This is a genomic window from Corynebacterium pseudotuberculosis (assembly GCF_002155265.1).
GTDB lineage: Bacteria > Actinomycetota > Actinomycetes > Mycobacteriales > Mycobacteriaceae > Corynebacterium > Corynebacterium pseudotuberculosis.
Window position 1 is genome coordinate 746622 of sequence record NZ_CP021251.1, and the last position, 115343, is coordinate 861964.

The 115343-nt window shown below is 52.5% G+C and carries 101 protein-coding genes and 3 pseudogenes (2 of these 104 cut by a window edge); 66 read left to right on the forward strand and 38 right to left on the reverse strand.

Going from position 1 to position 115343, the window contains the following annotated elements; translation table 11 throughout:
• The 4 genes in view from CpATCC19410_RS03530 to CpATCC19410_RS03545 are tightly spaced (at most 18 nt apart) and all read left to right on the forward strand, a layout consistent with a single transcriptional unit that may run on beyond the window.
• Positions 1 to 173 carry the 3' portion of an ABC transporter substrate-binding protein gene (locus CpATCC19410_RS03530; protein WP_013242774.1) on the forward strand. 838 nt of this gene lie to the left of the window's left edge, so the window shows 173 of its 1011 coding nt (coding positions 839-1011); its start codon lies off the left edge, out of view; its stop codon occupies positions 171 to 173.
• Positions 174 to 191: 18 nt separating this feature from the next.
• Positions 192 to 1259, forward strand: coding sequence for a FecCD family ABC transporter permease (locus CpATCC19410_RS03535; protein ID WP_013242773.1), 1068 nt, complete (start codon positions 192 to 194; stop codon positions 1257 to 1259).
• A gap of 2 nt (positions 1260 to 1261) precedes the next feature.
• Positions 1262 to 2032 carry an ABC transporter ATP-binding protein gene (locus CpATCC19410_RS03540; RefSeq protein ID WP_014300990.1) on the forward strand — a complete coding sequence of 257 codons (771 nt, stop codon included), beginning with the start codon at positions 1262 to 1264 and terminating at the stop codon, positions 2030 to 2032.
• 15 nt (positions 2033 to 2047) lie between these two features.
• Positions 2048 to 2359: an ArsR/SmtB family transcription factor gene (locus CpATCC19410_RS03545; protein WP_013242771.1), complete on the forward strand. Its 312-nt coding sequence runs from the start codon at positions 2048 to 2050 to the stop codon at positions 2357 to 2359.
• Positions 2360 to 2368: 9 nt separating this feature from the next.
• Here CpATCC19410_RS03545 and CpATCC19410_RS03550 read toward each other — a convergent pair whose 3' ends face one another.
• From CpATCC19410_RS03550 to CpATCC19410_RS03560, 3 genes are all read right to left on the reverse strand, one after another.
• Positions 2369 to 3025: a DUF1707 SHOCT-like domain-containing protein gene (locus CpATCC19410_RS03550; RefSeq protein ID WP_013242770.1), complete on the reverse strand. Its 657-nt coding sequence runs from the start codon at positions 3023 to 3025 to the stop codon at positions 2369 to 2371.
• 123 nt (positions 3026 to 3148) lie between these two features.
• Entirely contained in the window at positions 3149 to 5812 is a 2664-nt protein-coding gene (locus tag CpATCC19410_RS03555; RefSeq protein WP_014300989.1) for a (Fe-S)-binding protein, read from the reverse strand.
• Between the two features lie 116 nt (positions 5813 to 5928).
• Positions 5929 to 6441 (reverse strand): hypothetical protein, encoded by a 513-nt coding sequence (locus tag CpATCC19410_RS03560; protein WP_013242768.1) that lies wholly within the window; start codon positions 6439 to 6441, stop codon positions 5929 to 5931.
• 239 nt (positions 6442 to 6680) lie between these two features.
• On the opposite strand from CpATCC19410_RS03560, the gene CpATCC19410_RS03565 reads away from it, so the two are divergent.
• From CpATCC19410_RS03565 to CpATCC19410_RS03585, 5 genes and pseudogenes are all read left to right on the forward strand, one after another.
• Positions 6681 to 8285 (forward strand): inorganic phosphate transporter, encoded by a 1605-nt coding sequence (locus tag CpATCC19410_RS03565; protein WP_013242767.1) that lies wholly within the window; start codon positions 6681 to 6683, stop codon positions 8283 to 8285.
• A 224-nt stretch (positions 8286 to 8509) separates the two neighbouring features.
• Positions 8510 to 10134 (forward strand): annotated as a pseudogene (locus CpATCC19410_RS03570) (ABC transporter substrate-binding protein).
• Positions 10135 to 10259: 125 nt separating this feature from the next.
• Positions 10260 to 11210 carry an ABC transporter permease gene (locus tag CpATCC19410_RS03575; RefSeq protein WP_042437339.1) on the forward strand — a complete coding sequence of 317 codons (951 nt, stop codon included), beginning with the start codon at positions 10260 to 10262 and terminating at the stop codon, positions 11208 to 11210.
• The gene (locus CpATCC19410_RS03580) at positions 11203 to 12732 is read left to right on the forward strand and encodes an ATP-binding cassette domain-containing protein (RefSeq protein ID WP_014522480.1); all 1530 of its coding nucleotides are present in this window, start codon (positions 11203 to 11205) and stop codon (positions 12730 to 12732) included. The genes CpATCC19410_RS03575 and CpATCC19410_RS03580 overlap by 8 nt, the downstream gene beginning before the upstream one ends.
• Positions 12725 to 13390, forward strand: a complete 666-nt coding sequence (locus CpATCC19410_RS03585) for an ABC transporter ATP-binding protein (RefSeq protein WP_013242761.1) — start codon at positions 12725 to 12727, stop codon at positions 13388 to 13390. Before CpATCC19410_RS03580 ends, CpATCC19410_RS03585 begins: the two co-directional genes overlap by 8 nt.
• 44 nt (positions 13391 to 13434) lie before the next feature.
• On the opposite strand, the gene CpATCC19410_RS03590 is transcribed toward CpATCC19410_RS03585, so the two are convergent.
• On the reverse strand, positions 13435 to 14796 hold the full coding sequence (locus tag CpATCC19410_RS03590) for an AI-2E family transporter (RefSeq protein ID WP_013242760.1): 1362 nt from the start codon (positions 14794 to 14796) through the stop codon (positions 13435 to 13437).
• 347 nt (positions 14797 to 15143) lie between these two features.
• Between CpATCC19410_RS03590 and CpATCC19410_RS03595 the strand changes: the two genes are divergently transcribed.
• The 9 genes from CpATCC19410_RS03595 (at position 15144) to CpATCC19410_RS03625 (ending at position 26967) form a co-directional block, all read left to right on the forward strand.
• On the forward strand, positions 15144 to 16019 hold the full coding sequence (locus CpATCC19410_RS03595) for a class C sortase (RefSeq protein WP_014300987.1): 876 nt from the start codon (positions 15144 to 15146) through the stop codon (positions 16017 to 16019).
• A 4-nt stretch (positions 16020 to 16023) separates the two neighbouring features.
• A complete protein-coding gene (locus CpATCC19410_RS03600) occupies positions 16024 to 16560 on the forward strand; it encodes an isopeptide-forming domain-containing protein (RefSeq protein ID WP_014522900.1) in 537 nt (178 codons plus the stop codon).
• Between the two features lie 238 nt (positions 16561 to 16798).
• Positions 16799 to 18112 carry a VWA domain-containing protein gene (locus tag CpATCC19410_RS10915; RefSeq protein ID WP_013242757.1) on the forward strand — a complete coding sequence of 438 codons (1314 nt, stop codon included), beginning with the start codon at positions 16799 to 16801 and terminating at the stop codon, positions 18110 to 18112.
• The gene (locus tag CpATCC19410_RS10920; protein ID WP_013242756.1) at positions 18099 to 19421 is read left to right on the forward strand and encodes a DUF5979 domain-containing protein; all 1323 of its coding nucleotides are present in this window, start codon (positions 18099 to 18101) and stop codon (positions 19419 to 19421) included. The genes CpATCC19410_RS10915 and CpATCC19410_RS10920 overlap by 14 nt, the downstream gene beginning before the upstream one ends.
• A 19-nt stretch (positions 19422 to 19440) precedes the next feature.
• Positions 19441 to 22428 carry a DUF5979 domain-containing protein gene (locus CpATCC19410_RS10925; protein WP_013242755.1) on the forward strand — a complete coding sequence of 996 codons (2988 nt, stop codon included), beginning with the start codon at positions 19441 to 19443 and terminating at the stop codon, positions 22426 to 22428.
• A 294-nt stretch (positions 22429 to 22722) separates the two neighbouring features.
• Positions 22723 to 24555, forward strand: coding sequence for a molecular chaperone DnaK (gene dnaK, locus CpATCC19410_RS03610; protein ID WP_013242753.1), 1833 nt, complete (start codon positions 22723 to 22725; stop codon positions 24553 to 24555).
• Positions 24552 to 25196, forward strand: a complete 645-nt coding sequence (grpE, locus tag CpATCC19410_RS03615) for a nucleotide exchange factor GrpE (protein WP_013242752.1) — start codon at positions 24552 to 24554, stop codon at positions 25194 to 25196. Before dnaK ends, grpE begins: the two co-directional genes overlap by 4 nt.
• Positions 25197 to 25355: 159 nt before the next feature.
• On the forward strand, positions 25356 to 26546 hold the full coding sequence (dnaJ, locus tag CpATCC19410_RS03620) for a molecular chaperone DnaJ (RefSeq protein ID WP_014300985.1): 1191 nt from the start codon (positions 25356 to 25358) through the stop codon (positions 26544 to 26546).
• Positions 26547 to 26565: 19 nt separating this feature from the next.
• A complete protein-coding gene (locus CpATCC19410_RS03625) occupies positions 26566 to 26967 on the forward strand; it encodes a heat shock protein transcriptional repressor HspR (protein ID WP_013242750.1) in 402 nt (133 codons plus the stop codon).
• A 155-nt stretch (positions 26968 to 27122) separates the two neighbouring features.
• Here the strand turns inward: CpATCC19410_RS03625 and CpATCC19410_RS03630 are convergent, their stop codons facing one another.
• Complete coding sequence (locus CpATCC19410_RS03630; protein ID WP_014522771.1) at positions 27123 to 28262, reverse strand: endo-beta-N-acetylglucosaminidase; 1140 nt, start codon at positions 28260 to 28262, stop codon at positions 27123 to 27125.
• 186 nt (positions 28263 to 28448) lie between these two features.
• Positions 28449 to 29057 (reverse strand): hypothetical protein, encoded by a 609-nt coding sequence (locus tag CpATCC19410_RS03635; protein WP_013242748.1) that lies wholly within the window; start codon positions 29055 to 29057, stop codon positions 28449 to 28451.
• Between the two features lie 404 nt (positions 29058 to 29461).
• Here CpATCC19410_RS03635 and exaC point away from each other — a divergent pair.
• Both exaC and adhP read left to right on the forward strand, forming a co-directional pair.
• Positions 29462 to 30983 (forward strand): annotated as a pseudogene (exaC, locus tag CpATCC19410_RS03640) (acetaldehyde dehydrogenase ExaC).
• Positions 30984 to 31119: 136 nt separating this feature from the next.
• Complete coding sequence (gene adhP, locus CpATCC19410_RS03645) at positions 31120 to 32157, forward strand: alcohol dehydrogenase AdhP (protein WP_014300984.1); 1038 nt, start codon at positions 31120 to 31122, stop codon at positions 32155 to 32157.
• On the opposite strand, the gene CpATCC19410_RS03650 is transcribed toward adhP, so the two are convergent.
• Both CpATCC19410_RS03650 and CpATCC19410_RS03655 read right to left on the reverse strand, forming a co-directional pair.
• A complete protein-coding gene (locus CpATCC19410_RS03650) occupies positions 32154 to 33248 on the reverse strand; it encodes an alpha/beta hydrolase (RefSeq protein WP_014401421.1) in 1095 nt (364 codons plus the stop codon). The genes adhP and CpATCC19410_RS03650 overlap by 4 nt on opposite strands.
• A complete protein-coding gene (locus tag CpATCC19410_RS03655) occupies positions 33245 to 33490 on the reverse strand; it encodes a hypothetical protein (protein WP_038616413.1) in 246 nt (81 codons plus the stop codon). The genes CpATCC19410_RS03650 and CpATCC19410_RS03655 overlap by 4 nt, the downstream gene beginning before the upstream one ends.
• Before the next feature lie 109 nt (positions 33491 to 33599).
• On the opposite strand from CpATCC19410_RS03655, the gene CpATCC19410_RS03660 reads away from it, so the two are divergent.
• The 4 genes from CpATCC19410_RS03660 (at position 33600) to CpATCC19410_RS03675 (ending at position 38464) form a co-directional block, all read left to right on the forward strand.
• Positions 33600 to 34436, forward strand: a complete 837-nt coding sequence (locus CpATCC19410_RS03660; protein ID WP_014401420.1) for a carbon-nitrogen hydrolase family protein — start codon at positions 33600 to 33602, stop codon at positions 34434 to 34436.
• Between the two features lie 327 nt (positions 34437 to 34763).
• Positions 34764 to 36455 carry an efflux RND transporter periplasmic adaptor subunit gene (locus CpATCC19410_RS03665; protein ID WP_013242743.1) on the forward strand — a complete coding sequence of 564 codons (1692 nt, stop codon included), beginning with the start codon at positions 34764 to 34766 and terminating at the stop codon, positions 36453 to 36455.
• A 3-nt stretch (positions 36456 to 36458) separates the two neighbouring features.
• On the forward strand, positions 36459 to 37193 hold the full coding sequence (locus CpATCC19410_RS03670; RefSeq protein WP_013242742.1) for an ABC transporter ATP-binding protein: 735 nt from the start codon (positions 36459 to 36461) through the stop codon (positions 37191 to 37193).
• Positions 37193 to 38464 carry an ABC transporter permease gene (locus CpATCC19410_RS03675; protein ID WP_014401416.1) on the forward strand — a complete coding sequence of 424 codons (1272 nt, stop codon included), beginning with the start codon at positions 37193 to 37195 and terminating at the stop codon, positions 38462 to 38464. Before CpATCC19410_RS03670 ends, CpATCC19410_RS03675 begins: the two co-directional genes overlap by 1 nt.
• Before the next feature lie 274 nt (positions 38465 to 38738).
• Here the strand turns inward: CpATCC19410_RS03675 and CpATCC19410_RS10930 are convergent, their stop codons facing one another.
• Entirely contained in the window at positions 38739 to 38933 is a 195-nt protein-coding gene (locus tag CpATCC19410_RS10930; RefSeq protein ID WP_155733022.1) for a hypothetical protein, read from the reverse strand.
• Between CpATCC19410_RS10930 and CpATCC19410_RS10935 the strand changes: the two genes are divergently transcribed.
• Positions 38926 to 39297 (forward strand): hypothetical protein, encoded by a 372-nt coding sequence (locus tag CpATCC19410_RS10935; RefSeq protein ID WP_050749449.1) that lies wholly within the window; start codon positions 38926 to 38928, stop codon positions 39295 to 39297. The two genes, CpATCC19410_RS10930 and CpATCC19410_RS10935, sit on opposite strands and share 8 nt — an antisense overlap.
• A 181-nt stretch (positions 39298 to 39478) precedes the next feature.
• On the opposite strand, the gene CpATCC19410_RS10940 is transcribed toward CpATCC19410_RS10935, so the two are convergent.
• Positions 39479 to 40417: a DUF5979 domain-containing protein gene (locus tag CpATCC19410_RS10940; RefSeq protein ID WP_013242739.1), complete on the reverse strand. Its 939-nt coding sequence runs from the start codon at positions 40415 to 40417 to the stop codon at positions 39479 to 39481.
• A complete protein-coding gene (locus tag CpATCC19410_RS10945) occupies positions 40414 to 40962 on the reverse strand; it encodes an Ig-like domain-containing protein (protein ID WP_013242738.1) in 549 nt (182 codons plus the stop codon). Before CpATCC19410_RS10945 ends, CpATCC19410_RS10940 begins: the two co-directional genes overlap by 4 nt.
• 799 nt (positions 40963 to 41761) lie before the next feature.
• On the opposite strand from CpATCC19410_RS10945, the gene CpATCC19410_RS03695 reads away from it, so the two are divergent.
• Positions 41762 to 42223, forward strand: coding sequence for a hypothetical protein (locus CpATCC19410_RS03695; RefSeq protein ID WP_227985923.1), 462 nt, complete (start codon positions 41762 to 41764; stop codon positions 42221 to 42223).
• A 68-nt stretch (positions 42224 to 42291) separates the two neighbouring features.
• Here CpATCC19410_RS03695 and CpATCC19410_RS03700 read toward each other — a convergent pair whose 3' ends face one another.
• Both CpATCC19410_RS03700 and CpATCC19410_RS03705 read right to left on the reverse strand, forming a co-directional pair.
• On the reverse strand, positions 42292 to 43428 hold the full coding sequence (locus CpATCC19410_RS03700; protein ID WP_014522479.1) for a ferredoxin reductase domain-containing protein: 1137 nt from the start codon (positions 43426 to 43428) through the stop codon (positions 42292 to 42294).
• Between the two features lie 138 nt (positions 43429 to 43566).
• The gene (locus tag CpATCC19410_RS03705) at positions 43567 to 44322 is read right to left on the reverse strand and encodes a hypothetical protein (protein ID WP_014401413.1); all 756 of its coding nucleotides are present in this window, start codon (positions 44320 to 44322) and stop codon (positions 43567 to 43569) included.
• A 636-nt stretch (positions 44323 to 44958) separates the two neighbouring features.
• On the opposite strand from CpATCC19410_RS03705, the gene CpATCC19410_RS03710 reads away from it, so the two are divergent.
• The gene (locus CpATCC19410_RS03710) at positions 44959 to 46308 is read left to right on the forward strand and encodes a sodium/glutamate symporter (RefSeq protein ID WP_013242734.1); all 1350 of its coding nucleotides are present in this window, start codon (positions 44959 to 44961) and stop codon (positions 46306 to 46308) included.
• A gap of 152 nt (positions 46309 to 46460) precedes the next feature.
• Here CpATCC19410_RS03710 and CpATCC19410_RS03715 read toward each other — a convergent pair whose 3' ends face one another.
• The 3 genes from CpATCC19410_RS03715 to CpATCC19410_RS03725 all read right to left on the reverse strand — a co-directional run bounded on the left by CpATCC19410_RS03715 (position 46461) and on the right by CpATCC19410_RS03725 (position 50089).
• Positions 46461 to 47375 (reverse strand): hypothetical protein, encoded by a 915-nt coding sequence (locus CpATCC19410_RS03715; RefSeq protein ID WP_014522478.1) that lies wholly within the window; start codon positions 47373 to 47375, stop codon positions 46461 to 46463.
• A 315-nt stretch (positions 47376 to 47690) separates the two neighbouring features.
• Positions 47691 to 49277 carry a hypothetical protein gene (locus tag CpATCC19410_RS03720; protein ID WP_013242732.1) on the reverse strand — a complete coding sequence of 529 codons (1587 nt, stop codon included), beginning with the start codon at positions 49275 to 49277 and terminating at the stop codon, positions 47691 to 47693.
• 5 nt (positions 49278 to 49282) lie between these two features.
• Entirely contained in the window at positions 49283 to 50089 is an 807-nt protein-coding gene (locus tag CpATCC19410_RS03725; RefSeq protein ID WP_014401411.1) for an ABC transporter ATP-binding protein, read from the reverse strand.
• A gap of 252 nt (positions 50090 to 50341) precedes the next feature.
• On the opposite strand from CpATCC19410_RS03725, the gene clpB reads away from it, so the two are divergent.
• Entirely contained in the window at positions 50342 to 52891 is a 2550-nt protein-coding gene (gene clpB, locus CpATCC19410_RS03730; RefSeq protein WP_014522477.1) for an ATP-dependent chaperone ClpB, read from the forward strand.
• A gap of 42 nt (positions 52892 to 52933) precedes the next feature.
• On the opposite strand, the gene CpATCC19410_RS03735 is transcribed toward clpB, so the two are convergent.
• Complete coding sequence (locus tag CpATCC19410_RS03735; protein WP_013242729.1) at positions 52934 to 53824, reverse strand: class C sortase; 891 nt, start codon at positions 53822 to 53824, stop codon at positions 52934 to 52936.
• A gap of 800 nt (positions 53825 to 54624) precedes the next feature.
• Here CpATCC19410_RS03735 and CpATCC19410_RS03740 point away from each other — a divergent pair.
• From CpATCC19410_RS03740 to CpATCC19410_RS03830, 19 genes are all read left to right on the forward strand, one after another.
• Complete coding sequence (locus CpATCC19410_RS03740; protein ID WP_014300978.1) at positions 54625 to 56067, forward strand: SpaH/EbpB family LPXTG-anchored major pilin; 1443 nt, start codon at positions 54625 to 54627, stop codon at positions 56065 to 56067.
• Between the two features lie 230 nt (positions 56068 to 56297).
• Positions 56298 to 57257, forward strand: a complete 960-nt coding sequence (locus tag CpATCC19410_RS03745; protein WP_014401407.1) for a class C sortase — start codon at positions 56298 to 56300, stop codon at positions 57255 to 57257.
• Positions 57257 to 58069: an LPXTG cell wall anchor domain-containing protein gene (locus CpATCC19410_RS03750; protein ID WP_013242726.1), complete on the forward strand. Its 813-nt coding sequence runs from the start codon at positions 57257 to 57259 to the stop codon at positions 58067 to 58069. The genes CpATCC19410_RS03745 and CpATCC19410_RS03750 overlap by 1 nt, the downstream gene beginning before the upstream one ends.
• A 114-nt stretch (positions 58070 to 58183) precedes the next feature.
• Positions 58184 to 59395 carry a hypothetical protein gene (locus CpATCC19410_RS03755; protein ID WP_013242725.1) on the forward strand — a complete coding sequence of 404 codons (1212 nt, stop codon included), beginning with the start codon at positions 58184 to 58186 and terminating at the stop codon, positions 59393 to 59395.
• Between the two features lie 149 nt (positions 59396 to 59544).
• Positions 59545 to 61935, forward strand: coding sequence for a DUF6923 family protein (locus CpATCC19410_RS03760; protein ID WP_014522273.1), 2391 nt, complete (start codon positions 59545 to 59547; stop codon positions 61933 to 61935).
• Between the two features lie 949 nt (positions 61936 to 62884).
• A complete protein-coding gene (locus tag CpATCC19410_RS03765; protein WP_013242722.1) occupies positions 62885 to 64606 on the forward strand; it encodes a glycerol-3-phosphate dehydrogenase/oxidase in 1722 nt (573 codons plus the stop codon).
• Positions 64607 to 65030: 424 nt separating this feature from the next.
• A complete protein-coding gene (locus CpATCC19410_RS03770) occupies positions 65031 to 65867 on the forward strand; it encodes a sulfurtransferase (RefSeq protein WP_013242721.1) in 837 nt (278 codons plus the stop codon).
• 10 nt (positions 65868 to 65877) lie between these two features.
• Complete coding sequence (locus CpATCC19410_RS03775) at positions 65878 to 66876, forward strand: TtfA family protein (RefSeq protein ID WP_013242720.1); 999 nt, start codon at positions 65878 to 65880, stop codon at positions 66874 to 66876.
• 48 nt (positions 66877 to 66924) lie between these two features.
• A complete protein-coding gene (gene pyrE / locus CpATCC19410_RS03780) occupies positions 66925 to 67470 on the forward strand; it encodes an orotate phosphoribosyltransferase (protein ID WP_013242719.1) in 546 nt (181 codons plus the stop codon).
• Positions 67463 to 68134, forward strand: a complete 672-nt coding sequence (locus CpATCC19410_RS03785; protein WP_013242718.1) for a TrmH family RNA methyltransferase — start codon at positions 67463 to 67465, stop codon at positions 68132 to 68134. Before pyrE ends, CpATCC19410_RS03785 begins: the two co-directional genes overlap by 8 nt.
• 92 nt (positions 68135 to 68226) lie before the next feature.
• The gene (locus tag CpATCC19410_RS03790; protein ID WP_014300973.1) at positions 68227 to 69369 is read left to right on the forward strand and encodes a glycoside hydrolase family 76 protein; all 1143 of its coding nucleotides are present in this window, start codon (positions 68227 to 68229) and stop codon (positions 69367 to 69369) included.
• 167 nt (positions 69370 to 69536) lie between these two features.
• Positions 69537 to 70571 carry a class II fructose-bisphosphate aldolase gene (fbaA, locus tag CpATCC19410_RS03795; RefSeq protein ID WP_013242716.1) on the forward strand — a complete coding sequence of 345 codons (1035 nt, stop codon included), beginning with the start codon at positions 69537 to 69539 and terminating at the stop codon, positions 70569 to 70571.
• A 176-nt stretch (positions 70572 to 70747) separates the two neighbouring features.
• The gene (locus CpATCC19410_RS03800) at positions 70748 to 74557 is read left to right on the forward strand and encodes an SdrD B-like domain-containing protein (protein WP_014401404.1); all 3810 of its coding nucleotides are present in this window, start codon (positions 70748 to 70750) and stop codon (positions 74555 to 74557) included.
• 112 nt (positions 74558 to 74669) lie between these two features.
• The gene (locus CpATCC19410_RS03805) at positions 74670 to 74984 is read left to right on the forward strand and encodes a PadR family transcriptional regulator (protein ID WP_014300970.1); all 315 of its coding nucleotides are present in this window, start codon (positions 74670 to 74672) and stop codon (positions 74982 to 74984) included.
• Positions 74981 to 75544: a DUF5808 domain-containing protein gene (locus CpATCC19410_RS03810; protein ID WP_013242712.1), complete on the forward strand. Its 564-nt coding sequence runs from the start codon at positions 74981 to 74983 to the stop codon at positions 75542 to 75544. Before CpATCC19410_RS03805 ends, CpATCC19410_RS03810 begins: the two co-directional genes overlap by 4 nt.
• Complete coding sequence (locus CpATCC19410_RS03815; RefSeq protein ID WP_013242711.1) at positions 75537 to 75809, forward strand: hypothetical protein; 273 nt, start codon at positions 75537 to 75539, stop codon at positions 75807 to 75809. The genes CpATCC19410_RS03810 and CpATCC19410_RS03815 overlap by 8 nt, the downstream gene beginning before the upstream one ends.
• Complete coding sequence (locus tag CpATCC19410_RS03820) at positions 75806 to 76621, forward strand: ABC transporter ATP-binding protein (RefSeq protein WP_013242710.1); 816 nt, start codon at positions 75806 to 75808, stop codon at positions 76619 to 76621. Before CpATCC19410_RS03815 ends, CpATCC19410_RS03820 begins: the two co-directional genes overlap by 4 nt.
• 55 nt (positions 76622 to 76676) lie before the next feature.
• Positions 76677 to 77288: a DUF2705 family protein gene (locus tag CpATCC19410_RS03825; protein ID WP_014300969.1), complete on the forward strand. Its 612-nt coding sequence runs from the start codon at positions 76677 to 76679 to the stop codon at positions 77286 to 77288.
• Positions 77289 to 77322: 34 nt separating this feature from the next.
• Complete coding sequence (locus CpATCC19410_RS03830; protein ID WP_014401402.1) at positions 77323 to 78477, forward strand: FUSC family protein; 1155 nt, start codon at positions 77323 to 77325, stop codon at positions 78475 to 78477.
• Positions 78478 to 78480: 3 nt separating this feature from the next.
• Here the strand turns inward: CpATCC19410_RS03830 and CpATCC19410_RS03835 are convergent, their stop codons facing one another.
• Positions 78481 to 79578, reverse strand: coding sequence for a chymotrypsin family serine protease (locus CpATCC19410_RS03835; protein WP_014733084.1), 1098 nt, complete (start codon positions 79576 to 79578; stop codon positions 78481 to 78483).
• A gap of 132 nt (positions 79579 to 79710) precedes the next feature.
• Between CpATCC19410_RS03835 and CpATCC19410_RS03840 the strand changes: the two genes are divergently transcribed.
• On the forward strand, positions 79711 to 80811 hold the full coding sequence (locus CpATCC19410_RS03840) for an FUSC family protein (protein ID WP_013242705.1): 1101 nt from the start codon (positions 79711 to 79713) through the stop codon (positions 80809 to 80811).
• Here the strand turns inward: CpATCC19410_RS03840 and CpATCC19410_RS03845 are convergent, their stop codons facing one another.
• Positions 80812 to 81666 carry a hypothetical protein gene (locus CpATCC19410_RS03845; protein ID WP_013242704.1) on the reverse strand — a complete coding sequence of 285 codons (855 nt, stop codon included), beginning with the start codon at positions 81664 to 81666 and terminating at the stop codon, positions 80812 to 80814.
• An 80-nt stretch (positions 81667 to 81746) separates the two neighbouring features.
• On the opposite strand from CpATCC19410_RS03845, the gene CpATCC19410_RS03850 reads away from it, so the two are divergent.
• From CpATCC19410_RS03850 to CpATCC19410_RS03880, 7 genes are all read left to right on the forward strand, one after another.
• The gene (locus tag CpATCC19410_RS03850) at positions 81747 to 83033 is read left to right on the forward strand and encodes an adenylosuccinate synthase (RefSeq protein ID WP_013242703.1); all 1287 of its coding nucleotides are present in this window, start codon (positions 81747 to 81749) and stop codon (positions 83031 to 83033) included.
• 187 nt (positions 83034 to 83220) lie between these two features.
• A complete protein-coding gene (nrfH, locus tag CpATCC19410_RS03855) occupies positions 83221 to 83706 on the forward strand; it encodes a cytochrome c nitrite reductase small subunit (RefSeq protein WP_013242702.1) in 486 nt (161 codons plus the stop codon).
• 11 nt (positions 83707 to 83717) lie between these two features.
• Positions 83718 to 85169, forward strand: coding sequence for an ammonia-forming cytochrome c nitrite reductase subunit c552 (locus tag CpATCC19410_RS03860; RefSeq protein WP_013242701.1), 1452 nt, complete (start codon positions 83718 to 83720; stop codon positions 85167 to 85169).
• On the forward strand, positions 85159 to 85884 hold the full coding sequence (locus tag CpATCC19410_RS03865) for a tetratricopeptide repeat protein (RefSeq protein WP_013242700.1): 726 nt from the start codon (positions 85159 to 85161) through the stop codon (positions 85882 to 85884). Before CpATCC19410_RS03860 ends, CpATCC19410_RS03865 begins: the two co-directional genes overlap by 11 nt.
• Before the next feature lie 10 nt (positions 85885 to 85894).
• The gene (locus tag CpATCC19410_RS03870) at positions 85895 to 87295 is read left to right on the forward strand and encodes a cytochrome c biogenesis ResB family protein (protein WP_013242699.1); all 1401 of its coding nucleotides are present in this window, start codon (positions 85895 to 85897) and stop codon (positions 87293 to 87295) included.
• Positions 87288 to 88097 carry a c-type cytochrome biogenesis protein CcsB gene (gene ccsB, locus CpATCC19410_RS03875; RefSeq protein ID WP_013242698.1) on the forward strand — a complete coding sequence of 270 codons (810 nt, stop codon included), beginning with the start codon at positions 87288 to 87290 and terminating at the stop codon, positions 88095 to 88097. The genes CpATCC19410_RS03870 and ccsB overlap by 8 nt, the downstream gene beginning before the upstream one ends.
• A gap of 12 nt (positions 88098 to 88109) precedes the next feature.
• On the forward strand, positions 88110 to 88634 hold the full coding sequence (locus tag CpATCC19410_RS03880; protein WP_013242697.1) for a TlpA family protein disulfide reductase: 525 nt from the start codon (positions 88110 to 88112) through the stop codon (positions 88632 to 88634).
• Between the two features lie 53 nt (positions 88635 to 88687).
• Here CpATCC19410_RS03880 and CpATCC19410_RS03885 read toward each other — a convergent pair whose 3' ends face one another.
• Genes CpATCC19410_RS03885 through CpATCC19410_RS03895 form a run of 3 tightly spaced genes read right to left on the reverse strand, consistent with a single transcriptional unit; the run spans position 88688 to position 89533 of the window.
• Positions 88688 to 88945, reverse strand: a complete 258-nt coding sequence (locus CpATCC19410_RS03885; RefSeq protein ID WP_013242696.1) for a hypothetical protein — start codon at positions 88943 to 88945, stop codon at positions 88688 to 88690.
• 22 nt (positions 88946 to 88967) lie between these two features.
• Positions 88968 to 89222 (reverse strand): hypothetical protein, encoded by a 255-nt coding sequence (locus CpATCC19410_RS03890; protein WP_014522473.1) that lies wholly within the window; start codon positions 89220 to 89222, stop codon positions 88968 to 88970.
• Positions 89222 to 89533 carry a hypothetical protein gene (locus tag CpATCC19410_RS03895; RefSeq protein WP_013242694.1) on the reverse strand — a complete coding sequence of 104 codons (312 nt, stop codon included), beginning with the start codon at positions 89531 to 89533 and terminating at the stop codon, positions 89222 to 89224. Before CpATCC19410_RS03895 ends, CpATCC19410_RS03890 begins: the two co-directional genes overlap by 1 nt.
• Before the next feature lie 361 nt (positions 89534 to 89894).
• On the opposite strand from CpATCC19410_RS03895, the gene CpATCC19410_RS10815 reads away from it, so the two are divergent.
• Both CpATCC19410_RS10815 and CpATCC19410_RS03900 read left to right on the forward strand, forming a co-directional pair.
• Positions 89895 to 90062 carry a hypothetical protein gene (locus tag CpATCC19410_RS10815; protein WP_014367670.1) on the forward strand — a complete coding sequence of 56 codons (168 nt, stop codon included), beginning with the start codon at positions 89895 to 89897 and terminating at the stop codon, positions 90060 to 90062.
• Positions 90063 to 91553, forward strand: a complete 1491-nt coding sequence (locus CpATCC19410_RS03900; protein WP_014401400.1) for a disulfide bond formation protein B — start codon at positions 90063 to 90065, stop codon at positions 91551 to 91553. It begins immediately after the preceding gene.
• A gap of 36 nt (positions 91554 to 91589) precedes the next feature.
• Here the strand turns inward: CpATCC19410_RS03900 and CpATCC19410_RS03905 are convergent.
• Positions 91590 to 92094: pseudogene (locus CpATCC19410_RS03905) on the reverse strand (phosphoribosyltransferase).
• A gap of 58 nt (positions 92095 to 92152) precedes the next feature.
• Between CpATCC19410_RS03905 and CpATCC19410_RS03910 the strand changes: the two are divergent.
• Entirely contained in the window at positions 92153 to 93217 is a 1065-nt protein-coding gene (locus CpATCC19410_RS03910) for an ATP-grasp domain-containing protein (RefSeq protein WP_014401399.1), read from the forward strand.
• On the opposite strand, the gene CpATCC19410_RS03915 is transcribed toward CpATCC19410_RS03910, so the two are convergent.
• The 3 genes from CpATCC19410_RS03915 to CpATCC19410_RS03925 form a co-directional block, all read right to left on the reverse strand.
• The gene (locus CpATCC19410_RS03915) at positions 93153 to 94322 is read right to left on the reverse strand and encodes an HNH endonuclease signature motif containing protein (RefSeq protein WP_013242688.1); all 1170 of its coding nucleotides are present in this window, start codon (positions 94320 to 94322) and stop codon (positions 93153 to 93155) included. The two genes, CpATCC19410_RS03910 and CpATCC19410_RS03915, sit on opposite strands and share 65 nt — an antisense overlap.
• Positions 94323 to 94444: 122 nt before the next feature.
• Positions 94445 to 94930 (reverse strand): GNAT family N-acetyltransferase, encoded by a 486-nt coding sequence (locus tag CpATCC19410_RS03920; protein WP_014401398.1) that lies wholly within the window; start codon positions 94928 to 94930, stop codon positions 94445 to 94447.
• Position 94931: 1 nt separating this feature from the next.
• Entirely contained in the window at positions 94932 to 96284 is a 1353-nt protein-coding gene (locus CpATCC19410_RS03925; protein ID WP_014401397.1) for an FAD-dependent oxidoreductase, read from the reverse strand.
• A gap of 249 nt (positions 96285 to 96533) precedes the next feature.
• Between CpATCC19410_RS03925 and pta the strand changes: the two genes are divergently transcribed.
• Together pta and CpATCC19410_RS03935 are read left to right on the forward strand one after the other, a co-directional pair.
• Positions 96534 to 97922, forward strand: a complete 1389-nt coding sequence (pta, locus tag CpATCC19410_RS03930) for a phosphate acetyltransferase (RefSeq protein WP_013242685.1) — start codon at positions 96534 to 96536, stop codon at positions 97920 to 97922.
• A gap of 3 nt (positions 97923 to 97925) precedes the next feature.
• Positions 97926 to 99128 carry an acetate kinase gene (locus tag CpATCC19410_RS03935; protein ID WP_013242684.1) on the forward strand — a complete coding sequence of 401 codons (1203 nt, stop codon included), beginning with the start codon at positions 97926 to 97928 and terminating at the stop codon, positions 99126 to 99128.
• Here CpATCC19410_RS03935 and CpATCC19410_RS03940 read toward each other — a convergent pair.
• The 3 genes from CpATCC19410_RS03940 to CpATCC19410_RS03950 are packed head-to-tail and all read right to left on the reverse strand — an operon-like array spanning position 99125 to position 103769.
• Positions 99125 to 101374 carry a serine/threonine protein kinase gene (locus CpATCC19410_RS03940; RefSeq protein WP_013242683.1) on the reverse strand — a complete coding sequence of 750 codons (2250 nt, stop codon included), beginning with the start codon at positions 101372 to 101374 and terminating at the stop codon, positions 99125 to 99127. The genes CpATCC19410_RS03935 and CpATCC19410_RS03940 overlap by 4 nt on opposite strands.
• On the reverse strand, positions 101371 to 102342 hold the full coding sequence (locus tag CpATCC19410_RS03945; RefSeq protein ID WP_013242682.1) for a glutamate ABC transporter substrate-binding protein: 972 nt from the start codon (positions 102340 to 102342) through the stop codon (positions 101371 to 101373). Before CpATCC19410_RS03945 ends, CpATCC19410_RS03940 begins: the two co-directional genes overlap by 4 nt.
• On the reverse strand, positions 102342 to 103769 hold the full coding sequence (locus CpATCC19410_RS03950) for a GlnX family signal transduction membrane protein (protein ID WP_014367660.1): 1428 nt from the start codon (positions 103767 to 103769) through the stop codon (positions 102342 to 102344). Before CpATCC19410_RS03950 ends, CpATCC19410_RS03945 begins: the two co-directional genes overlap by 1 nt.
• 76 nt (positions 103770 to 103845) lie before the next feature.
• Here CpATCC19410_RS03950 and CpATCC19410_RS03955 point away from each other — a divergent pair, with 76 nt between their 5' ends.
• Genes CpATCC19410_RS03955 through CpATCC19410_RS03965 form a run of 3 tightly spaced genes read left to right on the forward strand, consistent with a single transcriptional unit; the run spans position 103846 to position 106030 of the window.
• The gene (locus CpATCC19410_RS03955) at positions 103846 to 104325 is read left to right on the forward strand and encodes an NUDIX domain-containing protein (RefSeq protein ID WP_014401396.1); all 480 of its coding nucleotides are present in this window, start codon (positions 103846 to 103848) and stop codon (positions 104323 to 104325) included.
• 13 nt (positions 104326 to 104338) lie between these two features.
• On the forward strand, positions 104339 to 105268 hold the full coding sequence (locus tag CpATCC19410_RS03960; RefSeq protein WP_014522764.1) for an ABC transporter ATP-binding protein: 930 nt from the start codon (positions 104339 to 104341) through the stop codon (positions 105266 to 105268).
• Positions 105269 to 106030: a multidrug ABC transporter permease gene (locus CpATCC19410_RS03965; RefSeq protein WP_013242678.1), complete on the forward strand. Its 762-nt coding sequence runs from the start codon at positions 105269 to 105271 to the stop codon at positions 106028 to 106030.
• Positions 106031 to 106037: 7 nt separating this feature from the next.
• Here the strand turns inward: CpATCC19410_RS03965 and cls are convergent, their stop codons facing one another.
• From cls to CpATCC19410_RS03985, 4 genes are read right to left on the reverse strand one after another with little or no spacing between them, the layout of a single operon-like run.
• Positions 106038 to 107531: a cardiolipin synthase gene (gene cls, locus CpATCC19410_RS03970; protein WP_013242677.1), complete on the reverse strand. Its 1494-nt coding sequence runs from the start codon at positions 107529 to 107531 to the stop codon at positions 106038 to 106040.
• The gene (locus CpATCC19410_RS03975; protein ID WP_013242676.1) at positions 107528 to 108295 is read right to left on the reverse strand and encodes an exodeoxyribonuclease III; all 768 of its coding nucleotides are present in this window, start codon (positions 108293 to 108295) and stop codon (positions 107528 to 107530) included. The genes cls and CpATCC19410_RS03975 overlap by 4 nt, the downstream gene beginning before the upstream one ends.
• Positions 108296 to 108298: 3 nt before the next feature.
• Positions 108299 to 109261 (reverse strand): N-acetylglutamate synthase, CG3035 family, encoded by a 963-nt coding sequence (locus tag CpATCC19410_RS03980; RefSeq protein WP_013242675.1) that lies wholly within the window; start codon positions 109259 to 109261, stop codon positions 108299 to 108301.
• Between the two features lie 6 nt (positions 109262 to 109267).
• On the reverse strand, positions 109268 to 109861 hold the full coding sequence (locus CpATCC19410_RS03985; RefSeq protein WP_013242674.1) for a peptide deformylase: 594 nt from the start codon (positions 109859 to 109861) through the stop codon (positions 109268 to 109270).
• Here CpATCC19410_RS03985 and CpATCC19410_RS03990 point away from each other — a divergent pair.
• Genes CpATCC19410_RS03990 through CpATCC19410_RS04000 form a run of 3 tightly spaced genes read left to right on the forward strand, consistent with a single transcriptional unit; the run spans position 109860 to position 111838 of the window.
• On the forward strand, positions 109860 to 110138 hold the full coding sequence (locus CpATCC19410_RS03990; RefSeq protein ID WP_013242673.1) for a DUF3263 domain-containing protein: 279 nt from the start codon (positions 109860 to 109862) through the stop codon (positions 110136 to 110138). The genes CpATCC19410_RS03985 and CpATCC19410_RS03990 overlap by 2 nt on opposite strands.
• Before the next feature lie 10 nt (positions 110139 to 110148).
• Complete coding sequence (locus CpATCC19410_RS03995) at positions 110149 to 110700, forward strand: LytR C-terminal domain-containing protein (protein WP_013242672.1); 552 nt, start codon at positions 110149 to 110151, stop codon at positions 110698 to 110700.
• A gap of 19 nt (positions 110701 to 110719) precedes the next feature.
• On the forward strand, positions 110720 to 111838 hold the full coding sequence (locus CpATCC19410_RS04000; protein ID WP_013242671.1) for a glutamate--cysteine ligase: 1119 nt from the start codon (positions 110720 to 110722) through the stop codon (positions 111836 to 111838).
• On the opposite strand, the gene CpATCC19410_RS04005 is transcribed toward CpATCC19410_RS04000, so the two are convergent.
• The 5 genes in view from CpATCC19410_RS04005 to CpATCC19410_RS04025 are tightly spaced (at most 20 nt apart) and all read right to left on the reverse strand, a layout consistent with a single transcriptional unit that may run on beyond the window.
• A complete protein-coding gene (locus CpATCC19410_RS04005) occupies positions 111772 to 113064 on the reverse strand; it encodes a glycosyltransferase 87 family protein (protein WP_013242670.1) in 1293 nt (430 codons plus the stop codon). The two genes, CpATCC19410_RS04000 and CpATCC19410_RS04005, sit on opposite strands and share 67 nt — an antisense overlap.
• Before the next feature lie 20 nt (positions 113065 to 113084).
• Positions 113085 to 113447 carry a monovalent cation/H(+) antiporter subunit G gene (locus tag CpATCC19410_RS04010; protein WP_013242669.1) on the reverse strand — a complete coding sequence of 121 codons (363 nt, stop codon included), beginning with the start codon at positions 113445 to 113447 and terminating at the stop codon, positions 113085 to 113087.
• Positions 113447 to 113719 carry a monovalent cation/H+ antiporter complex subunit F gene (locus tag CpATCC19410_RS04015; RefSeq protein ID WP_013242668.1) on the reverse strand — a complete coding sequence of 91 codons (273 nt, stop codon included), beginning with the start codon at positions 113717 to 113719 and terminating at the stop codon, positions 113447 to 113449. Before CpATCC19410_RS04015 ends, CpATCC19410_RS04010 begins: the two co-directional genes overlap by 1 nt.
• A complete protein-coding gene (locus CpATCC19410_RS04020) occupies positions 113716 to 114231 on the reverse strand; it encodes a Na+/H+ antiporter subunit E (protein ID WP_013242667.1) in 516 nt (171 codons plus the stop codon). The genes CpATCC19410_RS04015 and CpATCC19410_RS04020 overlap by 4 nt, the downstream gene beginning before the upstream one ends.
• On the reverse strand, positions 114228 to 115343 hold the 3' portion of the coding sequence (locus CpATCC19410_RS04025) for a Na+/H+ antiporter subunit D (RefSeq protein WP_013242666.1). 555 nt of this gene lie beyond the right edge of the window; only the last 1116 of its 1671 coding nucleotides appear in the window; its start codon lies beyond the right edge, outside the window; the stop codon is at positions 114228 to 114230. Before CpATCC19410_RS04025 ends, CpATCC19410_RS04020 begins: the two co-directional genes overlap by 4 nt.

A 115343-nucleotide genomic window follows, 5' to 3' on the forward strand; every position in this document is an offset into this window, starting at 1 on the left:
GGGACTTAGCTACTGAGAAGATTGCGGCTCTCAAGTCTAATCCTGCTACTCGTAACATGAAGGCCGTCCAGGGCGAGAAGTTTATCGTGGTCCCGGGCGCGGGACTGAGCCCCGGTGCGCGCTCGATTGAGCCCCTAGAGATCGTTGGCAAAAAGCTAGCGGAGATGAAGTAAATCATTACTACTACAGATGTGGATCTTGATTCGAGATTAACCACACGCACGGTTGCGCCTACAACCGATTCTGCACCTCGGAAACGTCATTTTCGTCCGGCGTTTCCGCTGGTGGTTATGGGTGGAGTGATACTGCTCATTGTTCTTTCGGTTGGTTCGGTGTTCATCGGGGCGGCGTCGTTAAGCTGGGATGAAGTAATGGGCGCGATCGGGTTTGCCGGATACGATACGCCCAGTTTGCTCAGGCAATCGATCCTTTTTGAGCTACGCGTTCCCCGTATCTTGATGGGGATAGTGGTGGGCGCTGGTCTTGCTGTTGCAGGTGCCTGTTTGCAAACTGTCACGCATAACCCGCTAGCGGAACCTTATCTTTTAGGCATTAGCGGCGGTGCTTCTGTGGGAGCAGTCGTGGTCCTGGTTATTGGGACTCAAGGCATACTGGGGCTTACAGCTGGAGCCGCGCTGGGTGGCTTGGGGTCCTTTTTGGTTCTTTTGATGCTGCTTCGAGGATCGGGTTTTCAGTCACAACAGGTGGTTCTCGCAGGCGTTTTGGTAGGGCAGTTTGCTCAGGCCGTGACGTTCCTGATCATGATGGGCAAGGGGGACGCCGACTCAATCCAGGCCGTGATGGCATGGCTTATGGGGGCGTTGGGTGCTTCGCGTCAAGAAGGACTGCTGGTTACCTTCATAGTGTGTATAACGGCAATCGTTGCTTTGTGGGCGCTGTCGCGGCACTTGGATACTCTGCGGCTTGGCGACGCCACCGCGCACACTATGGGCGTTCCGGTGGTACTCACGCGGGGCGCAGTCTTGGTGATCGTTGCTCTTATGACCTCCGCTACGGTCGCTTCTGTGGGGGCTATCGGATTTGTGGGTCTTATCGTTCCTCATGCGGTTCGTCTGGTGGTAGGCAGCGCGCATGCACGGGTAATTCCGGTGAGTGCCCTGGTGGGAGCAATTCTCTTGGTGGTAGCTGATGCGATTGCTCGTTCCTTGTTTAAAGGACAAGAACTCCCGGTAGGAATTATCACGGCTCTCATTGGTGTTCCTATCTTCTTCCTGCTGTGGAAGAAAGGAAAGAAATAACCTTGATACATCTCAGAAATGTCGGCGTGAGTTATGGCAGCACTTCTGCAGTGCACCGAGTGAGCGCTACGGTGCAACCAGGCACGATTACGGCCTTGGTCGGGCCCAACGGCAGCGGGAAATCTACGTTGTTAAATGCGGTGGCGGGAGTTGTACCTTTTAGCGGTGAGGTTGTCTTTGGAGGTAATCCTCTCGCCGGTATGTCGGCTCGGCAGCGAGTGGAGACCGTGGCCTATGTTCCGCAGGTGGCCACGCTTAACGGGGACATGGCGGTGATTGATTTTGTGGGGCTGGGTGCTGTTGCCGGCAGAGGAATATTTCACCGTAAGACTAGGCAGGATCATGACCGGGTTTTTCATGCGTTAGAGCTGCTTGGGCTAGAAAAATTAGCTGAACGTCAGTGGAGCGAGCTGTCTGGTGGACAGCGGCAGCGCGTCTCTATCGCACGTGGGCTGGCACAAGGCTCACGCGTATTGCTTCTCGACGAACCAACCAATCATTTGGATATCGAGCATCAGCTGACTTTAATGCGGGTTTTGCATCGTTTGGTCACCGAGGAGGGACTCACTGTGGTGGCGGTTATGCATGACTTGGGGCTGGTGGCACGATATGCTGATACTGCTCTGATACTGCACTCTGGACATTGTGTCGCAGAGGGGCCGGTAGACAGTGTTTTATCGTCACGCAATATTGCTGAGTTTTTTAATGTAGAGGCAGAGATTCTCCGTTCTCCCGAAGGCGCCGCTGCCTTGCTGGCGGCTGCCCCGAGATAAAGAGGTACACCACACATGTATGACCTTTTGGAACAAGCTGATGACTGGTCTAATTATTTTAAACTCATGGGGGATCGGACCCGGTTACGCATTCTTGTAGTTTTGCACTATGCGGGTCCACGTGCCACCACGGTCACTGAAATAGCGGAGACCGCAGGGGTGCGGGTTCCTACCGCGTCCGGTGCCCTGCGGGCCATGGAACACATGGGTGCGATTAAGGGAGAACGCTTTGGGCGTGAAGTCCGTTATTCGCTTGTAGACGAGCGCATCCACGGGGTACTGCATGATATTGGGATGCGTCACGGTAAGGATAAGAACCGGGCTTAACGGGGAGCGTTACTTGTTCTTACCTCGAAAACGCTTAAGCGCGTCGGTTGCCAGCTCTGTGGCAATGCTGTTGAACTCTTCTTGTTTGCGCTTGCGTTCTGCGCGGGCGAGAGCGCGCTGCTGTGCATTGTGAGTCTCAATAGCAAAGACTTGCTGTTGCTGGAGCAACCGGGCTTGCTTCATCCGTTGACGATCAATCTTGTTACGGCTGGGTGCATGCCAGGATTCCGGCCCGAGCTTCATCACATAAAGCAAGATGAAGATGGCTGGGACCAACATTATCCAAGCCCCGGTGCCAGTGAGGGTGGTAAGGGTAACGGCTGTAACCCCGGTGAGGCCTAAGATTCCGCCACGGATATTACGCCCGGTGGAATAAGCGTTATCGATCTCGTCGCCCGAATACGTATCAGGAAAGTGTGCCTCCGGAACACGAGTGACTGGCAAGAAATCGGAAGGATCGTTTACTTTAGGCGAACGTGCTGCTGGGAGATCGTCGAAAAGCAAAGAAATGTCAGATCGGGTGACTGCCTGGGTGACCTGCTTAAGGCGTTCATCGTATTCTTCAAAGGAGAGCCGGCCCGCAGAAAAATGAACTCCGAGATCATCCATGGCTTGTGCGCGCTCGGCATCACCGATGCGGTAATCAGGTTGATAAGGATTTGTCATCGCAATCGGGCCACCTATCTGCGCTTGTAGATTATGCTGCAGGTCGAAGCAGAAGCGCTTACCCCGACCACATAAGACAAACGTATAACGCTGCTAAAAAGTTCCGTATCCGGTAGCGGCGTTCTACTTTTTCTCGGAAGTATCCTCAGGATACTCCGATTGCCTTCCGGGGGGCGTGGCCATAGGAGGTGTTGCAGCCGGAGGCGTGGCCATAGGGGGTGTAGCTATAGGAGGCTTAGCAACTGGGGGCACGGCTGCCGGAGGCACTGCCGCTGGCGGTACGGCGGCTGGTGGTACAGCCATAGGAGGTGCAGCAACTGGCGGCGTTGGGGGAACTGCGGCTGGCGCAGTGGGCATGGGTGGGACAGGCATGGGTGGAACTCCCGGAGTGGGAGCTCCCGGTACAGGACTCCCCGGTGCCATGGCTTGTGGGGGTTGCGGAACAGGAGGAGTCCCACCTGGCGGAGTCGGGATTGCGGGTGTAGGTATTCCGGGGGCGGGGAGAGACGGCGGCTGTGGCATAGCAGGAGGCGCCGCCACAGGTGGGGCCTTGGGAGTCTCCTGTGTAGCTACTGGCTTCTTTTTAGGCTGGCGGATTGGCGGATCGAGGAAGACCCGCTGCTTGGGTTCGGGCAAATGTCCGTCGACAAGCACGGAATCGCGGAGCATCAGCGCTACGTCGTGCACCTTTGGGGCTTTTTGTGCGTCCTCAGCAACAGATTTAACTCCAGTGCTGAGCATGGAATTACAGAAGGGGCAACCGACTGCGATCTCCTGAGCTCCAGTATTGATAGCTTCAGCCGCGCGATTTTCGTTGATGCGCGTGCCGATTTTTTCTTCCATGAATATCCGCGCACCACCGGCGCCACAGCAAAAGCCCTCGTTTTTGGTCCTGCCCATCTCTGTCAGGTCCATCCCTGTTGCGCTAAGTAGCTCACGAGGTGGATCAAAGATCTTATTGTGGCGACCAAGGAAGCAGGGGTCGTGATAGGTGATGGGTTTGCGATCTTCAGGGCGTCGTGGAACCGGCGTGAGGAGCTTTTCGCGTACCAGTCGATTCAGCAGCTGGGTGTGGTGGAAAACATCAAAGTGCCCGTCAAAGTCTGGGTATTCATTGCGCAATGTATTAAAACAATGTGGACACGTGGTGATAATTTTGCGGCTCCCTTGTGGGACCCCATCAAAAACATCGTTGAGAGTGTCCACGTTCTCTGCGGCGAGCATCTGGAAGAGGAACTCGTTACCGGCTCGGCGTGCGGGATCACCTGTGCAGGTTTCCCCTTTGGAAAGCACTGCAAATTTAACGCCGGCGACGTGAAGAAGCTCCACGACGGCGCGTGTTGTCTTCTTACCGTCCTCGTCAAAGGCACCTGCGCACCCTACCCAGAAGAGATATTCCGTATCAGAGAAATCTGTAATGTCCTCGCCCAACACGGGGACTTCAATACCATCGCGACGAGCCTCATCGATCCATGTTTTCCGCTCAATAGAGTTTCTGCCCCACGGATTGCCTTTGGTCTCAAGATTCTTAAACATTCCCGTCAACTCAGAGGGGAATTCGGATTCCGCGAGGACCTGGAAACGGCGAAGGTTGGCCACGTGATCGATATGCTCTATGTCTACGGGGCATTGCTCAACGCAGGCTCCGCAGTTAGTGCAAGACCATAAAACATCAGGGGAGATTACCTGTGCTTCCCCCACGAGTTTGAGCACGTCAACGTTAGTGTGGGAATCGTCTGCAGCAAAGGTAGCAGGGTCTTGTAAATAAGAGGACTGTGCGACGGCTGCGTCACGAATATCGGTGATAAAGAGCTTTGGGCTAAGTGGTTTTTCGGTATGCCATGCAGGGCATTGTTCTTGGCATCGTCCGCATTCGGTGCAGGTGGCGGCGTCGAGAAGCATCTTCCATGATGCGTCTGCAAGGGTGCCTACGCCGAGGCTATCTTCTTCTTCAATAGTCTCCAGCGTGAGCTGCTTTGTCCCCGAATACATTGGCTGTAGTTTGCCCAGCGCTGGACTGCCGTCGGGGTTACGTTGGAAGAAGATATTGAAAAACGCCAGGAACCTATGCCATGCCACGCCCCACGTGAGATTGTGCGCAACGACGATGAGCCACACCATGCCGCTAAGCAACTTCACCAGGGCAAAGACGCTGACTAATACCGGGCTGCTAGGGAGCAGCGTGGCCAGGTAAATAGTGGAAAAGTCTGCCCAGGCGGAGCCATCCCCAAACGTAGAGATTTTAGAGGCCTTTACCAAAAGCATGCCTAGGCCCTCAATAAAGACAACTGCCTCTACAAAATAGGCGGCTTTGGCGTAGGAGCTATAGAAACGAGAAAAACGGCTGCGCACGCCCGCATTAAGTCGAACAAAGATGAGGAAGAGAATCCCAAAGACAGTGCCCAGGGCCAAGATTTCTTCTACAAGGTGATAAACGCGCCAATGCGAGAGGAGAGGCCAGCCACCCGCCGGGTTAAAAGTTTGGATATAAGCCTCGAACCAGACGATAGAACCAAAGAGGAACCCCAGCATGACAAACCAGTGGGCAACAGCTACAGCGGGTTTGCGCATGAGCTCGGTATGGAAGAAGACTTCCTTAAACGTTTGCCACGCTCTGCGCGCCGGGTTGTTTATGCGCTCTGGAGATGGCTGCCCAGAAGTAATGAAGGAATAGAGCCGCCATGCCGCGCGGAGGAAGAAAAACCATGCGGGTAATGACAAGACGATGCCGAGGACGCCCAACACTACAGTGGTGGGCGTGACTGCGCTGGTTACTGCAAGCGGCATGCGGTGAATCACGATCCTTGAGGGAAACAGCTAAAATGGGACGAGTCTGCTTTCTACCTTAAGGTAATCGCTACCGTAGACAGATAACTAGCAAGCGGTGGCTTGCATTAGTTAAGTCAGAAGCAGACGGGAGCTCCTTGAGCAGTATGGACTGCGCGCCGCCAAGCATCCAAGTCGCGACCTGCCAGTAGAGCCGAGGCATCGGCCCAGAGAGTATGCACAATCCCGCGTTCGCTGAGGAATTCGACCAAGTCTTTTCTCTTTGTATATTTCCCCTCGCGTGAGTAGTCGCTGAGAGAAGAGATTGCTGCTAGGACTGCATTGTGCACATCGGTGGCCTCGGCAAAATCAGCGATAATGACCGAATCGTAATAGTCCTCCAACTGAGTCTCTGCCAGTGCGCTGGAATGGATGTTTCCGATGAACCGGATGGAGGAAGCAAATCCTGCGTCAGGGATTCTCCGTGGTAGGTGCTGTGGCGTTTGGCTAAAAGGACTGATTCCAGTGGGGACGGGGGACTCATTAATAAGGTCGATGTGGATCGCGTGAGAACACTGCAGGAGCAGATCTGAGGCGTAGAGACCAGTTGCGTTAGCGCCGATGACGGCGATGCGAAATGCAGAGAACATTGCTGGTTACCTTTCTGCTCGTGCTGTGCTTTATATGGTGAAACGCTGTCTGCGATTGTGGCTGGACCGCAAGTAGACAGGTTGGTACTGAATTTTAACACCATATTGTCTATTGGGGGAGGGGTGGGTGTATCGCGGGAGGTATTTATCGCAGTAAGTGCTGTTGGGGTTAACTTTCTGTTTACCTTGATCCTGTTGGCTATCGGAGAGAATGACTGACTCGAGAAAGTAGAGCGACAATGGCGGACAGCGTTATGCTGACCACACCATCCACTGAGGATGCAGGTTCGGATCGATGGTGGCATCTTACGTTTGGTGGACTTTTAGCAGTCACGCTGCTTGTTTTTGCCCTGTGGTCATTCGGCTATGTGGGTGATACGGCCAACAAGGGCATTCTGATTACCACGATATTGTTTGGCGTTTTCATGGCCTTCAATATTGGTGGCAATGACGTGGCCAATTCCTTTGGAACTTCCGTGGGGGCAGGTACCCTCACTATGAAGCAGGCTCTAATCGTTGCGGCCATCTTTGAGGTTTCTGGTGCGGTTCTCGCTGGTGGTGAGGTTACTGACACGGTTAAATCCGGGATCGTAGACCTTGACGCTATAGATTTAAGCCCGCATCACTTTGCCTTCATTATGATGGCCTCTCTTCTGGGGGCGGCGGTGTGGTTATTGCTAGCTACCCGTATGGGATGGCCAGTGTCCACAACCCACTCGATCATCGGCGGCATCGTTGGAGCTTCCCTTGTACTGGGCTTTAGTCAGGGCCTTGGTGGCTGGGAGATGGTGCAGTGGGGGGAAATCGGCCAGATCGCATTGTCCTGGGTTCTTTCTCCCGTGCTAGGTGGGCTGGCTGCGTGGCTGCTGTTTGGCTTTATTAAAAAGCACATCCTGGTTTATAACGAAGGCGCGGATGAGCAATTGCGCCAGATCAAGGCTGATCGCATTGAGCTGCATAAGTCTTTCAAGGCCTCTTTTGAGCGGTTGAATGAGATCCAGCAGCTCGCGTACACAAATGCCATGACGCGCGACGCCGCCTTGATTCAGGAGCGCGATTTTGACCCTAGCGAGCTAGAGTCCGAGTACTATCGCGACCTCTACCGTATTAATCATCGGCGCGATAACCTCAACACTCACCAGGCCCTTGAGAATTGGGTGCCGTTGCTCGCTGCGGGTGGAGCGGCTCTGATCGGCGCCATGATGCTCTTTAAGGGGCTGAAAAATCTTAACTTGCACATCAGCACGCTGGGGAACGTACTGATCCTTGGAATGGTCTCTGCCGTTGTGTGGATGGCGGTTTTGATTTTTTCTCGGACTCTCAAGCAGCAAGAGCTTTCTCGTGCAACGTTTGTCATATTCTCCTGGATGCAGGTTTTTACAGCATCGGCATTCGCCTTCTCTCACGGTTCCAATGACATCGCTAATGCGATCGGTCCGTTCTCTGCGGTGCTTGATGCTCTGCGGACCGACAGTATTAACGGCAAGGCGGCGGTTCCTACCGCGCTGATGATTACGTGCGGTGTTGCGTTGATTGCCGGCCTGTGGTTTATCGGGCGCTACGTGATTCATACGGTGGGGTCAGGGCTAACGGAGATGCATCCGGCATCCGGGTTCTCTGCTGAGTTGGCTGCGGCTGCTGTGGTGATGGGGGCCTCTGTCCTTGGCCTTCCTGTCTCCTCTACTCACATTCTGATTGGTGCAATCCTAGGTATTGGAATTGTGAACAAGGCCGCCAATTGGCGATTAATGAAGCCCATCGCGATGGCCTGGGTGATTACTCTTCCGGCTGCGGCCTTTGTGTCGGGCGTGGCTGTGTTCGTATTAAACGCTGTGTGGGGATAAGGCGGGGCCTGTAGGAGCAGTGTGGGGGGGGCGTTGAATTTGGTGAGATATACAGTATAAAAAATCTATTGTGTTTCTTCTCACTAAAACTAAAGTTGGTGGTAGCGTTATATAACGGGCGCTGAGCACGTCAAAACTGAGTTGATGATATTGAAATTCAATTGACTTCTTGATAGTTCTTTCTAAGTAATACCTAACCCTTCACTCTTAGGAAAGATCTTTCTATGCGACGTTCCTCCTCGTTCCTTGCGCTGTGTTCAAAGCGTAGTGGGGCAGTACTTTTATCGATGGCTCTTGCTGGAGGCGCTTTGGCGGCTTGTGGCGACCCTAGCCATAAAGAAGCGAGCGGTGAAGAAGGGTACCCGTCTCGGCTCGTGCTGGCGATGGTTTCCACCCTGCGACTGGCTATGGTCAAACAGGCGTGAGCCCGGTTTATGACGGCTTGCTTCGTCCAGAATCCGCAGGTCCAGATAGGATCCCGAACTTTGTTCCTGCCTTGGCCTCTGCAATGCCGGAGCACAACGGCGATGCAACTGAGTGGACGGTGAAACTGCGCGAGGGAGTAAAGTTCAGCGACGGCTCGGACTTTGATGCCCAAGACGTGAAGGCCTCCTATGACATGGCCCGTAATATCGACGCAGGTTCCCAGGTTGTGGCCCGCTATGAGGTAATCAAAGACGTGGAGGTCAAGGACCCTTACACTGTGGTGTTCAAGTTAAATCACCCACTTGCAGAGATGAATTCCCGGCTGCTTTACGCCATCGCTCCCTCTGAGCAGCTAAAGGCGGGTGGCGCTATCACCAAAGCTGAGCTGAATACTAAGCCCGTGGGCACTGGCGCTTACACCTTGGTAGAAAACCGCGGCGATGAGGTCGTATTTAAAGCCAATGAGAATTACTGGGGTGGCGCTCCTCAGGTTAAAGAGATCGTAGTGACCACTGCTGCCGACGACACGGCGCGTGCGCAGCGCGTTGCCGCTGGAGAAGTCGATGGCGCCGCCATTCCACCAGCACAGGTTAACTCGGTGAAGGATAAGAACGGCATCGAGATCGTTTCTACCAAGACCGCTGACTGGCGCGGAATTTCCTTCCCTAAGGTTCCTGAGCTAGAAGACACCAGGGTGCGCCAGGCTCTTAACTTCGCGGTGGATCGCCAGGCATTTGTGGACGGTACCCTTGGCGGTTACGGCACCACCTTGGAGACTTTGATTTCTCCTCTGTACGGGGACGCTCACGACCCATCGAAGACCTTTGGTTATGAAGTAGCTAAGGCAGAGAAGCTTCTTGATGAGGCCGGCTGGAAGAAGAATGCTGCAGGCATGCGTGAGAAAGACGGAAAGCCTTTCCACGTCACCCTCTACTACGCATCCAGCGACACTACTCGCCGCGATATCGCTATTGAGTTCTCTTCGCAGATGAAGAAGCTTGGCCTGGATTTTGAGACCAAGGCCGGAACATGGGATGAAATCGGACCAGCTTTGGGTGAAGCCGCAGCAGTGCTCGGCGGTGGGTCGGCACCTTATGACGTCACCATCATGGCGTATGAGTATCTGCACACTCGCACACCTTCCACCAGCAAGTGGGCTAACCCTGGTAACTACGGTTCTGAAGAGCTGAATAAGCTTCTCGACGAAGCCCGCAGCGAGGTAGATACCGCTAAGCGCAATAAGCTGTGGCAGAAGGCCCAGGCTATGTACATAGAGGATCCTTCGGCTCTGTGCTTGCTTAACCTTGAGCATGTTTATGCAGGCAAGACCAATAAGTGGAAGAAGCCAGAGACTCTTCTTGAGCCTCATATTCATGGTGTTACCTGGGGACCATGGTGGCGTGTTGCCGAGTGGACCAAGTAAATAGTCCCATCTTTTGACGTATAGCTCCGTGCGTTTGGCACCGGAGCTATACGCGTTTCTCTAAGGAAGGATCTTTTTCAGTGTTGTTACCTGGAAGAAGAGACAACCTCGACGGTATAGGCACGATGGTGGGGCTACGCCTACTGATTATCGCTTTTACCACGGTCGTAGTTACGTTCATTATGTTTGCTCTGGCGGCGTTGTCGCCGTTTGATCCTCTTGCCCATTATCTAGGCGCGGAATACGGCGACTATACGGATGATGAACGCGCCCGAATCGCAGTATCGTTAGGGGTGGATAAGCCCTGGTGGCAGCAGTGGCTGCAGTGGTGGGCTGACGTATTACGCGGTGACCTGGGTTGGTCGCGCGTTTACAATAAGTCGGTCGTGGACGTGATTTCGGAGCGGTTGCCGTGGACGGTCGTGCTGTCTTCGGTTGGTCTACTCCTGATGCTGCTGATCGCCGCAATCTTGGGTGTATGGGCTGCTCGTCGTCCCGGCGGAGTAGTCGATCGTGCTGTTAACGCAATCGGGGTGTTTGTCGCAGCTACTCCGTCGTATATTTATGCCCTTGCCGCAGTTCTCTTTTTTGGAGTGTTTTTGCACGTCATCCCGGTGGGTGGGGCTTCACGCATCGGCGAGGTTCCATCCCTACTCACGGTGGGGCCATACCTGATTGCACCTGCTATCGTGCTGGCGATCTCGCAGTTATCGTGGCCGCTGCTTACGATGCAGCAATCCACGCTTGAAGCCTCGCAGTCTCCAGCGGTGGCTAATGCGCGGTTACGGGGGCTAAGCGAGAGAACTATCCTGGTGCGCCACGTGCTTCCATTGTCATTGATGCCTTTGATCACCCTGATCGGCGCGCGATTGGGTGAACTAGTTGTGGGAGCAGTAATCGTAGAGACTGTATTTTCTTGGCCGGGACTGGCTCAAGCAACCGTAGAGTCCGCGATTGCGGTTGACTTTCCGCTGCTGGCTTTTACCACGGCTGCCACTACGGTCGTGGTGATGCTAGGTTCACTGGCCAGCGACATTTCTTACATGATTATCGACCCGAGGGTGAGCGATGTCTAAACAAGCTAAATCTCCCGTGGTAATGCACGTGCAAAAGTGGGCCAAGTACCTTCGCATCAGCATCTCTGTTTTTGTCGGAGTTGTTCTGTATGGATTATTGATTCCAGTCTTTTTTGACGCTGGAAGCCCGAGCTTTTCTAAGGCCCTGAAGCCTCCGAGCTCTACTAATTTGTTTGGTACTGACCACTTTGGCTTTGATCTTTTTGTCCGCACAGCGGAGAGCCTGCGGGTCTCGCTGGTCATCGTCGCATTGTTCCGTGGATCGCTCATTGCAATTGTGCTGTCTATTGCGTTAACGCACTGGTCCCCGGTCGCGCGTATTGTTCGTTCTTCAGTACTAGCCGTACGAACTTCCGATTATGTGGATGCCTCTTATGCCGCTGGCGGGCCTTTCAAGTGGGTGCTTATTAGGCATTTAGCTCCCGCAGCAGCTGGCCAGGCTGTGGTTGCCATGATCATGCTGATGCCGCACGCGGTGTGGCACGAGTCTGCGTTGTCATTCTTGGGACTGGGCATCCAAGCGGACGAACCGTCTTTGGGTACTCTCATGGATCTAGCCCGTGAAGATATTATGCGCGGTGCCTGGTGGGCGCTAGTATTCCCAGCCGCAGTATTGTTGACCACTACGCTTTCCGCAGTGTCGTTGGCACGGAAAGTGCCTGAAGTTGTTATCGACGTTGATGTAACCGAAACAGAGGAACAAGTAGAAACCGATGTGGTTGCGCCAAGCGACGGCATGGAAGTCCACAACGTGAGCGTTGTAGTCCATGGGAAAGACGCCACGCAGCAGCGTATTCTCAAAGACGCGTCTTTGCATGTAGAGGCCGGCTCTATTCATGGTCTGATTGGGGCCTCGGGATCGGGCAAAACTACTTTAGGCAAGTCAATCGTGGGAATCGCTCCACAGTATTCCAAGCTCGTAGGGCGCGTGAGCGTCGCTGGGAAGCCGCTGGCCTGGGGGGAGAAAGACTTTTCTAAGATCCGGGGAACCGTGGTCGGTTTTGTTCCGCAATCTGCAGCGCAATCTTTTACACCTGTGCGTCGTTTGGGCACTCAATTACAAGAGATTATTGACCGGCACCAGGGAACCTATAGCGTATCGGATCTGCTGCGCACAGTTCATCTGCCAGAGGAAAGCGCGGAGTTTTTCCCGCATCAGCTTTCTGGAGGCATGGCGCAACGCGCAGCTATTGCGGCTGCTCTGGCTGGCAATCCAACGTACCTCATTGCCGATGAGCCCACCAGCGCATTGGACCCACAGCTAACCTCCGATATTTTGGCGCTGTTCAAAGAGATCGCAGATTCTCGGGGCGTGGGAATCCTAATAATCAGCCATGACATTGAGGACCTGCGAGAATCCGAGATCTGTGACACCGTCTCCGTGATGCGAGATGGCGAGATCATGGAAACTGGTCCCGCCGACAAGGTATTGCATACGCCTGATCATGAGTACACGCGCGCCCTGCTAGCAGCGCTACCTAGTGGTGGGTTAAAAGTTACGGAAGGACTTGAGCGTGGATAACACACACAACCTTCGCGCCTCTGCGGTGACCGTGGAGTTTACTAAAAATGCGCCTGTTTTAAAGAACGTAAGCATTGATATTAATCCAGGTCAGATGATTGGCCTGGTAGGGCTTTCCGGCTCAGGAAAGACAACGTTGGCTCGTCTGTTGGCCGGAAAGATGCGGCCCACATCGGGTAAGGTCCTCATCGATTCTGCTGAGGTTTCTACACAACGTGGCCACCGCAACCCGGATATCGCAACTATCAACCAGTCGCCTCGGGACGCCTGCTCTCCACGGTGGAAGCTGCGAGACATCATTGCGGAACCACTACGCATAGCCGGCAAACTCGACGAAAAATCGATTGCGGAGCGCGTAGATGAATGTGCTGATGAGGCACTGGTAGACGCCACCTTGCTGGATAGGCTGCCGCACCAAGTTAGTGATGGACAGTTACAGCGTGCCTGCATCGCTCGTGCTCTGGCGCAGGCTCCCAGATTCCTTATCTGCGACGAGCCGACCTCTATGCTGGATCCACTTGCTACCGCTGCCGTGGTCTCGTTGTTGCGTCGACAAGCTGATAACGGAGTGGGCGTACTGCTGATATCTCATGATCACAGGCTGCTCGCGGCGTGCGTGGACACTGTGTTAGAGATGGACCAGTTGAAACAGATGTAAATAAAAGTGTGGCCCTGGCGAGGAACCAGGGCCACACTTTTTTATTAGTCGTCCGCGGGGTTTGAAGGAGCTTCTTCCTTTTTAATAACCACGTTCGATGTTTTTCTCAAACTCAGTTTGGTTAGCTGATCTTTGAGATTGCCCCAAGCCTGTTCGCCATTGATGGACGGGGTGGCTTCCTCGGCGGTAGCTAGCTCGATCTCATCAAGCGTTATTTCTCCTGCGCGTAGTGCGACCAGCTCAGAATGGTAACGGATAAGCACTGCCAAGGTGGCCGCTACTGGCACTGCGAGGAATGCGCCCACCACGCTGAATAGCGCAGAACCAATGGTCACGGAGAGCAAGACTACTGCTGCGTGCAAGTTCATTGCTCTGGACTGCAGCACAGGCTGCAGAATGTGACCTTCGATTTGTTGGACGGTGATGATGAGGATAAGCGCAAAAATAGCGTTGGAGACGCCGTTGCTGACCAAAGCGATGACCACAGCAAGCGCGCCTGCGGTGAAGGCTCCCACGATAGGGATAAAGCCACCAAAGAAGGTCAGAACCGCCAAGACGAGCGCGAGCGGGACCTTAAGGATGAGCAAACCGATTCCGATGAGGACGGCATCGACCAGGGATACGATGGCCTGTGCTCGGATGAACCCAGCGAGAACATTCCAAATACGCGTGAGAACCTCGGTGAGATGCCAACCCAAGTTGGGGCCGGCGACCCTGCGCACCATGGGGAGGAAACGCGTGCCGTCCTTGAGAAAGAAGAAGGACAGGATAAGCATCAGGATAATTGTGATAAGAATCGAGGATGCCGTGGTAAGTCCAGAGAATACGCCATTGGCAATATTGCGTGAGTGCTCCTGAAGAGCTTGTGTCACATTTTGGATATAGCCGTCGACTTGTGATGTGTCCAGGTTCAGTGGTCCGTGTTCTGCCCAATGCAGCGCGCGCTGAACGCCCTCATTGGCGCGATCTACGAGGTCTTTTGATTGGGAACTGACGCTGGGGGCCATTGCCGCGAAAATGCTGCCGATAGCGCCAAAGAATCCGATAGCCACAATAAGTACAGCGGTTGCTGGCGGAACCTTTTTGGATCGTAGCCATCGAACTGGCGGCCACAAGACGGTGCACAATAGGAGTGCCAAGATGACGGGTAGCAGGCCTTGCCAGATGGTGGCTAGGCCTCGCCATGCCATGACGCTGGCGATGACCACGATGATAAAGCGAAGCGCCCAGCCAGAAGCCCACCGTGCATCGGCTCCAAGGATGATTGCGCGATCTTTGCGTGGTGCCTCATTGGCAGGAGGCACGAACGGCTCTGATTCTTCAACAGCGGAGTTTAAAAGATCGGAAATGTCGCGATCTGATGCTGTTCCAGGGGGTTGGGAATTGGGGTTTTTATGCATATCCATCAAGAACAAGCATGCCACAGCTGTGGAGATTTAAGAATCATTGAAATGAAAATAAATACTTAGGCGAAATGATTTCTTTTTATAGGGGTTGGTCAGCGGGGTAAAGGTATGAATATTACCCGAATGCTCACGCCATTTATAAACATTTAACTCATTAAAAGTATTTATTATAAATAAATTTAATTAAAGAAGGTAGCGTGGTACTTCCGTGAGTCCTGGGGCTTATGGAATATACGATGGCTCCTCTTTCACTCATGGTCTTTTAAAAGTACAGAACATGTCTGAAGCACATCGAGATTGATTGTGAAGCCGTGAGCTTAAGCAATCGAAAGAGGTGAGGAGAGTGGGTGCCTTTTATGAAGGAAAACCTCAGTAAGACGCTAAACAAGCCGGTCATGATTTCTCTGGTGTTGGTGATCGTGGGGGTCATTACTCTTCTTTATCCAGTAGCCGCAGCATACATGCACAATGCTTCCCATGCCCGAGAGGCTCAAAAATATATTGATGTGCAAAAAGGTGTGTCTGATGCGGATAGGGAACGCTGGATCGCTCAAGCCCAAAGCTATAACGAACGCCTGGCGCGCATCCCGATATTAGATCCTTGGCTATCCAGAGTCTCCAAAGACAGCGGACTGTACCGAGAATATATGGCGCAGCTCAACGCGCCGGGCACGGATGATGCTGTTATGTCTGTGGTCTCTATTCCCTCGATCACAACCACGCTCCCAGTGTTTCACGGTACTGACGATGAAGCCTTGGATAAAGGACTAGGGCATATCTATGGATCTTCGCTGCCCGTGGGCGGCGAGAACACTCATGCGGTGATCACCGGACATTCTGGTCTGGCCGAGGCCACAATGTTTGACAACCTGGAAAAAGTACAGGTTGGAGACATGGTCTATGTGGACACCGTGGGCAAAGTCCTCACCTACAAAGTAACTGACACAGAGGTTGTGCTCCCGAGCGAGATTGAGAGTTTAAGGGCACAAAAAGGAAAAGACCTCCTCACCCTGATCACGTGTACTCCCTATGCAATTAACACTCATCGTTTACTCGTGCATGCGGAACGCGTGGAGACCAGCGAAGAAAATCTGCCGCAGTCTGCTGTTCGCTGGGAAGGCTGGATGGCGTGGAGAATTCTTGCCGCCCTTGCAATCGTGGCTGTGGTTTTAGTGATCTACCTGCGCAGACGGGCTGGAAATAAAGAAAACGAGAGAGTTTAAGCTAATGGTAAAACAAAATAAACTAGCGCGTATACGGCTAGCTGTGGTTGCCGTGATAGGTACGGCAGTTCTGTTCTCCTCACCGGCAGCCTTTGCCCGCCCCGCAGTATCGGTGGACTCTGTCCAAGCAGCGACTATCGACCCCACCCGTACCGCGAGCCTGAGCATTGAATTTAAGAATTCTCCGACTGCAAGGGACACACTCTCCGGAATCCCCGTGAGGATCGCCCGTATCGACGGAATCGACCTAACCACGCAGGAAGGCTGGCTGGCTGGCTCCAAGTTATCTGTGGCAGAGGCACTGAAACAGCCAGAATCTCAGTCATGGCAAGCAAAGACGGACAGCAGCGGTCGGGTGCGATTCGACGCCTTGCCCATTGGCTTATATAAGGTCCAGCCCGTTAAAGGATCCGATCGAGGATTTGAGCCCTTTGTAGTTCCACTACCTTCCTCAGCTGAGACTGGTGAATGGAACTACGATCTTCTTGTTCATCCCAAGCCCAAGCACAAAGAAGAGAGCGAGCCGACGGTCCCGTGGTAGGACCCAACGATTCCTCCACTTCCTTCAAAAACACCACAACCTCCGCAACCAGCCACAACCACCCCGGCTACGCCAAGCCCTGGCCCGGATAAACCGGGCAAAGATGACAAACAAAAGCCCAATACCTCGCCATTAGCGCGAACAGGTGCATCGGTCATAGGTGTTGCGCTCTTGGGGCTCCTCTTAGCAGCCCTGGGATTTGGCGCCGTGATGTGGAACAAGAAAAACAACCGAGGGGATGACGAGTAGTCATGATCGTTACTTTGAAAAACAGCTCCGGTGGCTGACTCGCCACATGTTGGCAGTCGCAGCCGTGCTAGCGATCATGGTCGCGGCCCTGACGTTTCCGCTCAGCGAGGAACCGGCGGCACAAGCAGATCAAGTTGCTGTCCAGCCGCCGCTAGTGCGACCGACTCCAGCGCAGCCGGCTCCCCAGAACCCTGACCTTGACCTGAATAAGTGTGGCGCCACCGTTGCCTTTGTTGTAGACCTCTCCAATTCTTTGAGCCAAGCAGACCTTGATAATCAGAAGAAGACGCTGCGGGAAATGGTGAACTCCTTGGAAGGAGCGCCATACGTTTTTAGCCTGTATACCTTTGCCAGCGCGGCCCCTGCGTATGGAGCAGGGAATCAGAACCTGAAGTCGATGTCCTTGCGGGATCCCGAGGACGTGAAGAAGCTTAGGGGACGGATTGATTCGCTTTTTCTCCCTGGCGATAGATTTGGTGCTACCAACTGGGATCAAGGATTAGGCCAGGTCGCAGATGACATTGAGGCTGGTACTCATTATGACACCGTTTACTTTATAACTGATGGCAAGCCGACTTTTGATAGGAACGGTAGGAATTTTTGGGGAAATACGACAGAGCAATCGGAAATAGATAACGCGGTAGAACAAAAAGAGAGATTTGTAAAGAGCAAAACGCAGCTCATACCCATCGGAGTGGGGTCGGATATCCAGGATAAGAGGCCGCAGAATATTTTCGAGCCAAGTAATTACTATGATTATTACTACAAAGGCTACTGGCGAGTCGCACGCCAGTTAACGGCAGAGGAAATACTGCGCAAGATTGCGACTGCACCTGAAAAAACAATTATTTCTCCTGATTATGAGAGATTGGTGACCGATCTGCAAAAAAACTTTGTCACTGGCTGTTTGCTTGTGAACAAAGAAATTGTGGACGGGGATGGTTCCGTTATAGAGCCGGGTGATGGATGGCACTTTGATCTGGAGGCCGGGAACACCAAGAAAGAACTGGTAACCAATGACCGTGGTGTTGCGGCTATCGCAGTAGGGGACTTTAGCCAAGAAAAACCACAAGCAACTATCACTGAAAAACAACAAGATGATTTCCAGCTGGTGGAGGAAGGCAAAGGCGCAGTTACGTGTAAGGCCTTCCAAGCCGGTAAGGAATCCACGAGTATTGAGAGCAAGAAGACAAAAGACGGGGTGCAAATAACCCTCGACCCGGCGAAAATCATCTCCTGTACCTTCTCCAACGTGCCCAAGGTCCCGGTAGAGAGAGATAGGCAAGGACGTGGTCACTCCTAATTCGGTGCTGTCCCCGACAGTCAAGGGACGCACTTTTGACCTCAGTTACACCTGCACCTATAAGGATAAGGAAGTCGCAAAGAAAGAGGAGAAAGGGCTCATCTCCGGCGAGCGTCGGCAGATCGGCAAGCTGCCGCTTGGCACAAAGTGCGTGGTGGAAGAGTCACAACCTCAGGTTGATCAGAAGCTCTACACGTTAAAGACGACATGGACTACAGATAACGTGGAGTCGGCAAACGGAGCGTCGACAAGCGGAAACGACCGCAAGATTGAATTCGTTGTGGGGAAGAAAGCATACGAGGACAAGGGGCAGGTCGCTGTAGTAGCCAAAAATACGTATGAGCCGGTTATGCGGACAATCAAGCTCTCCAAGCAGATTGCTAACCGCGATAAAATTCCGGCCTCTCTGCTGCCCAAGAACTATCCGGTGAAGTACACGTGCCGTTATATCCCGGATCGCTCCCAGCGGCCAGAAAACGGTGGTAAGGATCAGCCTCTGTACGTGGCAAATGGCGTGGCCACTATTCCGCTGGACGGGGAGACCACCATCGGGCCGCTGCCAGTTGGCACTGAGTGTGCCTTTATTGAGGAAGGAACACCAGAGAACCCCATTGCTATCAAGGGCTATGATCTTAAGCCTTCATGGCAATCAAACGTGTGCGTGAACGCGGGCGAAGATGTTTCTGGCCTGAAGAAGTGCCAGGGCAACTATTTCTGGCTGAATCCCGACGACTCTGCCGACCCGCAGGTAAAGGCGGTAAACAACTACGAGCCCGAGCGCGGATCAATAATTATTGAGAAGAAGGTGGGCGGAAAAGACTCTGACCTGGGCCGCGAACACGAGTTTATTTTTGATGCAGTGTGCCGCAGGGAAGGCCTAGAAGTCTTCAAAAAAGAAGGCATTAAGATCGCGGGCGGTCGGTCTGTGCGTGTCGACGGCATCCCGGTGGCCTCTACATGCAGCGTAAGCGAGCGTGACGTTACGGTAGAAAACGCTACGGTGAAAAAGGCTGCTGATGCTCAAGTGACCGTGGGGCCGGCTAATGAAGCGCCGCGTACTGCGTCGATGACTAATGAGTTTGTGAGGGATCAAGGACCCATCACGATTAAAAAGTCTGTTGACGTGAGCCAGGTGCTGGACGTTACAAAGCACGCAGAGCTCAAGGCCGGTCCTTTCAAAGTTAAAGCGCAGTGCGTTGTGCCTATGGAAGCCTCTCCGCGTTCCGTTGAGGTCACGTTGACTGACGGAGAGACTAAGACCTTAGGCAACTTCCCCGTGGGCACGGAATGTTCCCTCACGGAAGACTGACTATGAGGTCCCAGACGGCGTGGAGCTGGAGAAGGACTTCAGCACCAACGTGGCCACTGTGAAGTCTAAGGAGGGGACGTCTGTAGACCTCAAGAACGTATTCTCCACCCCTAACGGCGACCTCACCATCTCCAAGAAAGTCGCTGTTCTTAAAGAGGACGTGGAGGATCTAGATGCATACGTTCCTAAGACCTTTAACTTTGATTTGACATGCACCGACGGCACAAACAAGAGCTTCTCCCTTAAGGCTGAGGCAGAAGAAGTGATCAGCGGCATCAAGGTAGGCGCTGAATGTACATTGACTGAGCGGGATACGCAGCACTCGCAAGAGGTTATTGAGTCAACCTCCATGGAGGGCGTGGACAAGAGCGTGACCGGCAAAGTAATGACGTTTACCATCCCGGAAGTGGGCCAAGCCGCCACTATTGACGTCCGCAATGAGTACAAGCCTGCCATGGCAAAGCTGACCCTGAACAAAAAGGTCAACGCCACGTATCAGGGCAATGGTCAGCAAGTCCCCGAGGATATTATTAGTGGACTCTTTGCAGACACCAAGTTCCAATTCTCATACACCTGTAGCCGTGGCGGCAAGGAGCTGCTCCAAAGCACGGCGCAGATTGGTAGGGGAGAATCCATTGAGGTGGAAGTCCCCGTGAACGCCTCATGTTCCTTTACTGAGAGCACGGTGGAGATAGACGGCCTGGAAGGCCCTACCCTCAGCCTTGAGGGCGCCGGTCGGCTGGATGGTGAAAAGTCAGACACCATTAGCGTGGATAAGATCGCAGGTGACACCACGGGCACTGTGATGAACAACTATAAGGTGAAGACCGGAAGCTTTAATCTACGCAAAAAGGTAGGCGGAGACGGCATCACGGAAATTGACAAAGACCGAAAGTTCAACCTCTCCTATACCTGTACTTATCGCGGGAAAGTGTTGCGCGAAGGGAAGATGAGCATTGCTCGCTTTGAACCGGGAAGCGACCATAAGGTAGATAACCTCCCGATAGGCACTGAATGCCAGGTGTCGGAGGACCTTGATAATGCACAGCTACCCAACCACAAGCTTGCGCTTACGTGGGCAGTGACGGAAGACCAAGACGGTAACGGAACTGAAACCTCATGTACTTTGGCGGAGAACTGCGAGAGTGCTCCAGGGCAGAACTCGGCAGTGATAAAGATCAGTGAGACTGAGAACTCCAGCGGCGCAGAGCCGAATTTCCAGGGCACCCTTGTCCTGTGGAATTCCTATACTGCTGATCGGCTTAAAGTTCAGGTGACCAAACAGCTCACGGGAGACGGGCCGGCCCTAGCTTCTGACGAGGACTTTGTGTTCAACCTGGTGTGTAAAGACCCACATAGTGAGCGTGCGATCACCGCGCAGCGAACCATTAAAGGCGCCGGAAACGGACTATTTAACGTTGCGGATACTCAGGAGCAAACGCCTGTAGAGATTCCCGTGGGGTGGTCGTGCCTTATCACGGAGGAACAGATCAATCGTTATGACGCAGACGTAAATGTTTCCTTTGAAGGTGCAAAGCTAGAGACGCCTCTCACGGATACGGCTGGTGCTACCGGCACCTTTAAGATCGCTGGTGAGCCCAACTCAACCCAAAACGTGACGGTGAAAAACGACTACGTGCGTAAGCGTGCGCAGCTGCGCGTGGCCACTAAATACGTGGGCAACCAGCAGGGAAATGTTAACGAGTACCTCACCAATAAAGAGACCTTTGGAGTTTCTTGGCGCTGCGAGGATCAACTTACTGATCAGGTCTACGAGGGGTCTTTGCGGGTTCCCGCGGATGGGAAACTGATAGAGATTCTGGATAAAGACGGCAAGCGCCTTCCGGTATCCGTGGAGTGCGAGCTTACTGAGGACACCTCCGATAAGGTTCCCGCGGAGTTTGCCGACAGCGTGCAGTCATCGCATCGTGTCTATGCGTCGCGTAACGATGAAGTCTTCTTGGACAAGCCAGGGTCGGTTACTATCAAGCCGGTAGACCTGGAAACAGACAACGTGACAGACGTGGTGTTTGAGAATAGCTATTGGATGAACACCATGGCGTTCTCCGTGCAGAAGCATCTTGAGGGGCCTGAAGGCGCTTTGGGCGATAACCCTCAATTCCACTTCACCTACCGTTGCGAGCTGCCGCTGCTCCCCACACAGCCTGTGCCGGAAGCCTTCCGCGCCGGGGCCACCTCGCCTACTGGTTCCCAGACTGTGAAAGGCACCTTTGACATTGGCCACGGACAGAGCTGGGTTGCACCGGGCGCTCCCACTGGCACTCGCTGCTGGATTTCGGAGGAGCTAACGGAAGAGCAGCGGGCGTTGCTGGCTAGCAAGGGCCTGCGACTAGAACAAAGCACAACCCAGTTGTTTGAGGCTACTCCTACAGAGCAAGCGGATGAATCCCTTGAACAGCAGATTGCTAAGTCAAAGCGCACACCCATCGCTCCTAATGGTGAGGTTGAGCTCAACGCTGAGCAGGGCGGAGATGTTATCTACATCAACAGCCTGTACCGCACCGAAGGCTCAATCTTGATTGAGAAGGTGGACGCTAAGGGTGAGCCGTTGAAGGGATCGCGATTCTCGATTTTCCGTGCAGAAGGCGATCGTCCTGCAGGCGAACCTTTATTCACGGATATTGCTCCTGAATCCCAGAAGCCTATCTCTCTTGCTCCTGGCAGCTATTACCTTGTAGAGACCACACCTGGTGAGGGCGCTCAGTTGCTTCCGCAATCTTGGAGGTTCAACGTGACGCCTACTGGGGAACAGTCGGGAGATCTGCGGTTTACTCTGGAGCCGCAGGCTAGCGATTCAGGTCTGATCACTGTAAAGCGCAAGGATGATAATGATCCGACAAGCGCGTGGGTGATTCAGGTGGCCAACGTGAAAACTGGTGAGCTGCCGTTGACCGGCCGAGGCGGTCGTAAGCTCTTTACCATCATTCCCGTTGTTCTGCTGCTCATCGCCGGCGGTATCTATGCTTGGCGACGTCGCAACGAGTAGTTATAGCTAGCGCAGTGAGCGCAACCCGCGGTGGATGCTTTATTCAATGAAGCGCCCGCCGCGGGTTTTTGCTTGTATTTACCTGCGGAAATAGAAGATTTTAAAAAAATTGAGTCTAGTGGGAACAACTTTGCGTGAGATGTCGTTATGGATAGTGTCAGGTTGAGTGACACGCGCTCAAGATATCTGGTAAGTTCTTCACTTGTAGTTGGACGGTCCCGTAAAATTGAGTCGACGTCAGTCAACTTTAGGTAAAACGTTAAAAATACAACCAAACACCCAGGAGGACATCACATGGGACGCGCAGTAGGAATTGATCTCGGTACCACCAACTCGGTGGTTTCTGTACTGGAGGGTGGCGAGGCTCAGGTTATCGCCAACTCTGAGGGCTCTCGCACCACCCCTTCGGTGGTCGCTTTTGCTAAAAACGGTGAGGTTTTGGTCGGCCAGTCCGCCAAGAACCAGGCCGTGACTAACGTTGACCGCACCATTCGATCCGTTAAGCGCCACATTGGTACCGATTGGACTGTGGATATCGATGGCAAGAAGTACACCCCACAGGAAATTTCTGCTCGTACTTTGATGAAGTTGAAGAGGGACGCGGAGTCCTACTTGGGCGATGAGGTCACCGATGCAGTGATTACGGTCCCCGCGTACTTCTCCGATGCTCAGCGTCAGGCAACCAAGGAGGCTGGCCAGATCGCAGGACTGAACGTTCTGCGTATTGTCAACGAGCCCACCGCAGCTGCCCTGGCTTATGGCCTGGAAAAGGGCGAGAAAGAGCAGACCATCCTGGTCTTCGACCTTGGTGGCGGCACGTTCGACGTCTCCCTCCTGGAGATCGGCGACGGTGTTGTTGAGGTTCGCGCAACCGCTGGTGATAACGAGCTCGGTGGCGATGACTGGGACAACCGCGTGGTTGAGTGGCTCGTAGACAAGTTCAAGAGCAGCAATGGCGTGGACCTGTCCAAGGACAAGATGGCCATGCAGCGCCTCCGCGAGGCAGCTGAGAAGACAAAGATCGAGCTATCTTCTTCTCAGTCCGCGACCATTAACCTTCCGTACATCACCGTCGATGCAGACAAGAACCCGCTGTTCTTGGATGAGACCCTGTCTCGCACCGAGTTCCAGCGCATCACCCAGGATCTGCTTGATCGCACCAAGGCGCCGTTCAACCAGGTAATCAAGGACGCAGGTGTGTCTGTCTCTGAGATTGATCACGTTGTGCTGGTCGGTGGTTCCACGCGTATGCCGGCTGTCTCTGAGTTGGTGAAGGAACTCACCGGTGGGCGCGAGCCTAACAAGGGTGTTAACCCGGACGAGGTCGTGGCCGTAGGTGCTGCACTTCAGGCTGGCGTTTTGCGCGGCGAGGTTAAAGACGTCTTGCTTCTAGACGTCACCCCGCTCTCCTTGGGTATTGAGACCAAGGGTGGCGTGATGACCAAGCTGATCGAGCGCAACACCACCATCCCGACCAAGCGTTCTGAGACCTTTACCACGGCTGAGGACAACCAGCCTTCCGTTCAGATTCAGGTGTTCCAGGGCGAGCGAGAGATCGCGGCTCACAACAAGCTGCTGGGTTCCTTCGAGCTCGGAGGCATCGCTCCTGCTCCTCGTGGCATCCCACAGATCGAGGTCACCTTTGACATCGACGCTAACGGCATTGTCTCCGTATCCGCTAAGGATAAGGGCACTGGTAAGGAAAACACCATCAAGATCCAGGACGGTTCCGGTCTGTCTCAGGAAGAGATCGATCGCATGGTCAAGGATGCAGAGCAGCACGCAGAGGAAGACAAGAAGCGTCGCGAGGAGCAGGAAACTCGCAACTCCGCTGAGACCATGGCATACCAGACCCGCAAGTTCTTGGAGGAGAACGGCGAGAAGGTTTCTGAAGACCTGAAGAGCAAGGTCATTGCAGCTGCCGACGCTGTTGATGAGGCTCTTAAGGGTGATGACATCGAGGCCATCAAGACTGCCGTGGAGAAGCTGTCTACCGAGTCTCAGGAGATGGGTAAGGCAATCTACGAGGCAGAGGCTGCTAACGCAGGGGCTGCCGACGCTGCCACCAAGGCCGACCCGAATGTCGTTGACGCTGAGGTTGTGGACGAGGAGGAAGAGAAGAAGTGACCCAATCCAACGGTATGCCCGATAATCCGGGCGATCCCGAGCACACAGACCCAGAGGCAACCTCTGCGGAACGCGCAGAGGCGGCTGCTGAGGAAGCAGAACGTGCAGATCAGGACAACTTTGAGCCGGAAATCGACCCCATGTTGGAAGCCGATCTCGAAGAAGCCCTTGCTGATATCGACGCCGAGGTGGCTGAACAAGCTGCCGAGCCTACGCTAGAGGAACAGCTCGCTGAGAGGACTGAGGACCTCCAGCGGGTGAGCGCAGAGTACGCGAATTATCGTCGTCGCACTGAGCGCGAGCGTCAGGTCGGCGTGGAGGCTGCCAAAGCTCAGGTGATCACGCAGCTGCTCCCGGTACTCGACGATCTTGATCTCGCGGAGAAGCACGGTGATCTTGCAGAAGGTCCTCTGAAAGCTTTCCGCGACAAGTTCGTCGGCGTGGTCGAGGGACTGAAGGTCACTCCTTTTGGTGAGGAAGGCGACGCCTTTGACGCTGAGCGTCACGAGGCCGTCCAGGATCTCTCGTCCGGTGATGAGAAAGTCTTGGGAACGGTTCTGCGCCGCGGCTATCAGATGGGCGACCGTTTGCTTCGCACCGCGATGGTGATCATCGCAGATCCTGCGGAACCTACGGAGTAGTTCCAACCGCAGAATGAGGAAAGTGCATATGAGGGCGCGGGGCTTTTCCACAAGAGAATCCTGCCGCGCCCTTTGTGCGTGAGATAAAGAAAATCGTTAAATTTACGAACTCGGAAGAGCCCAGTCTCAGACGATGTTCCTGAAAGGAGGAGATGCCCAATGGCTGTGAAAAACGAATGGGCTGAAAAAGACTATTACGCTGACTTAGGGGTCTCTTCGAAGGCAACAGAGTCTGAGATTAAAAAGGCGTACCGCAAGTTAGCGCGCGAGAACCATCCCGATTCTCATCCCGGCGACAAAGCTGCGGAAGATCGTTTCAAGCAGGTCGCAGAAGCCTATGATGTGGTTGGCGATGACGCCAAGCGCAAGGAATATGATGAGTTCAAGGCCATGATCGCCAGCGGCGGTATGCGTGGCTTTGGACAGAACGGAGGCGCCGGATTCCCCGGCGGGTTTCGGGCGCAGGAGAACTTCGACTTCGGAGACATCTTCGGGAATCGATCTGGATCGGGTGGAGGCTTCTCTCAAGAAGGTGGTCTGGGGGATATCTTCGGTGGCCTTTTCAACCGCGGCGGTGGTGCTCGCAGCACAGTTAGGCCGACGCGGGGGGCGGACGTTGAAACGCAAATAACCCTGGACTTCCGTGAGGCTGCAAAGGGAACCACAATCCCAGTGCAGCTTACAGGCGATGCGCCCTGTTCTACATGCCATGGTTCGGGCTCTCAAAGCGGTGCTCCCACTACGTGTAGCCATTGCAACGGCACGGGATTTACCTCAGAAAACAGAGGGGCCTTCGGGTTTTCCGCACCGTGTAAGCACTGTGGAGGCACGGGTAAGGAAATCACAGACCCCTGCCCCGATTGCAACGGCACGGGTACAGTGCGCAGGACCAAATCTATCACCGTGCGTATTCCCGTAGGCGTGATCGACGGGCAGAAAGTCCGACTCGCAGGGCAGGGCGAGGCTGGGCCGAATGGTACGCCTGCCGGCGACCTTTTTGTTACCGTGCATGTGCGCAATGACAAAGTGTTTACTCGTTCCGGAGACGATCTGGAGGTAACGGTTCCTGTCTCTTTCGCGGAACTGGCGCTGGGAGACACAGTCTCCGTACCCACGCTGGATGTTCCGGTTAGAGTTCGCATTCCTTCTGGAACTCCCGATGGCCGCGTGCTGCGGGTTCGGGGTAAAGGGGTGCCTAAGCGAGACGGCACTGCCGGCGACCTGCTGGTCAAAGTTCAAGTCCAGGTTCCCAAGAACCTTGACGCCGCGCAGGCTAGTGCCCTGAGGGCTTATGCGCAGGCAGAGAAGGATTCTGGATTCGACCCCCGTGCTGGTTGGGCCGGAAAATAACACGGAGGAGGTATGAAGGATGGCAGGCAGAAGCGATCCTGAGTTTGGTGAGGTCTTTGTCATCTCCGTGGCCGCCGAACTATCTGGCATGCACGCTCAGACGCTGCGGACCTATGATCGGCTCGGTTTGGTTACCCCACAACGTACTCGTGGCGGTGGGCGTAGGTACTCCCGCTCGGACGTAGAACTACTGCGAACCGTCCAGCGTTTGAGCCAAGAAGAAGGCGTTAACCTGGCGGGGATTAAAGCGATCATTGAGCTGAAAAAGGAAAACAAGAAGCTCCACAATGAGCTCATGGCCGCGCGAGAAGAGCTGGATCAGCTAAAACAAAACGGCGCTCGTCCCCGTGGGGAGATCGTGCATGTTCCCCGTTCCACAGCAGTGGTGATGTGGGAGCCGCGCCGCGGGAAGAGCTCCTAGACATAGCAAAGGCCCACCACTTGCAGAATCCCCAATATTCGCGTGCGAGTGGTGGGCCTTGTGTTATGCGCCCGTGAGATTATTTTTGTTATTTGCTATAGAGTCCTCCTCTAGGTGTTGGGAGTTATAGGAATTGTGAAAGGAAAACTACTGGTTTATCTAGAACCAGTTGGCTTTCCTAAGTCTGTAGACGATTCGCCGGTGGTTAGCTCGATTGCGCGCTTGGTAAAGGCAAAATCGGTCGGTTTGAGTGTGGTGAAATCGTCTCCATCGTAGGTGCGCCCGTCCCTATCCAGGGCGTAGGCGAAGGTCCCGCCCTTTTCTCCGCCTTCTGGCTTCCACTCTGCGACCTGCATTGCGCCAGATTTATTCACTTCTCCTACTGCGGTGAGGAATCGATTTGTGTCATTTTCCTCCGGGTGGGCATACCCAGCCATAAACTGGCAGGAATTGATCTTGTCTCGGAAGCCATTCCATACCTGGGTGACGCTCTCTTTTGTGTCCTTCTTATAGGTCTGAGCCAGGACATAATCCACTAGGTCTGCGACCAGCCCGACCTGTGATGTCTGGGCATTATCAAAGGTGTCATAAATAAGGTACTTATAACCCTCATGATCTGGCTTTTTCCCCTCATTTGCAGGGGCTTTGGGGCCCATGAGCTCGGAGAACGCTCCCATGATTTTGCGCAGCTGCCACTTGAGGTTTAGTTGTTTCTCCACCTGGCGGAGTTCCATGTCTACGTCTAAGCCATCAAGATTATGTTTGACGACGTACTCGTTATATACATCGCGTGCTATCTCCCGATACTTGTAGTCGTCTTCAACATGCTTTCCGTAGAGGTTTTTATCTTTAATCTTATTGAGCAGCAACTGCGCGCCGACGGTCCGAACAACTCGGGTACCGCGTTTTTTGAGCTCGGGCTGGTATTCCCTGTGGAAGGTTTCCCAGAATTGCTGATCGCTCTTCTGATTATCTTCCACAGGGAACAACGAGACCATATTGACGTGCTCGGGAATGTCCGTCAGCTTGACCTGGAGCTTGTCTTTCCAAGGGTCGTCGTCCTTAAGCTGGATGGCCTTATCGCGCCAGGTGCGGTAATAGCCGAAGAAAATTGGTTTGGCGTTACATGTTGTTTGCACTCCCACCGTGTCTGCGCGTCCAGGGCTTGCTTTCAGCGGCTCTTTGGACAAGGTTGCAGACTCTGCGGATGCTACAGCGCTAAAAGTGCTAGCAAAGAGAGCGGAAGTTATGCCTACCGTAATAAGGCGTGAGACTGATCGAGGAGAATTATGCATAGTGCCTGCCCCTTCAATAAGACATCGTTAAGAAGTAAGTCCTATCTTAAGACTGCATTTAATCCTGGGCAAGTGAAAAGTTATATAAATTTAAGTATTTGTGTCACATATATCAAGGTTTTGGGATGGTGGGGACGGTCAAGGTTTCCTTTGGCGTATCCCCACCCGTGTGAAAACTCTCAAAATTTATCCCTTGGGGGTCACTGTTGCCGAGGCGAGTTGGACGTCCGGCTTGGTGGTGCAGCTAGATGTTGCCGTTGCGCTGAAGATGAACACGTAGGCGCGGACGGTGCCTGAGGTTGCATCTTTGGTCGTTTTGAAGACCACAGAGTCACCTCCAGTGGCCTGGAGTTTAATGCTAAGTTCCGGCACTGAGGTGGTGAGTGTGCCGTGGGAGATGGATGCCACTAGCTTGTTGGAGAGTGTCAGGATTCCGTTGGATAGGGTGACGCCGGGCTGATTTTCTACAAGTTTGACGTTGTTTCCAACATTGATATTGATCGTGCTTTTCTCCATTTTGACACTGCCGACCCTGTTGAGAGAGTTGTTGTGGAGGGAGACGTCGGAAAGCTTAACTTTTGCTGTAAAGGTTTCTCCCTTTGTAACTTTCTCCGGGAGGGTGACATTGAACGTGGTTTTTGTTTCCTGAACGGTCTTTCCATACCTTCCGGCGTCTATGCTGCAGCTTAGTGACGTTTCTACGGGTGCAGCATAGGCGGTAGCTGGAAGGGCTCCGATAATCAGTGAGCTGGCGATGATTCCAGAGCAGATGCGGGCTTTGTGCAGGTAACGCATGGTAAAACTCCTCTTTGACTTGTTGTTGCATGAAATGAAACTGTGTACAAGCCCCTGAGGGACGAGGTTAAATCGTTTTTCTGGAGGGGAGCGATTAGAAAACCTTTTGGGCTTAATTCAATGTTAGATGAACCTTATATATGTTTGATATAGGAAAAGGTTGCAATTTCATTAAGCTTTGGGGCGGGGGTAAAAATTGCAAACTTTACAAAGTCCGCCCTTTAACGGCGGAGGTAGGCGCCATCAAGGGCTAGCAAGTTTTAAATGCAGAAATGGGGGGTGTTAAACGTCTCAAAAGGCTATAAGGTTGACTGTTAGGGGTTATAGAGTGATGCAGGACGCACAAGATTGTTTCTTGTAGGTAACCTCACTATCGGCTAGGCCTACCTAAGGAGTGATTGACCGTGACAATTTACGCTAATCCGGGTACTGAAGGCGCAGTTGCTCACTATAAGAAGCGCTATGACAATTACATTGGTGGCCAGTGGGTGCCGCCTGTTCATGGTGAGTATCTGGATAATGTCACTCCGGTCACTGGGGAAGTCTTCTGCCAGGTGGCTCGCGGTAAAGCCGAAGATATTGAGAAAGCTCTAGACGCTGCGCATGCTGCCGCAGAGGCATGGGGGAAGACTTCTCCAGCGGAACGCGCCCTAATGCTGCATCGGATCGCGGATCGCATGGAGGAACACCTAGAAGAGATTGCTGTGGCAGAGACCTGGGAAAACGGCAAGGCTGTGCGTGAGACATTGGCTGCCGACATTCCCCTGGCCATTGATCACTTCCGCTACTTTGCAGGTGCCATTCGCGCTCAAGAATCGCGGACCTCGCAGATTGATCACAACACGGTCGCTTATCACTTCCATGAGCCAATTGGCGTAGTGGGGCAGATCATCCCATGGAACTTTCCGCTGTTGATGGCGGCCTGGAAGATTGCTCCCGCTTTGGCTGCCGGCAATGCGATTGTGCTTAAGCCGGCTGAGCAAACCCCGGCCTCGATTCTGTACTGGATTGACATCGTGGGCGACCTCATCCCGGATGGCGTGCTCAATATCGTGAACGGCCTGGGCGAAGAAGCCGGTGTGGCACTCTCCAGCTCTAATCGCATTGGCAAGATCGCTTTTACTGGTTCGACGCAGGTGGGCAAGCTGATTAACAGGGCTGCTGCAGACAAGATTATTCCTGTCACGCTGGAGCTGGGCGGAAAATCACCATCGATTTTCTTTGGTGATGTTATGGACTATGAGGATCCCTTCCGGGATAAATGTGTTGAAGGCCTTGCGATGTTTGCTCTTAACCAGGGTGAAGTGTGCACCTGTCCCTCGCGCGCACTCGTGCACGAGTCGATTGCGGAGGAATTCCTTGCGCTAGGTGTGGAGCGAGTACGCAAGATCAAGCTGGGTAATCCACTGGATACTGAGACCATGATGGGTGCACAGGCCTCCATGGAGCAAATGGATAAAATTTCCGGTTACTTGGAGATCGGGCCAAAGGAAGGGGCGGAGGTGCTCGCCGGAGGTCATGTGAACCGTATCGAGGGGCTGGAAAACGGCTATTACATTGAGCCGACCATTTTCAAGGGCACTAATGACATGCGCATTTTCCAGGAGGAAATCTTTGGCCCGGTGCTCTCTGTTGCCACGTTTAGTGATTTTGATGAGGCCATCCGAATTGCCAAATGACACCAACTATGGGCTCGGGGCCGGCGTGTGGACCCGGCATCAGAACACCGCGTATCGCGCGGGACGTGCCATTCAGGCGGGTCGTGTGTGGGTGAACCAGTATCACAATTACCCAGCTCACGCTGCCTTTGGTGGGTATAAGGAATCCGGAATTGGCCGTGAGACTCACCTGATGATGCTCGATCATTATCAGCAGACCAAGAACCTGCTCGTTTCTTATGACGAGAATCCCACGGGCTTATTTTAGTTGCTTTTAACTGAATATGGTTGTGTCCCCAGCCGGCGTCATGCCGGTTGGGGTTCAGTCGTTTAGGGGACTTAATGAATACCGTTCCCAACAAGGTGTAGGTATTGACAATGCCTACGAGAAAGGAAAGATCGACGTGAAAACCGATTTCCCTGAGGCCTTCACCGCCGCTGTAGTTGACAACTTTGGCCCTGAACTCAATATCCACGATGTTGTTTTGCCCGAGCCGGGACCTAATCAGGCATTGGTAAAGCTGGTGGCCTCTGGTATTTGCCATACAGATCTTCATGCGGCGGAAGGGGACTGGCCGGTAAAACCGGAACCGCCTTTTGTCCCCGGGCATGAAGGCGTGGGGGAAGTTGTGAAATTGGGACCCGGCCATCATCGCGTGCAACTTGGAGACATGGTGGGCAACGTTTGGCTTTGGTCCGCCTGTGGGGAGTGCGAGTACTGCCGCACCGGACGTGAAACCCTTTGCAATGACGCCGAATATGGCGGCTATACGGTCGACGGCTCTTTTGGTGAATACATGCTGGTAGATACCCGCTACTGTGCGCGTATTCCAGAAGGCTCCGATCCAGTTGAAGTGGCCCCCATCTTGTGTGCCGGCGTGACCGTGTACAAAGGCCTCAAAGAAACCGAGTGTAAGCCGGGCCAGTACATGGTGATTTCCGGCATCGGTGGCCTAGGGCATATCGCTGTGCAGTATGCGGTGGCTATGGGAATGCGAGTGATCGCTGTGGATATTGCAGATGAGAAGCTCGAGCTGGCGCGTAAGCACGGTGCAGAATTTGCAGTCAATGCGTTGAAGGAAGACCCGGTTGAGTCGATCAACGCATTTACCTCAGGTGGTGCGCATGGCGTTTTGGTCACTGCCGTGCACCCGCAGGCGTTTGGACAAGCCATCGGGATGGCCAGAAAAGGCGGAACCATCGTATTTAATGGGCTTCCTCCAGGAGAGTTCCCGGCACCGATTTTTGAGATTGTGTTCAAGGGGTTAACTATTCGCGGTTCATTGGTGGGAACGCGCCAGGACCTAGAAGAAGCCCTGGATTTCTATGCACGCGGAATGATCAAACCGACCGTTACGGAATGCAAGCTTGGCGACGTCAACAGTGTCTTCGCCGATATGCATAAAGGCACGGTTGATGGTCGCATGGCTATTAGGTATTAACGCCGTGCCTCTGCCGCAAGGCGCGTGAGAAAAAGCGGGCTGGTTACATAGCTCGAATGCCCTCCGGGGATTCCCCATTGTTCGGCCGGGAAACCGGCCGCGGTGGGGTCTTTGCCGTGCAGGGCTGTGTATTTGGTTCCGGTTAATCCGATGGGGTCTAAAGATCCGAGGGCTGAGATGACGCGAGGTGAATCGGAATTGAGTTTGATCTCCGGGGAAACTCCGGGGCTGCCAGCAAAAATAAGGGTATCTGCGTCTAGCCCGGTTGCCGCTGCTTTGCCTGCAACTACAGAACCATAGCTGTGCCCTAATACCAGTAGTTTTGCCCTGGGGTTTCTGAGGCGCAAGGAGGACTGAAAATCTTTTAATGCCTGTGCCCCACGAGATGCGGGAGCTGTGGCAATTGCGGCGGGGAGATTGGCCGGGGCGGAGTATCCCAGCCAGGCAACGGCCGCCCCTCCCGTTACTTGGGATATGCGTTTGGCGGTGTAAAAGCTATCTGACCAGGTAGTGGGGTCGGAAGATGTTACTCCGGCCACGAGGGTGGTGATCGAGCTGGCTGTGGATACATTGCCGAAGGCGACTACCGCGTGGTGGGCGTCTAGCTGGAGTATCTCGGCGTCGGGAAAGTCGGTGCGTAGCTGCGTTGCGGTTAGTGTGCTCGGGAGGTAATCGGATTCATCGGTGCACAAAGCCGCGAGTTGTGTGATGGAGTGGGCGCAGGTGGCGTCGAGAAGCTTTCCTGCTTCTTCCAGATACATGATGGCTCTAGTGAGGATGATGGATTCATCGACGGTGCGTTGCGGAAGTAAGAGTAAGTGCTCGTGATGGCGTTCTAATTCTTTTTGAAGATGGGCGGTCATGGAGAGGATGCGTGCAATGCATCTGGCTGTCTTATGGGGATCGGCCCAGCGGTTAAGGGGTCGGATGAGCGCGGCGGCTGCGCTCTCAAAGGCTCTCCCGCAAAGCTGTTCTAACCCTCGGTTCCACGTGGAACGAAGATCATGGGCGGCAGAGCTCCCTGAGCTGGAAAAGGCTGAAAACGCATGGGCGGAATTGCGGAGTTGTCGGGATTCTAATGTGAACATCACAAGGTCTGGAGCGATCGCGAGGTTGCTGAGTCTGTTTCCATGAGCAGGGTGATTGTTTCACGCACCTGGAAAAGCAGGTTGGCGATGCCCTCCTCATGCCTATGCGTGGCGAGTTTTGCAGAACTGAGAAAGTGATCCAGGGCTGAAGCTGTTGCGCTTGGCCTCATGTGCAGGACAGGAGCGTGTGCGTGCGGGACGGCGCAGAGATGGGATAGGGCTGCTGGCTGGATAATCATGGTCATACTGGGTAGCGTGCGCGTGCTGGGAGATATGTGCAAGCACATGTTCTGGGGCGGGAAAGATCTGTGAGTTAAGTGAAAACTATCCACAAGAGGCCTAGACTATAGGGGTATGCGAATTGCGTTGGCACAAATTTCTGCTACAGGCAACAAACAGGAAAATCTGCGTCTGATTGAAGATCAGACACGGTATGCGGCGCAGCGGGGGGCTAATCTGGTGGTTTTCCCCGAGGCCTCAATGCAGGCATTTGATACTGGACGCCTAGATATAAATGCTGAGGATATATCAGGGGCTTTTGTGGGGCGGATCAAGGAGCTGACCGATGAGCTGGGCATTGGCGTCGCGGTGGGGATGTTTACTCCGGCGGATACGGTAGACGTTGAGGGAAAGAGCATCAACAGGGTGCATAACACGCTGGTTGTTACTCTTCCGGGGGCGGAAAATCCGATTTTTTATAACAAAATCCATACGTATGATGCCTTTGGCTATCACGAATCTCATACCGTTAAGGCCGGGGAGGATGTGGTTATTTTCTCCTACGGGGGAATCACTTTTGGCTTGTCTACCTGCTATGACGTGAGGCTTCCTGGGCAATTCCGGACGCTGGCGCAGCGTGGGGCGGAAGTGATCCTGCTGCCGGCTAGCTGGGCTAATGGCACGGGTAAGAAGGAACAATGGCAGTTGCTTACGGCTGCGCGGGCTCTGGATGCAACGTGTTTTGTGGTGGCGGTGGATCAGGCGGACTCTGGGGTAAAAGGCCCGACTGGCATTGGTTTTTCTCGGGTCATCGGACCGGATGGGGTGTGCATAGCGGAAGCTGGTGCCGGGCCTGAACTGCTCATCGCCGATATCTCTACGAAGGATCTTTCCGACGTTAGATCTGCCATACCCGTTTTATTGGGTGTGGATGAGTACGCAAACGCCTCTCTCGAGCCTAACAATATTTAAGCTTGTCGTTTGTTTTCATTTAGTTAGCGTTAGGGAAAAATCGCCGAAGTTGCATAAAAGACTGCGCAAAGATCAGGAGAGGGGCAAAAAGTCTATGCGCAGTGATTTTCCTATTTTATGCGTCTTACCTTTCTCTTTTTACCTTCTAGTGTTGGGTGTAACCGGCCCTGTGATCGGTATTGCATTGACTAGTATCTGGAAGGAAAGAAAGATGTGAAAGTTATAGTCTGAGCTTCACTTTCAACTACTCTTCTACTAATATTCTCAACCGTTGCTTGTGATTGAAATTGAAAACAACTCGCGTTTGAGTTGACCGAAAGGACAGGTATGCCAGCCGCAGTCGCGTCTAGAGCTTGGACGACGTTAAAGAAGAAAAAAGTTTTTATACCGCTTCTGTCGGTTGTGGCATTGGTTGGAGTGGGGACATATTTTGTTGCTCCCGCAGACCAGGGGCAGATAGTTCCCACCACCGAGTACACCCAGCTGGAGTCCTCGGAGGTGGCTAACCGTGTTTTGGTAGAAGGCACTGTTGAGCCCATCCGTACCGCAACGCTCTATACGCACCTCACCGGTCCTATCGCCAGTATCTCTACCAAGGTGGGCGATAAGGTATCCACCGATCAGCTATTGGCAAAGATTGACACATCTACCGCTCAGACTGAGCTGGCCAGCCAGCGTGCCACGGCCGCTCAGAGCCTGAATCAGGCGATGGCGCAGGCAGAGACAGCTCAGCAGCAGTATGATCAGCTCAAGAGCCGTCTTGACCAGGGGCTAAACGCTGAGATCAACACTGCCAACGCGCAGCAGCGTCAGGCAAATGAGGAATACATCAAGGCTCAGCAGGCCTTTGATCGTAAGGCTCAAGACCGTCAGCAGGTGAACACCCCAGAGCTGCGTAGCCAAGACGCAGCAGTAAAGCAAGCTCGCGACCAGCTGATCTCTGCGGCTCTTGACGCCGCGCGGACTGGCGCCGTGACCGCTTTTGGCATTGCCGGTAGCTCTCAAAATGACGATTCTCAGAACCAGGCTCAGGGGCCCAGCCAGTCTCCTTCCGGATCTGGACAATCCGTCGTTGAATCCGTGATTGGTAGCGCAGACTCACTAGTCAAGCTCAATAGCGCGCAGCGTCAGCTGTCAGAAGCTGAGCGCAACTACATCTCCACCCTGGCCACAGTAGATAGGGAGCTAAGCGATTCCCAGCGGGCAGTCGCAAACGCTTTTGAAACTCACAAGGAAGCTTCCACTAATGCTGCAGCTGCTGAATTTGCAGCACAGCAGCAGCTCGCGCAGCATGAGTTGGCCATCAACCAGGCATGGCGTGGCGCTAACACTGCTCAGGATGCATCGGCGTTGACCCTGAACAAGTTGCAGCTAGACATCAATTCCTCTGACGTTCGCGCACCTTTCTCCGGTGTTGTCATGGCTGTTCCTGCTCAGCAGGGCAAGCCTGCTGCTGGCGAGGGCCTGGTTACTATCGGCGATGATTCCTCGTTGATTGTTAACGCTGATGTGAAAGAGGCGGACGTGGCTAAGCTGCGTGTTAGTGACAAAGTGACTCTGACCTCCACATCAAGCGGAACCAAGACCTTCCAGGGACGTATCAAGAAGATTGTCAACGTGGCTAAACCCGCAGCTTCTGGATCGGAAAATGCAGGTAAAACAAAGCCTTTGTACCCTGTGGAAATTGAGCTAACCGGAAACCGAGACGGTCTGCTCATCGGCGGTAGCGTCAAAGCACGGGTGAACATTGATAAGAATCGTGAGCCCATTAAGCTTCCTTCAGAGGCCGTTTACCAAGAAAACAATGCCAAGAAGGTGCTTGTTATCGCAGAAAAAGACGGTGTCTCTGTGATCGAGTCTCGCACCGTGACTGTTGGTAACACCACCGATATCATCGCAGAAATCACTGGTGGCGAGCTTAAGCCAGGAGACAAAGTCCTGAATCAGGCTTCCAAGTACAAGGATCTGATTGGTACTCCCGTCACCATGCAACAAAATGCGATTGTTGAAGGCAACTAGGTGATGAGCAGTACCGCTTCAGAAACTTCGCATAATCAAGATTCACTTATCTCGATGCGTGACATCGTCAAAACGTACAACATTGGGCATGAGAGTGAATTGACTATCCTGCCTGGCGTTAATTTTGACGTTTTTCGCAATGAGTTCGTTTCCGTCGTCGGTGCTTCTGGCTCCGGTAAATCGACGTTGATGAACATCATTGGCCTGCTAGATCAGCCGACCTCCGGCGAGTATCTCTTTGACGGAACTGATGTTTTAACTCTTGACGAGGACGAGTTAGCGCATCACCGCAGTAGAAATATCGGCTTTGTGTTCCAGAGCTTTAACCTCATCGGGCGTATTTCCGCGTTGAAAAATGTGGAAATGCCCATGATGTATGCCGGCGTTCCCAAGAAAGAACGGCTGGAAAGAGCAGAGGAACTGCTGGCCATGGTGGGAATGGATGAGCGCATGCAGCACAATCCCGCTGAGCTCTCCGGCGGCCAGAAGCAACGCGTGGCTATTGCGCGTGCGCTGGCAAACGAACCTCCGCTTTTGCTTGCCGACGAGCCCACGGGTGCACTTGACTCCCACACCGGGCGCATGGTCATGGATCTTTTCCATAGCCTTAACCAGGACTTTGGCAAGACAATAGTCTTTATTACTCACAACCCCGAGCTGGCTGCTGAGACCACTCGCGTGGTTACTATGACCGACGGCGTGATTGTAGACGGTAATACCTTAGGGGAGGGGCACTAATGACCTTTGGTGAATCAATCTCCCTAGCATTGAGCAGCTTGCGCGTGAATAAGATGCGCTCGCTGTTGACCTTGCTAGGAATTATCGTGGGAATCGCGTCTGTTATTGCGATTTTAACGCTGGGAAAATCGCTGCAGGCTCAAACAACTAAGAGTCTGGCTGATGCGGGTGCTAATGATCTGACTATTCAGGTGACAGAGCGCAATAAGTCAAAGGACGGGGAGCAAGCGGGATTCCAAAGTAGTGCTCCAGTTGATGACTCTGCAAAGTTGACGCCAGACCTTATTAACCAGTTGAAAAACGTGGCAGGAAATAGCATCGACGGGATAAGCGTTGGTGAGTTTAACCAACAGTCCGCCACGCTGGGGTATGGGATCCGTGAAGAGCACGTTAACGTGCTGCCGGTGAATAATGATTATCTCAAGATAAAGAAGATAAACGCAGAGTATGGCCGTGTGTTTACGCCAGAAGACACCAATGGAGAACGTGCAGTTGCAGTTATTTCTCCTGCCACTCTGGAAAAATTATTTGCTAATGACCCAGATAAAGCAGTGGGCGCCGAAATTGATGCGAGGCTTCCTAACGGAACTCTCACGTCCCTGGTTGTTGTGGGCGTAGCTCCTAAAGAAAAATCTGGTGCTGGGCTGTTTGGCGGAAATACCCAATCTAACCTGTACGTTCCATATACAATACAGTCGCGTTTTAATGACAAGCCTATTGCGTGGGACTCTGTATCGGTACGCCTAGCACAGGGAGCCGATGAGCCGGCGGTGCGTCAGACGCTGCGGTCAGTTTTGGACTCATACTATGCAGATAATTCTGAGTATCATGCAGAAGTTCGAGACAATAAGTCTGCAGTGAAATCCTTTAATGCCACGCTAGAGAACATTAGCGCTGTGGTTTCTGCTATTGCTGGTATCTCTCTGCTGGTCGGCGGCATCGGCGTGATGAACATTATGTTGGTCACCGTTACGGAGCGCACCCGGGAGATCGGCGTGAGAAAAGCTCTGGGAGCTAGACGACGTGACATTAAACTGCAATTTATTGTTGAGTCAATGATTATTTGTTCCATCGGCGGAGCTATCGGCGTGTTCTTGGGCGGCACCACAGGCATGGTCGGATCGTTCCTGCTAAAGGAATTGGTGATTCCACCGGTCGGCGGAATCTTATTGTCCTTAGGCTTCTCCTTAGCAATCGGCCTATTTTTCGGCTATTACCCGGCAAATAAGGCGGCTAAACTGAATCCGATTGACGCATTACGTTACGAGTAACAACAGATAATAAAGCTCACGCCACAACCTACCTCGTGGATATGGTTGTGGCGTGAGCTTTATGTATATGCATGTAAAACCAGGTGATATGCCATTATGAGGCCTCGAATGACGTGGCTGAGCGTTGGCACGAGCCGAGAGAAACAGACGAGGATTGCACAGTGAACAAAGAGGTCGATCTCCCCACCTGTTGCGCTAACAAGAGGTGGGAGATCGACCATTGCGTAGGAGCTAACCTACGTGGATTACTTCAATGAAGGCCATTAGCGGAAGGCTACTGGCGCTTCTTCTTGATGATTCCGTAGTAGGTGATGATGCTACCGACACCAGCAAGAAGGATTGCAGCTACGATCATCCAGATCACAGAAGCACCGGTTCTAGCTAGTACACCTTTACCTGTATTTTTGTTCGGTTTTGGTGTCGCAGTTGATTGCGGTGTAGTCGGTGGAGCTACCTGAGGGTTGGTCACCGGCGGAGCTGGGCGTGCTGGCGGCGCAGGTGGCGCAGGCGGAGCTGGTGGTCCCGGTGGGAGCGGGATAGGAATTGGAATCGGGATTGGGAAAGGAATCGGAGGAAGCTTTGGCGACGGCGACGAGGTCGTCGGAGGCGTCACTCTCGGTTCCGTTGTCGGCTTTGTGGTTGGAGGGGTCGTCTTCGGTTCCGTAGTCGACGTAGTCGTTGACCTTGTTGTGGAAGGTGTTGTGGAACGCGTCGTCGACGGCGTGGTTGTCGAAGACGAGGTCGTTGGAGGCGTCGTCGTCGGCTTTGTTGTCGGAGGAGTTGTTGTGGATTCCGTTATTGGAGGCAGCGGAGGAACAACAATAGGGGTATAAGAGTTGACCGCAGTAATAGTCAGCGGAGTATCAGTGCCCAATTCCCTCGGCGGCACAGTGATGGTGTTACCAGCTGGGAGCTCTTCCTTATTGGCTAGCCACTGCAAAGTATGCTTGTAGCCTGCCACATCGGCATCTTTTTCGGATACCTCACAGGAAGAATCTAGCGGAAGATCTTGGATCAGTTTTCTTCCTTGTCCTTGAGCTTTGTGGACCCCTTGACTACTTCCTTTCCATCAGTGGTGCACTTCCACTCAAAGGTGAACTCCTTACCCTCTAGCTCATCCTCATCTTCATCGTCCTCGTATTTGACCTTCTTTTCCAAGGTGAAGCCACCGGTATTTTCTTTGAATTTGTTGGTCACAACAATATGGACAGCTTCATTGAATTTCTCATCAATCTCAAAGTCAACGTGAGATTCGGAACCAAAGCTCTTAACCTCTTTGTTCTTGTCAAAGAGCACCCATGATACGGTGAGCTTTCGCCCTATTTGGTTCAAGGAATTCTTCTCTTTAACAGTGCACTTCAACCCTTTCTCAAGGTCCTTGACGTGCTTAAACTCGTTATGCTTAACGTTCAGAGAGCCTTGCTTCTTGACGGCGCCGTGGGAATCTTTGCACTCATACTCGAATGTGTAATCTTTGGCTTTGTCCTCATCGGTGCCCACCACGGTTTTCTCAATGGTAAAGCCACCCTTGCTGCCACGGCCTAGGCCACCAGCGTTGGGGAATCGCACGTGCCCCTCAACATCAACATGGTCAATTTTGGCCTTGTTCTTGATAATGCTGCCTGGCGCAGGTGTTTTATCTGTGACCGCGGTGAGCGCTAGTATGGGGCCGGATTGCTCGTACAGGCCATAAGGGAACTCGACAGAAACTTCTTCAGGTCTACAGTTCAGCGTGTAATTATGCCCTTGCCGGAAATCTCCTAGCTGAGTTATGTTAATGAACCCATTTCGCGTTCCACCTCCAGAGTCACCGTTTGCGTTATAAATTACGTGGCGAACTTCTTTGGGGTGATCGCCGCTTTTAATAAAAGAGGTAACGTAGGCAGGGGCATAGCCATTAGTATCCTGGCCATCACAGGTAAACTTCCATCCTTCAGGCGCTCTATCCGTCACAACGACACGACGGTGAGCATATTCATTTTATGTTTTTTAGGGTCGATGCCTACAGACCAATGGATCACATGTTTGCCGGTTTTATCGTTATAGCCGCGATACTCGCCGATCTTGGAATCGTCGTGGAATAGCCCACCTTCGCGCTTTTCAAATTTGCCAGGCAGACTCTCATTACCGCAGCCCTTGAATATTAGGTAGCTGTTAAATTCGCGGGTAATTTTCCAGGTGACAGAGACAAACGCGCTGCCTTCAACATCAAAGTGGCGATTTTGGAACTCGGTTAGCGTGATGATGAATTTATCGTCTGACCACTTACCGGTAGCTACTACTTCACCTCTTTTATCTTTAAGGGCAATAGTTCCAGTATCCACTGCCCTGAGCTCTGAGGGGAGCGTAAAATCAATGGTATCTCCGGCTTTCGCTTCTTTTTTGGCTTGCCAGTCAAATTCGACTTCAGCAAACCCGCTGGGTCCTATATTATTTGTTGCCTTGGATGTTAGGACTATCGCTTTTCCAGCGGAGATTCGACCAGTTGCCGCCGGCACACGTTGATTGTGCCGTGGCAGTAGGTGCGTGTTGGATAATAATCGTCATACTGCTTGCTATAAGCAACAGTATAAAGAGCATCGCGAACCAAGGATTTTTTACTAATCGCTTGGTTGATGCAATTTTTCTGTGGGGAAATTCATTTCTTCGTATTGTCCTTAGGAGGGAAAGCGAACAACCGCAAAGATATGGATTTGTTCAGCTTTTAAGGAAAAATTTAGGTAGAACATCAACGCTCTTGAACTGAGCATATTATCAATGTACCACCGTATGTTATATTTTTCCCGGCCAAGGAGTCTATTTTTTACATAAAAAGTGCTAAAAATCTCATATAAATTAACTTAAGAAATTAAGCTTAATTTAAGCATATTGAAGTGATAGGCTATGCCACGATGGGCACGCCACTTCTGGTTTGTGGTGGCAATGAGAGGGGAGAGATGCACTGTCGCCATGGAAAGACTTGACTCTTGTGGTGCATGTAAAGGGGATGTCCGTGCATTTGACGGGTGCTATCACGGTTTTACGTATGTGGCTGAATTTTGTAGAGTGGGAAGACCGTAAAATCAGGCACTGATTCTTTTGCTAATCGTGTTTGCGGTGGCTGTGATTATCCCTTTATATGTGTAAGGAATATAATCTGCCTGGATTAACTGTTCTATTAATCAATAGCGCCAGTTTATTTTTGGACGATTTAGAGTATGGGAAAATGAATTGAATAATCAAGTAGGAAAAAGAATGGGTTTCCGAACGTGCTATTACGTCATAATAGCGTCCCTTATTATCTCTATGGTTGTCTTTTTGCTTGATGTTATTTTTGCGATAACCACAAAGGCAAATGTTCATGCCGCTGGCAGCGCGGTTATTGAAATTATTTTGTTAATAAATCTTTCCATTTTTACTTCCCGGGGACGATGGGTCAGAGAAATGGATAGAAATAAAAATCCCATAATTGTTGGTAGTGAGTCCTTTGCACCTGAACGATTATTCCTTTTGGGGCTGACTATACTTTTTTCTGTCTTGTTTGTTTTGACTATTTTTGCTCTGCGGGAAAAGAATGATTTGGAAGAATTATTTCAAGTTATTTTTTCTATTGGCCCCGTTAAATGGGCCGTTACCTTGACCGTTACGGTTCCCCTTTATGAGGTTTTTGGTCGAGGCTGGGGTGAGCTAAAGGCTCAGGGGGAAAACGGCGTTTTATATTGCAAGCCGTTTGTTGGCTCGGCGGAAAAAATCCAAAACTTTTTGTTCAGAAAGCATTAATGGATATCAGCGTCTTGTGGTGGCAGAGGCTATACGCCTAGCCCCAACCTGGCCCGCTCGCATTGCGTTTAGGGGAGGTACCAGGGGCCGGGGGAGAAGCTTAACGTCTGGATGTTATAAGAAGGTGTGCCTCCTAGGATAAGAGCAGTGCGGCTGGCCTGTACGTCTTCTTCCGGCCCAGAGATGATGATGGATCTGTCCTGCCACGTGCCGTAGCTGGCTGCGACCTCGCCTGCTTGACCGCTGCGGAATATGTGGAGACCACGCGGAGCAGTGCAATATTTGCTCGGCTGGACCCACCATGCGTCGGCCGTGTTTTTTACGATCGGGGACACTGAGAGCCAGGGGGCGGTGGCAGCTAGCTGCCATAGACCTGCGAGTTCATAGAGCTCTCCAGGGTAATCGGCACCAAAGAAGAGGTGAACCCGTGGCGGATCAGACTGGGACATGAGGTCTAGGATGATGGGTCGCAGGCTGGCAAGGCCGGTGGAGTGTGCGATCAGGAGCAGATCTGTGTCCTCGGGGATGGAGAGATGCCCGTTTCCTAATCCCAGCAGCCACTGATCTCCCTCGCGGGCAGTGGTGAGCACTCCCGTGGGGGTGGTGAGCTCATTGCGCAGTATGTGGAACTCGATATGTCCCGACTTATTGGCTGGGATGGAAGGGTAGAGATACCGCCAGTGCCCATTAAGAAAATCCGTTGTGGCCTGTAAAAAATCCCCATGGCGGTAGTCGATGTTTTCTTCTGCGATGAGCCGTACCACGGATATTCTGCGGCTGCGGCGTTCAACTTCCACTACAGAGGCCCTGATGGGCTCACGAGGGTTACTAGCCTTATTTAAGTCAAACGCGAGTGATGTAATCGCCTGCTCCGCCGCAAGGACCTTATCAAAGGGCAGGTCGGTGCACATCGTCTGCAGCGCACTCCGGACCGCGCTGGCTAGGGCTGTGTAGTGATGGAAGCCGCGGGCGTCGAGTAGCTTTGTATGCTCAAGGAACTTCTGTTTTACCTCATCGGATATAAATCCGTTGTTTTCTAGGTGACCAATCAGTGAGATGACGGCAGGGACAAGCTGCTCACTGGGGGCAATTGTGGCGCGCGCATAGGGATTGCTGTGGTAGAAGTTGGCAAATACCTGCGTATGAAACGCGTCTTTATTCTCAAGGAGAAGCTCCGTGATAGAGATAGATCTGTGATCTAGCATGAACACAGCTTAAACTAAGCGAACGTTATTTGGTATGTGTCAACTAAAAAGCCGTGAGGAACGGGAAGTAAAAGCGCTCATTTTCTCTATGGGGCTAGGAAAATACTGTGATGGGTGCTTGGCTGTCGACGCCTGACGCTAGGCATGAGACTTAGTAGCCCTGCGGCCTAGAGCAGTGCGGGTAAGCGACCAGAATGTGATCGCACACAGGAGGAGTATGAGCGGAATGACGGCGGGCGATAACCATAAGAGGTCGCTGTTGTCGTAATATCTGGGCGGCTCTGCGCTGCTAGGGAAGGCACTCGTTCTGCTATGCGTTATTCCTGTTACGTCTTGATCAAAATTGGACACCGTTATTTCAAAGGTAAAAGTGTTCGCTGGGTCGTCTGTGCCGCATCGATACACCAGGATGGAATGCGTATCGCCTAGATGCGCGGTGGTTGGGACGTGGACTCGGAATATCTCAGAAAAGAGTCCATTACTAGGTTCTTGGGTAATCCAAATGGGTTCCGTATTGTCTGCGTCTTTAATTGCGGTACAGACGGGTGAATCAAAGAAGTATTCCTTGATGGGAATGGTTTTGGATTTTCCTGGAGCCACCATAATTTTTGTCCAGGTGGGCTGATGCTCTTTTCTGGGAGATTGATGTTCTGCTGAAGTTGGTTGTTCCATGAGCGTAGATAGATCACTAGAGCCGTTAACGCTGGTAACAGTATCGCTGTGCAACGGATACTCTGGGCCGGGTTGCGCTGTTGTGTCGTCCGGGATTACGAGCACGCTTAGTGCGCCAATGGTCGCATAGATAACAAGGTGATGAAGCCTCGGGATGGCTGCTCTACGGGAAAGAATCGAATGTAGTGAACCGGTATTCAACTTAGAAATTCTCCTTAACACTGCGGTGGATAAAATCGCAGCTGAAAATGTAAAAGCTGAGGTGATTGCGACGTTAAGCAATTAACATTAAAGAAAAATATACATAAGATTTCCTCAGGTCAAGAGATTTTTAGGTTTTTACCTGTTGAGTTATTGAAAACCTCATGCGTTTGAAATAACTGCAGCTCTTAAGGTGTTTTTCTCTAACGTATGGTCCGCATATTTTCTATCTTTTTGGAAGAACATATAAGAAGGTATGCAGGGGATTTGCTAATGCAGACCGGTTTGATGCCCATGGCTGGGGGCTGCGACGCGCATGCGGAAACGTTGAAGCATTTTGTTACATGAGTGATGCGTATGAGGGCCCTTTGTCGCCCGATGTGAAGGAAAACATAGTGTTTAAGGCCATGTTTTTTCTTCTTGTGACCCTTCTTACTAGAGTTTGGAAAGTAAAATTATCGCCACACCCTTTGCACTAAGCATGACTGAGTAATGGTCGCATGGTTAACCCCTGCCAATGAGTAGGTTCCATGCGTCCTTTGTTAGTTCTTTGCGCTAAAGGGTGGGTAACTCAATAAGTAACTTCTATGACCTGCGCCGAAGAGAGGCTCCCTCTAAAAAGCCTGTATCACAAGAGGAAAGACGAAAAGGACGACTATGGACTACACGCCGTATAGCTTGCTTACAGACGTAGGGTTTATCTCGATTTTGATGATCGTTGGCACGTTTATGCGAAGACATTTCGCATGGTTCCGGCATCTTCTCATCCCGGCCCCTATCACTGCTGGTCTGCTTGGCTTGCTTCTCGGTCCAGAGGTCCTAGGGCTGCTGAATTTTTCAGATCGCTTAGGCGATTACTCCACGCTGCTAATCGCTATTGTCTTTGCGGCTATGCCGTACTCCATGACCTTTGACGCACGCGATGCTTCAAAGGCCCGCAACATGTGGTCATACTCCACTGGTATGTTCCTGGGGCAATGGGGCCTATTCATTCTTCTTGGGTTGTTTGTGTTCAAGCCATTCTTTGGCACCGAGGACTGGTTTGGCATGATGCTTCCGGTCGGCTTTGTCGGTGGCTTTGGCACAGCGGCTGCTGTGGGAGGCTCCCTGGACAGCATCGGCGCGGAGGCGGCGGCGTCGTTAGGCTTCACTTCTGCCACAGTGGGCACCCTTGCCGCAATTATCGGCGGAATCATCTTTGCCAACTGGGGAATCCGCACCGGCCGCACCAATACTCTGCCTAAAGAGCTTCCGTGGGAGTTGCGCAGCGGCCACATTGAGGATGTGGAAAAACAGCCTTCCATCGGGCGTGCGACAACCAACCCGTCCTCCATTGAGCCGCTTACTTTGCACATCGGCTTCATCTCGGTGACTGTGCTCTTTGCGTATCTTGCGCAGCAGGGTATCAAGAGTTTCTTCCCTAGCGTCTCTATCCCGCTATTCGCGCTGTCTTTTGTTGCCGGTATCTGCGGCGTGATCTTCCTTAAGGTGATTCGTCGCCCGCGTTACTTGGACCAGCAGACGGTGAAGACTGTTTCGGGCGGTGCCACGGACTTCCTGATCGCTTTTGGTATCGCGTCCATCGTGCCCTCGGCAGTGGCAAGCTACCTTGTGCCGCTGATCATCCTCTTTATCGCTGGCATTGTTTACTGCGTGTTCTTCTTCTTTGTTGTTTCTCCAGTCTTCTTTGGAGAGTCTTGGCTTGAGCGCGGCATTTTCAGCTGGGGCTGGGCAACCGCCGCTGTGGCTACTGGCATCGCGCTGCTCAAGATCGTGGATCCTGATTTGAAGTCGGGAACGCTCAATGAATATGGCGTGGCTTATGTGGGCTTTGCTCCCTTTGAGATCGGCATGACCATCCTCGCGCCGATTGCCATCCTCTCCGGGTTTGCTTTTGGCCTGGGCGGATTCGCCTTAGTACTCGCCGTGGCGATTCTTGTTATCCCAATATTTTCCGGTTGGCTGCCCAAGCGCGCCAAGAAAACTAACCCGGCGTCTGCGGGCTAGGCTTTCTAGCTTATCGACGTCCCCTCTTAACCTGAACGTCTGCAGCGGGGAAGTGGTTGCCCCGCTGTTGGCGCCCTAGAGAGGGCAAAAGGGTGGTCTTCACGTTAACTAACGTGAAGACCACCCTTTTTATGTGCGGGTCTTAGAAAGACTTAGCGGCGGTGGAAGAACTTTTCAAAGACTGGTTTGAGGAAGTGACCGATGCCGATAATCGCAGCGATGGCCGAGATGACTCCAAAGAAGACGTTCAGACCGAAGGATGCGTTGAGATCCTTGTGCAAGGAAGCGTTCTTGGTGTTCAGGGAATCGATCTTAGAAAGAAGGTCGTGGTTTTCCTTCTGAAGCTCGGCGTTGCGCTCCTTGAGTTCCTTTACTTCTTTTTCGAGCTTCTGCACCTTATGGGTGAGCTCCTTGATCTTGGCCTCTGCTGCGTTGAGCTTTGCGGTTACTTTGTCGAGCTCGTCCTCGGTAAGGAGGTTCTTCTCTTTGAGCTCTTCAATCTTCTTTTGGGACTGATCAATCTTTGTGTTGAGCTCACGGTTCTCTCGCTTAGTAGCGTCTAGCTCATTGCGAGAAATGGTGAGGTTCTTATGCAGGTGATCGATCTCATACTCGCTGCTATCAAGAGCGTCCGAGAGCTTGCGGTTTTCCCGCTTGGTGGCGTCTAGCTCATTGCGAGAGATAGACAGGTTCTTGTGCAGATGATCGATTTCGCGCTCGTCGGCCTGGATCTTTTCTTCGAGGCGATCGACTTTGTCTGCAAGATGGTCGACCTGATCAATGGTCTCTTCGAGGTGCTCGAAAACGGTGTTGAGCAGAACCGTGTACTCGGGGTGGGTACAACGACCGATGCTGAGAAGGCTAGCGCGGGAATCGTGCGTAAGTGAGGTGTAGTCTTCTGAGCTGGCGCAGATCCATCGATTTGTATTTGGATCGTAGATTCCTCTAACCGATGCAGAGGTGCGCAAGAGAATCTCTTCCTCATAATCAGTAGCATTCGCAGCAGGCGCAACGAGGAGGGAGCCTGCAATCGCGCAGGTGAGGACAGAAGACAGCAGCTTCTTCATAATGAGGGCATAACCTTTCGTAGGGAATCCGTCAAGACCTTATATGTATATGTGAAAATACTGTGACTTTACGGTGACTTGGTAGATATTAGGTTAGGATCGTCGGTATGTCAAAAAGGGCAGTACAAAGCGATTATATTCAAGCTTTGGAAAGTTTTATTAAGTTTTAGCTGTGATAGTTAAAAGTATTTACCCAATGTATAGCGCTAAATATTAGATATTTCTTTGCATTTTGCGTTACTTGGGGGATTTTGCTTAATAAAAAATAAAGGCTGCCACTCGCAATGAGTAGCAGCCTTGAGGCACGTTGGGTGCTTAACCCACCCAGTGTCCAACCTTGTTAAACAGCTCTGGAAGATTTTTCTCTATGTGTCTAATGCAAAGTACGTATGCCACATAGTAGATGATCGCCGGGATGCCGATCGCAAGGATTGCTCCAATGATTAGCAGCGGCTGGGAGGAGTTGAGATACCCGAATCCCAGAAGGATTGCGCCGGGGGCAAGGGGGAACCATACTCCTATGAAGGACCCAAAGGCGCTGAGCATGGCCGGGCCTGAATAGCCGGATTTATCGGTCCACGGATTTGTGCCGGGAGGTGCTACGGGGAACGCGTTGAAGGAGGTGAAAAGCAGACCGATAGTCGCGGAGCTGAGGAATGCGCCCAAGCTGGCCAGGCAAACGAGCAGCGCGATGGTCTTGTCGGGGGCGAGGGCCAGGACCAGGATTATGATGAGGGCTTGGAATACTATTGAGGGGGTAATGGAGGCGAGGTGGCGTGCGCGTATCCATGCTCTAACGGGTGTTCCGGTGACTATGAGGGACCAGATAGGGGGGCCGTCATAGCCAAGGTCATTCGATGCGGATATTCCGGAGAGCAAAGCGATGATAAAGGCGGCTACATACAGGTACTCCGGTTGGTCGGACACTGCCTTGAAAACAAAGAACGCAAAGACGATCGGAAGCATGACAAGGGTGCCAAAGAGCCGGCTGTCGCGTCGGAAGTATCGGACCGCCCTGGAATAGATATATCCGCTGGCGGTATGGGGTGCGCCAGGTATGAGGAGGGTATGGTGCTCTTTATCTTTCTTAACCTTTTCGGTTTTTGTTGTGGCGTGTGAGGTCCCGTTGGGGTTGCGGAGTTGTTCTGCAACGAGTGTTTTCCAGCCCAGTATCCCCGCGGCAAATGTTGCAATCGTGATCAGGGCTTTCGCTGCGATAATCCACCATGCGGCTCCGGCGAGAATCGAGGCAACAGCCCCTCCGGCGGACGCGATGGGAAGCCAGCCGAGTATTTCTCCGACGGGCGCTAGGGCTTCGGGGGAGATCTTGCTTGACTGTATTTGGTTGAATCCCAGGAGGATCACAAATACCAGGACCACACCTAGTACGTTTTTCTTATCGTTGTTGGAACGGCTGGAGCCACTGATTGCGGCCTTGAGGAGTTCCGATAGCAGGATGGCCACTGCGGTATTGATGAGCGTCGCGACGCTCCACAGGATGCCCCACGCCCCCGGGAGTGCAAGCGTGCCTACGACCGCCGTAACCACGGCGCATATTAATGCGAGGACTCCTCGGCTGGTGAGCAGTGGAATAACTGCCAGTGCCGGCAGGATCTGCTTTGCGTCAACGGGCAGTGGGGCTAATGTGCGCACATCAATCTGGTGTTCGCCGCTGGGTATTACAGACTCGACCACCAGGTAGCCGAGGCAACCTATCCCTAATACAAACGGGAGAATGCTCCAGCTCTGGGATTGGATTGCCGTGGCTAGGAGGAAGGATGTGGCTAGTAAGCCGCCGAGGGCATAGATGCTGACCAGGATGGTCATCATGATGGCCGTGGGGTTTTTCTTAAATAGGCGTGACCGCAGCGTGCGGTGGAGCCGTATGAGTGTTGACGTCATGAGACCTACTCGCTTCCTTTGAGCCACTCGAGAGAGCTGTCGCCTGCGGCGTCTCCGCCCACAAAATCGATGAATGCGTCCACGAGGCTGGTTCCCTGGCGTACCTCGTCTACGCTGCCCATGGTGAGTATTTGGCCGTGATCAACGATGGCTAAGTGGTCGCAGAGACCTCCCACCAGCTCCATTACGTGCGAAGACAAAATGATGGTGCCGCCGTTAGCAGCGAAGTTGCGTAGGATTCGCTGGATTGTGCGCCCGGATGCAGGGTCTACGGCTTCCAGTGGCTCATCCAGAATGAGCAGCTTTGGCGCATGGAGTAAGGCACCGGCCAGAAGGATCTTCTTGGTCATTCCGGCGGAATAATCCGTGATCGGGGTATTTTTTGCCTCCTCAAGCCCTAGGGTCTGGAGTAATTCCCTGGATCGGGTTTCAATCACTTGGGGATCCATGTTGCGTAGGCCACCGAGGAACTCAAGATATTCTGGGCCGCTAAGGCGATCAAAGACAGGAACGCCGTCTGCAAGTAAGCCCATCTTTTGTTTAGCTGTGGTGCCGTCACTCCATATATCGCTACCGGCTATCCATGCCTGTCCGGCGTCGGGGCGCAGGAGGCCGGTGGCCAGGCTGATGAGCGTTGTCTTTCCGGCGCCATTGGGGCCTACAAGGCCAAAGATGCTGCCGTAGGGGACGTCCAAGCTGAGATTATTTACTGCAACTTTGGATCCGAACTGTTTAAATAGCCCGCGGACGGCAAAAGCTTGGTTCGTGGGGTCATTGCTAAGGGGTGGGAGATGTGGTGTGTGAGAAGTCATAACTACAAAGATAGTTCAGGATTCAGCGCAATGTGGGGGTGGGTGATCCTAATCGCCTGAATGCATCAGTCTTCCCGATTTTTTAAAAGTTGAGCGCAGCTGACTCAAAAAAAGTTTTACTTGAGTGGAACAAACTCAACTTTGTGTGCGTTGGAGTAGATGACTAGAGATTCACAACGCACCAACCAAGGGCTCGTCTAGGGCGCTGCAGGCGGTGTTGTTGCAGAACATGAAGTCCATGAAAGGAAAAATATGAATTCATTTAACCCAACAACTAAAACTCAGGAGGCCTTGCAAGTTGCACTGCAGCAGGCGTCTTCCTTAGGAAACCCAGATATTCGGCCAGCACATTTACTTGCGGCGATCTTAGGCCAGGAGGACGGCATCGCCGTGCCCGTCTTGCGCGCTACGGGCGTAGACCCACAGGTGGTGGCCAAGGAGGCCAATGCACTTGTAGCGGGGTATCCCAAGGCTGAGGGGTCTGGCATGGCCAACCCCAACTTTAACCGCGATGCTCTCAACGCTCTGACCGCTGCGCAAGAGCTGGCTGGTGAATTAGGTGATGAGTACGTATCTACTGAGGTGCTACTCGCCGCGATTGCTCGGGGTAAGTCCGATGCTGCGGAGTTACTGACCAAGCGAGGCGCTACGTATGACGTGATTAAGGGAGTGTTCCCCTCTGTGCGAGGAAGCAAGAAGGTGACTAGTCAGGATCCGGAAGGCCAGTTCCAAGCTCTGGAGAAGTATTCCACCGACCTTACGGCTCGTGCTCGTGAGGGAAAGATTGATCCCGTTATCGGGCGTGACTCGGAGATTCGGCGTGTGGTTCAGGTGCTCAGCCGTCGCACTAAGAATAACCCCGTTCTTATTGGTGAGCCTGGCGTGGGTAAGACCGCGATCGTAGAAGGCCTGGCTCGCAGGATTGTTGCCGGCGATGTTCCGGAGTCGCTGAAGGGGAAGACCCTTATTAGCCTTGATCTTGGATCGATGGTCGCTGGCGCCAAGTACCGTGGCGAGTTTGAGGAACGCCTCAAGGCTGTGCTTGATGAGATCAAGTCGGCAGAGGGCGAGATCATTACTTTTATTGATGAGCTGCACACCATTGTTGGTGCAGGAGCTACGGGCGATTCCGCTATGGACGCCGGCAATATGATCAAGCCACTGCTGGCTCGTGGCGAGCTACGCCTAGTGGGTGCCACTACTCTGGATGAATACCGCAAGTACATCGAGAAAGATGCGGCCTTGGAACGCCGTTTCCAGCAGGTCTTTGTGGGCGAACCCTCTGTAGAAGACGCTATCGGTATTCTGCGCGGCCTTAAAGAGCGCTACGAGGTGCATCATGGTGTGCGTATTCAGGATTCCGCATTGGTCGCCGCTGCCACTCTCTCGGATCGCTATATCACGTCTCGCTTCCTACCGGACAAAGCAATTGACCTGGTCGATGAGGCCGCGAGCCGCCTGCGCATGGAGATCGATTCTTCCCCGCAAGAGATCGATGAGCTAGAGCGTGTTGTGCGTCGCCTGGAGATTGAAGAAGTCGCACTGAGCAAGGAGACGGATGCGGCCTCTCAGCAGCGCCTGGAGAAGTTGCGCCAGGAGCTTGCCGACGAGCGCGAGAAACTCGGCGAACTCAAAGCCCGCTGGAATAATGAGAAGTCTGCAATAGATAAGGTGCGCGAGGCCAAGGAAGAGCTAGAGCATCTGCGCTCTGAGTCGGAGATTGCTGAGCGCGAAGGCGACTACGGCAAGGTGGCGGAGCTGCGCTATGGCCGAATCCCAGAGTTGGAAAAGCAGGTGGCTGAGGCTGAGGCCCATACAACTGAGACCACTATGCTTTCGGAGGAGGTAACACCGGACACCATCGCTGATGTGGTTTCTGCTTGGACTGGTATCCCTGCGGGCAAGATGTTGCAGGGGGAGACGGAAAAGCTTCTGCGCATGGAATCTGAGCTGGGTAGCCGAGTGGTTGGGCAGCTAGAAGCCGTTGAAGCTGTGTCTGATGCTGTGCGCCGTGCGCGCGCTGGCGTAGCTGACCCGAACCGCCCGACTGGTTCCTTCCTTTTCCTTGGGCCTACGGGCGTGGGTAAGACTGAGCTGGCTAAAGCTTTGGCCGAGTTCATGTTTGATGACGAGCGCGCGATGGTGCGCATAGATATGTCTGAGTACGGGGAGAAGCATTCCGTGGCTCGACTTGTTGGTGCCCCTCCCGGATACGTTGGTTATGATCAAGGCGGTCAGCTCACCGAGGCTGTGCGGCGGCGTCCCTACACGGTGGTGCTTTTTGACGAGGTAGAGAAAGCACATTCCGATGTCTTTGACATTCTGCTGCAGGTACTCGATGAAGGCAGGCTTACCGACGGCCAAGGTCGTACCGTTGATTTCCGAAACACCGTGCTCATCCTCACCTCCAACCTGGGGGCTGGCGGTACTCGCGAGCAAATGATGGATGCCGTCAAACGAGCATTCAAACCGGAATTTGTTAACCGCCTGGATGACGTGGCGATCTTTGATCCGCTCTCAGAGGAGCAGCTCACTCATATTGTGGAGATCCAGATTGCTCAGCTGGCAAACCGACTTTCGGCTCGTCGCCTGACCTTGCAGGTCTCTGATGCTGCAAGGTTGTGGTTGGCTGAACGCGGTTATGAGCCCGCCTATGGCGCGCGTCCGCTGCGCCGTCTGATCCAACAGGCGATTGGTGATCAGCTGGCCAAGAAGCTGTTGGCAGGCGAGATCCGCGACGGCGACACCGTGCACGTAGATGTAGCCGATGGCGGCGAGGCTTTAGAGTTGGCAAAGAGATAATTTTTACTAGTTTCCGTGAGGCATCTTAGGGCCTCACGGAAACTAGTTTTTTGTATCTTTTCTGCTGAAGTTTTTACGCCACCAGAGTATGAGCAGAAGAATGGTAAGTACGGCAGCTGCAAGGATCGCCCACATCCACCATTGCATGTTTATTCCTGAGCTGTCCTCAAAAACTTTTTCTTCCTGTGGATCCATAGGTACTTGGTGCCCATGGACTAAAAGACGATGAGTGTTGATCCCATATGGCGTGCAGGTGACCAAAGTGATGAGGTCTTGCCCCTCAGTTCTTTGGAGTGCGTCTGTCTCTTCAGGTAGAACTACATTGATGCGATCAACTTGATATTTAAGCTTGTGTCCCGCGACAGCGATATAAAAGGCATCGCCCTCTCGAACTTTGTTCAGATTGTCCCACAAAGTGGCATTCTGCAAGCCAGTATGGGCCGAAAGAACAGAATTCCGATCAATGCCACCTACTGGTAAGTCGGTTCCAAACAAATGCCCAACGCCACGCTGTAAGGATTCCTCTGACGTTCCATGATAAATAGGCAGGTCCGACTTAATGGACGGGATTATGATGCGCCCCATGGCGTCGGTTTCATGTAATTGGTGAAGATACTCCTGATAAGGCTCGTTGTCCTTTGCTCGACGTGAAGCCCAGGCATCCAAGATCGGGCCTTGGGATCGATCAGCGTTATAACGGTGAGCCTCTTCCCAAGCCGTATCAAGTACATCTACCGGAACGCTTTTTTCTAACTTGGAATAAGCGTCTGCGGCTTGCTGCTGGATGATGTTATTCCATTGTGTCGCGATGACGGGGTAGAGGAGGACTCCCAGTCCAATAAGGATGATAACCACAGCTATTGCTGCGTTTCCTCTTTTTTGAGGTTGCCTGTTGGAGGTTTTCTGGGAGTCGATCTTTGCTCGACGATGCATGCTGCGCCTTATCTAGAACTCAAACGCTGAGCTCTCATGCACAGCAGTGATACTGAATAATCTAGAGATTGGTTGAGCAAACTAAAAATGCTTGAAAAGTTAAGCATCTTGGCCTGAACTCAATTAGCTGCAGAACATATGAAGAACATGTGCTTCGCATATGTAATTGTGCGCAATTTAAATTGAAATTTTAGAAATATGCTCATTTTTTGGACGATTTTCCTGTGCTTTTTCTTAGGAAAGGGGGAGGTGGAGGGCTGGGAGGGAGATTTCCGCCATGAAAAATTTGTGCGCAATTAATATTGTGCGCAATTCATTTATTTTTGCCTTGATTGTTCGCTTCTGGGGTGAGAATTTTTTATGAATGTATTAATAAAAATGCATCGACGGGGGTGGTGTAGGGTGAGGAAGGGGTTTTAGAAAATCAATATATAAACTGACGATATTAATACTTCTGAACTGCACTTATTCTAAGTATTGCATAATGATTAGCGCATAGTATTGCGTGACATAAAAGGGGTATGCTGTATCGAAAATTTATATTAAGTTGATTTGTCAACCATTAGGATAAGGTGAGATTCGACGATCCGATCTGTGATTGTGAACCTTCCACCTTTACTTCTTTTTGGTGTGATAGGGCACTCAACATTCCATCTCTTCTTTTGCCGAGATAAGGCATTTGCTCATCAATGCTGCCTAAAAATACGGTTCTACCTGGGGTTGAATGACGCATGAGAAAGTCGGTCGTTTGTTGGAGGCGAGCAGCGGGCTCGCTTGAAGCTCTTGAAAAAGGAATTTTCGTGAACAGGTTCTCTTGCGCTACGCGCTCTGTAACTTTTGCTGCAATTGTTGGTTTGTCTCTTGGACTCGGCGGGGCTCCGGCAGTCGTTGCCCAGGACATTCTTATAGCTGCTCCCGTGAAAGCAAACATTGATTTTGAAAGAAAAGGCTCCCTCACTCTTTATAAGAAAAGCGGCGCGGAATCGGGTGAGCATGCAACTGGTCACCTAATGGAGAATGTTCCTGGAAAGCCTTTAAATGGCGTGAAATTTAAAGCTACAAAAATCAATGTTGATCTTAAAACAGATGATTGGGCAAAATTTCCTAAAAATGCTGAAGATGCGAAAAATAAACTTACGACTGTAACCTATGAACAAACTACGACTGGTGAAGGGGTTGCAAAGTTTGGAGATTTGCCACTGGGTCTTTATCTTGTGGAGGAGACAGAGGCTCCTGAAGGGGTAGTGAAAGGGGCACCGTTTATAGTTTCAATTCCTATGGTAAGCGCTGCGAGCAATTCTTGGAATTACGAAATAGTTGCGTATCCAAAAAATTCGGAAACTAAAGTCGAAAAATCAGTGAAAGATGCTGATAAGAATATTCAAGATCTTTACCTCTATACGATTACTGCAGATGCTCCGAATTTTAAAGATCCAAAGAAGTTAACTAAGTTTATTTTCTCAGATAAACTTGATGATCGACTGGAAAATCCGAAGGCTACAGAAGTAAAAGCCGGTGATGTAACTCTAGCCGAGGGTGACTTCACTGAGTCTTTTGTTGATGGGCTCTATAAAGTTGAGATAAGTGAAAAAGGGCTTCTAAAAGTGGCATCTGGGGTGAAGGTCTCTTTGACCTTTAATGTCGCTCGTAAAGAAGTCGGAAATAGTGTTGAACTCGTTAACTCTGCTGATGTTATTTTTAATAACCCAAACACTGAGGAAGACATAACACAGAAGACAAACGAAGCTAAAACCTATCATGGTAAGTTAAAAATAGTTAAAAAAGATGCAAAAGAAATTGATAAAGTCTTGGAAGGTGCGACTTTTGAGCTTTATCGTTGTGAAGACCCCGATACACTGAAATCTAAAATATCCATCAATGGACAGTCCGCTTGGACCACTGGTAAAGACGGAACTGTCACCATTGATGGGCTGCATGTTACCGATGTCGAAGACAATGATAAGTTCATTGAAAAGAAATATTGCTTAAAGGAGACTGCGGCTCCTGCGGGTTATTCGCTAATGGAGAAACCGGTTGCTTTTACGATGACTCGTGATGAACTTGCACAAGTCGCAGAGGGTGATGATGCGGTGACCTTAGTTAAAAAGGTTGAAAACGTTAAACATGATACTCCGAATCTTCCAATGACAGGTGGCGCAGGTATCGGTATTCTTGCAGCACTTGGTGCTCTAATCATCGGTGCTGGAGCATGGTTGGCACGTCGTAACTCAGCTAAAAACTAGTACGGCATTTTCATTGTGGCTAGTTTTTAATGTTGTGTTTGGCATCAAATCAAAATAATTACTGGTCAGTAATGATTATGGGGTGGGAAGAAGCGGAAAATCGCCTCTTCCCACTCTCGGCTTAGTTCTGAAGACAACTGAGCAAAACCCACTTTTGATTATTTATTTCCTCTTGGCGCATTGTGGTCTGTTATAAACATGTGCTTCTGAGGACTTTTCGGGAGCAATGAATGCTAGACCCTGTAACAAAGACTGAACGGCCTAAAGTCGTTCATCGTTTGAAACAGAAGCGAGTTGGGAAGAAAAATAACCATGCATTAGCTGCGCTACTCGTGATTATTGGATTAATTGTCATGGTCTACCCAGTGGTTTCGACCCAATGGAATAATTGGAAACAGCAACGTGCAGCAGCAGAGTATGCCAAGATCGATAATTCAACGCCGAAGGTAGTTCATGAAGAAGCCTGGGACGCTGCTCATAAATATAACGAGGAGCGTGCACAAGGACCGATTCTTGATCCATGGGTTAGCCGTTTTGTCCCAGATAACTACGCGTATCAAGAATACTTAAGCGTATTAAATACGCAGGATGCAATGGGTCGTATTGTCCTTCCGTCCATAAAAACGGACCTACCTATCTATCACGGTTCGAGCGAGGATGTCTTACAAAAAGGAATTGGTCATCTTTTTGGATCCGATCTTCCAGTGGGCGGACGCGGGAGTCACTCGGTGTTGACTGGACATACGGGAATACCGACAGCAACACTTTTTGACAATTTAAATCGTGTTAAAGAAGGCGATGCTTTCTTTATTCACATCGCTGGACACAAAATTAAATACGAAGTCGATCAGATCAAGATAGTTCTTCCTAATGAGACAGAAGATCTAAAAGTTGAAGCCGGCAAAGATTTAATCACATTAGTTACCTGTACTCCCTACGGGATTAACACACATCGTTTATTAGTTCGTGGACATCAAGTTCCAATAGCCGAAGAAGAAAAAAGCATGCTCAACGAGGTACAGGGTGTCTCTTGGCAATGGTGGATGTATGCACTTACCGCAATATTCATCGTAGGAGTCATTGGGCTTATCGCGTGGTTAATAAAACAATCACGTGTGTCTTCTAAGCGGCATAAAGACTCTCTGATTGTCCCTGACTCCGAATCTACCGAGAATAAAACTGAACTGTGATGCAGAAGCAAAGAATCATATATAACGGGGTTCGCCGTAACCTGATGCTCGCCACCTCTATCGCTTTTACAGCTGGACTTGTATATGGGGGTGGGATGTTAGAACCGTCTATGAACAGTCTCATCCTTCCATCTGCTTCTGCTGCTGTTACCGGTTTCCCTAGACCAGTTCCTCCGCTCGAGAATATTGATCTTGAACGTAAAGCTAGTGTCACTATAAAAATCCCAGATAGTTCAAGTGGCACAAATGCTGGGCTACCTGGATATGAAGTAACAGTTATCTTGCTCAAAACTGATCCAATCAATACTTCAGAGGGATATGCCAAAGCCTCGAAACTTACTGTGGAGCAGGCAAAAAAACTTGAAGAGCTCAGACACTATTCTGGGGTGACTGATGCTAAAGGTGAAGCAAATTTTTCGGAACTTGTACCCGGTGCGTACCTCGTCACTACGAAATCGCCTAAGCCGGGAGACCGTAAGCCTCAAGAAGAAGTCCTTATTGCTCCGATCATAGGTGAAAACGGTGAATGGGATTATAGCTTCACTGCTGTAATGAAATTTAAAAACAACCCTAAGCCTGGGCCAACACTACCACCTTGGGTTCCTCCTGTAACGCAGACAACGCCACCACCTACCAAGGATGAACAGCCGCCTGCAAGTGATAATCCGGCTTCAAAACAAAATAAAAAAAGAGAAGCTTTGCCGCTTACTGGTGCAAGCGTTGTGGGATTGATCGTGATCTCGCTGTCATTGATCGCTGGCGGTTTTTTCTTGCTTGTCTCAAGAAAAAACGGTGAGAACAGTACTTACTGAAGAAAATTCCCACACAAATTTAAATAAGTTCGAACTACTTAATCTTATTAATACCTAAAGAATTATTTATCAATCATAGTTGATTGTGTTCTTTAGTCAGACGAAAGAATAAAAATGAGGATCTTGCTTGCACTGTGGCAGCCATCATTAATTAGGTGTTTTACCTGTTTTGGTTTAGTTCTTTTTTTACTATCTCTTCTTGTTGTTCCTTTCGCAACGCGTAGTCAAGCCGAAGAACTGTTAGCAAGTGAGATTGCTTCTGTCTCGGAGAAGTCTTCTGACAGGCAAGAAGTAGCTATGAAGATAGAAAACGACCTTCAAGCTACTTCTATAGTGATCGAATCCTCTGATTTAGATTCGTCTTTTTCAAGTCTTAACGACAGTGATTTTCTACTGAAAGTCGATGGAGTACAAGAAAGTAGCGATGGTTTAAAGTGGGATGTTTCATATGTGACCGCTGATAATCCATCTATCAGCGTTAGTTTCCCAGAGCGAACATTTAAATCGGGTAGCACGATAAGCATAGAACTTCCTAAAAATAAAGAATCAGAGGTTTTATCAGATGCGAACTTTATTATTCTGGGGACTCCTAGGGCAGAGGTTCCTTCTCGAAAGTTGCCGGTTATTGGTGATTCCGTACCATCAGCATCAAACTTGCAGGCTGAAGTTACTGGTTCTTTTGATGTTTCCACGGGGATCGTCACGGTCGAGGGGAAAATAAAACCTAATGAGCAGACTGCCGGTATTAAAGAAATAAGCATTACGCCCAAAACTGGTGAGTGGTTATTTACTCAGGGGGATGACCTGAGATTAGAGATTAACGGGGAGGCTGTAGATACATCCCTTTTTTCTGCATCGATTATTGATAAATCGATGGTGCTATCTTTTCCCGCTGATCAAGGGGACCTAATAAATGAAGAGGCCTCGTTCTCTCTGAAAATAAAATGGGATCCAAAAGCAAACAATTGGGTAGGACTTGATTCTGTAGTTACTGCGTATAAAGCAGAATTTTCTTTAGCTCAGCCGATGTTCGCTCCTCGTGCTCGGCTTGCTCGTGCAGCCTGTGAACCAATAGAAGCTAATAACATTATGGTAGCTAAGGATACGGGACCTACTAATCCCTACCGTGCTTCTTTTGTTCTTGGTAGCAACGGCGGCGGATTGATCTCTGGGTTTAAAGTTAATCCAGGACTTGGGGTGCTGCCATATATTCCCAATACTCAATCATTCACCCAAAGTACTTTACCTTACTGGATGTCTATTGAAGGCATTATTGATACCCGGGAAATACCGAGCCAAAATGTAAAATATGTTTTCCCAATGTAGGGGCTGTTTATTTACAATTTGAAATATCTGGAACAAATACTACGGATAAAAAATATCTTCGTATTTATAATCAAGATCCAGAGAATCCTAGTGTAAGAGATGGATCACTGTGGTATAGGTTTGTTGATTACCTGGGAAACCCTACGAAAATGGAAGTTCCAGAAAAAACAAAGGTAGAGATTCGCTTTCAAACAGGTTCTAAAATAAGCACTCCTAGTACGCCATCGGTTTATGTCAATGGTTGCGTTGAAGAATTTGAAAACACGGAACCGATAGCGCCTATCCCTCCTGTAGGGCCAAGTGTAGATCCAACCGTATGTTCGCCTAATGCTGAGGCGAAAGTATGGATTGGTATGTCGCAACATACCAATCGTGGTGAGACTTTCAATGATAGAAATTCAACAGATTTATACGTTCAGTCCTTTAATAGGAATACTGGATTAGACGAATTCAAACCGGTAGGAGCCAGGACACCGTGGGTTTATAACGCGATGGCATATAACCCCAAAGAAGGGTATATATATGCAATTAGTCAAGGCCGGCTAAAGACGCTTCAATCAAGTAAATTGCGAATTTATGATGAGGATCCTAACTATCCTGCTGGACACCTTTTGCAGATATCGCCAGTAAATGCCGGTGTGAAAGATTTGGGTGCTATTATTGGGCTAAACGGTAGTCGGTTGACGGCTTGGCCAAACGATTTATGGGGTGGAATGACCTCTGGAATTATCGATGGGAATGGCCGCTACCTTGTGTCGAACTCCTCTCAGTCGGGTACTCATAATTTATACACACTAGATTTAGACACTCGACTAGCTACTGTAGTTGCTAGTAATACTGCTTTTTCCAATGATTACACGTCTACTGGAAAAACCGATTCCAATTATGTGTGGGGAATAAAAAATTCTAGTAATCCTGCAGTTCTAGAAAGAATTGATGTTAGGGATGGAAGCAGGAAAGAATTCAGTTTAGACGGAGTTAAAGATCCATTAGGCCAGAACGTTGAAAAGGGCATTTATGGAACTGCTTGGACGTACGGTAATGGAAGTTTGGGGTTTGGAAATAACGCCACAGGCTCGGTTTATCAGATCGATATCGGAAACGAATCTGGTACGACAATTGATGATCTGCATTTAAAAATTGTTGCCAAACGTAAAGGTCCGACTTCCCAGAATAATGATGCTACTAGTAACGGTATTTTAAGTCCGGTTATTACCGACCTTAAAGTAACTAAGAAGCTGGAAAAGATTGAAGGCAATCAAGTTTCCTGGACCATTACGGTGGAAAATGTAGGACCGTGTCCTAGCTCTGGATTTACCTTGCAAGATGTTGTTCCTGAAGGATATGCAGAGGTAAAAGGAGATCCTCAAAGTAATGGTTGGTATCAAGATATTTCCGTAAACGGAAACGTGATCAACGCTTCGCATGGTCCTATCGCAGTAAATGAGAAAGCTACCTATAAAGTTACTGCTAATCAATCTATCTCTAATAATGAAAAATGCCTGCAAAATACTGCATCCATATATGCAAACGAGAAAGATCTTATAGAAGATAACAATGTTGCCTCCGATGGTGCCTGTATTCCTGCAATCACCAAAACGGTCGTAGACCAAAACGGTGATGAAAAAATTGATGGGCAAGACGGTAGTGTTGCTGCTGGAAATGGCCTCCGAAAGGTTACATATAAAATCGAGGTAAAGAACCCTAAGGGGTTCCCGGAAACAAAGTATTCGCTTACGGATACCCCGCAATTCGCGGATTCTGTAAAGCTTGAACGCCTTAAAGTTATATCGGACTATGGCAAGAAGAATCAAGAGGTGCAAGCTGCGGATATATCTGTTAACGGACTGGTCCTCGCGGAAGATGGCACTCCAATAGAAGGGAATGCATCAAAGGATACGGTTCACACCTACATGGTTGAGGCTTTCTATTCCGGTCCCGAATCGTCAGCTCATGACTCTACGGATGAGTGCAAAGACTCGACTCCCAAGTTTGGCCTGTTTAACTCCGCAAAACTAAAGGTCGGCGTAAGCGAAAAAACTTCAGAAGGCTGTGCGCCAATCGTTCGTAATGTTCCGATCAAGATACAGCTGAAAAAAGTGGATGCGGAGAATAAGGAGACTGAACTCCAGGCGACATTCGAGCTATACCGGGTAAGCGATGGAGGAAAGGTTGCTACCCTCCAGCCGCGGCCGAACCAGCAGGAGCAAACTGAAGTGGAGCCAGGGAAATATCGGTTGATTGAAACTCAATCGCCTGTCGGCTATCAGTTGTTGCCCAGGCCGGTGGAGTTTGAGGTGACTCGTACTGCAGATGGAAAGGCCGATGTCACTATCGATGCAGCCTCGTTCCCGCTGAGTAAGAGTGCAGATCAGGGCAAGGATCCGAATCTCGTTATCCTGACTGTCGCTGATGTGCGGGTAGGTACGCTCCCTAAGACGGGGGGACATGGAGTGGCTATTTACTTGGTAATGGGTGCGCTTTTGGTCCTTGTTGGAGTAAGCTGGTCCCTGTATCGCAATCAGTTGATATCAAGCTAGTATTCCCCCCTTAAAATACTAGCTGGGAAAATGCTGGTCAGTTTATTCTGGCCAGCATTTTCTTTTTGTCATTGTTTAAGCAGGACGCCCCTGGGCCAAGGTGGCTCAAGATGACGCATTCTTATTTTCTGATTCTGGGCAAGCGAAAAAATCATGTGGTGCTGCACAAGCTGCTGGGTAAGGGAATTGGCTATCGTGTCGCATCCGTTTGAGCCTCTAATATCTGCCGATACTCACCATGTGGGGGTAGGGGTATTCGGGTGGTTATTGCTCAAAAGTGCTGGTAGTTGCCTAAATTTCACGTTTTGATGAAAAAGTTTAATAAAAGTTTGGAGGGGGTCTTGTGTAAGTGGATCCCCATAGCTTATAGTTCTTTTTGGGCAGATACTATGTATTAACCATACAGTTATGCGAACTGCCTAACCTAGGGTTTGGCTTGTCCTTACGTATAAGGGTGTTTCCTATGTGCACCTGTAAGGGCAAGTCAAATCTTAAATAGAGGGGTTGGCGCGAGGGGCGCCTGGCGTTCGCGTAAAATGGGATAATTAGTGCATACTATGTGGCCCTGAAAAAGAATAGAAGGTGGTCTTTATGGCTATCTTCTATTCTTTATTTATTTTGGCATGGCTAAAGAGGTGGGGGACAGCAATTCTTATTGCTGTGAGTGATCTGAGATAAAAAACCTACGCTAGCGTATATTTTATTTTCTATATAAATGCTGGTAGAAGTGCATTAGAAATAAATGCTGGTAGAAGTGCATTAGAAAAAATTGGTGGTCGCAATCACGTTATTTTCGGAACCGTGAGGGAAAAACATACCTACTATGGGGGTCATAAGGCATTTAATTACAAGTACCAGCGGGGAACGTGGTGTGTGTTAAGAGCTACTTTCCATCGCGGTGCGCTAGTGGCTTGTTCTCAGGCAAGCCAGAAAAGGAGCATTGATCGGCATGGGTATGTCATTTAATCCTCAGGTTTTTGAACAGGCCTGGGACCGTTTCGGGTCAGAAGACTTTGACGTTGTCATTATCGGCGGTGGCTCCGTGGGTGCTGGTGCGGCGCTTGATGCTGCTACCCGAGGATTGCGCACTGCTGTGGTGGAAACTCGTGATTTTGCTGCCGGTACATCCTCGCGATCATCAAAGATGTTCCATGGCGGTTTGCGCTACCTTGCCATGCTCGATTTTAAGCTCGTGGCCGAGTCTCTCCATGAGCGTGAGCTCAACATGTCTGTCTTGGCGCCACACCTGGTCAAACCCCTAAAGTTCATTTTCCCCTTGACTCACCGGCTCTGGGAACGTGTGATGATGTTCGGCGGCTTTGCCCTCTATGACCTTATGGGAGGGGCTAAGAGTGTGCCGATGCAGAAACACCTCACCCGTGGAGGGGTCTTAAAGGCTGCTCCAGGGTTGCGTAATGATGCCATCGTTGGCGGTGTCCGCTACTACGACACCCTTGTTGATGATGCCCGCCACACGATGATGGTTCTACGTACTGCGGCGCATTATGGCGCGGTGGTTCGCCCATCGACTCAGGTAGTGGGCTTTGATAAAGACGCCTCTGGGCGGATAGTAGCCGCACAGGTACGTGATACTGATACCGGTGAGGTAACCACAATCCGCGGCAAAGTGTTTATTAACGCCACGGGTGTGTGGAATGACGAGGTAGAAAAGCTTGCCGGAGCTCGGGGCAAGTTCTCTGTTCATGCGTCCAAAGGCATTCATATTGTTGTGGAGAAGGACAAGCTCGATGCCGATGCGGCGCTGTGCTTTGTCACAGAGAAGTCTGTGCTGTTTGTTATTCCATGGGGTAATTATTGGATCATTGGTACCACGGATACCGACTGGGATCAGAAATTGTCCAAGCCCGATCCTGCTCCTACGCGTGCGGACATCGATTACGTGCTATCCCAAGTTAATCAGCGCGTAAACAGGAAGCTGGGATATGAGGATATCGTGGGGGTCTTCTCCGGATTGCGTCCACTGCTCAGTGGTAAGTCGGATGCCACGACGAATTTGTCGCGTAATCACGCCGTCGCTGTAGTAACACCAGGGTTGGTTTCTGTAGCCGGCGGAAAGTACACCACGTATCGAGTGATCGGCAAGGATGCCGTGGATGTGGCGCTTAAAGAGGCCAAGATTACTGCCCCGGAGTCTGTAACCGAACGTACTCCTATTGTGGGCGCTGACGGCTACCATGCGCTGGTTAACCAGGTATCCCTGTTGGCGGCTAAGTATGGAGTGGATGAACAGCTGATCACGCATATGCTCGGCAGGTACGGCTCCTTGTGTGAGCAGGTGTTGGCTCCTGGACTAGAGGATCCGCAGTTGCTGACTCCTGTGGAGGGTGCTGAGGGCTATTGCTGGGCTGAGGTACTGTATGCCGTCACTGACGAGGGTGCTTTGCACGTGGAGGATGTATTGCTGCGTCGTCTTCGCGTGGGGATGGAATATGCAGACCGCGGTGTAGGTGCTGTAGACGGCGTGGCTCGGCGGATTGCCCCATATTTAGGGTGGGACGAAACGCGCGTGGAAGAAGAGATTTCAGGATTTGTCGATCGCGTAAATGCGGAACTAGCTGCGGAAAAAGCATTGACGGATGTTGAGGCGAACACAATTATGACCACCGCGACCCAAACCCGTTCCAAAGTAAATCTGGACGTTGAGGGATAAATCGTAGAAAGCATGCTATAGTCGAAGACGGCTGTGGGCTACTATCCCAGCAAGCGTTGAGCTTTAGCAGTGGTTCAACGCGCGCGGCACTATGAACCGACGACATAGTGCCGCGTTTTCCTTTTTGTATGGGTTTTAGGCTTGGGGGAGTGCAGCTTAAGCGGGGGAATTTTATCGGCGCGGGACTTCTCTTTGAGGTATGGCGGTTTGTAAGCGTCGGAGGCCACCTACAAACCTGAAAAAATACTAAACTAAATATGTGCAAAATGTAAACATTGAATGGGTATATTTTTGCGCAAAATCCAATAGTGCAAAAACACATACTCAACATTTGTGCTGCATAGGTGGGTTTTGTTTTGTGACATAGACACGCTTGTGGGTATCCACCAAGCGAAAAATCGCGACGAACCTTAGACTTCTGAGTATGAGTATCACAATTAGCGTCGAAGAACTCGCACAGCGGATCAACACTGGTAGCAATAACATCATTCTTGCCAGCCTATGGTCGCCTCATGAGGGCGGAGGATATGCGCAGTTTAGTTCAGAGCATATTTCCACTGCGCGTTACTGTGACACAGCGTTTGCTTTGGCATCTGCTCCCAGTTCCAAGCTGGGCCGTAACCCGCTTCCCACCAAGAATATTCTGGACCAGTGGTTTATCCGCTGGGGGTTGACCGATGATCGTCAAGTTGTGGTGTATGACAATCACCGAGGCCTTTTCGCTGCGCGCGCCTGGTGGATTCTCAAGTGGGCCGGAGTCCCGGATGTAGTGATCCTGGATGGTGGACAACAAGCATGGGAAGCCGCAGGACATGAAACATTGGGCGGGCCAGGCAACCCACGATCATATTCCACCATTGAGCCAGAACTAGGCGGAATGCCCACCGCAACAATTGAAGATGTGAAGAGCCATACCGGGATACTCTTGGATGCTCGTGAGGCTAATCGCTTTGCCGGGCGTAAAGAACACCTTGACCTCAAGGCCGGCCATATCCCTGGTGCCGTCAATGTTCCTTCCAGAGATCTGCTTACCCAGGAAGGCCTGTTTAAAACTCCAGAGGAAATTCGCGCGGCATTTGCTGCTGTAGGGATTACTAGCGCTGATGATGTGATCGTTTATTCGGGGTCTGGTAACCATTCGGCCCAGGCGATCATCGCTATGAATATTGCTGGCATAGGAACGCCTCGGCATTACGTGGGCGGATGGTCACAATGGGCGGCGGATCCCAAGAACCCTGTTGAACATGGGGATGCGCGCTAGGCTTTAAGCCATGCTATTTCTTTTCGCCGGAATCGTCGGACTCCTTGGAGTTGGCCTGTGGCTGTTTGATCTTTTGCGTAATCGAACAGCCACAGCTCAGCAGACCTCAGACTCAGAAGAGAAAGGTGGATCGCCGAAGAAGCTTACGGCCATATCCAAAGGGGGACGGAAAGAGAAGAAAACGTGGGCGGAAGCTCACGGATTTGATTACACCAAAGAAGACGCTTTTCTTTCCGATGAATGGAGCCGAGAGGCTGCCGTAGACGGTGCGATTGCCCGCAACGTAGTGAGCGGCATCGCCGGAGGATATGAAATGTACCTCGTGGAATTGGGCGGGGTGAGCGTGATGGCGTTGCGCCGTGCTGTTAGCTCTGATGTGGTTGTGGTGGGGCGTCGAGAAGCCCACGAGGACACGGAAGACTTGAGACAAGTTAGCTGCATTGAGGGTTTTACCTTGTACAGCAATGATCAAGGCGCCACTGAAAGAATGCTGGATGAGCGGGTGGACAAAGCATTTGCAGATATGCCCAGCGCGGTGTCGGTGGTATGGGAAGAATCCGATTGGGTGTTGGCGCAATTGGAACGCGGCTCCACGCATGAAGACTGGGAGGCCCTCATCCAACCCCTCACCCTTTTTGCCGACGCAACTCGGGTATTGCCACCCCGCAGTGGTGCTACACAGCCAGTGGACTTTACAGACTGTGACCCCTCCCGGCCTATGCCGGATGCCCCTGAGACGGAAGAGGATGACTCGGAGGACGCGGTCCCGGTACTGCCGGTAGTTGCGCGCAAAGAAGATCCCGTTCAGCTGCCCACGCGTGCGGCAGCGCAAGCGCGAGGGGTGGTGGAACCCCGATCCGTGGGGAGTGATGAGGTAGCGGCCATAGCTAAGGGCGATAAACCAGAAACGGGGCGCTATAACGGAACCCGAGTTTTGCGCGATCTTAGTCAGGGCTCCACAATCTTTGAGGACCTCACCGAGGAACTCGGAACCGACCCTCTAAACTAAGTACTTAAAGCCCAACGGCAGTGAAAAATAAGGAGAGCTCCCGCACCCATGTCTATCAATGCAGCAAAGAAAAATGAACTGGCGGAACTGGTCAAAGAACTTGCCGTTGTTCACGGCAAAGTGACGTTGTCCTCAGGCAAAGAGGCTGATTACTATGTTGACCTGCGCCGGGCTACCTTGCACCATCGCGCATCGCGCCTGATCGGAGAGTTGCTGCGTGAGCTCACCGCTGACTGGGATTATGCGTGCGTTGGTGGGCTCACCCTAGGCGCGGATCCTGTGGCTACCTCCGTTATGCACGCCGAAGGTCGGGCAATCGACGCCTTTGTTGTGCGCAAAGAGGCTAAAAAGCACGGAATGCAGCGTCGTGTTGAAGGCCCTGATGTGGTGGGCAAGAAAGTCCTGGTTGTAGAGGACACCACAACCACCGGAAACTCTCCGCTAACAGCAGTAGCCGCGCTGCGAGAAATCGGTGCAGAGGTTGTAGGCGTGGCCACCGTGGTGGATCGCGCTACCGGCGCTGCCGATGTTATTGCTGCAGAAGGCTTGGAGTATCGCTACCTCATCGGACTCGAGGATCTAGGCCTTGTCTAACGTCACCTCCGCGCCGGGTCCTACAGAGTGGGGCGAAGGGCTGCACGGGGTTGGGCCGTGGGTAGAAGAACACCCTGGCGTACCGCACCCCCGTGAGCCGCACTACGATCCTGATCTCCTGGAAGCAGGGGATCGTCGTAACGTTGTGGATGCCTATCGTTATTGGTCGCGGCCTGCGATAATCAAGGACATAGACACCCGGCGGCATGCCCTGCACGTGGCGATTGAGAACTTTGAAAACGACGCGAACATTGGCACCGTTGTGCGCACGGCTAATGCGTTTGCCGTGGACACGGTGCACATTGTGGGGCGACGCAGATGGAACCGGCGTGGTGCAATGGTCACTGACCGCTACCAGCACCTTATGCACCATCCAGATACTCAAAGCCTGGTCGATTGGGCGTTATCGGAAGGCCTCACAATTGTGGCCATTGATAACACCCCGGGATGCATCCCGTTGGAGACCGCCGAGCTGCCGGAAAAGTGCATTCTCCTTTTCGGCCAAGAAGGCCCGGGGGTAACGCAGGCGGCACAAAAGGGCGCGCTGATGACTTGCTCTATCGCACAGTTTGGATCAACGCGCTCTATCAACGCTGGTGTTGCTGCTGGAATAGCCATGCATACCTGGATAAGGCAACACGCCGATCTGGGCAAAGCATGGTAGCCGGCTAGAGCTTTTGTCTAGTATTAGGGAGATGTTCCGTTCGGCCTCACCAGCTGGTGGCGGGCTTTTCTACGAGAAGAGTAGGTATCACGTTGAACGAAATATGGCTGCATCGTGCTGATCTCGCTGAATCTGCGATCAATGAGAGGCATGCATCGTCGTTGTGGGGGCTTCCTCATACGAATTTAGCGGTCGTAGCGTGGCCTCCAAATATAAAGGAAAAGCTCTTTTATCGGTGGCATTACTGGTGGCAAGCACATTATTTAGATTGCCTTGTGGATGCTGCTCTTCGTCGTCCCACCAAAGCCCGCAAACAAAGAATCCGGGAGACCATTACCGGCATCCAAGTGCGCAACCTGGGCAAGCTCACTCGCAATAATTATTACGATGATAAGTCTTGGTTGGCGCTTGCCCTGGACCGGGAACGTCGCATGCGGAGTCGAGGCAAACGCAAGAATATGCGTGCGCTGGAGGCCAACATCGCCGCTGGCGCTGATCCAGTGGTGGGTGTGCTGCCGTGGCGCGTGGGAGAACATTTTTTTAACGTGCCCACAAACGGCCCGGCGGCCATCATGTTTGCGCGCAACGGCGATATTGCTAAAGCGCGCGAGATCATCGACTGGATTTTTGACAATCTTATCGATGAAAAAGGCCTGGTGATGGATGGGGTGCGCATGAGTATGCGAGGCCCGGAGCTGGTTAAATACACGCATCCTTATTGCCAGGGCGTGGTTATTGGGGCATGCGTGGAGGTTGCCGAGGCGCTGCGCGCTGACCCAGCAACGTATGAAGACTCGATTACGTATTTAGCTCATGCGCGTGCCGTGATCCATGCAACGGCCAAAGAAATGACAACGCGATCAGGGGTGATCGACTGGGTGACCGGTGATGGCGACGGCGGACTATTCAAGGGGATTTTGGCGCGCTATCTTGCTGATGCCGCGGTGAGGCTGCCGGACGACAGCGACGCTAATCGCTCTGCCCGCAATATTGCTAAGCGTCTGGTTATGGCCTCAGCGGAAAGTGTGTGGAACCATCGCCTAGAGGTTGACGGCCTGCCCGTATTTGCTACCGACTGGACGGATGATGCAAAGCTTCCTCACAACTTTGGCGTGGGAGGCTCGGCGTTGAGCGACATAGTAAACGTGGTGCGTATCGACGAACGCGACCTATCCGTGCAACTATCGGGATGGATGCTGCTGGAAGCTGCCGCGCGCATAGTCGAGTCCGAATAGTTAGTTTGAATAGTTTCGGTTATGCCCGAATCTGTGTGATTTCTCTCCTAATTTTTTGGATTGAAGAGAAGCATTCTGCGGGGGTTGCTGGCATACTGGGATACAGGCTACGAGCAATCGTGCTCACAGATGAAACGAATTAAGCTAATCCAACTGGAGGATTTTTCATGCCTATCGCAACTCCCGAGGTCTACAATGAGATGCTGGATCGAGCTAAGGCAGGCGGATTTGCCTTCCCGGCTATCAACTGCACTTCTTCTGAAACCATCAACGCAGCTCTGAAGGGTTTTGCTGAAGCTGAGTCTGACGGCATCATTCAGTTCTCCACCGGTGGCGCGGAGTTCGGTTCTGGCCTTGCAGTGAAGAACAAAGTCAAGGGTGCTGTGGCTCTCGCCGCATTTGCTCACGAGGCTGCAAAGAGCTACGGCATTAACGTTGCACTCCATACCGATCACTGTCAGAAAGAAGTGCTGGACGAGTACGTTCGCCCGCTGATTGCTATTTCTCAGGAGCGCGTAGACCGCGGCGAGCTTCCGTTGTTCCAGTCCCACATGTGGGATGGCTCTGCGGTTCCGATCGATGAGAACCTTTCGATTGCTCAGGAGCTGCTCCAGAAAGCACGTAAAGCTCACATCATTCTTGAGGCTGAGATTGGCGTTGTCGGTGGCGAGGAAGACGGTGTAGAGGCCAAGGCCGGCGCAAACCTCTATACCACTCCAGAGGACTTTGAAAAGACCATCAACGCCCTAGGTACCGGCGAAAATGGCCGTTACCTGCTGGCAGCGACCTTTGGAAACGTCCACGGCGTGTACAAGCCAGGCAACGTTAAGCTGCGCCCAGAAGTTCTTCTGGAAGGTCAGAAGGTTGCCCGCAAGCTGCTCGGCCTAGACGATTCCGCTTTGCCATTCGACTTTGTCTTCCACGGTGGCTCCGGCTCTGAGAAGGAGAAGATCGAGGAGGCGCTCACCTATGGCGTGATCAAGATGAATGTGGACACTGACACCCAGTACGCATTCTCCCGTCCTATCGCTGCTCACATGTTCTCCAACTACGACGGCGTGCTCAAGATCGACGGCGAGGTAGGAAACAAGAAGGTCTACGATCCTCGTTCCTACATGAAGAAGGCTGAGCAGAGCATGTCTGAGCGCATCATCGAGGCCTGCCAGGATCTACACTCTGTGGGAACCTCGGTAACCAAGTAAGACTGAGTGTTGCGTAGATTGTAAATATCCGGCCCATAAGATGGGCCGGATATTTTTTATAACGGCCGGGGTATGAGCTTTAACTGAAATACATTACCAATTTCTTCTTTGACCTATAGCAAATATGCTGCTTGAATTAATCGGTTAACTTAATTATTCCTTCTTTAGGAGACCCAGTGGGCAGTAGACCCGGCCCAAGGTTTGTAGCACTAACTACAGCTGCATCCCTTGCCCTCGCAGGCTTAACCGTAACGGTTCCCTCAGCCTTTGCAGCCGTCGATGACGGAACAACTAACGCTTTTACCAGCAATCCAGATGCAAAATTTGCTAATGAGATTTTCTTCTTTGATTTCTCCAAGGTAGCTAGTGGCGAGCAGCTTGAAAATAAGTGGGATTCAAAAAATCCTGAAAACAATGAAGGCGGCTTTGGCGGTAAACGCATCAAAGAAGGTGACACCTACACCTATAAAGACACCGATGGTCTACCTAAAGGGATGGAAGTTACCGTAACCATCAAGAGCATTAAGGCTATATACCCTGATGCTAAGAGCAGCAACGGCACGCCGCTTACAGTGGAAAACGGTGGCATCTGGGCGCGCAATGTGACGTGGAATGACTTCTTCCGTCCGCTTGATTTTGCTGCGCTTGCAGGACGTAATTCGGACCGTGACAAATGGTTTGACAGGGAAGTCTTGTATCCAAGTGATCCCGGCGCAAAATGGCAGATCAGCCAGTATCTTAATCCGGATCTTTTTAATAATAATGCCGATAGTGTAGGTAACCAGGGCTACACCTTTGACCTTGATATTCAAGGCACGCTGAATGGCAAGCCCATCTCCCTTGACGTGGTGGCCTCTGACGGGGAATCCACTGGAATCAAGGTGGAGGGGCACAACAACCCTTATGGCAGCAATTTGGAAAAAGGCGGAGTCCCGGAGAACCTTGGCCTGGTTACCAACGCCGACGGCGGCTGGCAGGTCATCCAGGATCTTGTGGGTAAGGATAAGCGTTACTACTACGTAGATAACACTCCCACGGTGCCTACCAAAGTCCCAAACGGTAAAGACCCCTACGCGCCGATCGTCGTAACGCCCGAATCCGAGTGGTCCTTGCAAAACGGCGACAAGAGCTACGGCTGGGTGGACACGGAGTTGAATGAAGAAGGCGGCGAATGGAAATCCATCCCGCAGTCGCAGCCCCTTCTTGTCAGCCGCGGCGCCAAGACTGTGTCCGTTACGTTGGATAACCACCCGCGCGGTAAGACCGGCTCCCGCCAGGGCGTGGTCGCGGGTATCTTCATTCCTACAGATCAGGGCGATGCGCCGAAGTCTTATGGGGAAGCCAGCCACATCCTGGATAACTGGAATGTGACAGGCCAGCCGAAGCAGAATCCGGACGTTAAGTTTGAGCCTAAGAATCGCGTGGGCACTGAAATGCCGACTCGTGACGGCGGCAAGAATTGGAGCGACGACGCCAAGAAGGACTCCGAGGAAGACGTCCAACCGAACGTTTTCAAAGATGGTTTTGAAAATGCCAACGGCAAAGTCACTTTCCCCGTAACCGCTACGGGTAGCGACGTTGTGGCATGGGTAGACCTGGATAACAATGGCACTTTTGATGAGTCAGAGCGTCGCGTGGGTGTGCTTAAAGACGGCAACGCCACCTTCGACTGGAGCGACGCTGATAAGAAGCCTGAGCCCGGCAAGGATTACTATGCGCGTATCCGTGTAGGCGGCGATGGCGTCAAGGCCGATGATATGAAGCAGCCCACAGGCGTTATCCCCGGTGGCGAGGTCGAAGACCTTAAGTTTATGGTGGATAAAAAGCCGGAGCCATTGGTTTCTTTGGGTGATAAAGTCTGGTTTGATCAGGACTTTGACGGGCTGCAAACGGACGGCGAGCCCGGTGTTAAGGGCGTAAAGGTGTCGCTGCTGAATGAGCAGGGTCAACCCTTCAATCGGCCAGGCACGCAGGAACCTTATGTGGTAACTACCGGTGAGAACGGCGAGTATCTCTTTGAAAACCTGCCCAAGGGCAAGTACAAGGTGCAATTCGACTACTCTGCTGCGCGCACCACAGACGGTCGGTCTTTCGCGTCCTTTACTCTCCCCAGCGTTGTGGTGAATGGCAGCGATGAGAAAGACTCGGACGTCATAGAATCAAACAACGGTATTGGTTCCGCCAGGGTCATTGATCTGCAGGGGGATCGTCGCGACGTAGATGCGGGCCTGGTTGTTGTCTCCGTTGCTCCTAAGGTTTCCGTGGGCGATTTTGTCTGGCATGACAAGAACAATGACGGCATCCAAAACGATGGCGAGGATAGCGGCATTCCCGGCGTTGAGCTAAGGCTCCTCGACCCGGAGGGCAAGCCGGTGAAGAGCACAGTCACGGACGCAGAAGGCAAGTATCTTTTTGAGGACCTTCCGGTGCTCAAGGACGGCCAAAGCTACACGGTAGAGGTGCTGAAAAATCCTGAAGGCTTTGCTCCCGCAAAAACCGGTGGTACCGAGGACGCTGAGAAAGACTCCTCCACAAAGAGCGCAAAAACTACCCCGGGCACGCTGACCAAGGACAAGGATAAAGACCTCAGCTTGGACTTTGGCTTTATCAAACTGGGCTCGCTCTCCGGCATGACCTGGTTCGATGCCAATAGAGACGGTATCCGCGACGATAACGAGAAGCCGCGTGCAGGCGTGACCGTTACGTTGCTGAAAGACGGCAAGCCCGTCGAGGGCGTTGACCCCGTGGAAACTAAGGAAGACGGCACCTACACATTCGAGGGACTTATCCCCGGCGTGGGCTACTCTGTGCGTTTTGGCGACAAAGAAAACCTGACCAAGAAGACGGAAGGCGACGTTACCAAGGATAAGGACTCAAACGCCGATCCGAACACGGGTGAAACCGCCACCGCTGAGGTGAAGGCCGGGGAGAACACCCCCAACCTGGATGCCGGATACATCTTTGAGCCCACCACCAAGAACTCGGTGACTGTGGCGCACCAAGGTGAGACACAGAAGTCCACCGATAATGACCCGGAAAAATTTGGGAATATCACGGACGAGGGCATTACCCCCGCAGAAATGTTCCCCGACGTTGACCCTGCTCTTCCTGTGGAATATTCGCTTGTCGACGCTTCCGGTAACCCGACCGACAAGGTAGAGGTGCCAGGTCAAGGAACCTACACCGTGGATAATAGCGGCGTGGTTACCTTTGAACCGCACCCTGATTTTGTGGGGACGGCAAAGACCGTGGTGGTTACTGCCAAGCAGGGTGAGGTGACTCATACGGCTAAGTACACGCCGATTGTTGTTCCCAAAGATGGGGACGGCGAGTTCCCGCTACCGCATTTTGTGGACAAAGGCGAGACCGGCGAGCCGGTAACCGTGACCCCAGGCAAGGGGAATCATCCTGATTATCCCGCAGATTTGTTGCCAGAAACCGTGAAGTTTGTTGAAGACGGGCAGCCTAAGGGCGCTGTAATCTCTGAAGACGGCAAGAAGATGACCGTTCCCGGTCAAGGCGTATGGACTATCGACGAGGACGGGAGCTTTACCTTCACCCCTGAAGGAGACTTTGTGGGAAGCCCGGATACGGTGAAATACAACGGTGAAGATGCTAACGGAAACCCAGGCACAAACAACGGAACCGTCACCATTACATACCCAATCCCTGAAGGTAACGGCACTCTGATTGGTAACCTGCTCATCGCTGGTGGGATTATCGGCGGCGTTGGCTTGCTGGCTGGCTTGGTAAGTGGTGCCACCGGCAGTAGCGGCAGTTCTTCCGCTCCTAATGCGGCTGAACCGACGCAGACGCCAAAAGCTGAGCCTGCAAAGGCCGAGCCGACAAAGGTAGCGCCGAAGGCCGAGGAAAAGAAGTCCCCGATGCTGGCCACTACTGGTGCAAGTGTTCTAGGGCTGCTGGTAGCAGCACTCGTGCTTGTGCTCGCAGGAGCTGCGCTGATTGGGCGTCGTAAGAATAAGTAACCTATAGATTCAAGGACGGTATGCCTCAAATTGGGGTGTGCCGTCCTTGTGTGTTCCTTCTCAAAGAAGCTACTATGTATTGCATAGTAGCTTGCTAGGCATAGAAGGTGATATGGCGGAATCGCAATTAAGAAAAGGCGTGCTCGAGCTGATCGTTTTGGCCGCATTGGAAAAGGAACCCGCTTATGGCGGTGCACTCATCGAACGCCTGGGGGTGGAAGTCTCCACGGGAACTCTTTATCCGCTGCTGACCCGAATGAAAAAGCATGCGTGGATTGATAGCCATTGGGAGGAATCACCTTCAGGGCCGCCGCGCAAGATTTATTCGGTCACGGAAAAGGGGAGTGAACGTATATCTGATCTGGCTCAGGAATGGCGCGCATTATCCGTATTTGTCAACGACTATCTGGAAGGGATCGGAAAATGACCAACTTTTATGAGCGTGAGCAGGACGGGACTATCAGAATTTTTGGTGTTGCGGTGCATTCTCCGCAGACACAATTTAAAATTTTTGAGCCCGAGAACCCCGCCCTCTTTATCCCCCGGACCTGGGGCATTGGATGGGATCTCAACGTGGGTGCGGTTGCGGTGAAACTGGGGCTGGTGCGGCCTGATGATTCACTGCCGGATCTTCAAGAGTATGTGCCTTCGCGGACGCTTAAAGCATTGAAATACATGCCATTTATTGGTGCCGGAATAGTGTCGCTGGCCGCTTGCGCCACTAAACACAAACGCGTCTCTTATACCGCGCTTAGTGGAACAATGGCCTTGTGGAGCGCAGATAAAGACGTGACGGCTAAGGCTCAGACCCTCGGCTTGCAGACCATGGCTTTTCTGGACATATGCGCAGGGAAGACTGGCTCTCGCCCGCTTTCCACGATCGCCGTCCTTAGCCTTCCTGTGGTTACTACCGCCGTGGTAGTAGGCACCGTTAAATCCGCGCTGCTCAATCTGGACGCAACGTTGAAGGCAAAAACCAATGAATGAGCTCGCGTCTTTGTGGTGGCTCATTGCGCTGCAAGGCGTTCTCACAATAACGGCGCTTTTCTATCTAGCCAGGCTCGGGGAGCGTCGATTAGCTGCGCAACCTAGGTGGGTCTGGCTAGTGGCGATCTTAGTGGGGCAAACAATGGGCAGCGTTGCGTTTTTGTTCTTGTACTTCCGGGAGCGGAAGTACCGCGATCAGCCGGAACGTACGGAACCCAAGAAAAACATGGGAGTGATTGAACAGCTTTATGGAGACTCACGATGACTCCGCTGGCTGTACAAACACAGAATCTGAGCAAATATTACGGTGATGTAGCTGTTGTAGACGATCTCTCCATGAGCGTGCCTGAAGGTTCCATATACGGGTTCATTGGTTCGAATGGCGCCGGAAAGACCACAACCATCAGAATCTTGTTGGGATTTGCCGCGGCTAGCTCGGGAAGCGCAACAGTGCTCGGATTACCGCGCGGAACGCTGCCTTCAGAGCCTAGCCCCCAGATAGCCTATCTTCCGGATGTTCCGCGCTTTGCCGCATGGATGAAGCCCATAGATGCGCTTATTTATTTAGGCCGAATATCTGGGGTGGAACCGGATCTTGCCGTTGACCGTGCACATGACCTGCTGGACTTAGTTGGGTTGTCGGGAGCCAGGGGCAGCGTAGGGGGCTTCTCGCGGGGCATGTCACAGCGCCTAGGCATTGCCGCCAGCCTAATAGGAGCGCCGCGGTTATTGGTGTTGGATGAGCCGACGAGCGCGCTCGACCCGATAGGACGCGCCGATGTTTTGGCCATTATTAAGCAACTGAGGGGCCAGGCCACGGTTCTGTTCACCTCGCATTTGCTTGCCGACGTTCAAAACGTATGCGACCACGTAGGCCTGCTGCATAAAGGAAAACTTGTGCTTGAGGGAGAATTGCAGGATGTTTTAGCCACGCACCGGTCTGCCACTACCTACCTCCGGCTCCCCGGTGATAAGGCCCTGCGTGATGCCTTGGAACGTCAATTGGGGATACCAGTGACAATCGAATCATCCACTTTGCAAGACGTCTATGAGGCGGTGTGCCATGAACAGCAATAGAGTCCTGTGGGCTTATGAGCTCCGAAGAATAGCGTCGACTACTAGTAGCCACATCGTGTTAGGCCTAGGGGTGGCTCTTGCTGTAGCTTCCCCTCTCACCGCATGGTTTATGCCTGACATAATCCATAACCTGGCCAGCGGTCTGCCGGTGGCGGAACCCGTGTGGCAGGACTCGTACGCGCAATGGGAGAAGAATCTACATCAAATTATTAGCATCGCCATCATTATCGTGGCTGCTCACGGGATAAGCGGAGGCCTTAGCGGCGGGGATGCACTGCTCGTGTTGAGCCGAAACGTATCGCGTCGCGCGTATGTTAGCTCCAAAATATTTAGTTATTATGCGCTTTCTATGGTCGTGCTAGCACTAGGGACACTGGTCGTGTGGGGTGTAACCAACCTGATTTTTGGGGAGGCTGCGCTGTTTGAGGGAAGCAGCGGCGAATGGCTCATGCAGATGACTCTTGTGCTGGCGGTGATTACTGGAGCAGCAGTCATCTGGCAACGAATGGTCGCTGCGGCAGGCGCGGGATGTGCGATTTTTCTGCTAGCGCAGCTTGCCTCGTTCTGGGAATCTGCCCCGCCTGCATGGGTGAACGTCCCTCTTGCGTGCGTGATCCTCTGGGCAGCGATACGGTTGTACGACCACATAGAGATTGGAGAAGGCTAAGATTTACTCAGGTAACAGAGTAGATTGAGGAGCTATGGCACCTACGTGGTCAGAAACACAAAAAATGAATAGATTCCAGCAGGGATTGATGCGGCTGCATTCTAATTGGATTTATGTGATCCAAGCGGGTCTGGCAGCTGGATTATCGTATTGGGTTGGCCTGCATCTTTTTGGCCATGAGCAGCCCTTTTTTGCTCCAATGTCCACAGTGATTGTGTTGAGCACCACCGGCGGAGAACGATTCCGCCGTTCCTTTGAGCTCGTCCTTGGAGTGAGCATCGGCGTAGGGCTTGGCGACGTCCTCATCGCCCTTGTCGGCTCAGGGGTCTGGCAAATCTCGATCGCCGTGGCCCTTTCTATTATATTGGGCATTATTGCGGATAAGGGCGTGCTCGTGGCTAATCAGGCCTCGTTTGCCGCAGTGCTGATTGCAACGATTCTTCCCCCAGGAACTTCTGGAGGCACCGACCGCATGCTTGACGCGCTGGTTGGCGGCCTGGTGGGAATCTTGGTCATAGCCCTCATCCCCGACTCGCCTTTGCGCTCGGGGAGACGCGAAATTGCAAATATCCTTGGTGTGGTGGCTGTTGTCCAGCGCAAGGTAGCTGACGCGCTGCGTACTGGAGACGCTGATTCCATTGTGGAGGCCCTAGTCCTAGCTCGCGGAAGCCAAGGCCACATTAACCAGATGATCGCCGCTACCAATATGGGAAAGGAAACGATTCAGGCGTCGCCACTGCTCTGGGCGCAACGCCGGCGTATCCGCTCAATGATCAGGATCCTTAACCCCGTGGATAACGCAATGCGCAATACTCGGGTGCTGGCGCGTCGGGCATTAGTGATTTGTGAAGACCAAGATGAGGTATCTGAAGAGCAGATCGAGCTGATAGCAACCTTGGCCTGTGTCTCTGAACGACTCTCCAACCTTTACTACGGCAATACGGATGTCGCGGAAAATGCAGAAGTGCCCGAGCTGGTCGGCATCCTCAAGGACATCGGCGCACGCTCGGGCTTAGAAGTAGCAGAGGGAAGAGTGCTTTCCGCTCATGCTGTGTTGGCGCAGACCCGATCATCGATCGTGGATCTGCTCCAAATATGTGGCCAGTCGAGGAGCTCCGCGGCAGAGGTGCTAGCCCCTACCTCGGAACATCCAGCCACGGTAAGAAAAATTTGGAACGATGGTGAATGATCTCTAGAAACGGAAGAACTTGAGCCATCCGCCGGAAGACCCCTGAGAGTCAGCTTTAGTAGTGGTGCGATCATGCTCGGTACGCTCTAGCGTCTCCTTCTGCTCCTTCACCACGTCGCGGGTAGCCTTGGCATTCTCCAGATCGCGCTCTAGCTCCTGGCGGCGCTCAGGGTTGGACTCACCGTTTACTTCATTTTCCAGCTGGTTAGCGCGATCCTCGAGCGTACGCTCGTCTTGACGCGCGCGGCCTAGCTGAGTGTCCAGGTCGCCTGCCATTGCGCGAGCAACGCGGTCGCGCTCGGCGCGGTCGCGCTCTGCCTTCTCCCGGAGAATCTGATCGCTATTTTCAGTGGTGGTTACCTCTGGGTGGCGGAGGCGGTCAAAGTCTAGGTCATGGTACGGCAGTGGCTCGCGCAGGTTGAGGGGGTTGCGCAGGTCATTGGTGCCAATCTTGCGGAAAACTGTGGTGGATACTTCGCCCTTGTCTGAACGCCAGACGCGGTCTGCTCCAAGAAGCTGACCGATGTAACCTTTGCCCTCTACCCATGCAGGTCCGCCTGAATCGCCGTGGTCAGATCCAATGTCACCGGTGAGTACCACTGGGCCACTGATATTGGTGATAGGGGAGCACGCAATGCGCTGGGTGCGGCTACCGTATGCGCACAGGACGTCGCCGACCTCTGGCTCAGCAACCGAGTTCTGAGAGAAGTAGTTCTTTCCCAGGACATTGGGATCGGAAATCTCCACATAAGCCAGATCGGCTGCGCGGTTATTCACACTCCACTGCATCTCTGTAGTGTCACTCAGGCGTGCCCACTCGTCTGGGTAAACATGGCGGAGAGTTCCGATGGTCTGCTGGTATTCGTCATATACCTCGGCACCATCGTTGCCGCAGTGGGCATCGGTCCACACACGATTATTCTCGGTGTCTACGTAGCCCACAGTGCACACGCCAAGCAGGTTGGCGGTCTTTTGAATCAGTAGCCGGTCTCCCTGATCAACAGCTGCGGGAACTGAGGGAGCGTCTTGGGCGCTTGCCACGGGCAGGGGCAAGAGGGCTGCGACTGCAAGCACCGTCGCTAATTTGCGTTTGAGGTGCATCGGTTTCCTTCCGGTTGATTGCAAATGCATTATGAATTTATTTCGGGGTGGAAGGTAGCTGTGTTTTTTCCCTCAGGTGGGGGCAAAAAATAATAAATACTTATGCAATGAAAATCAACTATTCTGGCAAACATGCTGGATATCAAGGAGCGAGTGCTACGGCTAAGGCGAAGCTTCCTATCTATTGTTCAGATGTCTCTGGCAGCAGGAATCGCCTTTTGGGTTGCACGCAATCTTATTGGGCATGAGAAGCCCTTTTTTGCGCCGATGGCTGCCATCATTATCCTTGGTCTGACCAGCGGAAACCGTATTAAAAAGGCGATAGAGTTATCCATCGGCTGCGCTATTGGGGTGGGGCTTGGAGATCTCCTGATCATAGGAATAGGCGTGGGGCACTGGCAGATGCCGCTCGCCATCTTTGTTTCATTGCTCGTTGCTACTTTTCTTTCCAAGAGCCAGCTGCTTATTAATCAGGTGGCCATTGGCTCGATATTGATCGCTACGATCATGCCGCCCGGAACTTCCGCAGGGCCGGATCGGATGATCGATGCTCTTCTCGGCTGCTTCACGGGCATCGTAGTTATGGCGCTGCTGCCGCATTCTCCTCTCGCGGAGGGGCGTCGTGAAGTCTCAACGGTGCTCCGGTTGGCCAGTACGGTCTTGGAACACGTTGCTATAGGCCTGAAGACGGCCGACCCTGACGTGATCAGGGAAGAATTAGAACGAGTGCGGGGATCGCAAGCCGCCATCAATGCGATGCTCGAAGCCGCCAAGTCGGGTCAAGAGGAAAGCACGGTGTCCCCGCTGCTCTGGGCCTCGCGCCATCGCGTCAGATCCTTTGTCCGGATTCTTGCGCCAGTGGATAACGCCATCCGCAATACGCGAGTCCTTGCTCGCCGTGCGCAGGTTTTGGTGGAAGATCATGACACCGTCACTGCCGAGCAACTCGCGATCATCGAAGAGCTTGCAGACATCACAGAAGGCATTGCCGGTTCCAGCAACAACCCAGCTGTGGTCCCAGAGCTCGTTCGACGCCTACGCTATCTTGGGGGCCGCTGCACCCCTGACATAGCAGATTCCGGGGTGCTTTCAGCTCAGGTGGTCCTAGCCCAATCGCGCTCGATCATCGTAGACCTTTTGCAAGTATGCGGACTGTCTAGGGAATCCGCAGTTGCCGTCCTCGCCCCGACGTCTTCCACACCCGCATTTCCACCCGAGCTATGGGAAGAATAATCAGGGGCGCACTGATTGCAGATCTCGTAGATGCCGATAAAACGTCACTCGCTCCACCGGTCGTTTCCGTGAAACCCCATCGACCTCAACTCGGAAGTCGATGCCCCCTCCCTGTAACGCGCGCCCAAGCCAGGCGTCTTCGTCGATTAGCCCCAACGTGAGCCCCCTTAGCTTTGCGACGAGACCGCGCGTCTCAGGCTCCCGTAGCGGAGTTGCGATCACATTTCCTTGCGCGCCGGGAGCATCCAACGTGGAGGTGAGCTGTGCCCCAAAGATGCCGCGTCGAGGAGCTTTCTTTTTGCCTTGATGGTGAATGAGCACGTGGTCATCCACAATAATCTCGCCGGTGATTTCTCCTGCGTCCCAGGCTGTGATCGTGGCGATTCCTGCGACGGCAACACCGGCGTCATCACGCATAAGTGGCTTGGGTCGAACCGAGCCCGAAATCGCAAAGGATAGGGGGTCAGAGGGGAGCTGCCATAGACGTGCAACGTGTGAGTCGCGCTGAGTGGGCACAAAGGCAACCTCAACCCACAACGCGTCGGCGCGCATTAAGCGCGTGATCACGGCAGAGAGGGCAGCGTCAGAACCAATGACCACCACTCGGAGCGGGCGGCTGACCTGCTGCGGCGCATACTGCGGGGAGCCCAAATGAGGGACATTGGGCATGGAGGCTATCTCTTCCAGAGACGGAGTCGGATCTTCGGGGAGAATTGCGGCGGCTTCTTCATCGAGAAACCGCAGCTCCTTGCGTGTAGGGATAGCGGAAAGCTGTTCCACCCGGTCGGCAGAAATCTCGGGGGGTGGGGTGCCGCAGCAGGCAATAATAATTCTGGGAAGTGTGTGATCTGTCATGGTAAGGGGAGAAGAAAACGAGCGTGTATGTACAATGATGAAACGTCTGTGAGCATTCTAAAGTCAAGGACGTGTAAAACATGGCAGCAATCGTGATCGTCGGTGCCCAATGGGGCGACGAAGGCAAAGGCAAAGCAACCGACATCCTGGGCAGCCAGGTTGACTACGTGGTCAAGCCTAATGGCGGCAACAACGCAGGCCACACCGTAGTAGTCGGCGGAGAAAAGTACGAGCTTAAGCTCCTGCCTGCTGGTGTTCTCTCGGAAAACGCTACCCCCATTCTAGGAAATGGCGTAGTGATCAATCTTGAAGCGCTTTTTGAGGAGATCGACGGGCTTGAAGCACGGGGTGCTAATGCATCACGGCTCAAAGTTTCCGCTAACGCTCACCTTGTGGCCCCTTATCACCAGATCCTTGACCGGGTGCAAGAGCGGTTCCTGGGCAAGCGGGCTATCGGCACCACCGGTCGCGGAATTGGCCCAGCCTATGCGGACAAGGTTTCTCGCATAGGTCTACGCGTGCAAGACATCTTTGATGAGTCCATTTTGCGTCAGAAGATCGAATCCGCGCTCGACGTAAAAAACCAGACTCTGGTCAAGATGTATAACCGCAAGGCCATTGTTGCGGAAGAAATTGTTCAGTACTTCTTGGGATACGCAGAAAGGCTGCGTCCCATGGTGATTGAGTCTGAACTCGTGCTCAATGAGGCACTGGATGCCGGCAAACACGTCCTGATGGAGGGCGGCCAAGCTACCATGCTGGACGTTGATCACGGCACGTATCCTTTTGTTACGTCCTCCAACCCAACTGCTGGTGGCGCATGCGTAGGCGCAGGCATTGGGCCCACAAAGATCACCAGCTCCCTGGGTATTATCAAGGCGTACACCACGCGTGTGGGTGCCGGACCATTCCCCACAGAGCTCTTTGATAAGTGGGGCGAATTCCTGCAGACCACGGGCGGTGAGGTAGGAGTAAACACCGGACGGAAACGTCGTTGTGGCTGGTACGACTCCGTGATTGCTCGTTATGCGTCGCGCGTGAACGGCTTTACCGATCTCTTCTTGACCAAGCTGGACGTGCTGACCGGCATCGGGGAAATTCCTATCTGCGTTGCTTATGACGTAGACGGGGAGCGCCATGATGAAATGCCGATGACACAATCAAAGTTCCATCACGCTGTCCCTATTTATGAGACCATGCCGGCATGGGATGAGGACATCACTGGATGCACCACGTTTGAAGAGCTACCAGAAAAGGCCCAGGCGTATGTGCGCAGGCTGGAGGAGCTTTCTGGCTGTAGAATTTCCTATATTGGTGTCGGGCCAGGGCGCGACCAGACGATTATCTGCCATGATGTAATGGCTTAGACCTTAAGGAAACAAGGGGCGAACTTTAGTTAGAGGTTCGCCCCTTTTTCTGCTTTTTTCTGGGAAAACCCGTTGAAAATAGTTATCTATATCTCTTATTACATTTTCAATTAACTGTGTCCGTAACATCATTCATGAGCGCCATGTGACATGTAACCATGGCGACTAGGAATGTGAAGGAGCAGTTATGAGCGCAGGGATGCGGAAGCATCGTGTTCTCACTTCGGCACTCGTCGTGCAGGTTCTTGCGATTTTTGTAATTGGCTCATTCGTGGGCGTGGGGTTGTACACATTCATTTATGCAAAGGGTTATTCCTATCTGGGAAACGATCCCAAAGCATGCGTGAACTGTCACGTTATGGAGCCGCAATACAATGCATGGCTAGCGGGATCTCATTCGGCAGTTGCAACATGCAATGACTGCCATGTTCCGCACGACAACATTGTGCACAAGTATCTAGTTAAAGCTGAGCATGGTGTAAACCACGGCTTTAAATTCACTACGGGATGGTTTCCAGACAATATCCAAATCCGTGATGCGAGCCGAAAAGTAACCAATGAAGCCTGTTTGAGCTGCCACGGCGAATTCACATCAGACATTCACGGAACTTATGGCGAAAACCAAATCCAATGCACACATTGCCATGCAACCGTTGGACACAAGACTAGATGAGGTCACTTATTATGAGCACGCACGCGTCTAAAACTAGACGCCGATATCTCATCCTCACCGGTGCGATTGTTGTTACTGCACTGATAACGATGAGCATTACGGCGCTCCTCATCAATATTATGGAGCGTAAATCAGAGGTCACCGACCACTTTGCCAAGGTGGCCAACATAGATGAAAACGTTGTAGATCCCGCGGAGTGGGGAAAGAACTTTCCCCTCCAGTATGAGTCTTATCTAAAGACTTCAGAGATGGGCGCAACTACTCATGGCGGATCCGCGAAAGAAAGCCGTCAGCCGGATGACAAAGATCCACGGACTGAAGTAGCTAAGAGCCGCATCGAAGAAGACCCGCGACTTAAAGAAATGTGGGCGGGGTATGCGTTTGCCGTGGACTACAGGGAAGCACGTGGACACCAGTACATGCTGGATGATCAACGAAAGACCAAGCGCGTTACTGAGTTTAAACAGCCAGGTACATGCTTAAACTGCCATGCTTCTACCGTAAAGCTGATGAATGATCTGGGCAACGGAAACGTAGATGAAGGCTTTAAAAAGATGAACAAGATGAGTTACAAGGAAGTCACTCAGCTTGCTGAACATCCAGTAGCCTGCATCGATTGCCATGATCCTAAGACCATGGAGCTACGCGTTACTCGACCAGCCTTTATTAACGGAATTAGAGACCTCAAGGCATCACAAGGCGTTAAAGACTTTAACGTGAATCGTGATGCAACGCATGAGGAGATGCGCTCTTACGTCTGCGGACAATGCCACGTGGAGTATTACTTTGAAGGCGAAGACAAGACTCTTACATTCCCATGGGCTAAAGGCATTGAGATCGACCAGATTTGGGATTATTACAAGGAAAACGGCCACGTTGACTTTGTCAATGCAAAAACCGGTGCAGACATTGTGAAAGCACAGCATCCGGAATTTGATGTGTGGAGCAACTCGATCCACGCCCAGAATGGCGTCTCTTGCTCTGACTGCCATATGCCTTATGAGAGGCATGGGGCTAAGAAGGTGTCTTCGCATCATCTGCAAAGTCCGCTGCTCAACATAAATAATTCCTGCATGACCTGCCATAATTCTTCAGATGAAGAGATGAAGCAACGCGTAGAGCAAATCCAAGATCGCTTTATCCATTCGCGCGATCAAGCATTTGACTCGCTGACTGCGCTGATTAAGGATCTGGAAAAGGCAAAGGATGATCCGGCTACCCCGCAAGATCGCCTCAAACTAGCACGTGAATATCAAAATAAAGCCAGCTTCTACCTGGATTACGTGTATTCCGAGAACTCCAATGGCTTCCACGCCCCTGATTACACCCAAAGGATCATCAGCGACTCCTTGGATGCTTCTAGGAAGGGACAGTTAGTTCTCCAAGGTGTTGACCCGAAAACGCTAGAGCCTTCGGGCGTGACTCAGAAGAATAAGGAAGCTGCAAAAACTCGTGGACACTGACGCGAAACGCGAGGAGCTTATCCTCGATTTCTTGGATACTGCTCCTACGGAAATCTCTGCATGGGCGGCAGCCCGTGCAGAGGCTATCCGTGAAGGAAGAGACCGTTATGTGGATTTGGTGGAAATAAAAAGTAACCAACCAGATCCTGAACTAGCTGCTGCGGAGTTGGGAGAAAATTCTGATCTCTTTGTCTCAACTCCGGCCAACCGAGCACGGCGGCAGCCGGCGAAAGAGAAGCATGTTCCTAAAACACTGTTGTTGGTCTTAGTTACTGTTCTTATCGCCGCAGCAGGAGTGGGCATTTATACCTGGGGAAAGCCCGAGCCTGCCCAGGATCCGCATGGCGGTATGTCTATGGGCGGGGAGGATCCCGCTGCGATCCAAGCCCGCATGAAAGAACTCCAGGAAATAACGGATAAAGAGCCTAAGAATATTGATGCGCACCTTGAGTATGGTTTGCTGCTCTTTAATTTTGGTGACTTTGAAACCGCTGAATCCCAGTGGAACAAAGTTATTGAGATAGACCCAAATAATGTGCAGGCCTGGTACAACATCGGGTTCTGTGCAGTGGCTAAAGAGCCGATCGATCAGGCCAAGGCGCATCGAGCTTGGAGCAAAGTGATAGAGATCGACCCCGACTCACCGCTGGCTAAGACAGCTCAAAACCATATGTCGGCTGTGAAGCCCGCAACCGAGACTCCTCAGAAGAAGTAAGGAACTACTTATGACTGAGAAGAATCACTATGGGCAGGTCACGGTAAGTGCGATCTTTAAAAGGGTCTATAGAATCCTGCATTCCAAACTGGTAGGCGTACTCATCATCCTGGCCATGGCTGTGTTATCGCTTATTGGCACGTTGGTGATGCAAGCACCTGTTTCTCGGCGGACTGACCCTGAAGGTTATGCTCGCTGGCTGCCTAACGCGCAGGAAAAACTGGGCGGTTGGGCGACCGTGTTTGACTACTTGGGATTTTTTAATATGTGGTCATCCCCGTTATTCCTGGGGATAACGGTGCTACTCGCGCTTTCCATCATTGCGTGTACCACGCATCGCCTTCCTGAACTACTCAAAAAGACGCTGCACCCTCGGATTCATGTTTCCGATAGGTTCTTTAGCAACGCGCAATATCGTGCGACTATTCCTACCAAGCTCACTACGGAAGACTCTCTGGAATCAGTGCGGGAGGCGCTAAAATCTCGACGTTTTCGCATTGTTGTAGACGAGCAAGATCCTTCGCGCCTTTATGCCGATAGATTCCGTTATGGACCGTTTGGCACGGTTATCGCACATGCAGCATTTGTGGTTATTCTTGCGGCCTTTGGCGTCTCTGCTTTTACCGGGTTTGAAACGAACCTTGATATTGCCATAGGCGAGAAGGCGGATGCGGGGAATAACACAGATTTTTCAGTGGAAGCAGTGTCTTTTGATGACGTCTACGATGCTCAGGGGCGTCCCACAGATTATGTTTCTCATCTGATCGTGCGAAAAGGATCAGAAAAAGTTGCTGAGCAGGACGTTCGGGTAAATACTCCGATTGTTGTGGATGGCGTCAGATTCCACCAAGCCTCTTTCGGTGTTGCTGCAGCGATTAAGGTGACCGATGACAAAGGCACTGAAATTGCAAAGAAGGCTGTGCCGTTAAAGTGGAAGTCTGGGGACGGCATGAACGTCGTCGGCAGGCTAGATCTGCTGGACCGCGGGTTAGAGATTATCGTCGCAACGCCTGCGTCTGGGCAGCGAACCTCCAACGTGGGTACTGCCACCATTGAGGTTTATCAGATGAGCAGCGACAAGAAATTGGGAGCTGAAACTGTAAATCAAGGCTCTCAAGCACACGTAGGGCCAGTAAACGTGACCTTTGAAAGGGAACAACGTTTTACCACCATTACTGTGCGCAATGATCCAGGAACCATATGGATGTGGATTGGCTCGGCGCTGCTCATTATCGGAATGGTAATGACCTTTGGTTTTAAGCATCGACGCATATGGGTACGGGTCACCGACGACGCCATTTATGTTGCATCCGTAGAGCAACAAGACACACTGTTAGACCGAGAATTTCGCCAGCTCATCCAGCACATTAGCCAGAGCTCCAGCGTAAATAAGGAAGGCACTTATGCTTGAGATATCCCAATACGCTCTTAACGGAGCGATCGCTTTTACAATTCTGGGTCTGCTTGCAGAGGTCCTCTTTATCACGGGAAAGTGGAACAAGCAGAGCGAAAATCCGTGGTACACGATGGCTTTTACTCTTGTTGCCTTAGCGCTGACTCTGTTCTACCTGGGGGTCCGCATGGTCAATACTGGACACGGGCCTTTTGCCAACCAACATGAGTTTTCTGTGGCCTTTAGCGCGGGAATCCTTGGCGCTTTGGCGCTCTTTGTCTGGCGATATAAATTCCACATTTTGTCTGTGGTTGTTCTGCCGGTGGTTACAGTCATGTTGATTTACGCAACCCAATTGGACACGGAACTGAAGCCATTGGTGCCTGCTCTGCAGAATAGCGTGTTGCTAACATTCCATGTGGGGTTTGCTGTGTTTTCCTATGGCGCGGCGTGCGTATCCTTTGGCGCTGCCGTGCTGTATCTGATCACCCCGTACGTTCGGAGCAAGTATTTCCCTAGTGCGGAGCTATGCGACGAAGTAGGGTATCGCGCAGCAGCCCTTGCCTTCCCCCTGCTCACCATCATGATTATCCTGGGGTCAGTATGGGCAAACGTTGCATGGGGGCGCTACTGGGGTTGGGATCCTAAAGAAACAGCCGCATTTGTTACCTGGCTTTTCTATGGAGCTTTCCTGCACGCCAGAGTGGTGCGCAACTGGCGCGGAACTAAATCTGCGTGGCTGCTCATCATTGGTTTTATCGCCGTATTGTTTGCGTATTTTGGCAACCACTTCTTCGGTGGCCTCCACTCGTATGCCTAGGGGATAGACACGGTGACTAATAAAAAACGAGTGATAATTCTGCTTGCGGCTATTGTCGTGGTCTTGGGGGCCATCTATATGGTGCAGAAACCCCAAGAAGACACAGTGACTGTAGACAACACCTCTGGAAAGACGATTCGTCTGGGGGAAGAAGCCCCTAACTTTAAGTCGCTAGATATCAAGGGGCATCCCTTCGATCTTGCTGCTCTTAAAGGAAAACCCATATGGATAGTTTTCAACGCCACGTGGTGTTCAAATTGTCGTGCGGAAATTCCAGAGATTCAAGAATTGGCAAAGGAAGACAGCATTGCGGTGGTTTCCATCTATCTCAATGAAAATTCCACGCAGGTGCGCCAATACGCAGAAAAGCTTGGTCTGACGTATACCCAAATACCGGATGCGCGCGGGACCATTTCTGCCTCCTACGGTGTTTCTGCGGTGCCCTCGCATGTGGTGATCGACGAGCACTTTAAAGTTAAGTGGATCAAAGCAGGAACGATTACTGGCCAGGACATCAAGAAGGCCTTAGAAGGATAAAAAGGAGGGCACCCAATGGGTGCCCTCCTTCAGTTCTAGCAGTCGCTATAAAATTACGCGGCCTTTTCTGCCGGTGCAGTAGCCGGAGCGGAAGAGCCGGTGGTCAGCCACTGGTGGAAGAAGTGGAAGACGGACTTGAAGCCCTTGCCTTCTTCTACGCCGGTGTCACCGGAGATGGAGGAACCCAGGCCGCGGGCGATAAAGTCGTTGATGGTTGCAAGGTTTTTGAAGACGATCTCAAAGAACTTGTACAAGCCCTTTCCGTCGTTCTGGGCTGCTGTCTCTGCTGCTGCGAGGATGGCGTCGTGCATGATTACTTCCTTATGCTAAGAATTAGTTTTTTGCTGGAGCGGTTTGGCTTTTATCGGAGGAAAGATTCAATCCGCTAGAGCCCAGGCCCTCGGTGGAGGCGGAATCTAGGTTGAGGATCGCTCCTAAGACCTTCTTTACAGACTCAAAGCTCTCGCCGAAGAGAGGAGTGAGAAACTTTAGGAAGCTGGCAAAAGCTCCGCCGTTACGATCGCGGAGGTAATCAACAAGGGTCTGGCTGACCCCGACGTTGGTCAAGAAGCTTTCAATAGAACCCATTATTTTGCCTCCTTGGCTGGGGTAGCAGCGCTGGTGGAAGATCCGGAGGATGCCCAATCGGGGTTGGAAGAGCCTAGGCCCTCAGCGGAAGCTCCATCGAGGTTCAGTAGCGCCTGGAAGAACTTGGGGATGTGGGTGCCAATAGCAAGATCGCGTCCACCGCCGATGATTCCACCAGTCTTCCCCGTGAGAATGTCAATCAGGGAATGCTTCGAGGTTTCGTAGAACCAATTGATCCAGTTGCTACCTGGCTGCTCAATGGTCTTCTCGTACCAACCGGCTTGCTGCAATAAAAATTCGATAGAGCCCAAGAGGGGAGCCTTTCTGCTCTTTCTGAGTAAATTCCTACGGATGCTTTAGAGACGCGTCAAAATCCTATATTAACCATATATTTTTGACTCAAAATGATACACATTTGTCCTTATTTATTTTTAAATAAATATTTTTCTCAGTTTCTAAGTGCTTTTCTTAAATTAATATTTAATTATCGTCATATTTAAATAAATAAATTGTTTTATGGGATGCTTGTCGGGGTGAGGTGGGTCGCAGCGGTAGGAGACTTCAAACATATTGTGTTCTTTGTAACAGACTATTGCTCTAATTGGGTACGCCACATCTTTAGATTTATCATTGGGAAGTCATAGTTTTCCCTCAACTAGGAAAGGCTCTCTCGTGGAGTTTGTTTTCTACAGCTTGTGTGCTGCGGCACTCATTCTGGTCCTCCTCAAACCAGAAAAAGAAAAGCTGGCATTTGGATTATTGGTCGGATCATTCGCATTCTCTGTGCTGATGTTCTTCATGGCTTCCGCCACCTCAATCGTTCCGGCGGTGAATCTCTAAATGTTTAACGCAAAAGTTTTCCGCTTTGTCCTGGCGGCAGCAGTCTTTATCATCATGGCGTTCCCCGTGGGCGTGGCCAACATCTACCTCGGGTTTATTAACGGTGAATCTCCGTGCATTCTCTGTGGTAACGAGCGTTTTGGCATGGTCCTGATCGGCGCCCTAGGCGTTTTCATCCTGCGTTATGGCGCCCGCATGCGCTATGTAGTTACGCTTCTTTTGGTCGCGTTCTACTATCTCTACACAACGGTGCGTCACTGGGGTGGGCGCGCGAATGCTGACCTGGGTCAGGGCTTTGGCGATGCCGTGCTCGGTGTGCACACATACACCTGGGGCATCCTGGTGTACTGGGTGGTTATCGGTGTCCTTGCCATTGGTTTGATCTTTATTGGCAAAGACAAAATGCTCCAGAAGGAGTTCACTTCTTCCGAATTGGAAGTGAAGAAATTCTCACCTGCTACCAAGTTTGTGGCCATCGTAGCCATCGTTATTACCTGCGCCAACTGCGTTCAGTTCCTTATTGGTAACGGAATCCCTCCTTACGCAGGCGCCGGCGATCCAGCTCGCTTCACCTTTAACATTGCTCAGACGGCTAAATACTGGGATAAAGAGCACCAGTATGAGTCCCTCAGCGACATTCGCCTGCACAAGTTCAATGCCCCCGATCCTTACAAGGGAGTAGAGTTTGACGCTACCCCGCTGGCAGGGAAGAAGGCCCTTGAGCTTGTTGGTACTCATGAGATCGGCTTTGGCGTCACCGGATTCCGTGAAAAGGGCCGTGCTGCAGGTATTGCTTATGATTCCGAGAGCCAGAAGTTTGGTTTGGTCTCTTCCAAGGGCGGTTTCTACTACACCGATAAGAATTTCAAGGAGCACTCCTCCTTCGCGCGTGTCGACGTCCCCAATGGTTCCGATATCCATAACACCGTGGATGCAGCCTTTTTCAAGCCGGGCGGGCTGGTAGCTATCGCCCAGAACAAGACCGTCTATGGTGCTGTGATCCAGGACGATGTTGATGAGAAGATCGCTTGGAAAGATTTCACCGAGACCTCCGGTAACATCATGCCGATCTTTGATTCCAAGGGTCGTCCTGAGCTGCGTACCATTCGTGCCCGCATGGCTTACACGCTGACGGTGGCGTCGGAAAGCAAAGCCGATACCTTTGTTACCCTCAGCGTTCCTCATAAGCGCTCCAAGCAGGTTGTTATTTCTGAGTTCTCCAAGGAAGACAACAAGCTTGTTCGCGAGGGCGTGCTCGATGCCGAGGGCGTGTACCCGGTCGGCGCGGATCTTCATGACGGCACCCTGTACGTCCTGTCAAAGGAGCACAACAGCCTGTTGCGCATCGATATGAAGGACTTCAGCGTCAAGGAGACTCATAACCTCCCAGAGCTTAACGACGTCCGCGATATTGCCGTTGCTGGAAAGAGCGCCTTTGTGCTCGCCCACGACGGTGACCGTGACATAGTCCACGAGCTCAAACTCTCTTAAAGAGCCCACGAAAAAGCGCCCCTAGGGGCGCTTTTCTTATGCCTGCTTGGTTACTGGCGGCTCAGCTGACCAGGGGAAGACGATCCACTCGTCGGTGTGCTTCCATATTATAGGTGGGGGAGACCACCGAACGGCTCTTTGCGTAGATCACTGCGGAGCGAACTTCAGCCCCATGAGACTCGAGCAGCTGGAGTACGAGCTGGAGCGTACGTCCAGAATCAGCAACATCATCTACTACAAGAATCCTGCGGCCCTTAATCGAGTTGGTGTCCAAGAGGGGCTCGAGGAGCACTGGGTCCGGGAGCGTCTCGTTGACGTCGGTATAAAACTCGACGTTGATGGCGTCGGAAAGCTTTACTCCCATGGAGTAAGACAGTGCGCCCGCGGGAATAAGTCCGCCACGTGCTACAGCCACAATAATTTCTGGGTCGTAGCCGTCATTGACAATCTGCTGGGCGAGCTCGCGATTAGCGTTTCCGAACCCTTCCCAAGTCAGGACTTCCTTCTTCTCAAGATCTGCTGAGTCTGCGTGGTATGCCATAAGCGAACTTTAGCGCGTTAGACGCTCTTCGTGGTAGCCGCCTTGTAGCATAAATGACATGTTTATCCCCGAGTACATTGTTTCACCTGACCCAACCCGAGTTCTGGTTCTTGGCGACACCGACCTGGGGAAGAGGCTCGCCTTGGCTTTTGCAGATCTTGGTGTGGAAGTCACTGTGCTGGCAGATGCAACACTCGAGGATATTGAACAGCTCCAACCGCACTATGTGGTTCCTGTGACCAAAAACATTCCTGCTGGCATCGGCGATGCTCTGGTGCCCTCGCCACGTGCTTATGACCGGGAAGAGATTCGCCGGATTGCCACCGAGGAACTTGGTCTGCCCATGAGTAAATTCCAGTTTGCTTCCTCTGCGCAGGAGCTTCTCGACGCCGCCAATGATCTCGGATACCCCTGCGTGGCTAAATCCTCCAATTCGATCCACCTCCTGGTCTCTGCCGATGATTGCGAGAGGGCATGGGAAGGCGAGCGCATGGTGGTCGAGCGATACGTCGAGTTTGATTATGAAATCACTTTATTGGCTGTGCGCTCGGTAGATCCAGAGACGGAGAAGCTTGCCACCTGGTTCTGTGAGCCGATCGTCCACATACGCCAAGACGGAATTCTTATCGGGGCAGCGCAGCCAGTCGCGTTGAACTCAATCGCCTTGGATAATGCCCGCAGCGTGGCTGCTCGTATTACTAACGCTGTAGGCGGCCGCGGGGTCTTTGGCGTGAAGCTTTTTGTGATCGGCGAGGATATCTATTTCTCTGAGCTCTCACCTTATCCATTCCGCAGTGGCGCAGTCACCTGTGCTACGCAGCGCTTTGATCAATTTACTCTCCATGCCCGCGCTGTGCTTGGCCTCCCCGTCGACGTCACACTGGTCACCCCAGGCGCGATTGCCTTCTCCAATGACGTCCGCCCGATTACGCGGGAGTCTGTAATCCAGGCGCTGAACATGCCGGAGATCCATGTGGCCATCACCCAGCGTGGGGCTGTGGCGTTATCCACAGCGGATACCGCGGTGGAAGCTGTCGATCGAGCGATGCTGGCTATTTCTAGAATGGCGGGGCATCAGCCGCATAATCACGATCAGCCTTTCTCATTTGACGGCGCTTCTTAATTCGCTTGGCTGCTCGCTGGATAAATGATTGACCAAACATGCGTTGCTCACTCATGATCCCCGCGGGCTCTGTGGTGATGCGCAGATCCCTATCAAGCAGCCACGTCACCTCCCCGTCTTCCCCGGCAATGCAATCTACTGCTTTAGATGTTTTGAGGTTGTGATGCTTGCGGCATAGGCATTGGGCATTGTCGGCTTTGGTCAGGCCATTGGGGCCATATTCTTCTATATGGTCAATATCGCAATGCCAGGAAGCCACACTGCAACCGGGGAATCGACATGTGCCGTCGCGGGCTTGAATCCAGCGGCGCAGGTCGCCGGTAAATGCGTAGTGGGCGAGCGTGGTGTCTTTATATGGATCAAGGTCTCGCCATATCGCGGACTCTGTGATTGCCTTATTCACCGCCGGGCTAAAGGATGAGCCGTCGATGGTCTCAATCGTGTCGCTTCCTTTTACCGAGTAAAGATGCACTACCGGGGCTTGCTCTGAGGCGAGAAAGAAAAATGCCTCTGCGTCAGTGCATGCATGTTCCCGGGCAAGCTGTGCTAGCCGTTGCTTGATCAGATGTGCTGTTCCGTTGTCTACAACAGCGTGAACCACCGTTTTCCCCTGACGAGTTTCAAAGAAGCTAACGCGGGGTTCGGGTTTTTGTTCGGGCTCTTCGATAGCCTCATTGAGGGATTCAAGAAGTTTATGTAGAAACCTCCGAATGGCTTGGGCTGTTGGCACCTTCTGATTGGCTCGTTTGGGATGTAGATAGTGGGCTAGGGCCTCATCGATGACCTCAAAAAGATCGGGTTCCACCCCGTATAAAGATTGTGCGATGGCTATAAGCCGGGAGAAGTCTAGATGCCATAGGCTCATCTCTAATTGATGCAGTAATGGCAAAGCCCTGAGCGTCTGTAGGGCATCGATGCGAAGTTCCACGTAGCGCGGCCCTTTGTTGATTCTTTCCCCGATGGAGATGCAGTATTCCGCTATATCAGTGTTTTTGTCAGGGATGAGCTTTGCCCACCTGTGGTATTCGCATTGAAGAGCCCGTCTCTCGCTTACGCAAAGAGGATCTTCCATGTTGCATCCGCGATACGTCCCCCAAGTTTTCATGATTCCCCCATGAAGTCCCCACAGTCCTAATGTAAACCCCAATAAGCCAATATTAGCACACACATTCCATATAGCAAGGGGTATAAAAATAGAACCTACAGCTTATCTGCCGTAGGTTCTGGCTAAATTTTATGGGTATAGAACATGTTAGCGAGCTTTTCTGAACTTAAAGCCATGGGAAGATGCGGTATTCCATCTTCCTCAAATGGTGCTCCTGACCGCACAAACCCATAGGTCGCGTAGTAATCTTCCAGGGCTGATTGTGCATGTATAAAGGTGTCTCGCCCGGGGTATTGCTCATAAATAAGGCGAAGCGCCTGGAACATCAGTTCGCGCGCCAATCCGGTTCCGCGCTGCTCCTTGTCCACAACAAACCTTCCCAATCGGACCACTGGCCCCTCGGGGAAGATGCGTGCCACGCCCAGAAGCTCTTTATGCGGTGACCAAGCCTGGATGTGCAGCGTGGTGTCTTGGGCGTCGACCTCATCAATCTCTTTGTAGGCTGCCTGTTGCTCATGAACAAAGACATCTACCCGGAGCTTATAGATCTTGTGAACCTCAAGGGGTGAAAGATCCTGAAGGGGCGACACCGCAAAGATTGTGTTCATCTCATTCTGGTGCTGCATGAGAGACCATCTCATCCCATTCCACGATCTTCTTACGCTCGCGGCCTTCGGCCTCTCCGAGTGCGCGCTCTGCGGCGTCGAGAATGTGCCAGCCGTCCCAGGTGGTGACGGCGATGCCGCGGTCTTTGAGGAATGCGATGATGGCGGCGTCGTCACGCTCTGTGGCTGCGGTGAGTTTGCCGTCCGTCCAGTCTGCTACCAACATCTCCGTGGTTTCTTTGGCGTCGGACTTGGTGTTGCCAATGAGCCCCACGGGACCGCGTTTGATCCAGCCGGTGGTGTAAAGGCCGGGAACGATGGCGCCCTCGTGGAGGACGTGTCCGCCGTCGTTGGGGATAACGTGATTGGTGGGGTCAAAAGGAACGTCGTTGATGGCCTCTGATCGGTAGCCCACGGCGCGGTAGACGGCTTGAACTGGCCAATCGGTGAATTTACCAGTGTTGCGCACTCCGCCTTGGCCGTCGTATTCGGTGCGCTCGGTGCGCAGGCCTACAACCTGGCCGTCCTCGCCGAGAATCTCTACGGGGGATTCAAAGAGGTGGATGAAGAGCTTGTGGGGGGCGCCCTTGAGATCGCGCATTGCATAGTTTTCCAGGGTCTGGCAGACCAGGTCCTGGGACTTGGAAGCGTGGCGGGCCTCGATGGAGGCCTCATCATAATCGATGTCCTCGGGGCTGACTACGACCTCGATGGTCGGGGAGTGGTCGAGCTCTTTGAGCTCCATGGGGGAGAACTTGACTTGAGCTGGTCCTCGGCGTCCAAAAACATGGACTTCCTCAGCTTGGTTGTTTTTGAGAGCTGCGTAGACATTGTCGGGGATTTCGGTGACTAGGAGCTCGTCGCCGGTTTTGGCTAGGATGCGCGATACGTCGAGGCCCACGTTGCCTACGCCGATAACTGCGACCTGTTTAGCGGAAAGATCCCAGTTGCGTTCAAAGTCCGGGTTGCCGTCATAGAATCCCACAAACTCTCCCGCGCCATAAGAGCCCTTGAGGTCTGATCCGGGGATTTCAAGGTAACGGTCGGCCACGGCACCTGTGGAGAAGATGATGGCGTCATAATACTGACGCAGCTCATCTATGGTAATGTCCTTGCCCACGTCGATATTTCCTAGAAGGCGGATCTCAGGTTTATCTAGGACATTGTGAAGGGATTTGATGATGCCCTTGATGCGCGGATGGTCAGGTGCCACACCATAACGGATTAATCCGAAGGGGGCGGGCATGCGCTCAAAGAGATCGATCTTTACGTCTACCTCTGATTTTACTAGCAGGTCAGAAGCGTAAATCCCGGCTGGGCCCGCACCTATTATGGCTACACGCATTGGTTCAGTCATTAATGTCACAATTCCTATACTGAGCGAGAGTTTTGAATGTTAAAAATTTTAAAACAAGCCGCTTACGGGGCCTATTTAAGGGTGATTGTTCTAGTTTACGCCGCGGGCTGGCGGTGTAAGCAAGCCTTGGGTTTGTATAAAACGAGAGCAGTTTCACGGTAAACTCGCTTGCGAATCATACCGAGTATGCGTTGAGCCCTTCAATCATGGTGTCAACGCATTACTTTTGGCCATGAAAGGATCGCGTAAGTGACTGAAATTCAGCACGCATCAGTCCTGCTCACCCGGGCAGGACGCAACTTTGACGGGTTTGCCGTCGACGCTTTTGCGGATCGTCTTGGACTTCCGGTGCAGCAGCTCGTTGAAAAGCATGCTGACCTCGCAGAGATTCTGGCGTCTAAGCCGCTAGAAAACCGCCCCGGATTGTTCATGGGCACCGGAAACGTCAACTTCGATGCTCGGGCAGCTTCTGCTTTGGGTGTCCCACTCCTGTTGCTTATCGACGCCCCCGGTATGCACGTGGATCTCGCCGCAGAGGAATGCGCCGAACTGGGCGTTGTTCTAGCTGCTGCTTTTACTGCTGAAGAAGCGGAGACGGAAGCCGGCATGGAGAAGATTCGTGCAGGTTTGAACGTTGAGACTCCCGTTGTTATGAGCGCTCCTGTTTTTGAATCATGGCTGCTCGACCAAGCTAAGGCACAGCACTCTCACATCGTCCTGCCTGAGGGTGATGATGATCGTATTCTTGAGGCTGCGCATCAACTGCTCGCTCAAGACATTTGTGAGCTGACCATTCTGGGCAACCCAGAGGCCATCACTGCTCGGGCAGCGGAGCTCGGTTTTGACCTTTCCAAGGCTCATCTCCAGGATCCAGCTACTGACCCGAACGCGGAAAAGTTTGCCGTTGACTTCGCTGAGCTGCGTAAAAAGAAGGGCGTGACCCTTGAAGAGGCTCGGGAGACAATGAAGGACATCTCCTACTACGCCACCATGATGATTCATGAGGGACTGGCAGACGGCATGGTGTCCGGAGCAGCACACACAACTGCTCATACCATCAAGCCAAGCTTCCAGATTATCAAGACTGCGCCGGGCACCTCTGTTGTCTCGTCGATCTTCCTGATGGTCATGCGAGGCCGTCTCTGGGCATTTGGCGACTGCGCCGTGAACCCCAACCCCACCGCTGAGCAGCTGGCGGAAATCGCAGTGGTTTCTGCCCGTACTGCAGCGCAGTTTGGTATCGATCCCCGCGTTGCTCTGCTGTCTTACTCCACCGGCAGCTCCGGAGCCGGCCCCGACGTGGACCGTTCCGTAGCGGCAGTGGCCAAGGCTCATGAGCTAGACCCCGAGCTCAAGCTCGATGGTCCTCTGCAGTTCGACGCTGCTTGTGATCCAGGTGTTGCGGCTAAGAAGATGCCTAACTCTGAGGTTGCGGGGCACGCAAACGTCTTTATCTTCCCGGACCTTGAGGCCGGAAACATCGGATACAAGACAGCTCAGCGCACCGGCCATGCGCTGGCCGTAGGACCTATCCTACAGGGCCTAAATAAGCCGGTTAATGATTTATCTCGCGGTGCGACGGTTGCAGATATTGTGAACACCGTTGCTATCACCGCTATTCAAGCAGGAGGAAAATAGAACATGGCGTTGGTCCTAGTTCTCAATTCGGGCTCTTCATCGATCAAGTTCCAGCTTGTCGATCCCACCCAGCACGCAACCGATGCTCCCTTTGCATCCGGTCTTGTCGAGCAGATCGGTGAGCCTAAGGGCAAAATCACGTTGAAGCATGGTGGCGAGAAGTACGTTGTGGAAGCCCCAATTGCCGACCACACCGCAGGCCTGGATCTGGCATTCAAGCTCATGGGTGAGCACGGCTGTGGCCCCAAAGACGTTGAGCTTGAAGCCGTTGGACACCGAGTAGTTCACGGCGGCCAGGTTTTCTCCCAGCCTGAACTGATTACTGACGAGGTCGTGGAAGCAATCCGCGGTCTCATCCCGCTGGCTCCTCTGCACAACCCAGCGAATATCTCTGGTATTGAGGTTGCACGCACACTCTTGCCTGAGCTCCCACACGTTGCCGTGTTTGATACCGGTTTCTTCTACTCGATGCCTCCAGCCTCGGCGCTGTATGCGATTGAGAGCGAGACCGCCACAAAGAATGGTGTGCGTCGGTACGGCTTCCACGGCACCAGCCACGAGTACATCTCGCAGCAGGTTCCTAAGCTCTTGGGTAAGGATCCAGAGGACGTTAACCAGATCACCCTACACTTGGGCAACGGCGCTTCTGCTGCGGCGATCCGCCAGGGTAATCCGATTGATACCTCCATGGGTATGACCCCATTGGCTGGTCTGGCAATGGGCACTCGCTCCGGTGACATCGATCCAGGCATCATCTTCCACCTGTACCGCACGGCAGGCATGAGCATTGATGAGATCGATGATCTGCTTAACAAGCGTTCCGGTGTGAAGGGCATCTCGGGTGTTAATGACTTCCGCGAGCTGCATCAGCTGATTGCAGAGGGCAACGAGGACGCTCGCCTTGCTTACAAGGTCTACATCCAGCAGCTGCGCCGCTTCATCGGCTCCTACATGATATCTCTGGGCCGTATCGACGCCATCACCTTTACCGCAGGCGTAGGCGAAAACGATGATGCGGTGCGTGCAGACGCTCTTGCAGACCTAGAGAACTTTGGTATCAAGATTGATTTGGAGGCCAACGCAGTGCGTGCCGACGGCGCCCGCGAAATCTCCACCCCAGATTCCACAATCAAGGTCTTCGTGGTTCCTACAAACGAGGAACTCGCTATTGCTCGTTACGCAAAGACCATCGCGGAATCTGTCTAAAACCAGGTCATCGGCCGGACCTGATTGGCCATGTCCACCAACGTATACCGATGGTGGACATTGGGGGCACTGCGCGCTAAAAGCCGGAGAGAATCATAAAGCCCGGTGCGCAGGCCCACCTGCGTAAAGCGATAGTCAAAGAGATCATTGTCCGCTGCTGCAGCCTCTAGGCGAGATTGGCGTAACCACGTCAAAGCGGCGTTCATGATCGCTATCTTGATCTGCAAGAAGCGCGGCTCGTTGGTCGGAATGCTTTCAAGCCTACGAGCTGCTCGCCTGATACGTGACTCGCTGAGGTCGCCGCTGATCAGGTGCAAAATGGCAGTGAGCTCGGCCATACGCCTGTGCGTAGAGTTTTGCGGAACCTGATCTAGCGTAGATACCGCTAGATCGACCTGGTTCTCCGCTACCAACTGCCGAGCCAACCCAAAAGCCGAGGATACTGTGGTGGGATTTGTCCGCCATACCAACGCATAAAGATAGAGGGCCTTGAAACGCAGAGTTTCAGGGTCCTTAGTCAATTCACTCCACATACCAATGGTGTTGCCCTTGAGCTCCGCGGCGGAGACCGCGGTATCTGGAGATAACAACGGCGTTGAATCCATGCCCATGCCCTGGAGCAACATCTCGCAGACAGCAGCGCGAGCGAGCTTTGGGGCGGCCTCGCCAGGAAGAATATTATAGACCTCGTTAAAGTGGCGCTGAGCCATCACGTAATCGTCGAGAAACAGCGATGTTACGCCTGAGTACCACTGATGGCGCCAATCATCACTCAACGTGGCGTCTAATGTGTCCAGCCAAGAGCGTGCTTCATCAATAAATCCCAGATCTAACAGCGTGCGCACTACGCCCAGGGGAATCTCTTTGGAGTTTGCAAATTCTTCCTGAGCCATAGCGTCGCGTAGCGTCTGCAATGTTTGCGAAGGCTCCGCATAAGAGGCACCGGAAATCAGAATCGCGCCAGGGTCGGTGCGATCTAAGAGGGGGACTGGCAGCGCTGCGTTGACCTCCTCTGAGGTGATGCGAACGTTGCGCTCGATGCCGTCGATAAGCTGATCTGTGCGAAACACCATGTGCTTGGTACCAAAGGTGGAACGCTGGGGCGAATAAAGCGAGTGCTGGGCGGGGAACTGCCGGTGCTCCGCCAGCGCGAGATACTCCCGCAAAATCCCAAAAAGCTGAGTCTCCAGCTCACGTATAGAGGCAAAACGCTTAGCCGGATCGCTGCTCATGCAGCGGCGCAGTAGGCGGTAAAAGGAAAGATTCTGGGCAAAGAGCTTTTCCTCATCAGGGGAGGGGATGCCGGGTAAATAAACTCCATCGGCAGAAGGAAGATCCACCGTCAGGGCGGCAAGAGTCCGGCCAATCGTATAGATATCACTCGCGATCGAGGGGCCATCGGTGGCTACCTCCGGAGCTTGAAATCCCTTTGTGCTGTAGATATATCCAAAAGCTCCAATGCCAGAGACCGCGCCTAGGTCAATCAATTTTACCTGGTCCTCGGCAACAATGATGTTATCCGGCTTAAGGTCGTTATAGACCACGCCGCGCGAGTGTAGGTAGTCGAGAGCAGGAAGAATCTCCAAAATATATGCGATGGCAATATCGATGGAGAAGAACCCTCCCGGCTGCTCTTTGCGCCGATCTGCCAGCGACGGCCCCGGGACGTACTCCATGACAATAAAGCCGCCTTCAACGCGGTGATCATCAATGAAGTTATAAGATTTTACGATTCCCGGGTGCGTAATATCCGCTAGAAATTCCCGTTCCGCCACGGCCGCGCCGTAGTCGTGAGGATTGGCATTGGCTTTATCGCGCATGCCTTTGAGCACCACGACGCGCCCAGAAACATTACGGTCGCTAGCCACATAGATCCAACCCATACCACCATGAGCGATCACGCCCCGGACCTCATACTGATTGGCCAGGATATCGCCGGGGTGAAGAAGCGGCTTTTCTAGGCCTTTCTGCTCAATATAGGCATCGTCCTTGAGCATTTCTTCCGCTGTGGAAACTGGGATAAAAGGCAGGGTGACCATGCCGTTAGCCACGGTGCGGTCATCGCGGTTAGTGCCGCGCCGGGAGCGAAATGTGGAGATCGACTTTTCCCGTGAACGAGCATCTGTATCCGTGTCTTTTTGGATACTGCTGAGATCATTAAGAAGCCCCGAGAGGTCATCCTCCTCATCGTCTGCGAAAGGATCAAAGGGGATGGCCTCGGTTCCACGACTTAGAGGGTCATTCATCGTTGCTCCTCACGATAATTCAACGCAGGGGGATTCTGAGACGGAAGGTAATCGCCGAACCATTTGGCGTAGGACCTTTGCCACGTTCCGCCTCTAAAAATACGCTCGATAGTAGCGTTCACATGACGGATAATCCCCTCAGAATCATGGCGGGGACCGGGCTTAGCAAAAGCGATACCGTAGTGCTCCTCAGCGAGGGCATTGCCCACTATTTCTGTGAAAGGATCCTGCGCGAGCATCCCCGAGAGGATCGTATCGTCCGAGATCACAGCATCTGTGTGCCCCTGCTGCAACGCAAGCAAACAATCCGCTGAGCTACTCACTATGAGCAGCTTGGCGCGAGGCGCTACATACCTGGTTCTTTGGGCACCGGTGGACTCTGCGGTAGCGCATACAGTTTTTCCGGGGAGGTCATCCACGGAACTAATACCGGAGTTCTTGTGCACAAGAAGTTTTGTCTTGCCCGAGAAATAGGGGGTGGAAAAGAAGACCTGATCTTGCCGGCCACGGGTGATGGAGATTGACCGGATAGCTAGGTCAACGTCGTTGTTTTCTAAGGCCTTCACCCATGTGTCTGCGTCGATGTATCGGAAGTCAATTTTTGTGGGGTCGCCAAAAATATCGCGAGATATTTCCCTAGCCAGGTCAACCTCAAAGCCTTGCAGCTCGCCGGTGGCGGTGTTGCGGAAGCTAAGGAGGTTTTGCGATTGGTCGATGCCCACCATTAATCGGCCACGCTCGCGGATTTTCCGGATGTTCTCGGGGTCGGCATCAGAACCGGTGTCAGGGCGGAGTGATCCTAATAAGTTGGTGGTATCTACATCAGGTAACGCGGAGTCTTCCTGAGGCTTTGGGGAGGTGGTTGGAGGCCGGCTGGGGGACACAGTCACCGTAGGCTCAGGTGTTGCGCAGGCCGTGGTGAGCAACACAGACGTGGTTAGAAGGGCGAGGACAGTGCGGCGCAACATCAGAGGTACTCCTGGAGCCGAGGTCGGATACCTAACCAGAGGGAGAGCACAGAAACCAGAGTAAACACAAGGACCATGGTGCTCACCACGTCGGAGGCGTTAGCGCCACGAGTGATGTAGCCGCGGGCGGTTTGGCGGGCGTCGTCGATAAGCTTTGCCAGGGAAGAATCTAGAACGTTGAAGGCAGAAGGCGTTGCGGCGGACGTGTCATTGTAGAGAGTCAATGCCAGGGCTTCTTCATAATCGCCGGAGTTGAGGGCGGCTGCGAGTTTTTCGTGGGAGCTTCTCCAGGACTTTGTTGCTTTGACCGCCTGATTGAGGTGCTCGCGATTGTTGGCATTATCCACCAATTGAGAATTTTCATAGTTATTTAACGCTTTATCCATGGTATCCAGGGCGGCGTTAAAGTTGGTGTTGGAGTTTTCTAGGGACTGGCGCCATACCAAAGCGAGCGTCTCGCTGCTCCGGGCCTGTTGCGCACGGATGCGGGCGTCAGTGAGCGACTGCAACGGTGACGAGACCGTTTGGTAGGCGGTAGAGCTAGCGCTCCAGGTGAGGAAGCTGGCGGTGGATACCCACGTTGTGGCGATCACCATCAACAGCGTAGCCAGTACAAACCATCCATTGAATCGGCGGCGGGTAACGTGAGCGATCCAGAGCTGGCCGAGCAGCAACATGATAAGCGCAATAAAAAGACCACCGAGCGGAACCCAGAGCGGGCGGGCGAGCTGCTGCTGCTCATTGGTCACATTATTACTGGTGAGGGTGTAGAGCTCAGCGGCTGCGGGGAGGATCTGTTCACGCATGAGCGTAGAGGCCTGAGACATATAGGCCACGCCTACGGGGTTGCCTTGTCTGTTGTTAGCCCACGCGGTTTCCACGAGTCCGGTGTAAATGGGGATCTGTTCAGAGATATGCGTAAGCAGCTCTAGCTGGTGGCCAGAGTTCTCGCTGAGCCCGCCGGCTGTTTGCGCGACAGCGCGCGATGCGTTTTGGATTGCCTGCTCATATCTCTGTCGATTTTCGCTGGTGTCTACCCCGGCGCGCACAAAGCTTACCGACGCCGTCGTGTTGGCTAGGGACAGGGAAGAATAAAGGTTTTGCGCAAGGTAGGAGACCGGCTCGGTGTTATCTATCAGTGTTTTTAAATCGGCGCGCCTGTCCGCGGATGTCTGCGACATGGAGACGCCAGCAGACAAGATGGTGATGCTGAGTACAACGATGAGCGTGGTCATACGCCCCGGCGTGGTGGAGAGAAACTGCAATAGTTTCTTGGTCCAAAGGATGGGGTAGGTGATCGATTCATGCCAGAAGGCGTGAAAACGGGAGCGCTGTCGCTCACGATGTTCGCTGATCCGGTCGAGCCAAGAATCTTCAACGTCGGGCGACAGCGAGGTATGCGCGATGTCTCCCACGGTAAACCTCATCTCCGTTACAGACGATACAGATGTTGCAGATGTTGTAATCTACCCTAGAATTATACCGGCAGCTAGAGTAGAACACATGCCTACAACATCCGGAGACGGTTGGGTCGAGGGACCCAACGGTACGCAGCTGTGGGGGAAATACGGCGCCGCAGGCCTTCTTCTTACTGCTGCACGCACTCAGTCAGTATTGATGCAACATAGGGCGTCGTGGACTAACTATGGTGGCACCTGGGCCTTGCCGGGTGGGGCGCGTGAGCTCGTGGAAACCGCAGAGGAAGCCGCAGCGCGTGAGGCCTATGAGGAAACCGGAATCTCTCTTGAACGCTATGTTTTTGTTCAATCGCTAGTGACTGCCGGTCCGTATCATTCGGGTTGGACGTACACTACCGTCTTGGCTTTGACCCAAGAAGAGCTGGATACAGTGCCCAATGCGGAATCGGAAGAGCTGCGCTGGGTGCCAATATCTGAGGTGCATAAGCTTGATTTACTGCCTGCTTTTGCCGCTACATGGGACAACTTAAAAACTCGCGTTGAAAAAATGATAGGAGAGATGTGACAGACTAGAGCGCATGATTGAAGTATGCGGTTTAACCAAACAGTACGGGCAGGTGCGGGCGGTCGATGACCTAACCTTTACCGTCAAACCCGGAATCATTACTGGATTCCTCGGACCTAATGGTGCGGGAAAATCCACGACCATGCGCATGATTCTCGGTCTGGATCGCCCTACCTCGGGGACTGCGACGATCGATGGCGTGCCCTATGCCAAGCTCAAAAATCCTTTGACCAAGGTCGGCGCGCTTCTCGACGCCAAGGCCATACACCCCAATAGGTCTGCTGCGAACCATTTAAAGTGGGTGGCACAGTCCAACGGCATCTCCACTAAGCGTGTCGACGAAGTCCTGGGGGTCGTTGGACTCAGCGACGTGGCGTCGAAAAAAGCCGGCAGCTTCTCCTTGGGAATGAGCCAACGCCTAGGGCTCGCAGGTGCTTTGCTGGGAGACCCCGAGATTCTCATTCTTGATGAGCCAGTCAACGGGCTTGATCCCGAGGGCATCCGGTGGGTCCGTGAATTTTTGCGTGCGCTGGCGGATCAAGGCCGCACCGTTTTAGTTAGTTCGCATCTGCTCTCTGAGATGTCCCAGACTGCCGATCACCTTGTGGTCATTGGTAGAGGGAAACTGGTTGCGGATACTTCCACGTATGAGTTTATTCGCGATAACTCCGCATCCAACGTGATAGTTAGGTCACCGTATCTCAAGGAGCTGGCTGAGCTGCTAAAGGAATACGAAATTACTCCTAAGTGGGGCAAGGATGAGGAAGATAGGGAATACCTCAGCATCACTGGGCATAGCACGGATGAGGTCGGGGCAATGGCTCACTCCGGTGGAGTTCCGTTGTCTCAACTTTCCCTCAAGCGGGCATCTCTTGAGGATGCCTTTATGGAAATGACCAATGATGCTGTTCAGTATCACGCGCAGGTAAAGGAGAATCACTAAATGTTCCTCAACTCAATTCGCGCTGAGTGGACCAAACTGCGCACCACCAAGGCTTTCTGGTGGACTACAGCCCTCTTTATTATCTTTGCTGTGGGCTTTGCGGCCCTGCAATCAAAAGATATACCACCAGGACCGCTGGGGATTCCCATTATTAACCCAACGAGCATTGTGATTGGGATACAGGGACTCGGCATTCTCATCATTGCGATTCAGGCAATCATGGTGGTCACCTCAGAGTACCGGCACAATTATCAATCAGTTACGTTCCTTGGCACCCCAAATCGCACTCTAGTGGCGATAAGCAAATGGCTTATGTATGCCGTTTTTTCTGCACTTCTTACTTTTATAGTGGTTGTGTTGTGCTTCTACACTTCTAAATTGGTTGCGGGCGGGGATGCGAGCAAGACCCTCCAGGTCTGGAACAACGAGAGTGCCCTGCGAGTGATGTGGGTCTTCCCCTTGATCGCTGCGTTACTGGTTACCTTTTCTCAAGGCATGGCGTATCTGCTTAGGCAAACTGCCGGTGTGACCACACTGATGATGATCTGGATACTCGCGCTTGAGCCGCTCCTGGGGTTCCTTCCCAAGATCGGAACGTGGATTGCTAAGTATGGCCCGATGAACAACATGAACGCTTTCCTGGGTAAAACAGCGATCCAAGACATCCCGTGGGGATATGAGGGGAGCGGTGCATACTTTGCCGCGTGGTCCTTTGCGATTCTGATTCTGGGCATCATTGTGCTGAATAAGCGCGATGCCTAGAATGCTGTTACTGCAGCGCGGAGGTTAAGCGCATGATGTTATCCACATATCGGCGAACAAGTCCGCGCTTGTTCCACTCCTCAATTGTGAGCTCTATAGAGTTTTCTTTGTAATCATTGGCCAGCTGATCTAGCTGGCGAATCATATTTCCACGGGCCGTCATCAAAGAGACCTCATAATTCAAGCCAAAGCTGCGCATATCCATGTTGGAGGAGCCGATGACTCCCACGGAGAGGGAATCATCGAGCTGCGGATCCGCAATCATAAACTTGGAATGCAGGACTGCCGGCTTGCGGTAACGGTAGATGTGTACCCCGGCCTCCAGCAGCGCTTGGTAATAGCTGGACTGCGCATGGTCGACCATAAATTGGTCGGCTTGCTCGCTGACCAAGAGTTCGACCCGCACCCCGCGGTAGCATGCCGACGTGACTGCCTCGAGCATTGACTCGTCGGGGATGAAGTAGGGGCTGCACATGACCAAACGATGCTTTGCGTGGTGAATGATCTGGTTGAAAAGGCGCAGGTTAGGCTCGGTGCTATATCCGGGACCAGAAGGAACTAGCTGGAGAACGTTAACGTCGGTTTCATCTTCTTCAGGGATCTCCGGGTTGACCATGTGATCGTCGATGGGCGGGAGATCGTCTGATTCCTGGAACCAGTCCACAGCAAAGACCATGTTCATGGATGCCACTACAGGCCCAGAAAGCTCGACCATAACATCGACCCAGTGGCGTCCGCTGGCGTGGTTTTTCTTATTGAGGTACGCGGCCTCGATCATGTTTTGTGAGCCGATGAAGCCGTGTTCGCCGTCGATAATCAGCATCTTGCGGTGATTGCGCAGATCCGGACGGCTGAAGCGCCAACGGAAAGGCTGCAAAGGCAGCATGAGTCGCCACTGCACACCTATCTCGGTTAGTCGCTTGCCTAGCTTTAAATAGCCTGGATATTTCCAGCTTCCCACCTGGTCTAGGAGGAGGCGCACTGTTACTCCGCGCTGCACCGCGCGGGCAAGCGCTTGGAAGAAAACATCAGTGGTGTCGTCCCATGCCGTGATGTAAATCTGCACGTGAACGTATTTTTGTGCGTTATCTACGGCGCGGGCCATGGCACGGATCGACTCCGTATAGTCGGCATGCATGCCAAGGTTGTGGCCGGTGGTGGCAGGCAACAAGGTGAGTCGCCTATTCATCTTGATCATAGAGATGAGCTCTTCGCCGATTACGGCACCCTCCGGATAATCCGGGACCTTGGCTTGCACATTCTCAATGTCCCTGTTGGCCTTAAACTGCAGCTCGTGCCGTCTTTTATTGATATAGGGGCTGCCCATGGTTAGGAATAGGGGAAGGCCCAAAACAGGGATAAGCAGGATTGCGAGTAGCCACGCAGTAGAGGAGCTCGGCCGGCGGCCTTCAGGGACAAAACCAATGGCGATGATCTTGATGGAATAATCAATAATCAGGCCTATTGTTTGCCATGTGCTCAGGTCGATGCTCCAACTCATAGTATGTAATCTACGATAACCGGGGCATGATCGGAAGCTGCCTTGCCTGAGCGCTCATCGACGTCGATAAAGCTGTTCTCTACGGTTAGATCTGTCGTAGCGAGTTGAAAGTCGATAAGCATCCCCTGGTTTTTGAGGAATCTTCCCGCCTGATAATCCCAATAGCTATAGCCCTCCAAAGGGGAGGCGATGTGCAGCCCGGACGTGGTCAAAGCCTCAAATGCTTGGCGCTCTGGCTCAGTTACGTGTGTTTTTCCCTCAAAGAAAGACATATCCCAAACATCTTGGTCTCGGGGTGCGATATTGAAGTCGCCTAGGAACACCGTGGGTTCTGTTACATCCTGGGCATGCAACTGCAGCGCAAAGAGCCACCGTAGCTTGTAGTCATAATGAGGGTCCGCAATCTCGCGGCCATTGGGCACGTACAGGCTCCACACGCGGACGCCGCCACAGAGTGCCCCGATCGCTCGGGCCTCCACGGCTTGTTCCTTCTGTGGGTCTTTATTAAACCCGGGTTGGCCTGGGAAATGCTTCTGAACATCCTCAAGACCCACTCGGGAGATAATGGCAACGCCGTTCCATTGGTTTAAACCAAAGTGCGCAACCTGGTAACCGATGGCCTGGAAACGCTCATAGGGGAATTGATCATCCTTGCACTTGGTCTCCTGAACCGCGAGGACGTCCACGTTATGGCGCTGTAAGAAATCGACCATCCGGTCTACTCGGGTACGAGCGGAATTCACGTTCCAGTTGACAATGCGCATGGATTAAAGATTAGTCGCTTCCGCATATCGATGCCGGTGATGCTCAACAAAGCCGAGTTTCTCATAGAGCCCAATGCCGGCAGCGTTGGTGGCAATAACTTGAAGATACGCTCGCGTGGCGCCCTCCCGAGCACCCCAGTGCAGCATATGTCTTCCCAGCTCGGTGCCTAGACCGCGGCGTCGATAAGCTTGCGCGACCTCAACGGCTGAGTAACCGAGATAATTATCGGTGACGGTGCCACGCGTAATAGCTACGGTTTCTCCTTCTGCGGTAAGCAGCCTGCCAAACCCCATTTTCCCATCGATCTCCTCGCGGAGCAGATCGAGCGCGTGCTCAGGAAGCGGCTCGCCGCGGAAGTTATAAAGAGACAACCAATCCTGATCTGGCTGGTCATCGATGCGAAACTCCCAGTCGGACGTGGTGGCGGGAAGATCATCCAGGTTGCGCGTCATCACAATGATCTCGGGGCCCAAGGACCACCCTGGCTGCGCCACGAGTTTTTCCGCCATTGCACCGATGCGCTCAGGGATAAGGATACGGGTGGGCAGATTATGCCGCCTATAAAACGCATGGATCGCCGCTATCGGAATAGGGGTAAACATGGCGGTGTTTCCCAGGGGGGCCGCGCTGTTAGATCGCTCTGTGATGCCGTCGCCGGATCGTATAAGCCATTGATCGCACCAGGTGTGCTCGATGCCCGGGAAGGCCTTGGCCGTGGCATTCTCGATCGCACGGATATCCGAATTACGAACAGTGCGCGGGCTTAGCTTTTTCATGATGATGATGTCAGCGCGAGGGATAGATAACGCCGGAACCTCAGACGGGAAACCACCTACTTTCTGCGGCCGGACCACCAGGGTTTCCTCATCGATGCTCAGGACATGCCCAATGATGTCATTAGCTTTACGACGCACCACGATGCGATCGTTTGGGGCTACTTCGTCCGAACGGAAGATCCGTGACATCGTGTTTTATTCCTCAGCATCCCAGCCGAAGGGATCTTCATCTTCACCCGGCATCCACGTAAGTCCGGCTTCAGTCCAGCCGTTGCGCTTAATGGCCTTTTTAGCCTGGCGCTTATAGCGGCCGACCAAGGTATCCGTATAAAGGAAGCCATCCAGGTGCCCTACCTCGTGTTGGAAACACCGGGCAAGGAATCCGGTTCCCTCATAGGAGACGGGGTTTCCGTGCTCGTCCAGGCCCGTGACCTTGGCCCATGTTGCGCGGCCTGTGGGGAAACCCTCGCCGGGGACAGACAGGCAGCCCTCATCATCGCTGCCGTCGTCGGAAGGCATAGTCTGCGGAATCTCCGTAGTTTCCAGAATCGGATTGATCACGCATCCGCGATGCATATGGCCCTGATCGTCGGGGCAATTGAAGACAAAAAGACGCTTGCCCACGCCGATCTGATTTGCTGCTAAGCCGACGCCATGGGCAACAGCCATGGTCTCATACATATCTGCGATGAGCTCTTGTAGCTCGGGGGAATCAATCGGCTCGGTGACCTCGGCCGTAGGATTATGTAGAACGGGATCGCCGTGGATCACGATGGGTCGAACTGTCATGCCCTACAGTGTAGGCATGTCTGATGCCAATAACCTCACTCGACTGGAAAAACAGTTGGCATTGCTGGCTTTTGAGGAACGCGCGCCACACAGCTTGGGGGCCAAGGAAGAAGCAATCAGGGAAGAGCTTGGGATATCTCCAGTGCGGTACTTTCAATCCCTCAACCGGGCCATTGACGTGCCTGAAGTGATGTCTGAGTATCCGGTGCTCACGGCGCGTCTACGCAGGATTAGGGATCAAAGAGCCGATCGCCGGGCACAAGCACAAAAACGATAGAATAGTTCAGGTGACTACAGAACCTTCCCCAAACAATGAACAACGCCTTCCGCTTCGCGGTATGGCCATGATCCTCATCGCCGTGGCTTTACTCCTAGCGGCGTGGGGTGTGTATTCGATGACTCGTGAAGAGGCATCAGACACCACCGTCACCGCTGAGAGCACCACCACTCAGGCGCAGCAACGACCAACCGCAGCCGCAAAACCGACTCAGGCAGCACCGGCAGCACCGCAAACAACGGTGGCTCCAGCGCCCCCTGCGCATGCTGAGGTAAAGAAGGTTCACGTTCTTAACAATTCCACCATTCAAGGCCTTGCCGCCGGGGTAGCGGACAAGCTGAAGCAGGATAGTTGGGAATTAGGCGAGGTTGGTAACTTCCCAGACGGAGTAGTTCCTCAAAATACTGTTTATTACACCCCTGGAAACGCCGCGGCGGAGCAAGCTGCGCGTAAACTAGCAGAACGCGTAGGCGGAGTAGCAGCGCCGCGGGCGGATAACCTGCCTAGTGGTACTGAGGACCCCAATAGCGTGGTTCTCGTGCTGGCTCAAGAAGTCAACTAGCTTTGAAAGGTGGCCTGTTATGGCCGAAAACTTCAATGCCTCACCCCGCCCGACCCTTGGAGTTGAGTGGGAACTGGCTCTTGCGGATCCCCAAACGCGAGACCTGGTACCTCGCGCCGCCGAGGTAATCGACCTTGTGGCTTCCAGATTTCCCGATATACATCTGGAAAAGGAGTTCTTGGCCAACACGATTGAGCTAGTCACCTCCGTATGTGACACCACTCCGCAGGCAGTGGAAGAACTGAGCGTCGCGCTTTCCGCTGTGCGTGAGGCCGCAGAGGAATTGGGGCTCAAAGTATGGGGCTCCGGCTCCCACCCTTTCTCCGATTTCCGCCAACAGCCGGTGAGTGAAAAAGGCCATTACAACGAGATCATCGCGCGTACTCAGTATTGGGGAAACCAGATGTTGATCTGGGGAGTCCATGTTCATGTGGGGATATCGAGCAAAGATCGTGTCTGGCCGATCATTAACGCGATGCTCACCATGTATCCGCACCTGCTGGCGTTAACGGCTTCTTCCCCCGGCTGGGATGGATTAGACACCGGTTATGCCTCTAACCGGACGATGCTCTACCAGCAGCTACCCACGGCCGGGCTGCCTTACCAATTCCGCGACTGGGCGGAATGGGAATCCTATATGGAAGACCAGAGTAAATCTGGAGTAATCAACCACACCGGCTCCATGCACTTTGACATTAGACCGGCTGGTAAGTGGGGCACCATTGAAGTACGCGTGTGCGATGCCACTAGTAACCTCATGGAGCTTTCCGCCGCCGTAGCGCTTACCCATTGCCTGGTGGTCTATTTTGATCGGATGCTCACTCAAGGGGAGGAACTGCCAACCTTGCAGGATTGGCACATAGCAGAGAACAAGTGGCGCGCTGCCCGCTATGGCATGGACGCGATCATTATTACGTCGCGGGACACAGAAGAACGACTTGTTACTGATGAGCTGCGCCGGTGGGTCGGAGTGCTCACCCCGATAGCGCAAGAGCTAGGGTGCGAGAAAGAACTGCACCGTGTTTTAAGCGTGTGTAATCGTGGCGCAGGCTATCAGCGGCAACGTGCAGTCTATGAGGCTACTGGCTCGTGGGAAGCTGTGGTGGATTCCACCATCGCGGAATTGGATTCTTTCTGAGCTATTCGCTGCAAGATTGAGGCTATGATCCCATAGCCCACAAGAACGAGGATTCCTGCTCCGCAGAAAAGAAGGTTGCCTAGGTCCTGAGGGTTCTCATTACGTTTGAAAAACGCCATATCGCTCCAGATGATGGAACTGACCTGAGGAGCTGTAACCAACACGACGATGCCGGTGGCTACGATAGCGCCGGCTTGATTTAATAACCACCCGGTCCATCCAAGGGAATGCTTGGCGTTGAACTCATTGATCGCATCATCAACGGCAAGGTAGATGCAGACCACTACCGGTACCATCCAGATCCAGTGGTGGTACCAGCTAAAGGGGGATACCAGACAAGCTGTGATTCCGCCCATTGCCATAGCCATGGGCATGTTATCGCGCTTGATCGCCAGTCTGATTGAGTAGGCGGCTATGGCAATCACCACGATAATGGCCACTACCCACAGCAGACCGCCCTGGATGCCAAGGACGCGATCCATGACAGAGCGCAGCGATTGGGCACCTGCATTAGTATGCACGCCGACTCGGGAAGAATCAGAGATTGCAGAGGTCCAGAACTTAGCGGCATCGGGTACTACGAGTTGCCCGATGAGCACGGTAATTACAAAAGTCGCTGCGGAGATAAAAGCGGCGCTCCAGCGGCGCTCTAGAAGGAATACAAAGCCAAAGAAGGCGGGCGTGAGTTTGAGCCCCGCTGCCAGCCCTACTCCTATGCCAGCAAAACGACGATTACTAGGGAGGAAGTCCAAAGCCACAAGCAGCATCAGGATGAGGTTGATCTGGCCATAGAAGAACCCACCGCGGATGGCCTCGAGCCCCAGAGAAGCGACAGCCAATCCCACAGCCACGAATGCAGTGGGCACGGTAACGCGGCGCTCACCACGCGCCAAGATAAGCAGGATTACTCCAATGAGGGCGAGGAAATTGGCCGTTTGCCAGATCACCGTCAGCCAGTCGTCGCTAAAAAGCGCAAGGTATTTAAAAAGTGCGCCTGAGAAAGGCGGATAAGTAAAAGGCAGATCCCACACAAAAGAGTCGCTGTAGAGTTTCCCACCAGATTGCAAATGCCTTCCGGCAAGAGTGTAAACATGCAGGTCTACAGGCATCCATTGGGTGAGCTTGTGTTTGCTGAGAATTGAGTCTTCATGCAATAGGTCCCAGGGGATGAAGAAGGCCAGAATTACAAGAATTGTGGGGGCCCCTCTGAGGTTACGTGCCTTCATGCTGTCCTCCTGATCAGCGGCTACTTTTCATCGCGAACTTTATCACGATGATCCACAAATACAGTGTTGGTGTCGGTATAAAGACCTTCTCTGCGTGCGATACGGCCTACCCTTTGCCCCGTAACTGGGGAAGTGACGAGGGCGAAGAACACAAGAAGCACCAAAACACCGAGGTCACCAGTGGAAGAATCAGTTCCCAACACTCGAATTATCGCGCCAACAATAGTGAGAATCAGCCCCACAGTCTGTGGCTTAGTAATTGCGTGTACCCGCGCTAGAGGAGAACGGAACCTAATAAGCCCAATAGAAGCGGAGAGAGCAAAGAAAGCGCCCGCGAAGAGAAAGACCAGGGACACTACGTCTGTGATGATATTGGGAACCATTAGTCATCTTTCTTTCTAAAACGGGTGATGGCCACCGTGGAGATAAACCCTAAAAGGGCGATGACGAGCATTGCATTAGACACCGTCGTGTCTAAGCTCCAGCAGATATAGGCAGCTAGGGCGCACTGCATCATGGCGACCACACCGTCGAGCCCCAATAACCTATCCATGGAGTTGGGGCCGGCGATGATTCGATAAGACGTGAGGATGAAGGACAATGCGAAAATGCACGCTATAAAGAACAGCACGAGGTTGTAGGTGTCTTGGTTCATGCATTGTTCCTTTCAAACGCACGTTTTAAACGCTGCTCATATTGTGCGATGGCTGCGATTTCCGCATCGATTTTGTCCGTGGAACTTGCATCCAAAATATGAACAGTCCACATGCGGTTTGCCACATCAATATCTGTGACGGTTCCCCCTGGCTGCAGGTTATACAAGGTGGTGGCAAGACTCAGGACGAGCTCGCTATCCACGCGCATCGGAACCGTAGCAATGACAGAACATGGAGGCTCGGCCCTCCGAATGGAAAGCCAGGCTACCCGAATCGACCCGGTAAAAAGATACAAAAACCAGCGTGAGGTCAGTTCCAGAAAAGGAAGGGCATTGATAGTAAAACCCTCTGTGGGAACCGAGGGGAGGGGCAATGCGATGCTCACTATGAGGCCGACGAGGAGACCCGCGACGAGGTTGCCCACGGATAGTTCTCCCATGAGCATCACCCACATCACGGTGGCTAACAAGACAAAGAGGGGCCGAAAACGACGGCGGGCGCCTGCAATCATTTCTGTGCTCCTCTTGTATCCTTGCCTTCGTCGAGACGCTCTTGTTCCAGGGTTCTTCCAGGGTCTTTCCGCGCGGTACCCAACACCGCTGTGCGATAGATGCTGGTATCTTGTGCAGACTCGGCGGCGCGGGATGTCACATTGCTCACCGGGCCTGCAACAAGGCTAAGCCCAAGAGACACAACCACTAATGAAGCAGTAGACATGAGCATTCCTGCGGGGATACGGCCGACGTCAGATCGCTCAGAAAAATCAATCTTGTCTGTGACGTCCGATAACAGGGCTGGTCGGGCGTATGCAGTCTCCCCCTCGGGGGCGTCTTTGCGATCGCGCCAAAACGCCTTGGACCAGACCAAAACCATGGTGTACAGGGTAAGCAGACTGGTAACAATCGCGCCGCCGATGAGCAGCCAGGGAAGCAGGCCGCCCTCCTGCGCACCGGCCTGAACAAGAATCACCTTGCCCAAGAACCCAGAAAATGGCGGTATTCCGCCTAGATTAAGGGCTGGAATGATGTAGAAAACGGCAAGTATCGGGGTTGCTTTTGCCAGAGAACCCAGTTGGCGCAACGAGGAGGAGCCGGCTTGGCGCTCGATGAGTCCAACTACCAAGAAGAGGGCTGTCTGAACCAAAATATGGTGCACTGCATAAAAGATCGCGCCGGAAAGACCTTGTTCTGTGCCTAGTCCCACGCCCATGATCATGTACCCAATATGGCTAACCAGAGTAAAGCTGAGGAGTCGTTTGATGTCATTCTGAGCCATTGCGCCCAAGATCCCCACCAGCATGGTGGCTAATCCGACCCACATCAACAAGGTGTCCAAAGACCCTGAGGTGAAAACTGTAGAGCGCATTCGGATGATCGAGTACACGCCGACCTTAGTCAGTAGGCCCGCGAAGACAGCGGTGACCAAAGACGGCGCGGTGGGATAGGAATCCGGCAACCAGGAATCAAGGGGGAAAACAGCTGCTTTGATTCCAAAGGCGATAAGGAGCACCGCAAAGATCGCTGTCTGGGTGCCGCTGGGCACGGACTCCATGCGCTCCGAAACATGCGCCATATTAAGCGTGCCGACGGACGCATAAACCAGCGCAAGTCCGATGAGAAAGAC

What these genes read in the sequence shown, in the direction of transcription:
- CpATCC19410_RS03670 (WP_013242742.1), top strand. Translation starts at nt 36,459, where the DNA reads ATGAGCAGTACCGCTTCAGAAACTTCGCATAATCAAGATTCACTTATC.
- CpATCC19410_RS03915 (WP_013242688.1), bottom strand. Translation starts at nt 94,322, where the DNA reads ATGAAAACTTGGGGGACGTATCGCGGATGCAACATGGAAGATCCTCTT.
- CpATCC19410_RS03555 (WP_014300989.1), bottom strand. Translation starts at nt 5,812, where the DNA reads ATGCCGCTTGCAGTAACCAGCGCAGTCACGCCCACCACTGTAGTGTTG.
- CpATCC19410_RS03810 (WP_013242712.1), top strand. Translation starts at nt 74,981, where the DNA reads ATGACCAACTTTTATGAGCGTGAGCAGGACGGGACTATCAGAATTTTT.
- CpATCC19410_RS03725 (WP_014401411.1), bottom strand. Translation starts at nt 50,089, where the DNA reads ATGACTTCTCACACACCACATCTCCCACCCCTTAGCAATGACCCCACG.
- ccsB (WP_013242698.1), top strand. Translation starts at nt 87,288, where the DNA reads ATGCTTGAGATATCCCAATACGCTCTTAACGGAGCGATCGCTTTTACA.
- CpATCC19410_RS03545 (WP_013242771.1), top strand. Translation starts at nt 2,048, where the DNA reads ATGTATGACCTTTTGGAACAAGCTGATGACTGGTCTAATTATTTTAAA.
- CpATCC19410_RS03955 (WP_014401396.1), top strand. Translation starts at nt 103,846, where the DNA reads ATGCCTACAACATCCGGAGACGGTTGGGTCGAGGGACCCAACGGTACG.
- CpATCC19410_RS03565 (WP_013242767.1), top strand. Translation starts at nt 6,681, where the DNA reads ATGGCGGACAGCGTTATGCTGACCACACCATCCACTGAGGATGCAGGT.
- CpATCC19410_RS03580 (WP_014522480.1), top strand. Translation starts at nt 11,203, where the DNA reads ATGTCTAAACAAGCTAAATCTCCCGTGGTAATGCACGTGCAAAAGTGG.
- CpATCC19410_RS03845 (WP_013242704.1), bottom strand. Translation starts at nt 81,666, where the DNA reads ATGACAGATCACACACTTCCCAGAATTATTATTGCCTGCTGCGGCACC.
- CpATCC19410_RS03860 (WP_013242701.1), top strand. Translation starts at nt 83,718, where the DNA reads ATGAGCACGCACGCGTCTAAAACTAGACGCCGATATCTCATCCTCACC.
- CpATCC19410_RS03675 (WP_014401416.1), top strand. Translation starts at nt 37,193, where the DNA reads ATGACCTTTGGTGAATCAATCTCCCTAGCATTGAGCAGCTTGCGCGTG.
- CpATCC19410_RS03900 (WP_014401400.1), top strand. Translation starts at nt 90,063, where the DNA reads ATGTTTAACGCAAAAGTTTTCCGCTTTGTCCTGGCGGCAGCAGTCTTT.
- CpATCC19410_RS03770 (WP_013242721.1), top strand. Translation starts at nt 65,031, where the DNA reads ATGAGTATCACAATTAGCGTCGAAGAACTCGCACAGCGGATCAACACT.
- CpATCC19410_RS03965 (WP_013242678.1), top strand. Translation starts at nt 105,269, where the DNA reads ATGTTCCTCAACTCAATTCGCGCTGAGTGGACCAAACTGCGCACCACC.
- CpATCC19410_RS03960 (WP_014522764.1), top strand. Translation starts at nt 104,339, where the DNA reads ATGATTGAAGTATGCGGTTTAACCAAACAGTACGGGCAGGTGCGGGCG.
- CpATCC19410_RS03830 (WP_014401402.1), top strand. Translation starts at nt 77,323, where the DNA reads ATGGCACCTACGTGGTCAGAAACACAAAAAATGAATAGATTCCAGCAG.
- CpATCC19410_RS03630 (WP_014522771.1), bottom strand. Translation starts at nt 28,262, where the DNA reads ATGCATAATTCTCCTCGATCAGTCTCACGCCTTATTACGGTAGGCATA.
- CpATCC19410_RS03935 (WP_013242684.1), top strand. Translation starts at nt 97,926, where the DNA reads ATGGCGTTGGTCCTAGTTCTCAATTCGGGCTCTTCATCGATCAAGTTC.
- CpATCC19410_RS03840 (WP_013242705.1), top strand. Translation starts at nt 79,711, where the DNA reads ATGCTGGATATCAAGGAGCGAGTGCTACGGCTAAGGCGAAGCTTCCTA.
- clpB (WP_014522477.1), top strand. Translation starts at nt 50,342, where the DNA reads ATGAATTCATTTAACCCAACAACTAAAACTCAGGAGGCCTTGCAAGTT.
- CpATCC19410_RS03815 (WP_013242711.1), top strand. Translation starts at nt 75,537, where the DNA reads ATGAATGAGCTCGCGTCTTTGTGGTGGCTCATTGCGCTGCAAGGCGTT.
- CpATCC19410_RS03550 (WP_013242770.1), bottom strand. Translation starts at nt 3,025, where the DNA reads ATGACAAATCCTTATCAACCTGATTACCGCATCGGTGATGCCGAGCGC.
- CpATCC19410_RS03885 (WP_013242696.1), bottom strand. Translation starts at nt 88,945, where the DNA reads ATGCACGACGCCATCCTCGCAGCAGCAGAGACAGCAGCCCAGAACGAC.
- CpATCC19410_RS03850 (WP_013242703.1), top strand. Translation starts at nt 81,747, where the DNA reads ATGGCAGCAATCGTGATCGTCGGTGCCCAATGGGGCGACGAAGGCAAA.
- CpATCC19410_RS03710 (WP_013242734.1), top strand. Translation starts at nt 44,959, where the DNA reads ATGGACTACACGCCGTATAGCTTGCTTACAGACGTAGGGTTTATCTCG.
- CpATCC19410_RS03870 (WP_013242699.1), top strand. Translation starts at nt 85,895, where the DNA reads ATGACTGAGAAGAATCACTATGGGCAGGTCACGGTAAGTGCGATCTTT.
- CpATCC19410_RS03910 (WP_014401399.1), top strand. Translation starts at nt 92,153, where the DNA reads ATGTTTATCCCCGAGTACATTGTTTCACCTGACCCAACCCGAGTTCTG.
- CpATCC19410_RS03600 (WP_014522900.1), top strand. Translation starts at nt 16,024, where the DNA reads ATGGTAAAACAAAATAAACTAGCGCGTATACGGCTAGCTGTGGTTGCC.
- CpATCC19410_RS03720 (WP_013242732.1), bottom strand. Translation starts at nt 49,277, where the DNA reads ATGACGTCAACACTCATACGGCTCCACCGCACGCTGCGGTCACGCCTA.
- dnaJ (WP_014300985.1), top strand. Translation starts at nt 25,356, where the DNA reads ATGGCTGTGAAAAACGAATGGGCTGAAAAAGACTATTACGCTGACTTA.
- CpATCC19410_RS03940 (WP_013242683.1), bottom strand. Translation starts at nt 101,374, where the DNA reads ATGAATGACCCTCTAAGTCGTGGAACCGAGGCCATCCCCTTTGATCCT.
- CpATCC19410_RS03635 (WP_013242748.1), bottom strand. Translation starts at nt 29,057, where the DNA reads ATGCGTTACCTGCACAAAGCCCGCATCTGCTCTGGAATCATCGCCAGC.
- CpATCC19410_RS03980 (WP_013242675.1), bottom strand. Translation starts at nt 109,261, where the DNA reads ATGTCACGGATCTTCCGTTCGGACGAAGTAGCCCCAAACGATCGCATC.
- CpATCC19410_RS03745 (WP_014401407.1), top strand. Translation starts at nt 56,298, where the DNA reads ATGCTAGACCCTGTAACAAAGACTGAACGGCCTAAAGTCGTTCATCGT.
- CpATCC19410_RS03920 (WP_014401398.1), bottom strand. Translation starts at nt 94,930, where the DNA reads ATGAACACAATCTTTGCGGTGTCGCCCCTTCAGGATCTTTCACCCCTT.
- CpATCC19410_RS04005 (WP_013242670.1), bottom strand. Translation starts at nt 113,064, where the DNA reads ATGAAGGCACGTAACCTCAGAGGGGCCCCCACAATTCTTGTAATTCTG.
- CpATCC19410_RS03975 (WP_013242676.1), bottom strand. Translation starts at nt 108,295, where the DNA reads ATGCGCATTGTCAACTGGAACGTGAATTCCGCTCGTACCCGAGTAGAC.
- CpATCC19410_RS04015 (WP_013242668.1), bottom strand. Translation starts at nt 113,719, where the DNA reads ATGAACCAAGACACCTACAACCTCGTGCTGTTCTTTATAGCGTGCATT.
- CpATCC19410_RS10915 (WP_013242757.1), top strand. Translation starts at nt 16,799, where the DNA reads ATGACGAGTAGTCATGATCGTTACTTTGAAAAACAGCTCCGGTGGCTG.
- CpATCC19410_RS03925 (WP_014401397.1), bottom strand. Translation starts at nt 96,284, where the DNA reads ATGACTGAACCAATGCGTGTAGCCATAATAGGTGCGGGCCCAGCCGGG.
- CpATCC19410_RS03805 (WP_014300970.1), top strand. Translation starts at nt 74,670, where the DNA reads ATGGCGGAATCGCAATTAAGAAAAGGCGTGCTCGAGCTGATCGTTTTG.
- CpATCC19410_RS03990 (WP_013242673.1), top strand. Translation starts at nt 109,860, where the DNA reads ATGCCCTACAGTGTAGGCATGTCTGATGCCAATAACCTCACTCGACTG.
- CpATCC19410_RS03715 (WP_014522478.1), bottom strand. Translation starts at nt 47,375, where the DNA reads ATGAAGAAGCTGCTGTCTTCTGTCCTCACCTGCGCGATTGCAGGCTCC.
- CpATCC19410_RS03985 (WP_013242674.1), bottom strand. Translation starts at nt 109,861, where the DNA reads ATGACAGTTCGACCCATCGTGATCCACGGCGATCCCGTTCTACATAAT.
- CpATCC19410_RS03750 (WP_013242726.1), top strand. Translation starts at nt 57,257, where the DNA reads ATGCAGAAGCAAAGAATCATATATAACGGGGTTCGCCGTAACCTGATG.
- pyrE (WP_013242719.1), top strand. Translation starts at nt 66,925, where the DNA reads ATGTCTATCAATGCAGCAAAGAAAAATGAACTGGCGGAACTGGTCAAA.
- CpATCC19410_RS04000 (WP_013242671.1), top strand. Translation starts at nt 110,720, where the DNA reads ATGGCCGAAAACTTCAATGCCTCACCCCGCCCGACCCTTGGAGTTGAG.
- CpATCC19410_RS03890 (WP_014522473.1), bottom strand. Translation starts at nt 89,222, where the DNA reads ATGGGTTCTATTGAAAGCTTCTTGACCAACGTCGGGGTCAGCCAGACC.
- fbaA (WP_013242716.1), top strand. Translation starts at nt 69,537, where the DNA reads ATGCCTATCGCAACTCCCGAGGTCTACAATGAGATGCTGGATCGAGCT.
- CpATCC19410_RS03590 (WP_013242760.1), bottom strand. Translation starts at nt 14,796, where the DNA reads ATGGATATGCATAAAAACCCCAATTCCCAACCCCCTGGAACAGCATCA.
- CpATCC19410_RS03755 (WP_013242725.1), top strand. Translation starts at nt 58,184, where the DNA reads ATGAGGATCTTGCTTGCACTGTGGCAGCCATCATTAATTAGGTGTTTT.
- cls (WP_013242677.1), bottom strand. Translation starts at nt 107,531, where the DNA reads ATGAGTTGGAGCATCGACCTGAGCACATGGCAAACAATAGGCCTGATT.
- CpATCC19410_RS04010 (WP_013242669.1), bottom strand. Translation starts at nt 113,447, where the DNA reads ATGGTTCCCAATATCATCACAGACGTAGTGTCCCTGGTCTTTCTCTTC.
- CpATCC19410_RS03575 (WP_042437339.1), top strand. Translation starts at nt 10,260, where the DNA reads ATGGTGGGGCTACGCCTACTGATTATCGCTTTTACCACGGTCGTAGTT.
- nrfH (WP_013242702.1), top strand. Translation starts at nt 83,221, where the DNA reads ATGAGCGCAGGGATGCGGAAGCATCGTGTTCTCACTTCGGCACTCGTC.
- CpATCC19410_RS03950 (WP_014367660.1), bottom strand. Translation starts at nt 103,769, where the DNA reads ATGAGGTTTACCGTGGGAGACATCGCGCATACCTCGCTGTCGCCCGAC.
- CpATCC19410_RS03775 (WP_013242720.1), top strand. Translation starts at nt 65,878, where the DNA reads ATGCTATTTCTTTTCGCCGGAATCGTCGGACTCCTTGGAGTTGGCCTG.
- CpATCC19410_RS03560 (WP_013242768.1), bottom strand. Translation starts at nt 6,441, where the DNA reads ATGTTCTCTGCATTTCGCATCGCCGTCATCGGCGCTAACGCAACTGGT.
- CpATCC19410_RS03735 (WP_013242729.1), bottom strand. Translation starts at nt 53,824, where the DNA reads ATGCATCGTCGAGCAAAGATCGACTCCCAGAAAACCTCCAACAGGCAA.
- CpATCC19410_RS03625 (WP_013242750.1), top strand. Translation starts at nt 26,566, where the DNA reads ATGGCAGGCAGAAGCGATCCTGAGTTTGGTGAGGTCTTTGTCATCTCC.
- CpATCC19410_RS03835 (WP_014733084.1), bottom strand. Translation starts at nt 79,578, where the DNA reads ATGCACCTCAAACGCAAATTAGCGACGGTGCTTGCAGTCGCAGCCCTC.
- CpATCC19410_RS03760 (WP_014522273.1), top strand. Translation starts at nt 59,545, where the DNA reads ATGGAAGTTCCAGAAAAAACAAAGGTAGAGATTCGCTTTCAAACAGGT.
- CpATCC19410_RS03700 (WP_014522479.1), bottom strand. Translation starts at nt 43,428, where the DNA reads ATGCTAGATCACAGATCTATCTCTATCACGGAGCTTCTCCTTGAGAAT.
- CpATCC19410_RS04020 (WP_013242667.1), bottom strand. Translation starts at nt 114,231, where the DNA reads ATGATTGCAGGCGCCCGCCGTCGTTTTCGGCCCCTCTTTGTCTTGTTA.
- CpATCC19410_RS03765 (WP_013242722.1), top strand. Translation starts at nt 62,885, where the DNA reads ATGGGTATGTCATTTAATCCTCAGGTTTTTGAACAGGCCTGGGACCGT.
- CpATCC19410_RS03820 (WP_013242710.1), top strand. Translation starts at nt 75,806, where the DNA reads ATGACTCCGCTGGCTGTACAAACACAGAATCTGAGCAAATATTACGGT.
- CpATCC19410_RS03660 (WP_014401420.1), top strand. Translation starts at nt 33,600, where the DNA reads ATGCGAATTGCGTTGGCACAAATTTCTGCTACAGGCAACAAACAGGAA.
- CpATCC19410_RS03945 (WP_013242682.1), bottom strand. Translation starts at nt 102,342, where the DNA reads ATGTTGCGCCGCACTGTCCTCGCCCTTCTAACCACGTCTGTGTTGCTC.
- dnaK (WP_013242753.1), top strand. Translation starts at nt 22,723, where the DNA reads ATGGGACGCGCAGTAGGAATTGATCTCGGTACCACCAACTCGGTGGTT.
- CpATCC19410_RS03655 (WP_038616413.1), bottom strand. Translation starts at nt 33,490, where the DNA reads ATGACCATGATTATCCAGCCAGCAGCCCTATCCCATCTCTGCGCCGTC.
- CpATCC19410_RS03665 (WP_013242743.1), top strand. Translation starts at nt 34,764, where the DNA reads ATGCCAGCCGCAGTCGCGTCTAGAGCTTGGACGACGTTAAAGAAGAAA.